At 63.2% G+C, this 113362-nt stretch carries 98 protein-coding genes and 5 tRNA genes (1 of these 103 cut by a window edge); 64 read left to right on the forward strand and 39 right to left on the reverse strand.

Annotation, left to right across the window (positions count from 1 at the left end; translation table 11 throughout):
* Positions 1–204: 204 nt before the first annotated feature.
* The gene (gene gloA2, locus ACZYGA_RS08690; protein WP_479398914.1) at positions 205–648 is read right to left on the reverse strand and encodes an SMU1112c/YaeR family gloxylase I-like metalloprotein; all 444 of its coding nucleotides are present in this window, start codon (positions 646–648) and stop codon (positions 205–207) included.
* 119 nt (positions 649–767) lie between these two features.
* Positions 768–1823: a histidinol-phosphate transaminase gene (gene hisC / locus ACZYGA_RS08695; RefSeq protein WP_404983415.1), complete on the reverse strand. Its 1056-nt coding sequence runs from the start codon at positions 1821–1823 to the stop codon at positions 768–770.
* 271 nt (positions 1824–2094) lie between these two features.
* On the opposite strand from hisC, the gene ACZYGA_RS08700 reads away from it, so the two are divergent.
* From ACZYGA_RS08700 to radA, 3 genes are all read left to right on the forward strand, one after another.
* Positions 2095–3234, forward strand: coding sequence for an alkene reductase (locus ACZYGA_RS08700; RefSeq protein WP_479398916.1), 1140 nt, complete (start codon positions 2095–2097; stop codon positions 3232–3234).
* 179 nt (positions 3235–3413) lie between these two features.
* Positions 3414–3881, forward strand: a complete 468-nt coding sequence (locus ACZYGA_RS08705) for a copper resistance protein NlpE N-terminal domain-containing protein (RefSeq protein ID WP_077378513.1) — start codon at positions 3414–3416, stop codon at positions 3879–3881.
* A gap of 185 nt (positions 3882–4066) precedes the next feature.
* Positions 4067–5482, forward strand: a complete 1416-nt coding sequence (gene radA, locus ACZYGA_RS08710; RefSeq protein WP_077378515.1) for a DNA repair protein RadA — start codon at positions 4067–4069, stop codon at positions 5480–5482.
* Positions 5483–5593: 111 nt separating this feature from the next.
* Here radA and ACZYGA_RS08715 read toward each other — a convergent pair whose 3' ends face one another.
* Positions 5594–6238, reverse strand: coding sequence for a DUF1415 domain-containing protein (locus ACZYGA_RS08715; RefSeq protein WP_279874836.1), 645 nt, complete (start codon positions 6236–6238; stop codon positions 5594–5596).
* 277 nt (positions 6239–6515) lie between these two features.
* On the opposite strand from ACZYGA_RS08715, the gene ACZYGA_RS08720 reads away from it, so the two are divergent.
* Positions 6516–8360, forward strand: a complete 1845-nt coding sequence (locus ACZYGA_RS08720; RefSeq protein WP_303567470.1) for a SulP family inorganic anion transporter — start codon at positions 6516–6518, stop codon at positions 8358–8360.
* A 157-nt stretch (positions 8361–8517) separates the two neighbouring features.
* On the forward strand, positions 8518–9624 hold the full coding sequence (gene mnmH / locus ACZYGA_RS08725; protein ID WP_077378521.1) for a tRNA 2-selenouridine(34) synthase MnmH: 1107 nt from the start codon (positions 8518–8520) through the stop codon (positions 9622–9624).
* A 35-nt stretch (positions 9625–9659) separates the two neighbouring features.
* Here mnmH and ACZYGA_RS08730 read toward each other — a convergent pair whose 3' ends face one another.
* Positions 9660–10274 (reverse strand): type 1 glutamine amidotransferase, encoded by a 615-nt coding sequence (locus ACZYGA_RS08730; RefSeq protein WP_170877471.1) that lies wholly within the window; start codon positions 10272–10274, stop codon positions 9660–9662.
* Between the two features lie 258 nt (positions 10275–10532).
* Between ACZYGA_RS08730 and ACZYGA_RS08735 the strand changes: the two genes are divergently transcribed.
* The 3 genes from ACZYGA_RS08735 (at position 10533) to ACZYGA_RS08745 (ending at position 12516) form a co-directional block, all read left to right on the forward strand.
* Positions 10533–10829, forward strand: a complete 297-nt coding sequence (locus ACZYGA_RS08735; RefSeq protein WP_479398918.1) for an MGMT family protein — start codon at positions 10533–10535, stop codon at positions 10827–10829.
* A gap of 154 nt (positions 10830–10983) precedes the next feature.
* Positions 10984–11595, forward strand: a complete 612-nt coding sequence (locus ACZYGA_RS08740; protein WP_077378530.1) for a YjaG family protein — start codon at positions 10984–10986, stop codon at positions 11593–11595.
* Between the two features lie 90 nt (positions 11596–11685).
* A complete protein-coding gene (locus tag ACZYGA_RS08745; protein ID WP_479398920.1) occupies positions 11686–12516 on the forward strand; it encodes a CHAD domain-containing protein in 831 nt (276 codons plus the stop codon).
* Positions 12517–12622: 106 nt separating this feature from the next.
* On the opposite strand, the gene hisF is transcribed toward ACZYGA_RS08745, so the two are convergent.
* The 4 genes from hisF to hisB all read right to left on the reverse strand — a co-directional run bounded on the left by hisF (position 12623) and on the right by hisB (position 15626).
* Complete coding sequence (gene hisF, locus ACZYGA_RS08750) at positions 12623–13396, reverse strand: imidazole glycerol phosphate synthase subunit HisF (protein ID WP_271303479.1); 774 nt, start codon at positions 13394–13396, stop codon at positions 12623–12625.
* 11 nt (positions 13397–13407) lie between these two features.
* Positions 13408–14154, reverse strand: a complete 747-nt coding sequence (hisA, locus tag ACZYGA_RS08755; protein ID WP_077378540.1) for a 1-(5-phosphoribosyl)-5-[(5-phosphoribosylamino)methylideneamino]imidazole-4-carboxamide isomerase — start codon at positions 14152–14154, stop codon at positions 13408–13410.
* A 115-nt stretch (positions 14155–14269) separates the two neighbouring features.
* On the reverse strand, positions 14270–14911 hold the full coding sequence (hisH, locus tag ACZYGA_RS08760) for an imidazole glycerol phosphate synthase subunit HisH (protein WP_176493731.1): 642 nt from the start codon (positions 14909–14911) through the stop codon (positions 14270–14272).
* A gap of 121 nt (positions 14912–15032) precedes the next feature.
* Positions 15033–15626, reverse strand: a complete 594-nt coding sequence (gene hisB, locus ACZYGA_RS08765; protein ID WP_479398922.1) for an imidazoleglycerol-phosphate dehydratase HisB — start codon at positions 15624–15626, stop codon at positions 15033–15035.
* 295 nt (positions 15627–15921) lie between these two features.
* Here hisB and ACZYGA_RS08770 point away from each other — a divergent pair, with 295 nt between their 5' ends.
* The 9 genes from ACZYGA_RS08770 (at position 15922) to ACZYGA_RS08810 (ending at position 21311) form a co-directional block, all read left to right on the forward strand.
* Positions 15922–16368 carry an acetyl-CoA sensor PanZ family protein gene (locus ACZYGA_RS08770; protein ID WP_077379332.1) on the forward strand — a complete coding sequence of 149 codons (447 nt, stop codon included), beginning with the start codon at positions 15922–15924 and terminating at the stop codon, positions 16366–16368.
* Between the two features lie 194 nt (positions 16369–16562).
* Complete coding sequence (locus ACZYGA_RS08775) at positions 16563–18959, forward strand: AsmA family protein (protein WP_479398924.1); 2397 nt, start codon at positions 16563–16565, stop codon at positions 18957–18959.
* Between the two features lie 115 nt (positions 18960–19074).
* A complete protein-coding gene (gene mutY / locus ACZYGA_RS08780) occupies positions 19075–20244 on the forward strand; it encodes an A/G-specific adenine glycosylase (protein ID WP_479398926.1) in 1170 nt (389 codons plus the stop codon).
* Positions 20245–20383: 139 nt separating this feature from the next.
* The gene (locus ACZYGA_RS08785) at positions 20384–20695 is read left to right on the forward strand and encodes an oxidative damage protection protein (RefSeq protein WP_077378554.1); all 312 of its coding nucleotides are present in this window, start codon (positions 20384–20386) and stop codon (positions 20693–20695) included.
* Between the two features lie 104 nt (positions 20696–20799).
* Positions 20800–20875 (forward strand) — tRNA-Phe (locus ACZYGA_RS08790).
* A gap of 5 nt (positions 20876–20880) precedes the next feature.
* Positions 20881–20955, forward strand: a tRNA-Gln gene (locus ACZYGA_RS08795).
* A 49-nt stretch (positions 20956–21004) separates the two neighbouring features.
* Positions 21005–21080 (forward strand) — tRNA-Thr (locus ACZYGA_RS08800).
* A gap of 77 nt (positions 21081–21157) precedes the next feature.
* Positions 21158–21233: transfer RNA gene (locus tag ACZYGA_RS08805), tRNA-Phe, on the forward strand.
* A 3-nt stretch (positions 21234–21236) separates the two neighbouring features.
* A tRNA-Gln gene (locus tag ACZYGA_RS08810) sits at positions 21237–21311 on the forward strand.
* Positions 21312–21422: 111 nt separating this feature from the next.
* Here ACZYGA_RS08810 and ACZYGA_RS08815 read toward each other — a convergent pair.
* The 4 genes from ACZYGA_RS08815 to ACZYGA_RS08830 all read right to left on the reverse strand — a co-directional run bounded on the left by ACZYGA_RS08815 (position 21423) and on the right by ACZYGA_RS08830 (position 25190).
* The gene (locus tag ACZYGA_RS08815) at positions 21423–22511 is read right to left on the reverse strand and encodes a sigma-54 interaction domain-containing protein (RefSeq protein ID WP_077378557.1); all 1089 of its coding nucleotides are present in this window, start codon (positions 22509–22511) and stop codon (positions 21423–21425) included.
* A 342-nt stretch (positions 22512–22853) separates the two neighbouring features.
* A complete protein-coding gene (locus ACZYGA_RS08820; protein WP_136939121.1) occupies positions 22854–23240 on the reverse strand; it encodes a hypothetical protein in 387 nt (128 codons plus the stop codon).
* A 116-nt stretch (positions 23241–23356) separates the two neighbouring features.
* A complete protein-coding gene (locus ACZYGA_RS08825; protein WP_043333251.1) occupies positions 23357–24226 on the reverse strand; it encodes a hypothetical protein in 870 nt (289 codons plus the stop codon).
* Positions 24227–24251: 25 nt separating this feature from the next.
* Positions 24252–25190, reverse strand: a complete 939-nt coding sequence (locus ACZYGA_RS08830; RefSeq protein ID WP_279855816.1) for a CsgG/HfaB family protein — start codon at positions 25188–25190, stop codon at positions 24252–24254.
* A gap of 556 nt (positions 25191–25746) precedes the next feature.
* Here ACZYGA_RS08830 and thpD point away from each other — a divergent pair.
* Together thpD and ACZYGA_RS08840 are read left to right on the forward strand one after the other, a co-directional pair.
* On the forward strand, positions 25747–26853 hold the full coding sequence (gene thpD, locus ACZYGA_RS08835; RefSeq protein WP_338080399.1) for an ectoine hydroxylase: 1107 nt from the start codon (positions 25747–25749) through the stop codon (positions 26851–26853).
* A gap of 204 nt (positions 26854–27057) precedes the next feature.
* Positions 27058–27792, forward strand: coding sequence for a fumarylacetoacetate hydrolase family protein (locus ACZYGA_RS08840; protein WP_479398927.1), 735 nt, complete (start codon positions 27058–27060; stop codon positions 27790–27792).
* 221 nt (positions 27793–28013) lie between these two features.
* On the opposite strand, the gene speA is transcribed toward ACZYGA_RS08840, so the two are convergent.
* From speA to ACZYGA_RS08855, 3 genes are all read right to left on the reverse strand, one after another.
* Positions 28014–29912 (reverse strand): biosynthetic arginine decarboxylase, encoded by a 1899-nt coding sequence (gene speA / locus ACZYGA_RS08845; RefSeq protein ID WP_077378572.1) that lies wholly within the window; start codon positions 29910–29912, stop codon positions 28014–28016.
* A gap of 163 nt (positions 29913–30075) precedes the next feature.
* Positions 30076–31038, reverse strand: a complete 963-nt coding sequence (locus ACZYGA_RS08850) for a homoserine kinase (RefSeq protein ID WP_084209458.1) — start codon at positions 31036–31038, stop codon at positions 30076–30078.
* Between the two features lie 205 nt (positions 31039–31243).
* Positions 31244–31573: a DUF2782 domain-containing protein gene (locus ACZYGA_RS08855; protein ID WP_084209457.1), complete on the reverse strand. Its 330-nt coding sequence runs from the start codon at positions 31571–31573 to the stop codon at positions 31244–31246.
* A gap of 343 nt (positions 31574–31916) precedes the next feature.
* Here ACZYGA_RS08855 and polA point away from each other — a divergent pair, with 343 nt between their 5' ends.
* Both polA and ACZYGA_RS08865 read left to right on the forward strand, forming a co-directional pair.
* A complete protein-coding gene (polA, locus tag ACZYGA_RS08860) occupies positions 31917–34805 on the forward strand; it encodes a DNA polymerase I (protein WP_479398929.1) in 2889 nt (962 codons plus the stop codon).
* Between the two features lie 144 nt (positions 34806–34949).
* Positions 34950–36671: an AIPR family protein gene (locus tag ACZYGA_RS08865; protein ID WP_479398931.1), complete on the forward strand. Its 1722-nt coding sequence runs from the start codon at positions 34950–34952 to the stop codon at positions 36669–36671.
* 330 nt (positions 36672–37001) lie between these two features.
* On the opposite strand, the gene ACZYGA_RS08870 is transcribed toward ACZYGA_RS08865, so the two are convergent.
* Entirely contained in the window at positions 37002–37457 is a 456-nt protein-coding gene (locus tag ACZYGA_RS08870) for a hypothetical protein (protein ID WP_479398932.1), read from the reverse strand.
* A gap of 357 nt (positions 37458–37814) precedes the next feature.
* Here ACZYGA_RS08870 and ACZYGA_RS08875 point away from each other — a divergent pair, with 357 nt between their 5' ends.
* The 8 genes from ACZYGA_RS08875 (at position 37815) to ACZYGA_RS08910 (ending at position 46880) form a co-directional block, all read left to right on the forward strand.
* Positions 37815–39332, forward strand: a complete 1518-nt coding sequence (locus ACZYGA_RS08875) for a sigma-54 interaction domain-containing protein (RefSeq protein ID WP_479398934.1) — start codon at positions 37815–37817, stop codon at positions 39330–39332.
* A gap of 451 nt (positions 39333–39783) precedes the next feature.
* Positions 39784–40920: a TRAP transporter substrate-binding protein gene (locus ACZYGA_RS08880; RefSeq protein WP_077378590.1), complete on the forward strand. Its 1137-nt coding sequence runs from the start codon at positions 39784–39786 to the stop codon at positions 40918–40920.
* The gene (locus tag ACZYGA_RS08885) at positions 40917–41663 is read left to right on the forward strand and encodes a TRAP transporter small permease subunit (RefSeq protein WP_077378593.1); all 747 of its coding nucleotides are present in this window, start codon (positions 40917–40919) and stop codon (positions 41661–41663) included. The genes ACZYGA_RS08880 and ACZYGA_RS08885 overlap by 4 nt, the downstream gene beginning before the upstream one ends.
* Entirely contained in the window at positions 41653–43002 is a 1350-nt protein-coding gene (locus ACZYGA_RS08890; protein ID WP_077378596.1) for a TRAP transporter large permease, read from the forward strand. The genes ACZYGA_RS08885 and ACZYGA_RS08890 overlap by 11 nt, the downstream gene beginning before the upstream one ends.
* 165 nt (positions 43003–43167) lie before the next feature.
* On the forward strand, positions 43168–43767 hold the full coding sequence (locus ACZYGA_RS08895; RefSeq protein WP_077378599.1) for a Rossmann-fold NAD(P)-binding domain-containing protein: 600 nt from the start codon (positions 43168–43170) through the stop codon (positions 43765–43767).
* 288 nt (positions 43768–44055) lie between these two features.
* A complete protein-coding gene (tmpA, locus tag ACZYGA_RS08900) occupies positions 44056–45213 on the forward strand; it encodes a 2-trimethylaminoethylphosphonate dioxygenase (RefSeq protein WP_479398936.1) in 1158 nt (385 codons plus the stop codon).
* A gap of 20 nt (positions 45214–45233) precedes the next feature.
* A complete protein-coding gene (locus tag ACZYGA_RS08905) occupies positions 45234–45848 on the forward strand; it encodes an HD domain-containing protein (protein ID WP_479399136.1) in 615 nt (204 codons plus the stop codon).
* A gap of 51 nt (positions 45849–45899) precedes the next feature.
* Complete coding sequence (locus ACZYGA_RS08910) at positions 45900–46880, forward strand: ABC transporter substrate-binding protein (protein ID WP_176502932.1); 981 nt, start codon at positions 45900–45902, stop codon at positions 46878–46880.
* A 113-nt stretch (positions 46881–46993) separates the two neighbouring features.
* Here ACZYGA_RS08910 and ACZYGA_RS08915 read toward each other — a convergent pair whose 3' ends face one another.
* A complete protein-coding gene (locus tag ACZYGA_RS08915) occupies positions 46994–47662 on the reverse strand; it encodes a TetR/AcrR family transcriptional regulator (RefSeq protein WP_479398938.1) in 669 nt (222 codons plus the stop codon).
* A 233-nt stretch (positions 47663–47895) separates the two neighbouring features.
* Between ACZYGA_RS08915 and ACZYGA_RS08920 the strand changes: the two genes are divergently transcribed.
* The gene (locus tag ACZYGA_RS08920) at positions 47896–49059 is read left to right on the forward strand and encodes an HlyD family secretion protein (RefSeq protein WP_176493721.1); all 1164 of its coding nucleotides are present in this window, start codon (positions 47896–47898) and stop codon (positions 49057–49059) included.
* A 2-nt stretch (positions 49060–49061) separates the two neighbouring features.
* A complete protein-coding gene (locus tag ACZYGA_RS08925; protein WP_077378613.1) occupies positions 49062–50636 on the forward strand; it encodes a DHA2 family efflux MFS transporter permease subunit in 1575 nt (524 codons plus the stop codon).
* A 92-nt stretch (positions 50637–50728) separates the two neighbouring features.
* On the opposite strand, the gene ACZYGA_RS08930 is transcribed toward ACZYGA_RS08925, so the two are convergent.
* The 4 genes from ACZYGA_RS08930 to ACZYGA_RS08945 all read right to left on the reverse strand — a co-directional run bounded on the left by ACZYGA_RS08930 (position 50729) and on the right by ACZYGA_RS08945 (position 54441).
* Positions 50729–52255, reverse strand: coding sequence for a 4Fe-4S binding protein (locus ACZYGA_RS08930; RefSeq protein WP_479398939.1), 1527 nt, complete (start codon positions 52253–52255; stop codon positions 50729–50731).
* A 43-nt stretch (positions 52256–52298) separates the two neighbouring features.
* Positions 52299–53159 carry an FTR1 family iron permease gene (locus ACZYGA_RS08935; RefSeq protein ID WP_077378619.1) on the reverse strand — a complete coding sequence of 287 codons (861 nt, stop codon included), beginning with the start codon at positions 53157–53159 and terminating at the stop codon, positions 52299–52301.
* 123 nt (positions 53160–53282) lie between these two features.
* Positions 53283–53657 carry a cupredoxin domain-containing protein gene (locus ACZYGA_RS08940; protein WP_279874819.1) on the reverse strand — a complete coding sequence of 125 codons (375 nt, stop codon included), beginning with the start codon at positions 53655–53657 and terminating at the stop codon, positions 53283–53285.
* A gap of 223 nt (positions 53658–53880) precedes the next feature.
* Positions 53881–54441 (reverse strand): iron transporter, encoded by a 561-nt coding sequence (locus tag ACZYGA_RS08945; RefSeq protein WP_479398941.1) that lies wholly within the window; start codon positions 54439–54441, stop codon positions 53881–53883.
* 250 nt (positions 54442–54691) lie between these two features.
* Here ACZYGA_RS08945 and ACZYGA_RS08950 point away from each other — a divergent pair, with 250 nt between their 5' ends.
* Entirely contained in the window at positions 54692–57151 is a 2460-nt protein-coding gene (locus ACZYGA_RS08950; protein WP_479398942.1) for a GNAT family N-acetyltransferase, read from the forward strand.
* A gap of 279 nt (positions 57152–57430) precedes the next feature.
* Positions 57431–58894 carry an aminoacyl-histidine dipeptidase gene (locus tag ACZYGA_RS08955; protein ID WP_176502939.1) on the forward strand — a complete coding sequence of 488 codons (1464 nt, stop codon included), beginning with the start codon at positions 57431–57433 and terminating at the stop codon, positions 58892–58894.
* A gap of 130 nt (positions 58895–59024) precedes the next feature.
* Here the strand turns inward: ACZYGA_RS08955 and ACZYGA_RS08960 are convergent, their stop codons facing one another.
* Positions 59025–59411: a hypothetical protein gene (locus ACZYGA_RS08960; RefSeq protein ID WP_279874815.1), complete on the reverse strand. Its 387-nt coding sequence runs from the start codon at positions 59409–59411 to the stop codon at positions 59025–59027.
* Positions 59412–59689: 278 nt separating this feature from the next.
* Positions 59690–60277, reverse strand: a complete 588-nt coding sequence (locus ACZYGA_RS08965; RefSeq protein ID WP_479398944.1) for a type 1 glutamine amidotransferase domain-containing protein — start codon at positions 60275–60277, stop codon at positions 59690–59692.
* A gap of 214 nt (positions 60278–60491) precedes the next feature.
* Here ACZYGA_RS08965 and ACZYGA_RS08970 point away from each other — a divergent pair, with 214 nt between their 5' ends.
* The 5 genes from ACZYGA_RS08970 to ACZYGA_RS08990 all read left to right on the forward strand — a co-directional run bounded on the left by ACZYGA_RS08970 (position 60492) and on the right by ACZYGA_RS08990 (position 65282).
* Positions 60492–62258 carry a DNA recombination protein RmuC gene (locus tag ACZYGA_RS08970; RefSeq protein ID WP_479398946.1) on the forward strand — a complete coding sequence of 589 codons (1767 nt, stop codon included), beginning with the start codon at positions 60492–60494 and terminating at the stop codon, positions 62256–62258.
* Between the two features lie 306 nt (positions 62259–62564).
* Positions 62565–62861, forward strand: coding sequence for a BufA1 family periplasmic bufferin-type metallophore (locus ACZYGA_RS08975; RefSeq protein ID WP_084209440.1), 297 nt, complete (start codon positions 62565–62567; stop codon positions 62859–62861).
* 90 nt (positions 62862–62951) lie between these two features.
* Complete coding sequence (gene bufB / locus ACZYGA_RS08980) at positions 62952–63896, forward strand: MNIO family bufferin maturase (protein WP_176493716.1); 945 nt, start codon at positions 62952–62954, stop codon at positions 63894–63896.
* Complete coding sequence (locus tag ACZYGA_RS08985) at positions 63893–64699, forward strand: HvfC/BufC family peptide modification chaperone (protein WP_479398948.1); 807 nt, start codon at positions 63893–63895, stop codon at positions 64697–64699. Before bufB ends, ACZYGA_RS08985 begins: the two co-directional genes overlap by 4 nt.
* A gap of 109 nt (positions 64700–64808) precedes the next feature.
* Positions 64809–65282: a DoxX family protein gene (locus tag ACZYGA_RS08990; protein WP_077378649.1), complete on the forward strand. Its 474-nt coding sequence runs from the start codon at positions 64809–64811 to the stop codon at positions 65280–65282.
* Between the two features lie 79 nt (positions 65283–65361).
* Here the strand turns inward: ACZYGA_RS08990 and ACZYGA_RS08995 are convergent, their stop codons facing one another.
* The 3 genes from ACZYGA_RS08995 to betT form a co-directional block, all read right to left on the reverse strand.
* The gene (locus ACZYGA_RS08995; protein WP_077378652.1) at positions 65362–66474 is read right to left on the reverse strand and encodes an App1 family protein; all 1113 of its coding nucleotides are present in this window, start codon (positions 66472–66474) and stop codon (positions 65362–65364) included.
* A gap of 305 nt (positions 66475–66779) precedes the next feature.
* Positions 66780–67259, reverse strand: coding sequence for a Dps family protein (locus ACZYGA_RS09000; protein ID WP_065392451.1), 480 nt, complete (start codon positions 67257–67259; stop codon positions 66780–66782).
* A 469-nt stretch (positions 67260–67728) separates the two neighbouring features.
* On the reverse strand, positions 67729–69726 hold the full coding sequence (betT, locus tag ACZYGA_RS09005; protein ID WP_077378655.1) for a choline BCCT transporter BetT: 1998 nt from the start codon (positions 69724–69726) through the stop codon (positions 67729–67731).
* A gap of 401 nt (positions 69727–70127) precedes the next feature.
* On the opposite strand from betT, the gene ACZYGA_RS09010 reads away from it, so the two are divergent.
* The 7 genes from ACZYGA_RS09010 (at position 70128) to ACZYGA_RS09040 (ending at position 77457) form a co-directional block, all read left to right on the forward strand.
* On the forward strand, positions 70128–70754 hold the full coding sequence (locus ACZYGA_RS09010; protein WP_136939105.1) for a hypothetical protein: 627 nt from the start codon (positions 70128–70130) through the stop codon (positions 70752–70754).
* Positions 70754–71170, forward strand: a complete 417-nt coding sequence (locus ACZYGA_RS09015) for a hypothetical protein (protein ID WP_084209437.1) — start codon at positions 70754–70756, stop codon at positions 71168–71170. The genes ACZYGA_RS09010 and ACZYGA_RS09015 overlap by 1 nt, the downstream gene beginning before the upstream one ends.
* 13 nt (positions 71171–71183) lie before the next feature.
* Positions 71184–73184, forward strand: a complete 2001-nt coding sequence (locus ACZYGA_RS09020) for a sensor histidine kinase (protein ID WP_479398949.1) — start codon at positions 71184–71186, stop codon at positions 73182–73184.
* Positions 73177–74652 (forward strand): sigma-54-dependent transcriptional regulator, encoded by a 1476-nt coding sequence (locus ACZYGA_RS09025; RefSeq protein ID WP_479398950.1) that lies wholly within the window; start codon positions 73177–73179, stop codon positions 74650–74652. The genes ACZYGA_RS09020 and ACZYGA_RS09025 overlap by 8 nt, the downstream gene beginning before the upstream one ends.
* A gap of 133 nt (positions 74653–74785) precedes the next feature.
* Entirely contained in the window at positions 74786–75535 is a 750-nt protein-coding gene (locus ACZYGA_RS09030) for a DUF1007 family protein (protein WP_077378670.1), read from the forward strand.
* Positions 75532–76743: a nickel/cobalt transporter gene (locus tag ACZYGA_RS09035; protein WP_479398952.1), complete on the forward strand. Its 1212-nt coding sequence runs from the start codon at positions 75532–75534 to the stop codon at positions 76741–76743. The genes ACZYGA_RS09030 and ACZYGA_RS09035 overlap by 4 nt, the downstream gene beginning before the upstream one ends.
* Before the next feature lie 147 nt (positions 76744–76890).
* Positions 76891–77457: a hypothetical protein gene (locus ACZYGA_RS09040; protein WP_479398953.1), complete on the forward strand. Its 567-nt coding sequence runs from the start codon at positions 76891–76893 to the stop codon at positions 77455–77457.
* A 40-nt stretch (positions 77458–77497) separates the two neighbouring features.
* Here the strand turns inward: ACZYGA_RS09040 and ACZYGA_RS09045 are convergent, their stop codons facing one another.
* Positions 77498–77926, reverse strand: a complete 429-nt coding sequence (locus ACZYGA_RS09045; RefSeq protein ID WP_077378676.1) for an HIT domain-containing protein — start codon at positions 77924–77926, stop codon at positions 77498–77500.
* A gap of 348 nt (positions 77927–78274) precedes the next feature.
* Here ACZYGA_RS09045 and ACZYGA_RS09050 point away from each other — a divergent pair, with 348 nt between their 5' ends.
* The 8 genes from ACZYGA_RS09050 to ACZYGA_RS09085 all read left to right on the forward strand — a co-directional run bounded on the left by ACZYGA_RS09050 (position 78275) and on the right by ACZYGA_RS09085 (position 85603).
* Positions 78275–79282, forward strand: coding sequence for a TAXI family TRAP transporter solute-binding subunit (locus ACZYGA_RS09050; RefSeq protein WP_479398955.1), 1008 nt, complete (start codon positions 78275–78277; stop codon positions 79280–79282).
* 381 nt (positions 79283–79663) lie between these two features.
* Positions 79664–81736: a TRAP transporter permease gene (locus ACZYGA_RS09055; protein WP_479399137.1), complete on the forward strand. Its 2073-nt coding sequence runs from the start codon at positions 79664–79666 to the stop codon at positions 81734–81736.
* Positions 81737–81931: 195 nt separating this feature from the next.
* The gene (locus tag ACZYGA_RS09060; protein WP_191236497.1) at positions 81932–82711 is read left to right on the forward strand and encodes a sulfite exporter TauE/SafE family protein; all 780 of its coding nucleotides are present in this window, start codon (positions 81932–81934) and stop codon (positions 82709–82711) included.
* Positions 82712–82854: 143 nt separating this feature from the next.
* Positions 82855–83850: a zinc-dependent alcohol dehydrogenase family protein gene (locus ACZYGA_RS09065; RefSeq protein WP_084209433.1), complete on the forward strand. Its 996-nt coding sequence runs from the start codon at positions 82855–82857 to the stop codon at positions 83848–83850.
* 65 nt (positions 83851–83915) lie between these two features.
* A complete protein-coding gene (locus ACZYGA_RS09070; RefSeq protein WP_077378691.1) occupies positions 83916–84047 on the forward strand; it encodes an entericidin A/B family lipoprotein in 132 nt (43 codons plus the stop codon).
* Between the two features lie 57 nt (positions 84048–84104).
* Positions 84105–84236: an entericidin A/B family lipoprotein gene (locus ACZYGA_RS09075; RefSeq protein WP_077378694.1), complete on the forward strand. Its 132-nt coding sequence runs from the start codon at positions 84105–84107 to the stop codon at positions 84234–84236.
* A 152-nt stretch (positions 84237–84388) separates the two neighbouring features.
* Entirely contained in the window at positions 84389–84520 is a 132-nt protein-coding gene (locus ACZYGA_RS09080) for an entericidin A/B family lipoprotein (protein WP_077378697.1), read from the forward strand.
* Positions 84521–84715: 195 nt separating this feature from the next.
* Positions 84716–85603, forward strand: coding sequence for a LysR family transcriptional regulator (locus ACZYGA_RS09085; RefSeq protein WP_077378700.1), 888 nt, complete (start codon positions 84716–84718; stop codon positions 85601–85603).
* Between the two features lie 74 nt (positions 85604–85677).
* Here ACZYGA_RS09085 and trhO read toward each other — a convergent pair whose 3' ends face one another.
* Entirely contained in the window at positions 85678–86751 is a 1074-nt protein-coding gene (gene trhO, locus ACZYGA_RS09090; protein ID WP_084209430.1) for an oxygen-dependent tRNA uridine(34) hydroxylase TrhO, read from the reverse strand.
* Positions 86752–87065: 314 nt separating this feature from the next.
* Here trhO and ACZYGA_RS09095 point away from each other — a divergent pair, with 314 nt between their 5' ends.
* From ACZYGA_RS09095 to ACZYGA_RS09110, 4 genes are all read left to right on the forward strand, one after another.
* Positions 87066–87842, forward strand: coding sequence for a formate dehydrogenase accessory sulfurtransferase FdhD (locus tag ACZYGA_RS09095; RefSeq protein WP_479398957.1), 777 nt, complete (start codon positions 87066–87068; stop codon positions 87840–87842).
* 69 nt (positions 87843–87911) lie between these two features.
* The gene (locus tag ACZYGA_RS09100; protein ID WP_371861101.1) at positions 87912–90299 is read left to right on the forward strand and encodes an FdhF/YdeP family oxidoreductase; all 2388 of its coding nucleotides are present in this window, start codon (positions 87912–87914) and stop codon (positions 90297–90299) included.
* Positions 90300–90474: 175 nt separating this feature from the next.
* On the forward strand, positions 90475–90915 hold the full coding sequence (locus ACZYGA_RS09105; RefSeq protein WP_479398959.1) for a VOC family protein: 441 nt from the start codon (positions 90475–90477) through the stop codon (positions 90913–90915).
* Positions 90916–91217: 302 nt separating this feature from the next.
* On the forward strand, positions 91218–92390 hold the full coding sequence (locus tag ACZYGA_RS09110) for a GGDEF domain-containing protein (RefSeq protein ID WP_479398961.1): 1173 nt from the start codon (positions 91218–91220) through the stop codon (positions 92388–92390).
* A gap of 32 nt (positions 92391–92422) precedes the next feature.
* Here the strand turns inward: ACZYGA_RS09110 and ACZYGA_RS09115 are convergent, their stop codons facing one another.
* Complete coding sequence (locus tag ACZYGA_RS09115) at positions 92423–93133, reverse strand: phosphatase PAP2 family protein (protein ID WP_479398963.1); 711 nt, start codon at positions 93131–93133, stop codon at positions 92423–92425.
* Between the two features lie 314 nt (positions 93134–93447).
* On the opposite strand from ACZYGA_RS09115, the gene ACZYGA_RS09120 reads away from it, so the two are divergent.
* Positions 93448–93969, forward strand: coding sequence for an META domain-containing protein (locus ACZYGA_RS09120; RefSeq protein ID WP_479398964.1), 522 nt, complete (start codon positions 93448–93450; stop codon positions 93967–93969).
* 97 nt (positions 93970–94066) lie between these two features.
* On the opposite strand, the gene ACZYGA_RS09125 is transcribed toward ACZYGA_RS09120, so the two are convergent.
* A complete protein-coding gene (locus ACZYGA_RS09125) occupies positions 94067–96910 on the reverse strand; it encodes a valine--tRNA ligase (RefSeq protein ID WP_084209425.1) in 2844 nt (947 codons plus the stop codon).
* A gap of 265 nt (positions 96911–97175) precedes the next feature.
* Here ACZYGA_RS09125 and ACZYGA_RS09130 point away from each other — a divergent pair, with 265 nt between their 5' ends.
* The gene (locus tag ACZYGA_RS09130; protein WP_479398966.1) at positions 97176–100148 is read left to right on the forward strand and encodes an ATP-binding protein; all 2973 of its coding nucleotides are present in this window, start codon (positions 97176–97178) and stop codon (positions 100146–100148) included.
* 32 nt (positions 100149–100180) lie between these two features.
* Here the strand turns inward: ACZYGA_RS09130 and ACZYGA_RS09135 are convergent, their stop codons facing one another.
* From ACZYGA_RS09135 to ACZYGA_RS09145, 3 genes are all read right to left on the reverse strand, one after another.
* Positions 100181–100651, reverse strand: coding sequence for a DNA polymerase III subunit chi (locus ACZYGA_RS09135; protein ID WP_077378736.1), 471 nt, complete (start codon positions 100649–100651; stop codon positions 100181–100183).
* A 178-nt stretch (positions 100652–100829) separates the two neighbouring features.
* A complete protein-coding gene (locus ACZYGA_RS09140; protein WP_479398968.1) occupies positions 100830–101924 on the reverse strand; it encodes a branched-chain amino acid aminotransferase in 1095 nt (364 codons plus the stop codon).
* A 145-nt stretch (positions 101925–102069) separates the two neighbouring features.
* Entirely contained in the window at positions 102070–103590 is a 1521-nt protein-coding gene (locus tag ACZYGA_RS09145) for a leucyl aminopeptidase (protein WP_141392388.1), read from the reverse strand.
* Positions 103591–104084: 494 nt separating this feature from the next.
* On the opposite strand from ACZYGA_RS09145, the gene lptF reads away from it, so the two are divergent.
* The 3 genes from lptF to ACZYGA_RS09160 are packed head-to-tail and all read left to right on the forward strand — an operon-like array spanning position 104085 to position 106721.
* Positions 104085–105179: an LPS export ABC transporter permease LptF gene (gene lptF / locus ACZYGA_RS09150; protein ID WP_479398970.1), complete on the forward strand. Its 1095-nt coding sequence runs from the start codon at positions 104085–104087 to the stop codon at positions 105177–105179.
* Positions 105179–106261 (forward strand): LPS export ABC transporter permease LptG, encoded by a 1083-nt coding sequence (gene lptG, locus ACZYGA_RS09155; protein WP_479398972.1) that lies wholly within the window; start codon positions 105179–105181, stop codon positions 106259–106261. The genes lptF and lptG overlap by 1 nt, the downstream gene beginning before the upstream one ends.
* On the forward strand, positions 106254–106721 hold the full coding sequence (locus ACZYGA_RS09160; protein ID WP_479398974.1) for an RDD family protein: 468 nt from the start codon (positions 106254–106256) through the stop codon (positions 106719–106721). Before lptG ends, ACZYGA_RS09160 begins: the two co-directional genes overlap by 8 nt.
* Positions 106722–106869: 148 nt before the next feature.
* On the opposite strand, the gene ACZYGA_RS09165 is transcribed toward ACZYGA_RS09160, so the two are convergent.
* Positions 106870–107694 carry a hypothetical protein gene (locus ACZYGA_RS09165; protein WP_479398976.1) on the reverse strand — a complete coding sequence of 275 codons (825 nt, stop codon included), beginning with the start codon at positions 107692–107694 and terminating at the stop codon, positions 106870–106872.
* A 736-nt stretch (positions 107695–108430) separates the two neighbouring features.
* On the opposite strand from ACZYGA_RS09165, the gene ACZYGA_RS09170 reads away from it, so the two are divergent.
* Both ACZYGA_RS09170 and bfr read left to right on the forward strand, forming a co-directional pair.
* A complete protein-coding gene (locus ACZYGA_RS09170; RefSeq protein ID WP_077378756.1) occupies positions 108431–108634 on the forward strand; it encodes a bacterioferritin-associated ferredoxin in 204 nt (67 codons plus the stop codon).
* 468 nt (positions 108635–109102) lie between these two features.
* Complete coding sequence (gene bfr, locus ACZYGA_RS09175; RefSeq protein ID WP_077378759.1) at positions 109103–109582, forward strand: bacterioferritin; 480 nt, start codon at positions 109103–109105, stop codon at positions 109580–109582.
* Between the two features lie 99 nt (positions 109583–109681).
* Here bfr and ACZYGA_RS09180 read toward each other — a convergent pair whose 3' ends face one another.
* From ACZYGA_RS09180 to ACZYGA_RS09200, 5 genes are all read right to left on the reverse strand, one after another.
* Positions 109682–110803, reverse strand: coding sequence for a 5-(carboxyamino)imidazole ribonucleotide synthase (locus tag ACZYGA_RS09180; RefSeq protein ID WP_279874792.1), 1122 nt, complete (start codon positions 110801–110803; stop codon positions 109682–109684).
* Positions 110804–110806: 3 nt separating this feature from the next.
* On the reverse strand, positions 110807–111325 hold the full coding sequence (gene purE / locus ACZYGA_RS09185) for a 5-(carboxyamino)imidazole ribonucleotide mutase (RefSeq protein WP_077378762.1): 519 nt from the start codon (positions 111323–111325) through the stop codon (positions 110807–110809).
* 223 nt (positions 111326–111548) lie between these two features.
* A complete protein-coding gene (locus tag ACZYGA_RS09190) occupies positions 111549–111806 on the reverse strand; it encodes a DUF1653 domain-containing protein (protein WP_240499615.1) in 258 nt (85 codons plus the stop codon).
* 48 nt (positions 111807–111854) lie between these two features.
* Positions 111855–112718, reverse strand: a complete 864-nt coding sequence (gene tcdA, locus ACZYGA_RS09195) for a tRNA cyclic N6-threonylcarbamoyladenosine(37) synthase TcdA (protein WP_077379348.1) — start codon at positions 112716–112718, stop codon at positions 111855–111857.
* A gap of 156 nt (positions 112719–112874) precedes the next feature.
* Positions 112875–113362 carry the 3' portion of a pseudouridine synthase gene (locus ACZYGA_RS09200; protein ID WP_077379350.1) on the reverse strand. 304 nt of this gene lie beyond the right edge of the window, so the window shows 488 of its 792 coding nt (coding positions 305–792); the start codon falls outside the window, past its right edge — the gene reads right to left on this strand; its stop codon occupies positions 112875–112877.

Below are 113362 nucleotides of genomic sequence, written 5' to 3' on the forward strand. Positions count from 1 at the left end.
AGAAAAAGTGGTGCTCAGGAAAAGTCGTGCTCGGAGAAGTTGCCCAGAAAGTCCTGCATGCGAAATAGCTGTGGACGAAAGAAAAGCTCCGCGTGAGCAACGTGCATATGACACAAGAAGGCCCCTGTCGAAATCTCGACAGGGGCCTTTTGTCTTCGGGGCCTTTTATCTTCAGAGCCAGTGAAGTTTCAGCGCGCCATCACATCAGGGCGAGACTTCGTAGAGCTCGATGGGCGTACCGTCAGGGTCTGCCAGGAAGGTGAAGCGGGCGCCGGTGTATTCATCGACACGTATCGGCTCTGGCGTGGCGCCACGGGCGATCAGCAGCTCGACACAGCTGTCGATGTCCTCGGTTGCCAGCGCCAGGTGACGCAGCCCACAGGTTTCCGGATAGCTTGGGCGCTCAGGCGGCGACGGGAAGGAGAACAACTCCAGCTGGATACCGCCCGGCAAGCGCAGGTCGAGCTTGTAGCTGTCGCGGGCTTCACGATAGGCCTCGTGGATCACCTGCGCATCCATGACCTCGAGATAGAAGCGCCTGGCGCGTGGGTAATCAGCGGTGATGAGTGCCACGTGATGCACTCGCGTCAAAGGCAGGCGCGCTGTCGAAGTGGCACTTGATGCCATGGTGGGACGTTCCGTTGTCATATGGTTGCTCCTGCTGAGAGTCTTCGGTGGCGAATGCCCGAGTGACATCCTGATGAAAGAAGGCGCCCAGTGGGCGCCTTCTTTCATTGAACCCATCACGGGTCATGCTGTGCGCTATCTCAACGACACAGGGTTTCCAGGGCTTCGATCAGGCTGTCCATCTCGGCATCGGTACCGATGCTGATGCGCAGATAGTCACGTAGCGCATCGGTGTTGAAGTGGCGCACCAGGATGCCCTGCTCGCGAAGGCCGATGAACAGCTTGCCGGCATCATGGGTCGGGTGAGTCGCCAGCACGAAGTTGGTCTGTGACGGCAGGATCTCGAAGCCCAGTGCAGCCATGCGATCGCGCGTCTGCTCACGGGTGGTGATGACGCGTGTGCGGCACTCATCGAAATAGGCGGGATCACTGAGCGCGGCGACGCCGACCTGCTCGGCCAGACGATCGATGGGGTAGGAATTGAAGGAGTCCTTCACGCGCTCCAGGCCCTCGATCAGCTCCCGCGAGGCCACGGCATAGCCAAGGCGAATGCCCGCCAGGCTGCGCGACTTCGAGAAAGTGCCCGACACGACCAGATTCGGATACTGATGAATCAGCGGGATGGCGCTTTCCCCCCCGAAGTCCACGTAAGCCTCATCCACCAGCACCACGCTCTGCGGGTTGCGCTCCAGCAGCGCGGCAATCGCCTTGCGGCCATGGCCATGCCCTGTCGGGGCATTGGGGTTGGCGAAGATGATGCCGCCATTGTCACTGCCGAAGGCTTCGAGATCGACTTCCCAGTTGTCGGTCAGCGCGATGCTGCGTGATTCGATGCCATACATGCGGCAGTAGACCGGATAGAAGCTGTAGCTGATGGAGGGCAACAGCAGCGGCTTGTCCTGACGGAAGAAGGCCTGGAAGGCCAGCGCCAGCACCTCGTCGGAGCCATTGCCGACGAAGACTTCCTCTGCGGCCACATGGAAGGTCTCGGCCAGGGCGGCGCGCAGCGAGCTGGAACTCGGGTCCGGGTAGCGACGCAGGTCAGAGGCATTGAACTCGCGCAGCGTCTGTTCCACGGCCGGGGCCGGCGGGTAGGGGTTTTCATTGGTGTTCAGCTTGATCAGCTGCTCACGCGGTTGTTCGCCGGGGACGTAGGGGGTCAGGTCGTGGACCTGTGGGCTCCAGTACTTGCTCATGATTTCTCGCCGCTGGTGACAGTGCATGACCCGTGTCATGGATAGGTTTCATGTTGCCCGCTGGATCGTCGCGGTACAAGCATCGGCAGGCTCTCGCATGAGTCGCGAGGATGCCGCGTGGCGCGACCTGGCGCATTGTTGCCATCCCAGCATTATTCTCATGCACCGCGTGCGCTTGAAGCATCGGCTGGCGCACCGCATGTCACTGGCATGCCCGCCCGGTTCGCCCGAAGCGGCGGCTGGCGAAAGATCAGAGACTCAAGGAGCACCGATGACTGCCAACACCAAGGCCCCGTACGCCGACACCCTGCTTGATCCGGTCATGCTCGGTGATCTCACCCTGCCCAATCGTATCCTGATGGCGCCACTGACCCGAGCGCGCACGCCGGACAGCATTCCCGGTGAGCTTCAGGAGGTCTACTACGGACAGCGTGCCGGCGCCGGCCTGATCATCAGCGAGGCGACCAACATCTCGCCGACCGCGCGTGGTTACGTCTACACACCGGGTATCTGGACGGATGAGCAGGAAGCCGGCTGGAAGGGCGTCGTCGAGGCAGTGCACGCCAAGGGTGGACGCATGGCGCTTCAGCTGTGGCATGTCGGGCGTGTCTCGCACGAGATGGTGCAGCCGGATGGCCAGCCACCGGTCGCGCCCAGCGCCCTGCGTGGTGAAGGCGCTCAGTGCTTCGTCGAGTTCGAGGATGGCAGCAGTGGTCGCCACCCCACCAGCACGCCGCGTGCGCTGGAGACGGAGGAAATCCCCCAGCTGGTCGAGGACTATCGTCAGGCTGCCGTGCGCGCCAAGCGTGCCGGCTTCGACATGATCGAGGTACATGCCGCCAACGCCTATCTGCTCAACCAGTTCATGGCGACCGGTACCAACCAGCGCACCGACCAGTACGGTGGTTCGGTCGAGAATCGTGCACGTCTGACACTGGAAGTCGTCGATGCCGTCGCCGAGGTCTTCGGGCCGGAGCGCACCGGCATCCGTCTGACGCCCTTCATCGAGATCTTCGGTCTCACCGATGACGAGCCGGAAGAGATGGCCTTCTATATGGCAGACCAGCTCTCCAGACGTGGCATTGCCTACGTGCACGTCAACGAGCCGGACTGGGCCGGCGGCGACGTCAAGTTCACCGATGACTTCCGCCGCGCACTGCGGGAGCGCGTCAAGGGCGCGCTGATCTTCTGCGGTCATTACGATGGGGAGCGTGCGGCACGCATCATCGACGAGGGCATTGCGGATGCCGTCGCCATCGGGCGCCCCTACATCGCCAATCCGGACCTGATCGAACGCCTGCGTCTGGATGCGCCGCTCAACGAGCAGGATCCTGATACCTTCTACGGTGGCGGTGCCGAGGGCTACACCGATTATCCCTTCCTCGACAACGGGCATGATCGCCGTGGCTGAGGCCGACATGATTTAGCGAATGGCGTTCGATAAACGCCATCGGGGGTGGCCTCACGGGGCTGATACCCGCTATTCTTGAGCGTGGAAGCTCGTGAGCGGTCCGTCTGTCGAGGCAGTCGGGCCGCTCGCCGTCGATAGCGCTGACGCTGCTATCGAATCATCGCCTTAAGGAGGATTCAATGCAGATCAGGACTCTGATGGTGGGAGCCGCGCTGATGGTCGGTCTCGCCGGGTGCGCATCAACGGCCCAGACGACGGATGGTGCCGCTGCCAATGACGCCACCGAGACAGCCAGCGAGCAGGTTGCCGTCTACAAGGGCACCCTGCCGTGTCGTCGTTGCACGGGCATTGACCTCGATGTGCGTCTCAAGGGAGCGGAAGATGCTGCCCCGGAAGCGCGTACCTTCAGTCTCGATGCCACCTATCGCGATCATCCGCAGCAGCCCGCGCCGGAGCACTACGAGGGGCAGTGGGATGTGCTGTCAGGTACGGTGACCGACCCGAATGCCACCGTCTATGAGCTGACGCCGAATGGCGAGGGCCAGACCTACTACTTCCTGCGCCTGGACCCCCAGACACTGGAACTGGTCGACCCGCAGAAGCGCCGCTTCCAGAACGGCGAGACACTGCGTCTCAAGCGCGAGTGATGCCACCGCGTGTCATGCACGCGTGAGGTGACAGCAAGGCGGCGCAAGCCGCCTTGCTTGTGTCTGGCATCCGTGTCGGACGTTCGCATCGAGCGCCCCTGCCTGGTGCCATCGGGCGATGCGGGGCATGGGTGCCATGCCGGGCGACGTGGTCTGAAATCATTACTCCCTGACAGGATGGTCTGATGGCGAAAGCAAAGAGCGCCTTCGTATGTACCGAGTGCGGTAGCGAATTCTCGAAGTGGCAGGGGCAGTGCAGCGGCTGTCGCGAGTGGAATACCCTGCAGGAGATTCGGGTCGGTGCCACGGTATTGCCGGGGGCTGCGCCGGCTGCCGGGGGCATCAGCACTGGCGGGGCGTCACGTGGCGCCACCAGCGCCAGAGGCGGCTATGCCGGCACGCTGAGTGACAACGTGACGGATCTGTCCAACGTCTCGCTGGCCGAAGTGCCGCGCTTCTCCTCGACCTTCGGTGAGTTTGATCGCGTGCTTGGCGGCGGTCTGGTGCCTGGCTCCGCCGTATTGCTCGGCGGGCACCCCGGCGCCGGCAAGTCGACGCTGCTGCTGCAGACCGCCTGCAAGCTGGCGCAGCACAAGCGTTCGCTCTACGTCACCGGTGAAGAGTCGCTGTCGCAGGTGGCGATGCGTGCCCATCGACTGCAGCTCCCGACCCAGGGACTCAAGATGCTGGCCGAGACCAGTGTCGAGACGATTCTGGCCACCGCCGAGCGCGAGAAGCCGGAAGTGCTGATCATCGATTCCATCCAGACCATGCACCTGGAGGATCTGTCCTCCGCGCCGGGGGGCGTCTCGCAGGTGCGTGAGTCCGCCGCGGCGTTGACGCGTTTCGCCAAGCGGACCAACACCGTATTGCTGCTGGTCGGCCACGTGACCAAGGATGGCTCGCTGGCCGGCCCCAAGGTACTGGAGCACATGATCGATGCCTCCCTGTTGCTGGAAGGGGACGGTGATTCGCGCTTTCGCACCCTGCGCGGACAGAAGAACCGCTTCGGCGCGGTCAACGAGCTGGGCGTGTTCGCCATGGTCGAGCTTGGCCTGAAAGAGGTGAAGAACCCCAGTGCGATCTTCCTGTCACGCAGCGAGGAGCAATCCTCCGGCAGCCTGGTGATGGTGGTCTGGGAAGGGACTCGGCCGATCCTGATCGAGGTCCAGGCGTTGCTGGACGATTCGCCGCTGGGCAATCCCCGGCGCGTCGCGGTCGGTCTGGATGGCAACCGACTCTCGATGTTGCTGGCCGTGCTCAACAAGCACGGCGGCCTGTTCACCGGCGATCAGGATGTCTTCCTGAACGTGGTGGGCGGGGTCAAGGTGCTCGAGACCAGCGCCGACCTCGCGGTGCTGTGTGCGGTGGTATCCAGCCTGCAGAACCGCCCGCTGCCGCGTGAACTGGTGGTGTTCGGTGAGGTCGGCCTGTCCGGCGAGATCCGCCCGGTGCCCAGTGGGCAGGAGCGCATCGTCGAGGCCGCCAAGCATGGCTTCACGCGCGCCATCGTGCCCAAGGGCAATGCCCCCAAGAATCCGCCCAAGGGCATGACGATCGTCGCGGTCGACAAGTTGTCCCAGGCGCTGGAAGCCCTGTGATGGCTGCCGGCAGCTGCCACGCGCAAGCTTTCCGGTGACATTCCGCCTGAAACGCACAAGGCCAGCCTCGCGGCTGGCCTTGTGCATATGGGATTGCCACTGGGCGTGATGTCAGTCCTGGTTGTCAGCCTGACGGGCGGCGTGAGCGCAGGCCTTGAGGCGCGCGACCAGCTGCTCGACGCCACGCTCGCGCATCAGCGCCTCGTTGCGCGCCGGCACCTCTTCCACATCCCCCGAATAGGCATTGATCGCCGCCTCGACCGAGCTTTCCCGCAGCAGGTGCAGCATCGGGAAGGGCGAGCGGTTGGTGTAGTTCGCGGCGTCGTCTTCCTCGGTATCCTCGAAGACATAGTCCGGATGGAAGCTGGCCAGCTGATAGATGCCCTCATAGCCCTGCATCTCGAGCAGTGCCTCAGCGTAATCCAGCAGCTCCAGATAGGCATCGAAGTCGCGGAAGCCATCCTTGAAGATCACCAGGGTGGTTTCGGCATCGCGATTGGCATCGAGGTTGAGGAGTTCATCGCCGAGTGCCTGCAGGCAACGCTCGAGTCCCGCGCCGGGGATGACGGCGTACTGGACGCTGTTGCGCGCCACTTCACGTGCCGCGAATGGGCATAGATTGTCCGCGATGATGTGCGTCTCGACCCACTGGCGGGTGGTCTCGATGGCCTCGGCCTCACTGACCTCAAGTGCAGGCGTATAGCCGGCCGACGGAGTGGAAGAGGTGGTGTCAGCAGGCGTAGCGTCGGTGGTCATGGCGTCAGGGTCCGCAGCGGTGTCAGGAGGGTGCATTGTCACTGCTCATGCCGGCCATGGCCAGTCCGGATTGGCAGCGCGCCACGATTGTCGCCGGTATCGCTACCGACAAAGGGAGCCCCGGGCCGGCGAGTACGGTTCGCTGACACGCTGTTTCATCAGCGTATTCAGGGATAGACTTGCCGGGGCCGGACGTCGCCACGCCCGGCCCCGGCATCGTTTCTTCACGGAGGCGATGGCCTCTCCCGCAGCCCACGCACCTTCATGGAGGCACTTCTTGCCCGCTGACAATCCACCGCCACGCCAGCCTGCCGATGATGCCTCTGCCACGTCGAGTGCCACGGCATACCGCCTGTCACGCCTGCTGCCGTTTCTGGGCTGGATGCGCCAGCTGTCGCCGAGAGATGCGCGCGCGGACCTGATCGCCGGGCTGAGCGGTGCGGTGCTGGTACTGCCTCAGGGGGTGGCCTACGCGCTGATCGCGGGGTTGCCTCCGGCACATGGACTCTATGCCGCCATCGTGGTCGCGATCATCGCCGGACTCTTCGGCTGCTCGCGTCATATGGTCAGCGGGCCGGCCGCCGCCATCTCGATGGTGGTCTTCGGTACCGTCTCGACCCTGGCCACCCCCGGCAGTCCGGAATACCTGCCGCTGGTGCTGGCGCTGACCTGCATGGTCGGCATCATCCAGCTCGCACTCGGGCTGCTGCGCATGGGGGCGCTGGTCAATCTGATCTCGCATACCGTGGTGATCGGCTTCACCGCCGGTGCCGGCGTATTGATCGCCACCAGTCAGCTCAAGCATCTGTTCGGTATCGCGCTGGGAGATGCCTCGAGCTTCCTCGGCACCTGGTGGGCATTGCTTGGGCACCTGGAAGACACTTCGTGGTCGACCCTGATCACCGGCCTCAGTACGCTCGCCAGTGCCTTGCTGGTGCGACGGGTGAATCGCAGACTGCCGTGGATGCTGGTCGCGATGGCCGTCGGTTGCGGGGTTGCGGCATTGCTGGGTGGCAGCGAGGCAGGCATCCCGATGGTGGGGGCCCTCTCCGGCAGCCTGCCGCCGCTTTCTCTGCCGCCACTGGGGTTTGACACCCTGCGCTCGCTGGGCGGTGCGGCCTTTGCGCTGGCGGTTCTCGGCTTGATCGAGGCGGTCTCCATCGCCCGCGCCATCGGGGTACGCTCGCATCAGCGCATCGATGGCAATCAGGAGTTCATCGGCCAGGGGCTGTCGAATCTGGTCGGCAGCTTCTTCTCGTGCTTCGCCGGCTCCGGCTCCTTCACCCGTTCAGGGGCCAACTACGATGCCGGCGCCCGCACGCCGCTGTCGGTGATGATCGCGGCCCTGATCGTGCTGGCGGTGCTGTTGCTGGTGCCGAATGTCACGGCCTGGCTGCCATTGCCCGCCATGGCGGGCCTGATCATGGTGATCGCCGCCAACCTGATCGAATTCAGTCATATCCGTCAGATTCTCACCGTCAGCCGCGAGGAAGCGGTGGTGCTGGTGATCACCTTCCTCGCCACGCTGCTGCTGCCGCTTGAGTTCGCCATCTTCGCCGGCGTGCTGGTGTCGCTGGTGCTGTATCTGAATCGCACCTCGCGTCCACGTCTGGTGGAAATGGCACCGGACCCCGAACACCCGGAGCTGGGCGTGCGCAATGCCGAGCGCTACCAGCTGACCCAATGCCGTGAGGTCGTCATCCTGCGAGTGGATGGCTCGCTGTTCTTCGGCGCGGTGGACCACGTCCAGCGCAAGCTGGCGCGCTATACCGGCAAGCACGTCATCCTGCTCGGCACCGGCTGCAACTTCATCGACATCGCGGGGGCCGAGATGCTCGAGATCGAGCAGCGCCGCCTACAGGATGCCGGCGGCAGCCTGAGCATGTGCGGCTTCCGACGCTACGCGCTGGAAGTGATGGAGCGCGGAGGCTTCCTTGAGCGCATGGGGGATGAGCACTACTTTCATACTGCCGAGGCGGCCATTGCCGCGCTGCGCGAGGCAGTGTCCGAGGCGCATCGGCCACACGACGGCGAGCCGGCCGCATGTGCGTCCTGCCCGCTGTTCGGCCCTGACAGCATCGGCCCGAGCCAGGGCATTCGTCTGACGCCGCCGCTGGCCTGAGCGGGTGGTGCGGCAGCTGGCGGGGCGAGAGTTGGCGGCACGCGAGACGGCAAGGCTGGGGGCCATGTCGTGCATGCGATAGAATGCCAGCCATCGATGTGCCGGGTGCGAGTCGCCGGCCATTGCCTCATTTCAGTTTTCCAGTCGAGAGATGCCCATGAGTTTGCCCACCGTGGCGGCCAGCTGCGATCTGATTCGCGATGGCCGTCCGCTGATCGATGTGCGTGCACCGATCGAATTTGCGGCCGGCTCCCTGCCGGGGGCCGTCAACCTTCCGCTGATGGATGACGAGGAACGTCACCGGGTCGGTCTGCAGTACAAGCAGGTCGGCCCGGAGTCGGCGGTGCATCTGGGTCATCAGCTGGTCAGTGGCGGGATCAAGCGCGCCAGGATTCGTGCCTGGGTCGAGCACGTCGAGCGCCATCCCGAGGCGGTTCTCTACTGCTTCCGGGGCGGCATGCGCTCTCAGCTCAGCCAGCAATGGTTGAAGGAGGCAGGCATCGAGCGCCCGCGGATCGCCGGGGGCTGGAAGGCCATGCGTCAGCAGCTTTGCCAGCATATCGATGAGCGCGTCGAGCAGGCCCCGATGCTGCTGATCGGTGGCCTGACCGGCTGCGCCAAGACCGAGCTGATCCATGCGCTTGACAATGGCATCGACCTGGAAGGCTGCGCGCGCCACAAGGGCTCGGCCTTCGGCCGTCACCCCTTCCCGGCACCGAGCCAGATCGACTTCGAGCATCGCATCAGCGCCGAGATGCTGTCACTGGCCGCGGACGCGCCCACCGTCATGGAAGATGAGTCGCGCTTCATCGGCAGCGTCAACATTCCGCTGCAGGCATGGCGCGCGATGGAGGCTGCCCCGCTGGTGAGAGTCGAGATGCCACTGGACTGGCGACTGGTGCAGATTCAGAAGGACTACATCGAAGGGCTGTGGGCCACCTACAGCGGACACTATGGTGACTTCCTCGGCTGGGCACTGCTGCAGCGTCAGCTGCGTCAGGCGTTGCTGCGTCTGCGCAAGCGGTTGGGCAGTGCACGTCTGGCGCGCCTGATTCGCATGCAGGACATCGCCTTCCGTGAACACAAGCGCGGCAATCCCACTGCCCATGAGGGCTGGCTGGCCCCGCTGCTCAGCGAATACTACGACCCCATGTACCGTTATCAGCTCGAGAAGCACGAGCGTACTTTCCTGCATGTCGGCGACTGGGACAACACGCTCGCCTTCGTGCGTGACTGGAGCGCCACGCATCGCTGGCAGCGCTGAGTCGTCGTAGGGCCCCAGCGCCGCCCGGGAGCGCCTCAGGCGTCGAGCCAGTCCACCAGCAGGCGGTCCAGCAGGGCGGCCTGCCGATCAAAGCGCTTCGGGTCTTCCAGCAGCGTGTCTTCTGACTGCACTCCGCGTCCCTCATTCGGGGCGGGGTGATGCCGGAGACGGTCACGCGTTGCGCCGGCATCCAGATGGGGATGGAAGTTGAGCGCCAGCACCCGGCCAGCATCCCAGCTGAATCCGGCGATCGGGGTATGCTCACCACTGGCCAGCAGCTCGCAATCCTCCGGCAGGCCACAGATCTCCTCATGCCACAGCAGCGTCTCGAATTCGGCGGGCAGTCCCACGGGACACTCGTCACTGCGCGTGAGCGTGGCCCAGCGACGCTGCGGCACCACGGCCGGAGACACGATGGCGCCGAGTTGCTCGGCGATGAGGCGCGCGCCCAGCCCGATGCCCAGTACGGGACGGTTGCTGTTGAGCGCGCGGCGAATCAGCTTGCGCTGCAGGCGCAGTGGCTGTGATTGGGCGCTCTCGGCACCTGACAATGGCTGAGGGCCATCCAGGATCACCAGCGCCTGGAAATCGTCGATGCCGGGGAGCGTCTCGCCATCCAGCGGGAAGCTGGTGTTGTAGCTGTGGCCCATGCCGACAAGCCAGTCGCTCAGGCGTACAGAGTCCTGCCAGCCTTGTGATCGTGGCAGGGCATCAGTCGCTGAGTGAGGCGCTGCGTCGGGGATAAGGCCTTGATGTATGAAGTAAAGGTGCATGGCGTCATCATGCGTGAGCCATCTGGCAGCGTAAAGACCCGAGGTCTGCGCTCGTGTGCCCCTGATGCCCGCCATTGCGCAGCGTGCAGGTGGAGGTATCGTGCTGGATGAGCTTGATCACAAACAGGGGAGAGCGTGATGCGTGCTGAACTGCTCGAGCAGATATACACCGTGGTGGCGCAGATTCCGGCAGGGCGAATCACGACCTACGGGCGAATCGCCAGCATGACCGATGGCGCCACCGCACGCATGGTCGGCTCGGCCATGCGCCATCTGCCGGATGGCCATCAATTGCCCTGGCATCGGGTGATCAATGCCTCGCTCAAGGTCGCCGACCACGGTGGCGCGGTGCGTCAGCGCGAGAAACTGCGCAGCGAAGGCGTGCTGTTCGATGCTGTCGGCCGCGTGCCCAGAGAATGTCTGTGGCCGTGAATCTCGCCGCGGCAAAGTCTCGTTCGTCAGACCGCCTGAGTGCGCTACCCTAACGCATGTCCCATGCCATCTATGGCGGGCTGTCGGCTGGCGGGTTTCCCCCTCCCGACATGTGTCCCGCCTCTTTGAAAAGTGAAGTGAGAAGAGAGCCGTCATGACTCAGCCTGTTCCCGGTTTCCGCGCGCGTCTGGAAGCGCTGGCCCCCGTTCGCCGTACCGCCTTCATGGCAACGCTGACCGAGCGACTCCTGCCCAATGCCGGCTTCTACGCCGAGGCCAATGGCACCGCCAGCGCGCTGGAGACCACGCGCGAGTTGCGCAAGCTGCTGGACCTCGTCTGGGAGCAGCTGCGCGTCCGCGATGCCAAGATCGATTTCTCGCTGCAGGCCGAGAAGGTCACGGCCTTCGAGCCCGACGAGCATGACGACAGCTTCGGTGCGCGCCGTGCACTGGAAGCCGTCATGGCGCTGACCGCCTGCATCGATGTGCTGATCAGTGAGGAGCCGGAAGCCGCGCTCAAGGTCAGTCGCCTGTCCGCCGATGGCGTCCGCGCGCTGATCGACCTGCAGGCCGGTGAGGGCATCGAGCAGGAAGCGCTGGAAGCCATGATTCGCGAACATCCGCTGATGGTCGATGAGCGCGACTTCCAGGACGCCGTGCTGGAGAGTGTCGAGGCTCCGCGTCTTGAGCGTGATGACTGGCGAGCGCTCAAGCGGCTGGGGCGTAACGAGGATGTCAGCAATCTGGGGCTATCCTTGCAGGAATGAGCCCCCGGAAGACCGGGTGAGCAAGCCTGCCCGGCTGACACTGGCAGCCAGGCCATTCCCTTGGAGAGACAGATGGGCAAGACGAGTCAGATGCTTTCCCGCACAGGCGTTGATCCCTTGAATGGCCTGATCCTCGCGCATCTCGAGTCAATGCAGCAGCATCTGGCGCAGGCGACGCTCAGCGCGCAGGAGGTCCATGCGCTGCGCGTCGACTGCAAGCAGCTGCGGGGCTGGTGGCAACTGCGACGTGAGTCACTGGGCAAGGCGGCGGTGAGTGAGCATCAGGCGCGTCCGCGCGCCATCGCCAGGGCATTGGCCGGCCCGCGTGAGGCGCGCATGCTGCGCAAGACCCATGCGCGCGCCTATGCCTGGGTGGATGAGCGTAGCCAGCGTCTGCTGGATGCGCTGCGTCCGGGGCTGATCAGTGCCGCATTGAGCGAGTCGGTGGCGGAGCTGGATCACGCACCTCTGAAACGGCTGCTGAGCGACGAGGTGGCCGCCTGGCAGGCCGCTCCGCTGACGGGAGAGGAGCTCACGGCCGGATTGGAATTCAGTCGTCACCGCCTCCACAAGCTGGCGGCGCGGGTGATCAGCGAGCGGGAGATCGAGACGTCCCACCGGCTGCGCAAGTGGATCAAGTACCGCAGGTTCCAGCTGGCACTGGCGCATGCGGCGCTGGGGGAGACGGCAGGGCGTGAACTCGAGTCACCGAGTCGTGGGCGTCGTCGTGAGCCGGAATTGCTCGACAAGGCAGCATCCCGTCTGGGCAATCAGCATGACCTTGCCGAGCTGGCGCTGTGGGTCGGCGAGCGGGTGATGCTGCCCGCCGCCGAGAAGCATCTGGTGGGTGATATTCTGCGACTTGCCGACCAGCGACTCGAGCAGGCGCTCACGCCACTGGCGAAGCTGGGCTACGCCTGAGCGCTGTCGTCGCCTGACCTGCGGGTAATGTCTCTGAAGACACGAACGCCGCCATTCCCTGAGGAGTGGCGGCGTTCGTGTATCTACCTGACGCGAAGGAGATCGTTCAGAGGCGCATCTCGATACCGCGCTCGGCCATGTAGGCCTTGGCTTGCGGGATGGTGTACTCGGCGAAGTGGAAGATGCTGGCGGCCAGCACCGCATCCGCCCCGCCCTCGAGCACGCCGTCCACCAGATGGTCGAGAGTCCCGACCCCACCGGAGGCGATGACCGGCACGCTGACGGCGTCGGAGATGGCGCGTGTCACGCCGAGATCGAAGCCGGCCTTGGTGCCATCGCGGTCCATGCTGGTCAGCAGCAATTCACCGGCGCCCAGCTCGACCATCTTCTTCGCCCACTCGACAGCGTCGAGCCCGGTTGGCTTGCGCCCGCCGTGGGTGAAGATTTCCCAGCGCGGAGTCTCGCCGCCTTCGCTGACGCGCTTGGCGTCGATGGCGACCACGATGCACTGGCTGCCGAAGCGGTCCGCCGCTTCACGCACGAAGTCCGGGTTGAACACGGCGGCGGTATTGATCGAGACCTTGTCCGCGCCGGCATTCAGCATGGTGCGGATGTCCTCGCAGGTACGGATGCCACCACCGACCGTCAGCGGGATGAACACCTCACCGGCGATGCGCGACACCATGTCGACCGTGGTGCCACGGTTGTCGACGCTGGCGGTGATGTCGAGGAAGGTGATCTCGTCGGCGCCTTGCTCGTTGTAGCGCTTGGCGACCTCGACCGGATCACCGGCATCGCGGATACCGACGAAGTTGACGCCCTTGACGACGCGACCGGCGTCGACGTCCAGACACGGGATGATGCGTTTGGCGAGTGCCATGATCGCTCCCCTCAGGCCGTGCGGCCGGTGATGGCGTCGGACAGCGCCTGTGCTTCGGCGATATCCAGGCTGCCTTCATAGATGGCGCGACCGGTGATGGCGCCGAGGATGCCCTGATCGGCCACTTCAGCCAGGCCACGGATGTCATCCAGATTGGTCACGCCGCCGGAGGCGATCACCGGGATGCCGCCTTCGCGGGCCAGTGCCACGGTAGCCTCGATGTTGACGCCCTGCATCATGCCGTCGCGGGCGATGTCGGTGTAGACGATGGAGGACACGCCGTCATTGGCGAAACGCTTGGCAAGCTCGGTCGCCTTGATGGTGGAGACCTCGGCCCAGCCATCGGTGGCCACGAAGCCATCACGCGCATCGAGACCGACGATGATGCGGCCCGGGAAGGCGCGGCACATCTCGGCGACGAAGGCCGGTTCCTTCACGGCCTTGGTGCCGATAATGACCTGACCGACGCCGGCTTCCAGATAGTGCTCGATGGTCGCGGCATCCCGGATGCCACCGCCGATCTGGATCGGCAGCTCCGGGTAGGCGCGGGCGATGCGTGTCACGGCGTCACCATTGACCGGCTTGCCTTCGAAGGCACCGTTGAGATCGACCAGATGCAGGCGGCGACCACCGGCCTCGACCCAGCGCGCGGCCATGGCCAGCGGGTCATCGCCGTAGTTGGTGGAGTCTTCCATGCGGCCTTGCTTCAGGCGTACGCACTGACCGTCCTTGAGATCGATCGCGGGGATTACCAGCATGTCGGGTGTCCTCTCGGCGTGTCTTGGCACGCCTGAATTGTCGTCGGTATATCGAAGGCGGATGAATCGGTGCCCGACTCGCAAGGCAGGCACCGACGGTCACGCAGGTGAGCCCTCAGGGCTGCCAGCGGACGAAATTCTCGAGCAGCTTGAGGCCGGCGGCCGCACTCTTCTCCGGGTGGAACTGCACCGCGAACAGGCTGCCCTCACCGATGGCGACGTGCGCCTCGGCACCGGCGTAATGCGTCGCGCCGAAGACCTGTGAGCGCTCGGCAGCCGAGACATAGAAGCTGTGCACGAAGTAGAAGCGCGAGTTGTCCTCGATGCCTTCCCACAGCGCATGGCCCTGGGTGTGGGCGACGTGGTTCCAGCCCATGTGCGGCACCTTGAGACGCTGGCCGTGTTCGTCCAGCTGCTGGTCATCAAAGCGCTTCACATCGCCCTTGAAGTAGGCGAGGCAATCGATGCCACCGTTCTCTTCACTGCGCTCCATCAGCATCTGCTGACCGACACACACGCCCAGCAGCGGCTTGCTGTGGTTGCTCAGCAGTTCGCCGACCAGCCCGCGCAGTTCGGCGCGCTCAAGCTCGCCCATGCAATCGCGGATGGCGCCCTGACCGGGCAGCACCACGCGGGTCGCACCACGGATGGCGCGCGGGTCACTGGTGATCACGACATTCTCGTCAGCCACATGCTCAAGTGCCTTGGCGACGGAGTGCAGGTTGCCCATGCCATAGTCGATGACGGCAATCGTCATGTCTTTCTCCCGCAGGCCGGAGGGGGCTCCGGCATTGGATGTTCATGCAGAGGAAGTGCCACCCGGTGCCCGGCAAGCGGCAATGGCTGGCGACACATCCTCTGGCCGCGCTTCACGACGCTTACAGCGAGCCCTTGGTGGAGGCGATGCGGCCTCCCATGCGCTCGTCCTCTTCCACCGCCATGCGCACGGCACGGCCGAAGGCCTTGAAGATGGTCTCCGCCTGGTGGTGGGCATTGAAGCCCTTGAGGTTGTCGATGTGCAGCGTGGCGCCGACATGGTTGACGAAGCCCTGGAAGAATTCCCAGAACAGCTGCGTATCGAAACGCCCGATGTTGCCGCGCGTGAACTCGCACTGCATGAACAGGCCCGGGCGACCGGAGAAGTCGATCACCACGCGTGACAGGGCTTCGTCCAGCGGCACGTAGGCATGGCCGTAGCGGCGGATGCCGGCCTTGTTGCCGAGCGCCTGCGCGAAGGCCTGGCCGAGAGTGATGCCGATGTCCTCGACGGTGTGGTGGTCGTCGATGTGCAGATCACCGTCGCAGTCGACGTCGATGTCGATCACGCCGTGACGGGCGATCTGGTCCATCATGTGTTCGAGGAAGGGCACGCCGGTGTTGGCGCTCAGCTTGCCTTCGCCGTCCAGATTGATGCGAACCCGAATCTTGGTTTCCGAGGTGTTGCGATGAACCTCGGCGATACGCTCTGCCATGATGTCTCTCCAGCGGTCGGTGACCTCACCGCGGCTTCGGGGCTGATGAGGTCTGGCGCAGTCTGGGGCCTGGGTATGAGAGGCGTATGTCCAGTCCGGCCGGGAAGTGCGCATCATGTGGTTGTTGTCATGTGATGTCGCAAGTGAAAGCGTGATCCAGTGACGTTGTCGAGGTTGCGGGTCACTGATCGATGGCAGACGCGTCGTCCTTGCCTGCCCAGCCCGTCATTATAGAGAAAGGACAACGGCATCCGCTACAATGGCGGGCATTCATATCGCGGGCGAGGATCTCACCATGCCGGTCACTCTTCAGATGATCGATCACGCACGCTGGCAGGCCGATGAGCAAGTGCGCATCGACCTGTCACGCATCTATCACGAAGCCCCCGGTGAACGCCTGCCACTCGCGCCGGATGAGTTCATTCAGGCTAGCCTGGAGACCGGTCATCGCTTCTGCACCGCCTTCTTCAATGATCGCCATATCGGCGCTCTGCTGTGCGAGGACGATGGAAGGGCATGGCGCATCCGTCATTGCTGCGTGCGCAAGAGTACCCGGCGACGCGGGGTGGGAACGCGCCTGATGGCATTGATGTCGCTGGAAGCGGCGGCGCGCGAGCGCCTGCTGGTCGTGCCGGATCAAGGATTGACGCTGGCTGACGAGCTTCTGCTGTCGCGGCTCGGTTACGTGAAGGATGCCGAGCAGCAAGGCTTCGTGCTGGCCCAGACAGATAGCGAAAGCTGACGGCTGGACCGGCGTGACAGGAACTGATGACGCCGGGGCCTGTCCACCGCAGGTGAACGTTGACGCTGGCGTCTGGCATCGGGCGCACGTTCGCGCCCTCAGGTGCGACAATCGGGATCATTCACACGTGCCGGGCAATGCCTTCAGGAGCGAAGGCAGCCCGGACATCTCATCGTGTCAAAGGGAGGACGCAGATGAAAGCACTGTTCAGGGCCTTGCTGGCCATCGTCGGAGTACTGGCGCTGGTCGTGGTGGCGGGGGTGATCTATGTCACCACCTTCCTCGACCCGAATGATCTCAAGCCGCGTCTGGTCAAGGCGGTCAAGGACCAGGCGGGGCTGGAGCTGGCCCTGAACGGTCCGCTGGACTGGTCGTTCTACCCGCGCCTGGGCGTCAGTGTCGAGGACGCCCAGACCTGGCTGCCGGAGCAGGCTCACGACCAGACACCCTTCGCCTCCTTCAAGCGTGCCGAAGTCGGGGTGTCCTTCGCGCCCTTGCTGAGCGGTGAGGTGGAGGTCGAGGGCGTGTTCCTCGATGGCCTGAAACTGGACCTCAAGCGAGACGCTGACGGGCGAGGCAACTGGGAGAGTCTGTTGCAGCATGCTGCCGATGCCGCCGAGAGCGGTGCGGCGGACAAGGCCCTGCCTCCCGCCAAGAGTGCCGGTGTCGCCATGGCCGATGAGACGCAGGGAGATGCCGGTGTCAGCGATGGCGCTGAAGGCATGGCCGTCAATCTCGATATCGCCTCGATTCAGGTCACCAATGGGCAAATCACCTACCAGGATGCTGCCAGCGGTCTCGACATGACGCTCAATGAGCTGGCATTGAGCTCCAGCAACGTCAGCCCGACCAAGGCGTTCCCGGTGGAGCTGTCCTTCGTGGCGGAGGGGCGTGAGCCTGAGCTGCGCAGCACCATCAATCTGGACGGCAAGGTGGCGCTGGACCTTCAGAACGGTCGCCATGTCCTGACCGGCATCAGCCTGGATACCGCCACCAGCATGCCGTCGCTGAGCGAGCAGTCCCAGCAGCTGGCGCTGGAGATCGATACCCTGACACTGGATACCGAGCAGCAGCGCTATCGCATCGAGGGTGGGGAGCTGGATGCCTCGCTCAACGAACCGTCGCTGGGAGAGAAGGCGCTGCCGGTGAAGGCGACCTTCGGGGCGGAAGCGGATCTTGCCGAAGGCACCGCGACGCTCTCCGATCTGCTGCTGACTTCGGGCAGTGACCTGCGTCTCAGCGGGGCGCTCAAGGCCAGTGACATCACGGGCGAGGCGCTGAGCTACAGCGGGCAGTTCAAGCTGGCCCCGCTGTCGCCCAAGGCGTGGATGACGCGGGTCGGCATGCAGGCACCGCAGACGGCACGCGGCGATGCACTGACCTCGCTGGCATTCTCCAGCCCGCTCAAGGGCGATCTGTCACAGGTACAGCTGACCAACCTGGTGATGGCGCTGGATGACACCACCATCAACGGACGTCTCGGCTCCTCCTTCGATGCCTCGCAGATCACCTTTGATCTGGATGTCGATGCGCTGAATCTGGATGACTACCTCCCGCCGCAGACCAGCGAGAAGACTGCGAGTCTCGGTACGGGGATGACGGCAGGACTGGTGGCGCCGGCCTACGCGGCTGACGGCGATGCAGAGGTGTTGCCGGTGGAGCTGCTCAGAACTCTCGGGCTCAAGGGCCAGCTGGACATCGCGAACCTCACGGCATCCGGACTCGAGATGCGCAAGGTGTCCGCCAAGCTGTCCGGCCAGCCGGGACTGCAGCAGCTCGATAGCCTGACGGCCAGTCTGTACGGCGGTAGCCTGGCAGCCAGTGCCCGCATCGACAGTCGCAAGACACCGCTGACCATGAGCTTCGGCGAGAAGTTGACCAATCTGGATATCGCGCCATTCCTCAAGGCACTGGCGCCTGAGCAGGATGACATCCTGCGTGGCCGTCTGACGCTCAATGGCGACTACACCACCAGCACCAATCAACTCGACAGCATGAAGCGCAACCTGAATGGTTCGGGTGACTTCGAGATTCGCAATGGCGAGATACTCGACGTCAATGTGTCCGAGAAGATGTGCACCACGGTGGCGACGCTGAGTGGCAAGACGTCCTCGCGTGACTGGGCGGCGAATACCCCGCTGGAACGCGCACAGGGCAGCTTCAAGGTCACCAATGGCGTGATCAGCAATCAGGATCTGGCACTGGCGATCCCGGGTATCGCGCTGGATGGCAAGGGGCAGCTCAACCTGCCGACCGAAGCCTTTGACTACAACGTGGCGGCGCGCTTCATCGAAGGAACGGATGACGCTGCCTGTGAGGTCAATCCGCGTCTGGTCAAGCTGCGTTTCCCGGTGCAGTGTCAGGGCAACCTGAGCGGTGAACCGGGCGAATGGTGCGGCTTCGACCAGAAGGGCTTCCAGACGGCCGCCGCGGAACTGGCCAAGGATGAAGCCAAGCGCAAGGCGGGCGAGAAGGTCAGCGAGAAGCTGGATGAGAAGCTCGATGAAGACACGCGCAAGAAGATCGATGACAAGCTGGGCGAAGGCGCCAGCGACAAGCTGAAGGGCGCGATTCAGGGGCTGTTCAACTGATCACGCGCTCCTAGCACAGCAAGACCGGCACGCCAGTCCCTCGGGGCTGGCGTGCTGCCGTTGGAGCCCAGACCATGGCGCGCCATGGTACGAGTCACGAGTAGAGGAAGTCTTGATGGCGGTACCTGACACTGCGGCCACGCCTGACGTGGCGGCGTCTGATACCCACGCCCCGCCAGGCGTGGCAAGCATTGCGCTGAGCCCGGAGGAATTCCAGGCCCGCGTGTTCGACTGGTTCGATGAGCATGGCCGCAAGCACCTGCCCTGGCAGGAGAACACCACCCCGTATCGTGTGTGGGTCTCGGAGATCATGCTCCAGCAGACCCAGGTCGCGACGGTGCTGCCGTACTACGCCCGCTTCATGGAGCGCTTCCCGGATGTCGCGGCGCTGGCGGCGGCGGAGATCGATGAGGTGCTGCACCTGTGGACGGGGCTTGGCTACTACGCCCGGGCGCGCAATCTGCACAAGGCCGCTCAACAGGTGGTCGCTGAGTATGGCGGCACCTTCCCGGTCGAGAGTGTCGAGGCACTGTCGGCCTTGCCAGGTATCGGGCGCTCGACCGCCGGGGCGATCATCAGCATCAGCACCGGACAACGGGCGCCGATTCTCGATGGCAACGTCAAGCGCGTGCTGGCTCGCCTGCATGCCGTGGAAGGCTGGCCGGGACGGCCGGCCGTGGAGCGCAAGCTGTGGACGCTGGCGGAGCGCTACACGCCGCAGGTGCGGCTGGCGGACTGGACCCAGGCGATGATGGATCTCGGGGCCACCCTGTGCACGCGCGGCAGCAAGCCGGATTGTACGCGCTGTCCCTTCGAGGAAGTCTGTGTGGCGCATGCACGCGGCGAGGAAAAGCGCTTCCCCGAGAGCAAGCCCAAGAAGGCTATTCCGACACGTCAGACGCTGATGCTGCTGGTCAGTGACGAGGCGGGCCGGATTCTGCTCGAACGACGCCCACCGACGGGCATCTGGGGCGGCCTGTGGGCGCCGCCGCTGGTCGAGGACCGTGAGGCCGCGCGGGAGTGGGTTGCCCGTGAAGCGCGAGGCGCGCATCTGGAGGCGCCGCTGGACAGTTTCGAGCATGTCTTCAGCCACTTCCGGCTGACCATCACGCCGCAGCCGGTCCAGCTGGGAGCGGCGGAACTGACGCCGTCGGCGGAGGATGGCGTCAACGAACACGGAGCAGACCGTCGTTTCGTCGACCCCGCCGCGCCGGATGCCGTGGGCCTGCCGGCACCGGTCAAGGCGCTGCTGGCACGCTGCACGGATGATCTGTTCGGGCTGTGAGCGAGTCGCTCTCATCGACAGGCCTCGGACGCCTGGGGGAAACCCGCTCAAGCGTGCGAGAATGAGGCAATCGATTGAGCGTCTGGCGAAGGCTCGGCGCTCAACCGCACTGACATCCAGTTCTCTTACGGAGTTACCCATGCGCACCGTACATTGCCGCAAGTATGACCAGGACCTGCCGGGTCTCGACTTTCCGCCGCTGCCGGGCGAGAAGGGCCAGGATATCTGGGCCAACGTCTCGAAGCAGGCATGGGAAGAATGGCAGGCGCTGCAGACACGCCTGATCAACGAGAAGCACCTCAACATGATGGATGCCGACAGCCGTCGCTATCTGATGGAGCAGATGGAGCGTTTCTTCCGCAACGAAGAGACCGATCAGGCCGAAGGTTTCGTCCCGACTGACGCCGCCGCCAAGGGCGAAGCGCAGGGCGGACAGGGCTACGAAGTCTGACGAGACGGCGAGGGCGATGGAAGACGAATAACGACGCCAAATTCTTGATAAGCAAGGGTTGACGTCGGGAAAGGTTTTCTATTTAATACGTCCTCGTTGGCAAGGGCCAGATAGCTCAGTTGGTAGAGCAGGGGATTGAAAATCCCCGTGTCGGCGGTTCGATTCCGTCTCTGGCCACCAAGTGTTGGGGTATAGCCAAGTGGTAAGGCACCGGTTTTTGGTATCGGCATTCCCAGGTTCGAGTCCTGGTACCCCAGCCAGCTGACATGCAGTAACGTAGTAAGAAGACTCATATCATGAGTTCTTTGTGCCGGCTTAGCTCAGTTGGTAGAGCAACTGACTTGTAATCAGTAGGTCGAGGGTTCGACTCCTTTAGCCGGCACCATCTTCAGGCTTCTGTAGATGAACGAAGAACGCAGGATATCGAAGTCGCCCAGGCGGCTTTTTTTGTGTCTTCCGGTCGGCCAGATAGCTCAGTTGGTAGAGCAGGGGATTGAAAATCCCCGTGTCGGCGGTTCGATTCCGTCTCTGGCCACCAAATTGGGGTATAGCCAAGTGGTAAGGCACCGGTTTTTGGTATCGGCATTCCCAGGTTCGAGTCCTGGTACCCCAGCCAATTCTGGCTAGCAGATGAAGTCGCAGGATGAATTCGGCAGCCAACAGAAAAGCCACCCTCCGGGGTGGCTTTTTTGCGTCTGGCGTCTGCTCGCCTTGCGTCTTTCGGCGCTCAATGCGCGGCGGATGAGCCGGGGTGATGGGCCTGCCAGCTGAGGCGTTTGCGATAGATGGTCGATGGGGCGATTTCCAGAATGGCAGCGGCACGCGGAATGCTGCCATCGCATGCCGCTATCACCGTCTCGATGGCATCCCGCTCCACCATCCACAGCGGGCGCTGCCAGAGGCCCTGGTTCTCGGCGCCGGGTGGTGCGTGCTCGAGTCTCTCGTGTGAGCCGCCGTGTGCTGGCAGGTCCAGCATGGCGGCCGTGAGACTCTCGCCCTCGTGGAGGATGATGGCGCGGCGCAGGGTGTTTTCCAGCTCGCGCACGTTGCCCGGCCAATCGTGGGCCAGCAGCGCCTGCTCCGCGCAGGCGCTCAGGCTGGTGAAATGCTTGCCTTCGTGGCTGGCCATGCGACTCAGCAAGCCGTTGGCGATCTCGAGAATGTCACTTCCGCGCTCGCGCAGGGGCGGCACCTTGAGCGGGATGACGTGCAGGCGGTAGAAGAGGTCTTCGCGGAAGCGATGGGTCTCCACCAGCTGACGCGGGTCCTGATGCGTGGCACAGACGATACGGCAGTTGACCTCGACCGTGCGTGTCGCGCCCACGGGCATCACCTGGCCGGTCTGCAGAAAGCGCAACAGCTTGCTCTGCAGTGGCAAGGGCAGTTCGGCGATCTCATCCAGGAACAGCGTCCCGCCATCCGCTGCCACGGCCAGGCCCTGCTGGGCACTGACGGCACCGGTAAAGGCGCCACGCACATGCCCGAACAGCTGTGATTCCAATAGCTCCGCCGGGATGGCAGCACAGTTGACGGCGATGAAAGGGCCTTCGCGTACCGGGCTGTGGCGGTGGATGGCAGTGGCGCATAGCTCCTTGCCGCTGCCGCTTTCGCCGGTGATGAAGATGGGGGCGTCCGAATGGGCGACCTGTATGAGGGTGCGATAGAGGGTCTGCATGGACGATGAGCCTCCGATGAACCCCTCAAAACCGTTAGGCCGGCCTGTCGGTAGAGACTTCACCCGTGCGGGGGAGTCGACAGTCAGATTCAACGCAGTGGTGATCGGCGTAGCCTGATGGTGAGCCTTCAGTGCGGTCATGAGTGATGTTCCCTTGCTGCTGGACCCCTGTCAGCAGCTCGTAGAGCATCGCTGCAGGAGCATAATTGTCGGGCTGCTTCTGGTGACAGCCTCTCGGAAGGACACACGCTTCCCAAGCGTTGAGTCTTCGTCATGCGGGTTGTTGCGCGTCCTTTTCCAAGCTTACTCAAACGTGAGAGATGATCATGGCGGCTTTTAGTGGGTTTTTTCCGCTGCGCGCGAGGGTCAGATATCTCATCCCACCCGTTGGCATGATGACCAACTCTCTCCTCACGTTTGACACGTGAGTCTGATGTTCTCAAGTGCCCTGCCTAGGCCGTCGCGCCTTGCCCGGGCGGGGCATCATGGGGCTTCTTCCTCTTCATCATCCGCATTGTTGTGGGTGATGGTGAAATCCGTTGACGACGTCTGCGAACTGCCATCGGCGGACTGGTCCGCCGTGCTGTCGATGGTGCCGGTGGAGCCATCACTCAGGGTCTGTTCAATCTGCTGCCAGTTGCCGATCGAGGTACTGCTGCCGGTATTGAGCGTGTATGCGCCGATATTGGTCTCGGACCCTTCCCCCAGGCTGCCGGCCTTCTTGCTCTCGTAGAGGATCAGGGCGGTTTCTGCACTGCGCGCCGGGAAGTCGTAGGGGAAGGGGCCCATCAACGAGTTGGCGCTGGCGCTACCGGCCAGCAGGAATCCCGCGCCCACGACTCCCAGGCTGATACGTGTGAAAGCATTCATGTCTTGCTCCTTTCGGTCTGTGAAAGATGCAGTGTCTGATGCGTGAGACGTCTGATGTCAGCAGGTGCTGAAACACACGCGGGTTGCCCCGCGTGTGTTGGTTGCCTGCAGAGGGGTTACGGAGTCACGGGGCCGACGCTGATGGACATGTTGTTACCCACGGAGGTCGCGGCATTATTGATGACCGGGCCTTCGAAGCTGCCTGTCGGCGGCAGATCCAGCGTGATGTTGCTGACTTTGGCAGTCGAGCTGATGTTGGCGAAGCTCATCTGGGTATTGTCGGCAATCAGGGCGCTATCGATATCAGTGCTATCCAGAGTGACCGACATATTGTTGCCTACGGAGGTCGCGGCATTGTCCACGCTCAGGTTGAGAATGTTGTCGACCTTGGCCAATGATTCGACTTCAGCAGTGCCCGGGTAGAAGAAATAGCCACCAGAACCCGCCAAGAACTGCTCATTGTGTAGGTTGACCATGGCATCACTATCCACCGAGACATTGTTGCCCACCGAAGTAGCGGCATTCTCAAGCGACTCTAGGCGAGTAATGTCAGGATTAGGCGTGGAGCCGGCATAGCTGATATAGACATCGACATCAGCGTTAGCGTTTGCAACTGCATCTGCACTCGCATTGGCTGCTGAATGATGATTCCAGCTGTGTGCATTCGCAGCGGATGACGCGCTGCTGCCTGCACTGAGGCTATCAACTAGTTCGATGGAAGGGTCGCCTGCTTCACCTGCACCGTAGCTGACATCACTGACGATGGCTTCGGAGCTGACGTCACCGATCTGCTTTTGCAGACTTTCGACCATCACTAGGCCGCCTGGATCTTTGATTTTCGGGTCAATATAGACATCAATATTGACATCAGTATTGACATACCCATCCCAATTCCAATCCACGTTATTGAAGGCTTGCGCTTGGCTTGCCATCATCACACCACTTACGAGACCGATGGCGACTGCGAGCTTATTATAGGTAGTCATTGTCATGTTCCTCATGAATGTTGACTTATTGTGCTGCGCTGGATGCTGCCGGTACTTCTGATGCGGGTGCTGCTTGCAACGGTGTTGCGACTGCTGCGGTACTGCCTGATGCCGTATTGGCTGCGGCCACTTGCTGCGTGTTGCCGTCTTTCGCTGCAACATGCTGTCCCGGGTGAAGTTCACATTCCTGCCCCGCAGGTACAGGAAGTCCCAGGCCTTCAGTCAGGAGTTGGTAGGCGCCCATCTCCACGACTGATCTCACGCCCAGCTGCAGTGGTTCATTGCGCACTGCGCCGGAATCAAACTCGACCAGCTGATTGCCGAAGAAGCGATAGATGCCGGCTTCGACTTCGTAACCCACTACCTGCTTCTGCAGGCTGGTGACATAGACGGTGCGGAAGGTGCGGATGTCGACCATGCGCAGGTCCAGGCCCACATTGATGACGGCGGTCCGCAATCCGGCCCCGATTCCGCTGACGAACAGGCGAGTGCCACCACTGGAAATGTTGTAATTGAGCTCAGTGAGGGCACCGAGAACCACGAAGTGCGAGGGGAGGACGGCCAGCTTGCGTGGTGCATAGGCCATGGCCTTGTTCTCGTAAAGCTGCTGCTCGGCCAGCGGGACGCGAACATCAAGACGCTCTGTCAGGTGAACCTTGCGAGTCTTGTAGAGCGCGCTGATCAACATTTCCGAGACACCCTGAGTGACGGCGGCGCTTTCGGTTACTGTCGAATAGCTGCGTTGTCCTGTCTTGTCAGTGATCTGCCCGACGGCGATGACTGGCAGGTTTGTCGCGCCTGAAATACGGCTCAATGAGGCAAGACATTCACTGTAAGGCGTATTGTTTGAGGTGACTGGCGGCCCGACGACTGGCTCGACATTATCGAATTTCGGCTCGACTGCGGCGCAGCCCCCCAGCACTGTGGCCATGCAAGCGGCCAGACAAATCCGTGGCTTGAACATGCTGGAAGTTCCCCTGGTGTGACGCATTGTCCTGCGCCGTTCTTGTACTCTGATATGTGTCTATCAGTTGTGATGCCGTGACTTTACAGGGGCATTAAGTGTGCCAACTAAATTCACAATAGTTCACAACAACTTACGCTTATTGTCTGGTGATCATTCGCGATGCGATTTGCAAAAGGCGAAGCGTATTGGGGGGAATTGTCAGGAGGCCATGACAAGGAATGAGGCGATATATGAGTCATGATGTCTTTCATGCATGAGGCGCGTGGCCACCGCGTGAATGATGAAATGATCTATCGGGGTGACTGAGGAATCTTGTCATCCGTGAGACACAGGAGGTCTCATGTTTTCGCGAGAACGGTGATGGCGGGGGTAGTGCGCGATTGAATGGTCTTTTAACGAACTCGGGGATCAGGCGTCTGTGATTAATTCATGATTCATGGGGTTGAAGTCTGTGTCATGGCCCATAGGTGGGACAGTGCGGCCAAGCCGCAGGAATAGAACGCCGGATTCCTCTTTCCTCAATGCAAGCCATTGATGCCTTAAGGAGAGCAAGATGACAGCTTCACGCCACATGACCTCGTACAACGCCACCGCTGCGCTTTCGTCCAAGCAGCGCCACCACCACGAGATGGACGGCAGCAACGCCAGCGATGGCGCAGAGTCCTCCAATCAGCGTCTGGGTGTCCGTCAGGTCGATGCCGATCGCGATCAGGCGCCGGAAGCCTATCTGGACAAGTCAGGCAGCGACCGAGGCTCCTCCCACTCGCGCGACGCCTACCCGACGCGTCTGAGCCAGCCACCGCAGCACCTGTGGCAGAAGCGCCGCGAGCCCGTCGTGCACTCGCGCGCCGATGAGGGGCCGCTGGGGGCTGAGCAGCTCAAGCGGTTCGAGCGCGATGGCTTCCTGTTCGAGCCGGAATTCCTGGCCCCGGAAGAAGTCGAGACGCTCAAGGCCGAACTGGCTGCGCTGCTGGAGCAGGAAGATCTCCAGGGTCGTGATTTCACCATTACCGAGCCCAAGAGCCGCGAGATTCGCTCCATCTTCGCCGTGCACTTCCTGTCGGAGCGCTTCCGCCAGCTTGCCGAAGACCCGCGCCTGGTGGATCGCGCGCGCCAGATTCTGGGTGGCGATGTCTATGTCCATCAGTCGCGCATCAACTACAAGCCGGGCTTCGAGGGCAAGGGCTTCAACTGGCATTCGGACTTCGAGACCTGGCACGCCGAGGATGGCATGCCGGAAATGCGTGCGGTCAGCGCCTCGATCATCCTGAATGACAATCACCACTTCAACGGCCCGCTGATGCTGATCCCCGGCTCGCACGAAGTCTTCGTGCACTGCCTGGGTGAGACGCCGGAAGACAATCACAAGTCTTCGCTGCAGGCACAGGAAGTCGGTGTGCCCTCGCGCGAAGCGCTGCGAGAGCTGGTCGCCGAGCGTGGCATCGAGGCGCCCACCGGTGCCGCGGGTGGTCTGCTGATGTTTGACTGCAACACCTTGCATGGCTCCAACGCCAACATGTCGCCGGACCCGCGCAGCAACGCCTTCTTCGTCTACAACCGTGTCGACAATGCCATGCAGGCGCCGTTCGCGGCCTCTCGTCCGCGCCCTGAATTTCTGGCCCACCGTGCCGATGGTGGCTGGGATGAACTGGAAAAATGAGCCGCGCGTGATAGATCGCCAGCGTGAGCAAGTGAAAGGAAAGACCGAAAGGCTGAGCAGGCCAGTGGACTGAACTGCACAACCCGGGGTTGCGTTCAGGCGGCGAAATCTCGGACGTTGGTGTGGTAGTGGCAAACCGGCGGGGCGGCGTAAGATTGAGACATCTCTCATTGATCATCCATCACGCCCCGACAGGAGTTCTGCATGCCGCTTGCTCAGCGTTTTACCCCACGTTTCAGCGATGGTCGTGTCTTTGCCCATGATCTCGGCAAGGTGGTGTGCGTGGGGCGCAATTATGCTGCCCACGCCGCGGAGCTCGGCAATGAAGTGCCCAGCGAGCCGTTGCTGTTCATCAAGCCCGCCACCAGTGTGGTGCCCATGGACAAGCCGCTGCCGCTCTCGAAGCGTCGTGGCCAGTACCATTACGAGGCCGAGCTTGCGCTGCTGGTCGGCAAGCCACTGTGCGAGGCGAGTGAAGACGAGGCGCTGGACGCATTGGCCGGCATGGGGCTGGCGCTGGATCTCACCCTGCGTGAGCGTCAGAGCAAGCTCAAGGCCAAGGGCCAGCCGTGGGAACTGGCCAAGGCCTTCGACGGCAGCTGTCCGCTGTCCTCCTTCGTCGCACTGGAAGGCCCGCGCTGGCGTGATGGCGAAGGCGCACTGCATGATGTCGATTTCCAGGCACTGCAGTATCGTTTCGCCATCGACGGCGAGCAGCGTCAGCAGGCGGATACCCGTCTGATGCTGTTCCCTGTCGCGCGGCTGCTCAGCGAGATCAGCCACAGCTTCACGCTGCTGCCCGGCGACGTGGTACTGACCGGCACGCCGGAAGGGGTTGGCGAGCTGAATCCGGATCAGGCGCTGGCACTGACGCTGGATGCCCCGGATGGCAGCGGCGAGCTGCTGCGTGTCGAGACACGCACTCGCGGCGTGGCATGATGCTTGGGTCTGTCTCGAGCCTTGACGTGAGTTGGCTCTGAGGCAGCCCTGAGCGAGTTCACAACAGCCCTGAGCGAGTTGAAAACAGCCCTGAGCGGGTTAAAAAAAAGCCCCTGTCGGGATTCCGGCAGGGGCTTTTGCTGTCTGGGCTGCTGCTTTCTGGGCTTCTGCTTTCCGGGCTCGAATCTCTGAAGCAGAGATCGGCTCAATGACGGAAGGGCTCAGCTCTCCAGGTAGGTATATCCTTCCAGACCTGCCTTCAGGTCCTCGAGCAGGTCTGCCTGTTCCAGCGCGTTCAGATTGGATGACTTGAGCTGACGCGCGAGGCGTGCCGCCAGCTGATCCGGGTCGAAGTTCACGTAGCGCAGCACCTGCGCCACGCTATCGCCCTGAATGGCATGGGAAAGCTGCCATTGGCCCTCGTCGTCGAGGCTGGCATCCACGGAATCGGTATCGCCGAACAGGTTGTGCAGATCGCCGAGGATCTCCTGATAGGCGCCGACCATGAAGAAGCCGAGCAGCTTCTCTTCCTCGGCATGCCATTCCGGCAGCGGCAGGGTGGCATCCAGGCCCTGGTCATCCACATAGGTGTCGATGCGGCCATCACTGTCGCAGGTGATGTCCTGGATCACGCCACGCCGGGTCGGCGCGCGGTCGAGACCGGTCAGCGGCAGGATCGGGAAGATCTGCTCGATGCCCCAGATGTCCGGCAGTGACTGGAACAGCGAGAAATTGACGAACAGCTTGTCGGCCAGCTTCTCGTTGAGCTCATCGAGCACCGCGCGGTGCGAACGCTGGCGCGCATCGAGGCGCCCGGCGAGACTGCGACACACGTTGGTGTAGATGGCCTCCGCCTCGGCACGGATGGCGATGCTCGCCAGCCCCATCACGAAGCGCTCCTGCACCTGATGCTGGGCATGCACCACGGCGTGGTAGATCTCCACCAGCTCACGTGGCTCGAGCGCACCTTCCAGACGCGCGGCCTGTGTCCACAGCGCGGCGATCTGCAGATCATCCTCACGCGGCGTGGGCAGCGGCAGGTCGACACGCTCCTCGCCGATCACGTCCGTCACCAGCACGGCGTGGTGAGCGGTCAGGGCACGACCGGATTCGGAGATGATGTGCGGATGCGGCAGATCATGCGCCTCGCACACCGCGTGGAACGCCCCGACCACATAGTCGGCGTATTCGCGCATCGAGTAGTTGAGCGAGCAGGCGCTTTCCGAGCGCGTGCCTTCGTAGTCCACGCCCAGGCCACCGCCGACATCGACGATTTCCACGCCGGCACCGGCTTCATGCAGCCCCTGATAGAAGCGCGCGCACTCGGCCAGGCCGCGCTGGATGTCGCTGATGTCCGCGATCTGCGAGCCGAGGTGGAAGTGGACCAGCTTGAGGCAGTCCAGCGCATCCACTTCGCGCAGGCGCTCGACCAGCGCGACGATCTGGCTCGCCGTCAGGCCGAATTTCGACTTCTCGCCGCCGGTGTTCTGCCAGTTGCCCTTGCCGATGGTGGCCAGGCGCGCGCGCAGACCGATGCGCGGCCGCACGCCGAGACGTTCAGCCTCTTCCAGCACCAGTTCCAGCTCGCTGGCCTTCTCGACCACCAGGTGCACGCGGTGGCCGAGCTTCTCGCCCATCAGCGCCAGACGCACGTACTCGCGGTCCTTGTAGCCGTTGCAGACGATGACCGACGGGCCATTGTCCGACAGCGCCAGCACGGCGAGCAGTTCCGGCTTGCTGCCGGCTTCCAGGCCGACACGCCCGCGCGAGCGTTCGCTGGTCGCCAGCAGTTCCTCGACCACGCGACGCTGCTGGTTGACCTTGATCGGATAGACGGCGGTGTAGCTGGCGCCATAGCCGCGTGAGCTGATGGCGGCATCGAAGGCGGCGCACAGCTGCTCGACCCGGTCATGCAGGATATCGGCGAAGCGGATCAGCAGCGGCAGTCGCAGGCCCTGGGCGCGGGCCTTGTCGATCAGCGAGATCAGCGGCAGCGCAGGCGTACCCGGTTCGCCATGGGGGCGCACCAGCGTCAGGCCATCCTGGCCCACGTCGAAATAGCCGCTGCCCCACTGGTCAATGTTGTAGGTGCGGCGTGCTTCGGCTGCAAAGGAGGTCATCGCGGTCTCCGGAGATGGACGGCGTGAAGGCAAGCCCGGCGGTGCTCAGCGGTGTGGGCAGCGTCGGAGAAGACAATGGCGCCCGCACGGATGCGGGCGCTCAGGGGGCGCATTATGCCTGCTGGGGAGGCGCAGGCAATCGCTTTGCCACTTGCGTGGACATTCAGGCCGGCTGGGTGGCGTCGGGCAGCGGCAGGGCGCCTTCCTCGATGCGCCGGCCCAGCAGCTGGCGATACTGTGCCGGGTCCTTCGGCGTCAGGCTGTGAGCGGGCGGGTCCACGTAGACCACCAGCAGGCGTGACAGCCAGTAGCGCAGCGCGGTCATGCGCAGCATGCTCGGCCACAGGCGGCGTTCGTCAGCGTTCATCGGACGCTCGGCCAGATAGGCGCTGAGCAGGGCGTCATAACGCGCCTGATCCAGACGGCCATCGTCATTGGAGCACCAGTCATTGACCAGAATCGACAGATCGAAGATCAGGTCGCCGGTGCAGCCATTGTAGAAGTCGATGATGCCGCCGAGGCGATCGCCGTCAAACAGCGTGTTGTCGCGGAACAGATCCCCGTGCAGCGCGCCCTGTGGCAGGTCGACGCCACTGAAGACGTCTTCGCAGACATCGATCTCGTCGGCCATCAGTGCCTGGTCTTCCGGGCTCAGATAGGCCAGCACCTTGTGGTGCATCGGCTTGATCCAATGCAGGTCACGGGTGTTGGGGCGCTGGCCGGTGAAGTGCTGCGAGACGGCGTGCATGCGCCCCAGCGCCGCACCGATCTCGCGGCACTGGGCGACATTGGGCGAGACGGGCCACTTGCCCGGCATGCGCGGGAACAGCAACGCCGGCTTGCCTGCCAGCGTCTTGAGCGCCTGACCTTCGCGGTCATGCAGCGGGCCGGGCACCGGCAGCTGGTGGCCGGCGAGGAAGTCGAGCAGCTCGACGAAGAAGGGCAGTTCCTCATGCTCGCCCTGCTCGAACAGGGTCAGCACCATCTCGCGGCGGTCGGTGGTGACGAAGAAGGTCGAGTTCTCGGTGCCGTGGGCGACATCTTCCAGCGATGTCAGCGTGCCTGCATCGTACTCTGCCAGAAATTCTGCGACCTGAGCCTCGCTCAGGGGGGTAAAGACTGCCATGGGTGACTCTTCTCGCCGAAATGTGTCCGCCCCATCAGTGGCGCGCCGCTGGACCGACGCGGCGGCAATGCGCTGACAGGAGTTGTTGTCGGTAGGCAGGAGGGAGACCTCCATGCCCGGACCGAGCGCAAGGGATGCGTCCGGTCCGGGCATGATGCCCGTCACTGCCGGGTCAGATGCCGCGTGACCCGCAATGCCGAGCTTATCACTTTTTCCGCGCCCAGCCGGGCACCTTGAGCTGACTGGCCTGCGACACGCTGGAACGGGTGAAGTTGCCGTTGCCATCACTGTCGAGCAGGAAGAAGGGCGTGCCCCCCTTGGGGATGATCTCGATGGCGTACAGATGGCCGTTGACGCGGTATTCGCGCAGCTGGCGGTCATCCTGCTGACGGCTGGTGACCTGTGGCTTGGGGGCATCACTCTCGGCCACGGCCAGCGGGGCGCCCAGTGCGGTGATGACCAGCAGAAGAGCACTCGCCAGCAGCGTGGGCAGGCGCAGCGTCGGGTGCGGAGCAATCGAAGCAGTCGTGCGCATGGCATTCCTCCTTTAACACGTGAGCCTTCATCGCAGGGAGACTGGCGACAAGGCCCCGTACACAAAAGTCCTGAGCGCAAAGATTCTGTGCGCAAGCGTGCGGAGGGCAAGCGAATCGGCGATGGCCAGAAACCTTGCCTGATGGGCGCAGTCTACGACTCTTGTCAGCCGCGTGCACGATTTCACTGCCCCCGGGAGCTACCCGAAAGCCGGTCCATGCCCGCGGCGTGACTGTGCCTCGCCGCAGCCCTTGCGTATCATGACAGCCATTGATGCCGAGAGAGTTTCGGCCCCGACTCTGCTTGTCCCAAGCTCACCCTTCAGCCTACGGATGCGACTGCTCATGGCCGCCACGCCGATCGTTCTCGTCGATGGATCTTCCTACCTCTATCGTGCCTTTCATGCCCTGCCGCCGCTGACCACCTCCAAGGGCCTGCCCACCGGCGCGGTGAAGGGCGTGATCAACATGCTCAAGAGCCTGATCCGCCAGTATCCGGACAGCCCCATGGCGGTGGTGTTCGACGCCAAGGGCAAGACCTTCCGTGATGACATGTACCCCGAGTACAAGGCCCAGCGTCCGCCGATGCCCGATGACCTGCGCCTGCAGGTCGAGCCGCTGCATGCCTGCGTACGCGCGCTGGGTCTGCCGCTATTGTGCGTGGAAGGTGTCGAGGCCGATGACGTCATCGGGACTCTTGCGCGACTGGCCACCGAGGCCGGGCGTGACGCCGTCATCTCCACCGGCGACAAGGACATGGCCCAGCTGGTGAACGAGCACATCACGCTGGTCAACACCATGAAGAACGAGACGCTGGACGTGGACGGCGTCACCGAGAAGTTCGGCATTCCGCCCAATCTGATCATCGACTTCCTCGCGTTGATGGGCGACAAGGTCGACAACATTCCCGGCGTGCCGGGGGTGGGCGAGAAGACCGCGCTGGGCCTGCTGCAGGGCATGGGCGGCGGTCTCGACACCATCTACGGTGACCTCGATCGCATCAAGACGCTCAGCTTCCGCGGCGCCAAGACGCTGGCCAAGAAGATGGAAGCGCACCGCGAGGATGCCTATCTCTCCTATCGTCTCGCCACCATCAAGCTGGACTGCGAGCTGGAGCATGGCCTGGAGGACCTCGCGATCGCCGCGCCGGATACCGCCGCGTTGGTCGAGCTCTACAAGGAGATGGAGTTCCGCGCCTGGCTGAAGGAGCTGCTGGAAGGCGGTGACATGGCCGCCACCCCGCACGCCGACGAGAAGGACAGCGGTGTCGCCGGCGGTGATCTGTTCGGCGACAGCATCGCGCCGGTCGCGGAAAAGGCCTCCGGCAAGGGCAAGGCCGCCGCTGCACCGACGCCTGAGCTGGACGCGGCGGGTGACGAGGACGAGATGCCCGAGGCGCTGCCGCCACGTGAGGAGCGCAACTACCGCGCCATCACCGAGCAGGCCGAGCTGGACGCGTGGCTGGAACGCGTGCGCAACGCCACCTCGCTGTGCTTCGACCTCGAGACCACCAGCCTCAACTACATGGAAGCCGAGATCGTCGGCATCGGCATGGCGCTGGAGGTCGGCGAGGCCGTCTACATTCCCGTCGCCCACAGCTATCTGGATGCCCCCGCGCAGCTGGACCGCAAGGCCGTGCTGGAGGCGCTGACGCCGATTCTCGCCGATGGCGCCATCACCAAGATCGGCCAGAACCTCAAGTACGACATCGAGGTGCTGGCGCGCTATGACATCGCGGTGGCCGGTCCGCTGGCCGACACCATGCTGATGTCTTACGTGCTCAACTCCACCGCGACCCGTCACGACATGGACTCGCTGGCGCTCAAGTACCTGGGCGAGAGCACCATCAGCTTCACCGACATCGCCGGCAAGGGCGCCAAGCAGCTGACGTTTGACCAGATCGCGCTGGAAGAGGCGATGCCCTACGCCTGCGAGGATGTCGACATCACCCTGCGCCTCGCCGCGCTGCTGATGCCGCGCATCGAGAAACTGGGACGTCTGGGCGAGGTGCTGCGTGATTACGAATACCCGCTGATTCCGGTGCTGGCGCGCATCGAGCGCAACGGCGTCGCGATCGACCCCGAGCGCCTTCACGCCCAGACCCGTGAGCTGACCGAGCAGATCCACGACATCGAGAAGCAGGCCTTTGAGCTGGCGGGGCGCGAGTTCAACCTCTCTTCCCCCAAGCAGCTGGGCGAGATCCTCTTCGAGGAGCAGAAGCTGCCGGTCAAGAAGAAGACCCCCAAGGGTGCGCCGTCCACCGCCGAAGCCGTGCTTGAGGAGCTGGCGCTGGACTACCCGCTGCCCAAGCTGATCATGCGTCATCGTGGCATGACCAAGCTCAAGAGCACCTACACCGACAAGCTGCCGCAGCTGGTCAACCCGACCACGCGCCGCCTGCACACCAGCTACCATCAGGCCGTCACCGCCACCGGGCGTCTGTCGTCTTCCGATCCGAACCTGCAGAACATCCCGGTGCGCAGCGAAGAGGGCCGTCGCATTCGTCAGGCCTTCATCGCACGCCCCGGCTATCGCATCGTCGCGGCGGATTACTCGCAGATCGAGCTGCGCATCATGGCGCACCTCTCCGGTGACAAGGGGCTGCTCTCGGCCTTCGCCGACAACCGTGACGTGCACGCCGCCACCGCCGCGGAAGTCTTCGGTACCGAGGAATCACGTGTCAGCAGTGACCAGCGTCGCAGCGCCAAGGCCATCAACTTCGGGCTGATCTATGGCATGTCCGCCTGGGGCCTCTCGCGTCAGCTGGATATCGACCCCGGCCAGGCCAAGACCTACATCGAGCGCTACTTCGAGCGCTATCCGGGCGTCGCCACCTACATGGAAGACACTCGCCACCTCGCCGCCGAGCAGGGCTATGTCGAGACCATCTTCGGCCGTCGTCTCTACCTGCCGGAAATCGGCTCGCGCAATCACGCGCGTCGCAGTGCTGCCGAACGCACCGCCATCAACGCCCCGATGCAAGGCAGCGCCGCCGACATCATCAAGCGCGCCATGATCGACGTGGACGCCTGGCTGGCGGGCAATGACGGTGACAAGGCGTATGACGCCATGATGGTCATGCAGGTGCACGATGAACTCGTCTTCGAAGTCGCCGAAGCACAGGTCGAAGACTTCATGAAAGACGTCGCCCAGCGCATGCAGAACGCCGCCTCCCTCGACGTCCCGCTGCTCGTCGAAGTCGAGCAAGGCGACAACTGGGAAGAAGCGCACTGATTTAATAGTTGTAGATAGATGAAAACACCCTCTGATTTGATTTAGAGGGTGTTTTTCGAGAGTTATTGGATTTTTGTGTATGTTAGGCTGCTCGTCTTCTTGCTATATTTTTTAATGCAAGTTTTTATGGTATGAGAGGAATTTATGAACCCAGTTGTCGGTAGTTTGTTGGAAGAGTTTTCTAACGATAATAGCCTGAAAAGTCTTGCACAAGATGTTAGGTTTGAACACTTTGTAAATTTTTCAATAGTACATCCAAAGCTTCCGGAAAGCTTCGATTATACACTCATCCATACTGGTGAGGGTGAGTTTGGGGTTGATGGTGTCGCTGTAATTATCAACGACAGATTGATTGAAGACGAGGAGATGGCTAAAGATGTAATTGAAAATGCTCATTCTATAGAGGTTGAAATAGTTTTCGTTCAGGCAAAAATGGGCGAATCTTTTAAGAGTGGTGAAGTGCTAAAGTTTTTGACTGCTGTTAAAGTTTTCTTTAATACAGAGCTAGATCCTGGTAATGTGGTTAACAACATAGAAAAGATTATCGAGGCAAGAAAGATTTTTGCTTGTGTGATGGAAAATTCAAATAAATGCAAAAAAAACTTGCCTAAACTTAGTCTTAATTATGTAACTACAGGCGTCTGGGAGAATGATGCTTTAATAGAGAGCATGTTTGAAGCCTCTAAGAAGGAAATAGACCAAAGCTCACTCTTTTCTAGTATAGAGTGGATGGCCGCTGGTGCTAAGAAGATTAGAACAAAGTACTTGCATACCAAAAACTCTATTAGCGTGACTTTTGATGCTTCTAAAAATCTGATATTACCAGTGATCCCTAAGTCTAGTGAGTCTTACTTGGTGTTGGTGTCAAATAAAGAGCTCGAAAAAATTATAACCGACGAGGATGGAGGTATACGTAAGAACCTCTTCTTTGAGAATATTCGTGATTACAATCCCTTATCTAAAGTTAATAATAGCATTAAAGAAACTTTGCTGTCTAAAGAGGCGATTGAGTTCCCGTTTAAAAACAACGGTATTACAATCGTTACTAAATCATTTCATCGTGTAGGTGATAACTTCACCATTGAGGACTTTCAGATTGTTAATGGCTGTCAGACAAGCCATGTTGTTCATGAATGCTCTGGGAAAGTTGAAGATGAATTCTTTATTCCTGCTAAAATCATTTGTACTGATGATGAAGAGCTAACTGAACGCATAATAATTGCATCGAATAGGCAGAATGAAGTCACAGATGAAATGTTCTGGTCTTTAAAGCAAATACATAAAGATTTTGAGATATTCTTTAAGTCAAAATCTGATGATCAAGCTCTCTATTATGAAAGACGTTCTGGTCAGTATAATACGTCGGATGTAGAAAAAGTGCGTATAGTTTCAAAGGATGGTTTGTTGAAAGCTTATGCGTCCATGTTTCTCGAAGAACCGAATAAAGTAGGTAGGCACTATGGTGATCTAGTCCCGTTGGTGGGGGGTAAAATATTCAAAGAAGGCGATAAGCCTCACTCTTATTATAGCGCTGCATATGCTTCGTTTAGATTGGAATGGTTGTTTAGGAATAATCGTATTGATAAGAAATACAAACCATTTAGACATCTGATGCTAATGGCTTCGCGGCTAATTGTAGAAAAAGAAGAAAATTGGCAAAATAGTAAAAAGGTATCGGAGGCTTATTGTAACAAGATAGATAAACGTATGTTTAAAGTGGATAAGTCAATAGACCTGTTTATGAAATCAGTGAGCCATATAGAATCGGCTTTAGCAGCATTAGGCTATGAGGATGACACAACACGACGCGTTGCTAAGATGAGAGATGTTAAAGACAAGGTGAGGGAGACTATTTGTAGTGGTTAAGGCTGTCTGCTGTTTTTTGGATAAATAGCTGTTGAACTGCTCGAAGTTTGTTTTTAATTTGATGCTATCCTCTAGATTTCTTTTGGAGAGGCAGTCTAACTCAGCCAGTGTCCGGTTTGCAGGATACTGGCTAGTTATGAGGATGCACTGCATAATCATCAGTTTCGATAGGTTCGGTGGCAGAGAGGGCGGCTGCCCACGATGACCAGATACATCGAGAGAGCAGGTAAGATTGTATAATTGATTGAGTAAAGTTTTCAAAAGGCAAGCAGCAATAGGATATACTGAAATTACTACTACTTGCTTTTTATAATAAATTATTAGAACGTTTCAGTTTGTTGCTTCGTGCATCTCGTCGGCCGCTTGTTCTTTCTTTGCAAACTCCACCCGAAAAGTTCTTCCATCAAGCCAGGTGATAGATGTTTCATACCCTGCAGGAATGTCTTTGTCATCAAAGTCCAAGGCTTCGTTAACCAAAGCTTCCTTGGCCGCTAGATGCTTATCGACGCATTTCTTTTTTAGTTGGCTTGCTAGTACGCATACGGCAACACCCAAGGAGGCAATATATAATCCGCTGGCCAGAAGAATCTGACCGATGGTAGGGCCACGGAAAACATTGTAAGTGATTTCATCGGGGCCAAAAAAGTAAATTCCTAGACCGACTGATATTATTATCCATCCAAAAATGCTTACGAACATGTAACTTTCATCCATGTCAGATAAACGGATCTTGATGGTCGCAGGCAGGTCTTCTGCCGTTGCTTTAGAGAGTACTTTCTCTGACATGAATCTATCCTTGATTGTAGTGCTGATGATTGATGAATAGCTTGTGAAGTATAATACAATATTTTTCTTGTGGAAGGAATGTTGCCTGCCTGATGTCAATCTTCCTATCAAGTAAAGAGATAAACATCTGTCAGGTTTTCATGGTTTGATCTTGGCTATTTACTTTGGTTGATGCAGCGACTACGACCACTGGCTACGTTGATCCTTGGCGGCGGTAGGCCGATGCTGTGAGTGGTGTCCGGTTTTCCGGACGCTGGCTGCGGAATGGCGCAGCCCATAACAATCAGATCCGGCGGGTGTGGTGGCAGAGGGATACGGCTACCCACGATGACCGGACACGCCAAGGGAGAGCCGATCATGGCTCAGCAGATGCCAGTGTCAGGCGCGGCGGGTGGAGCGAAGGCGGCTGCCCCGCTGCGCAACGATTCACCTGCCACCTCGATTCATGTCGAGCGGGCGCGTCGCGAGTTGCTGCGAGCCGCGATGGATGCGGTGGAGGAGTGGGTGGTGGTGGTGGATGCCCAGGGCGGTATCCAGTTTCTGAACGCCCCCTATGCCGAGTTTCTCGGCGTCGAGGCCAGCGAGGTGCTGGGGCGCGATGTCAGCGAGGTGATCGAGAACACCCGCATGCATGAGGTGCTGGAAAGCGGACGCGCGGAGCTGGCCCAGCTGCAGTTGATTCGTGGCCACCACATGATTGCCCACCGTTACCCCATCTTCCGCGATGGCGAGCTGATCGGCGCCATCGGCTCGGTGCTCTATCACGACACCTGGGAATGGCGGCAGGTGAATGCTCAGGTCCAGGCGCTGGAAGCGGAGGTGGACTACTATCGTCAGGCGCTGGAAACCCCCAACGGCGCCCGCTGGCAGTTGAGTGACATCATCGGAGATTCGCCCGCCATGCGGGAGCTGGCCAGCAAGGTACGCAAGATCGCCCCCGGCGGCGCCTCGGTATTGATCCGGGGCGAGTCCGGTACTGGCAAGGAGCTGTATGCTCATGCGCTGCATCGCAGCTCGGCGCGTGCCAAGGGGCCCTTCATCAAGCTCAACTGCGCGGCGATTCCCGAAGCGCTGCTGGAGGCGGAGCTGTTCGGCTATGAGGAAGGCGCGTTCACCGGCGCGAGGCGAGGCGGCAAGCCCGGCAAGTTCCAGCTCGCGGATGGTGGCACGCTGTTTCTCGATGAGGTCGGTGACATGCCGCTGGCGATGCAGGCCAAGTTGCTGCGCGTGCTGCAGGACCGTGAAGTCGAGGCGGTCGGCGCGACACGGCTGGTCACCGTCGATGTACGAGTCATCGCCGCCACGCACCGCCCGCTGGAGGCGCTGGTCGAGAGCGGCGAATTCCGCGAAGACCTCTTCTATCGCATCAACGTGGTGCCACTGCAGGTGCCGCCGCTGCGCGAGCGCCGTGACGACCTGCCGACCCTGGCCACGCATCTGTTGTCACGTCTGGCGCGTCGCAGTGGCCGCCGTCCGCCGATACTCTCCGAAGCCGCGTTGGAGCGCCTGTGTGCCCATCACTGGCCCGGCAACGTGCGCGAGCTGGAAAACGTCCTCGAAGCCGCCTTCTATCTGGGCGGCAGCCATATCCAGCCGACCGATCTGCCGGATGCCATCGGTGCCCGGCATGGCGATGCCCGCCGGACTGAATTATCCACACCCCCCTCGGATTCAGACGTGCTTGCTGCTTCCGATACGCCAGTGGCAACCGGCTCGCTGCGGGAGGCGATGGCGCAGACCGAGCGACGCCTGATTGAGGCCGCCCTGTCTGCCGCCAATGGCAATCGCACCCGCGCCGCCCGTCAGCTCGGCATCGCCAAGTCCTCGCTCTATGAGAAGCTCAACCGTCATGGCCTGTTGGCCGAAACGCCCTGATCGAGAGTGGTTTCACCTTCCCGCCACAGACGAAAGGTCAAAGCGTCCGGAAACTCGGTCAATGACCGAAATTCCGGACGCTTTGCGTGTCACGCCACCCCACGCCGTGCCTACCCGCATGGGGTCTGCCTTCCACTATCGGCATATTCGACTGGAGTCGTAGACCGAATTCATGTCAGCGCGCGACCTTGGTCGCAGCCTTGGCGACCCGCGTGTCCGGCTTTCCGGACGCTACCGAGCGTGGATGGCGGCCTTGAGCACATCGTGTGGCAACTCGTGCGTGATTGGCTCCCGTAGCTCTCTGAAATCATTGGAATTGTTGTGGCGTGGTCAGGCGCTTGCGTTGTCAATGGGTAAGTTGACGTAAGCGTCAGCTTGTTGCGTGCCTTATCGCCAGAAAGCATCAAGCCGTACGACCAGCCAGTACAACAACAAATCAGGGAGCCGTGCCATGTTGCATCACGCCACGCCGCGTCACACGACGCCGACTCGTCGCCTGCGCCTCGGAGCCGCCATCGCGGCGGCCGTCGCCACCACCACCTTGATGGCCGCTGCACCTGCTCAGGCGGAAGGGCCGAAGCAGCTCGACGTCGCCAGTACCTTCTCGACCAAGAACTTCCTGGGCGCAGGGGCCGTGCGTCTGTCCGAGGAACTCAAGAGCGCCACCGGCGGTGAAGTCGGTCTGCGCGTGCACGAGCCGGGCGATCTGGTGCCGGCCTTCGAAGTCTTCAACTCCGTCTCTTCCGGCGCGATCCAGGCCGGTTGGGACTGGATGGGCTACTGGGCCGGCACGGTGCCGATCACCAACCTCTACGGGGCGCTGCCGTTCGGCCCGAGCCCGGAAGCCTTCATGTCATGGATGTGGGCCGGTGAGGGCACCGAGCTGATCCAGGCCGCCTATGACCCCTACGGCGTGAAGGTGCTGCCGTGCTTCATCTCCCCGCAGGAGACGGGCGGCTGGTACAACAAGGAAATCAACTCGCCGGATGACTTCAAGGGCCTGTCGATGCGCATCTCGGGCCTTGGTGCCAAGGTGCTCAACAAGCTGGGCGCCTCCACCCAGCTGGTACCGGGCAGCGAGATCTATCTCGCGCTGGAGCGTGGCCGTGTCGATGCCACCGAGTTCTCGGTGCCGCAGGTCGATCAGGCGATGGGCTTCAATGAAGTCGCCAAGTACTACTACTTCCCGGGTTGGCACCAGAGCGCCAGCTGGTTCTCGCTGTTGATCAACCAGCAGGTGTGGGACAGCTACAGTGACCAGCGCAAGGCGCAGTTCCAGACCGCCTGCCGCGCGACCCTGCAGTGGGCGATGGCCGAAGCGCCGCCGGCTCAGGTACGTGCGATCCATGAGCTCGAAGCCAAGGGTGTCGAGGTCAAGCGCTTCCCGGAACCGGTGATGACCGCGCTGCAGAAGGCATGGGGGGAAGTGCTGGAAGAAGAGAAGCAGACCAATCCTGACTTCGCCAAGGCCTACGATTCGCTGATGAAGCATGCCGCATTGATCGACGAATGGTACGAGCTGCAGGCCATGCCGCAGCCGATGGCCATGAAGCAGGCCGGTGACGCTGAGGAGGGTAGCGCCCAATGACCGACCCCCGCCTTGCGCCCTGGCGGGCACAGGGCGGGGCGGTGTGTGACGCCCTGGGCCGACCGCTGGTCGGCCTGGGGCTATGGGTGGGTCGCCTGACCAGCTGGTTGGGTCTGGCGATCATCCTGGCCGTGCTCACCACCGTCACGCTCAACGCCCTGGGCATCAATGAAATCGCCAACTGGGGGTCGCCTGACGTGCTGCTGTTCGGCACCGCGATCACCATCAATTCCGTCACCGAGCTTCAATGGCATCTGTTCGGCCTGCTGACGCTGTTCGGTGGCACCTATGCCTTGCACAGCGACACGCATGTGCGGGTCGATCTGTTCTACCAGCGCCTCTCGCCGCGTGGGCGCGCCGTGGTCGATATCCTCGGCCACCTCATCATGCTGATTCCCTTCTGCCTGCTGATCGCCTGGCTGTCCAAGCACTTCGTCACCATGTCCTACATGTCCGGCGAGAAGTCCAACTATGGCGGGCTGGTGGACCGGTATCTGATCAAGGCGATGCTGCCGACGGGGCTGGTGTTTCTCGCCCTCGGCGCACTCGGGCAGATCTTCGAGAATCTGGCCTGTCTGTTCGACCCGGCGCGCACTCCTGAGCGCCTGAAGGACCACGAGATTGCCAGTCTTGCCGGCCTTGCACCTCAGGCAGGCAAGACGCAGGACACCGCTGCACACGAGACGGCCGGCACGACGGCACCCAAGGATCAAGCAGACGGGAGCCATGACGATGCTCGCTGAATACGCCTTGCCCATCACCATGGTGGTGGCACTTCTGATCGGTATCTTCTCCGGCTACCCGGTAGCCTTCCTGCTCGGCGGGCTGGGTATCCTGTTCGCCTTCATCGGTGACATTCCGCTGCCGTTTCTCGGCACCGTCGGCTCGCGCATCTTCGGCGGGGTGATCGAGAACTGGCTGCTGATCGCGATTCCACTGTTCGTGTTCATGGGGCTGATGCTGGAAAGCTCCGGGGTGGCGCGCAATCTGTTGATGACGCTGCAGCGCCTGTTCGGTCGCGTGCATGGTGGTCTGGCCGTCTCGGTGGCGCTATTGGGCGTGGTGATGGCCGCCAGTACCGGCATCATCGGTGCCTCGGTGGTCATGCTGGGCCTGCTGGCGCTGCCGGTGATGCTGGGGCAGGGCTACAAGGCCGAGATGGCCTGTGGCGTGATCGCGGCCTCCGGCACCCTGGGCATCCTGATTCCGCCCTCGATCATGCTGGTGCTGATGGGCTCCATCCTGCAGATCTCGGTGGGGGCGCTGTTCAAGGCGGCGCTGATTCCGGGGCTGATGCTCGGCGCGCTCTACGTGGCCTATCTGCTGATCACCGCCAAGCTGCGTCCGGACTGGGCTCCGCTGCCGGACCAGTCGCTGCTCGGCACCGACAAGACACCGCTGCCGCTGGCGCTGCTGCGCGATCTGCTCGGCCCGATGGTGCTGATAGTCGCGGTGCTGGGCTCGATCATGACCGGTATCGCCACGCCCACCGAGGCCGCGGCCATTGGCGCGGGCGGCAGTCTGCTGCTGGCGCTGGTGATGGGCGGGCTGTCCTTCGACACCCTGCGCAACACGCTGCGCGATACCTCGCGGACCAGCGCGATGATCCTGTTCGTCGTCATCGGCGCGACCTGCTTCTCGGTGGTCTTCAAGCGCCTGGGCGGCGACTATCTGATCGAGGATGTCATCACCGGCACCGGCCTGGGTCCCTACGGCCTGCTGTTGCTGCTGATGGGACTGATCTTCGTGCTCGGCTTCTTCCTGGAGTGGATCGAGATCAGCTTCGTGGTGCTGCCGCTGGTGGCGCCGGTGGTCGAGGCGCTGGACTTCGGGCTCGGGCTTTCCGGCCAGGGGCTGCTGGTATGGTTCGCGATTCTGGTCGCCATCAATCTGCAGACGAGTTTCCTGACCCCCCCCTTCGGCTACGCATTGTTCTATCTCAAGGGCATCACCGCCGGGCAGGTGTCCATCGGCACCATCTATCGCTCGATTCTGCCCTTCGTCGGCCTGCAGCTGGCGGGGTTGATCCTGTGCATGCTGTTCCCCGCACTGGTGCTGTGGTTGCCGGGGCTGATGCCCTGAGTGCGGGCAGGGGGCGGGCAGGGTGCGGGCAGAGTGCGGGCGTGACATCGGCGCCGTGACACCGCCACGCCGGGGAAGGTAGTCAGCAGGGCGAGGGGCATCACAGGGAGGTGATGTGCCACAGATCAGCCGTGATCGGCAGAGCGATCCATCAGGGAGAACGAGATGCTGCCACGACGCAGAGTATTGATTGCGGGGCAGGGAGAATGGCTGGAAGCCATGGCGCGCACCTTCCTGGAAGATGGTGCCATCATCGCCCTGATGAGCACCGCGCAGACGGATCTCGAGCGCGTGCTGGACGCGCTGGGCGGCGAGCAGTCGGATCGCTTCGGTCAGGTGGTGGGCGAGGGCTGTTTCGAGGTGCTGGTGGCGCGTCTCGGCCGTCTTGACGTGCTGGTCTGCATGCCGCCGCAGGCCGTGGCCGGGCAGTCGCTGGAGGCGTGTCTGGTCGCGCAGGTCGCCGGGCCCGGCGCCTTGCTCAAGGCGGCCTGTGCACGCATGTTGCGCCACGGTGGACGCCTGCTGGCCGTCGCGCCGCCGCTGTCCTCGCCGCTGCCCTCGCAGGAGCATCACGGCACTGCCATGGCGCAGGCGGCGCTGGGTGAGTTGATCCAGCGCCTCGCGCTGCGTGCCCCCGACAGGGTGCGCGCCAATCTGCTGTGTCCCGAGGGCAGCCGACCGGATGCCGTGGCGGAGTGCGCGCGCTTCCTGGCCGGTGGTGCCGGGCGCGCGCTCAACGGTCAGGTCCTGCACCTGACCGACTGATATCGAATGGGGGCTCCCGGCCCTCGTTCTCTTGTCGTACCCCCGGCGCACGATGGCTGCCGGGCCTGCCTGCCATTCCTTCCCAAGCCTTGCCGATTCGTTTCCGCGGATGCGCCGCGTTCGCTGGTCCGACATATGGCCAATTTCATCAAATCTATGTCCAATTTCCTCAAACCACTTCGACGGTAGGGGCTTAAGGTAGAAGAGATTCCAGTCGGACCCGTCCCCGAGAGCAGGCACCTGCCAGGGAAAACAAGCGTGCCGCTCCCCAGCCGTGGAGAACATCGAGTGCCCAGCGCCCCCCTTTCCGTCTGCCTGACAGACTCCGGACGACAACTGCAGCTGAGCCACCCCGAGGGTGATCTGACCCTCGAGGCGCTCTGGCTGCGCGAGCGGAGTCCTGATGACGCGACTCTCGATTCCCTGACCGGTCAGCGCCTGATCGAGGCGGCGGATCTGCCGCTGGATCTGCGCCTGAGTGAGGCGCAGCTCGACGGCGATACGCTGTCGCTGGCCTTCAGCGACGGCCACGCGGTGAGTGTCTCGTTGGCGGCCCTGCTGGCGGAGTGTCGCGCGCCACAGGCCTATCAGGGCATGACCTTCTGGCAGGGGAATCTCGCCCAGCTGCCCGAGGCCGACTTCGCCGCAGCACTGGAGGATGACGCGGCCTTGCTGGACATGCTCGAGCAGTTGCAGCGCTTCGGCTTCGTGCGGGTCAGCGGCGTGCCGGATCACGAAGATGGCATGCAGAGCCTGATCCATCGCATTGGGCCGCTGCGACGCACCAACTGGGGCGGCATCGCCGACGTGAAATCCGTCGCCAACGCCTATGACCTCACCATGACCCAGCGTGGGCTGGAGCCGCATACCGACAACCCCTATCGCGATCCGATTCCCGGCTATATCTGGCTGCACTGCCTGCGCAATGCCGCCCAGGGGGGTGACAGCACGCTGGTGGACGGGTTCAGCGCGGCGGAGCATCTGCGTCGTGAAGACCCCGAGGCCTTTGCCTGCTTAACCGAGGTCACGCCCGGATTCCGCTATCACGATGCCACCACGCGGCTGGAGAGCGAAGGCCCCTTGATCGAGCTGGATAGTCGGGGGCAGGTGGCCCGTGTGCGCTTCTCCAATCGTACCGAGCGGGTGCCGGCGTTGCCGAGCGCGACCCTGCGCCGTTACTACGCGGTCCGTCAGGCGTTCTACCGCCTGATTGCCGGTGACGACTTCACGCTGCACCTCAAGCTGGCGCCGGGCCAGATGCTGATCATGGACAACTACCGGCTGTTCCATGGCCGCAGTGCCTTCCAGCTGGAAGGCGGCATCCGCCATATGCGTCAGGGCTATGTGGATCGCGACTCCACGGCCAGCCGCCGCCTGCTGCTGGCCGATCAGCTTGCCGATCAGCTCAGCGGTCAGCCGGACAACCAGGAGGAGGCCACCGCATGAGTCAGCAAGATACCGTCCCGATGACCCGGGCGCGCTTTCGCAGCTTCGCGGAAAGCACGCATGCCGAATGGGCGCTGATCGATGCGCACTTCCGGGAGTATCAGTCCGATGCCTGTCGGCGCGTGATCGCCCACCTGGGCCGCCTCCAGGGAGATCACCATGGCTATCCGGTGGATCGCTACGAGCACTGCCTGCAGACGGCGACCCGCGCCTTGCGTGCCGGCGCCGATGAGGAGATGGTGGTCTGCGCGCTGTTGCACGACATCGGCGATGATCTCGCACCGGCCAATCATGCCGAGATCGCCGCCGGTATCCTCGAACCGTTCATCGATCCGCTCAATGTCTGGATGATTCGCCATCACGAGCTGTTCCAGGGCTATCACTACCGGGAATTCTTCGGCCAGGACCGCCATGCACGTGATGCCTACGCCCACCACCCTGCCTATGAGCGCACTGTGCGCTTCTGTGACGAGTGGGACCAGACCAGCTTCGACCCCGAATACGACACCCTGCCGCTTGCGCATTTCCTCCCGATGCTTGCGCGCGTGATGGGGCGTGAGCCCTTTGGCGGCCTGCCGAAACTGGTGGCAGCGCCATCGGCTGCAGCCGCGCAAGGCATGCAAGACCCCGCTTGACACTCCCTATAACAAGGCCCGGCGCGACCGGTGCTGACAAGGAACGACAAGATGAAGCGACCCCTGACCTGCCTGACCTCTTCCCCGTTGCGCGGCACCCGCCGCGGACTTCTCACGCTCGGTGCACTGCTGCTCAGTACGGCGCCGCTGGCGGCTTCTGCCCAGGACACGGACGACGTCTTGACGCTCATCGTGCCGCCCTGGCCCGGTGTCAGCGTCAAGAGCGAGATCGTCGCCCAGATTCTCGCCCCCATGGGCTATGACGTGGAGCGGCAGGAAGTCAGCTCCACCGTCGGTTACAACACGCTGACCACCGGCGACAGTGATGCCTTCCTCGCCGGCTGGCTGCCGGCCCAGAAGGACAGCTACGACGCGGCCATGGCGGCCGGCGCGATCACGGATCTCGGCAACAACGTCACCGGTGCCCGGATGGGCTTCGCGGTGCCGGGCTATGTCTATGACGCGGGTATCCACAGCGCGGCGGACCTGGCCGCCCACGCCGATGAATTCGATGAGACCATCTACTCCATCGAAAGCGGCTCCACCATCAGCGACATGCTCAACGGCGCCATCGACGACGATGTCTATGGGCTGGGTGACTGGGATGCGATGGAATCCTCGACGCCGGGGATGCTCAGTGAAGTGCGCGCCGCCGAGCGCGAGCAACGCTGGATCGCCTTCTACGGCTGGACGCCGCACTGGATGGTGCCGGAATTCGACACCCATATCCTGGAAGACCCGGAATCGGTCTTCGGCCCTGACAACGGCGCCAGTGACGTCAAGACCGTCGTGCGGACCGCCTACGCCGAGGCCAATCCCAACCTGACGCGCTTTCTCGATCAGCTGGTCTTCAGCTCCGATGAGCAGAGCGCCTTCATCCTCGACTACAGCCTGAACGAGCGTGACCTCGATGAGGTGGCGCACGACTGGCTCGTCGCCCACCCGGAGCGTCTGGCGGAGTTTCTTGCCGGCGTGACGACCCGCGATGGCGAAGATGCCGTCGCTGCCGTGAACGCCAGCCTGCAAGACTGACGTAGCCTCCCTACCGCGATGACGGCCATTGATCGCTTCCCGCGCTCCACTTCTCCTGCATACGAAGACGCCGAGTCAGTCGACTCGGCGTCTTGCTGTCAGGGGCCCGGCGTTCAGGCCCCGAAACCCGCGATGAAGACGCGCACGCAGCGCCTGACGTGTGGTCGCAGGCTTTCCGGGTCGGCCGGGTCGGGGAAGCTGCCCAGCAGGGCATCGACATGCAGCGGGTTGAGCAGCATGCCGGTCAGCAGGTTGGCGGCGGCCAGCGGTTCCTGCCCGAGGCCGGAGCCTGGCAAGTGGCCCTCCGCCACCTGTCGTGACAGGTAGCCTGCCAGCCGCTGGCGCGTCAGCTTGGGGCCATTGTCGAGGAAGAGCTTGCCGAGCTGCGGGTTGCGGCCGCTCTCGAAGGCGAGGCCACGAAACAGCCGGATCAGCTGTGGTTCGAGGGCCAGTGTCAGCATCGCCATCCCGAAGTGTTCCAGGGCCTCGTCGACGCGACGTGCCTCATTGACCTCGTGATCCATCACCGACCATACCGACTGTGCTTCCTGCTGCATCACGGCGAGGAACAGCCCCTCCTTGTTGCCGAAATTCCGATAAAGCGTCGTCAGTGATCCGCCGGCCTCCCGTGCGATCTCGTTGATGCTGGTCGCGGCGTAGCCATTTTGCAGGAAGTGTTCTCTGGCGACTTCCCGCTGGCGTCTGCGGCGGGCTTCCCCGCGCGGCGAAGTGCGGGATGTGGCGGTGTCCGGAGCACTCTGCGAGGAAGGGGAGTCCGTCATGTCTGTGTCCTCTGGTGAAAGGGGCCGACTGACGCCGTCAGGGTTGCGATATTGCGAACGAGGCACGCTGTCGGTTGACGCTGTCGGGGGTGGCTCAATGAAGTGTAGTATTCATTACACTTAGTGGCGGTGCAAGATGGCAGTCCCGAGCGCAAGCGTTGCGTCATCGAGGCCGGCCACCGTCAGACGGTTTCCCTGTCTGTCACTGACAGGCAGCAACAGAGAGTCGCCGTATGAACAAGGCAGGCAAGGGCGCAGTGGCGCTCCTCGTGGTGGCGGGCGTGATCGTGGGTGGCGTGATGGGAGTCGAGTGGTGGCAGGTCGGGCGCTTCATGCAGGAGACCGACAATGCCTATGTGCGGACCGACAGCGTGCCGGTACGTTCCGAGATCACCGCGCGCGTGACGCGCATGCTGGTGCATGACAACCAGCCGGTGAAGAAAGGGCAGTTGCTGGTTCAGCTGGACGATGGGGATGCCAGGGCCAACCTGGATCAGGCGAGCGCCGCACTCGACAAGGCGCGCACCGGGGAAGTCCAGGCCGAGCGTCAGCTGGATCTGCAGAGCGCGAAGATCGATGAGGCCAAGGCGGCCCTGGCCTCGGCCAAGGCCGAGCGCGATCAGGCCGCGCTGCATCTCAAGCGCTCAAGAAGTCTGGAGAGCCGCAGCTACGCCTCGCGGCAGTCCCTTGAAGATGATCAGGTGACCCTTCGCACCGCCGAGGCCAGCGTGGCGCAGCAGCAGGCGTCGCTGGTCTCCGCGCGTCAGCAACTCGAGGTCTACAAGGCACAGCTGGACTCGGCCCGCGCCGAAGTGGTGTCAGCGGCGGCGGATCTCGCCTACGCGCGCCACCAGCTGGAGAAGACCTCGATTCGTGCGCCCCAGAACGGCGTGGTCGGCAATCGCAGTGTCGAGGTCGGCACCATGGCCAGCGCCTCGCTGACCCTGATGCAGCTGGTGCCGGTGGAAAGCGCCTACGTGGTGGCCAACTACAAGGAAACCCAGACCGAGCGCATGCGAGTCGGGCAGCCGGTCCACCTTGAGGTGGATGCCTATCCGGACATCGAGTTCGAGGGGGTGGTGGACAGCCTCGCGCCGGCGACCGGCACCGAGTTCAGCCTGCTGCCGACGGACAATGCCACCGGCAACTTCAACAAGATCGTCCAGCGCGTGCCGGTGCGTATCCGCCTGACCGGCCCGGAGGCGGCATTGCCACGCCTGCGGGCGGGGCTGTCGGTCGTGCCGTCCATCGACACCCGTGAGCTGCCGGAGACCGGCACCTATGCGGCCAGTGTCACCGCGCCTGTCACTGCGGCTGTCACCGCGCCAGTCATGGCACCTGATAGCGTGCAGGTCGCCTCCGATGTCGCGGCCACCGCCGAACACGGAGCGCAGTGAGCATGGCCGAGGCAACCGCAGCCCCGGCAGGGGCTGCCAGTGACATGCCGTCGCGCCGTCAGCAGATCGGCTTCATCGCGGCGGTGTTCGGCATGTTCATGGCGATCCTGGATATCCAGATCGTCGCCAGCTCGCTCAATGAGATCCAGGCGGGCCTGGCGGCCAGTCCCGAGCAGGTCTCCTGGATCCAGACCAGCTATCTGATCGCCGAGATCGTGATGATTCCGCTCTCGGGCATGCTGGCGCGCATCTTCTCGACCCGCGTGGTACTGACCGTCTCGGCGCTGGGGTTCACGCTGGCGAGTCTGGGCTGTGCATTGTCCACCTCGCTTGAGGCGCTGATCGTGCTGCGTGCGGTCCAGGGCTTCATGGGCGGGGCGATGATTCCGCTGACCCAGGCCGTGAGCTTCTCGATCTTCCCGCGGCGCAAGATGGGCACCATTCAGGCGGTAATCGGCCTGGTGGCGACCATGGCGCCGTCCATCGGTCCCACCGTCGGTGGCTATCTGACCGAGTATTTCAGCTGGCACTGGCTGTTTCTGGCCAATCTGCTGCCGGGCATCCTCGTGGCCAGTCTGGTGTGGCGCAACCTGGAGATCGACAGCGGTGATCGCGGATTGCTCAAGCGTCTGGACACGCTGGGACTGTCGTTGATGGCGGTGTTTCTCGGCAGCCTCGAATACGTGCTGGAGGAGGGGCCGGGAGATGACTGGTTCGCCAGCACCCCCATCCTGCTGTGGGCCATCGTCTGTGCGCTGAGCTGCGTGGGCTTCTTCTGGCGCGTGCTGAGTGCTGACAACCCCATCGTGGATCTGCGCGTGTTCAAGAATCGCAACTTCGCGCTCGGCGCGCTGGTCGGCTTCTGGCTGGGCGTGGTGCTCTACGGGCTGGTCTATCTGGTGCCGCTGTTCCTCGGCAGCGTGCGTGGCTTCTCGAGCCTGCAGATCGGCGAGGTGATGTTCGTGGCGGGCGTGGCGATGTTCCTGATGGCACCGCTGTCGGGCAAGCTCTCCGATCTCATCGATCTGCGCCTGATGATGTTCATCGGTCTGGTGCTGACCGGTGTCGGCACCGGCATGAATGCCCATCTGACGTCGGGCTCGGGCTACAACGAGTTCTTCTGGCCGCAGGTCATCCGTGGCGTGGGTCAGATTCTGGTGCTGCTGTCGGTGTCACGCCTGGCGATGGGACGACTGGCGCCCCACGAACTGGGCAACGGCAGTGGCCTGTTCAACGTGATGCGCAACCTGGGCGGCGCGGTGGGGCTGGCGCTGATCGATACCGTGCGCGACTGGCGGGAGGACTACCACTGGAACCAGCTGATCGGCTCCATCGACCAGAGCCGTCAGGTGGTGATCGACCAGCTGGCCAGCTATCAGGTGACCTTCTCGGGCCTGACCGACCCCTGGCAGGCGGGCGTCGCGATGATCGCGCAGCGCATCAGTCTTCAGGCCGAGGTGCTGGCCTTCGACAATATCTTCCTGTGGCTGGGCGCGGTCTATGTGGTGGGCAGTGTCGTGGTGATCGCCTTCCGTCGCCCGGAGAGCGAGGGCAGTGACGAAGGCGGCGCTCACTAGCGTGGCGTCCCGTGGCGTCACCGCCGCCCCGGCCAACAAAAGACCCGCCTTGATGGCGGGTCTTGTCGTTTCAGCCTTCGGGTGACAGCGTCTCACCAGCCCCAGAACATCAGGTACCAGACCCCCAGCGCGGGCAGGCAGGCCAGTGCGACGCTTGTCGTGCCGACCAGTCGTGCGGCGTTGCCGGCGAGCCGTCCACCGTTGCGCTGCTCGCCGTTGCGCTGCTCGCCTTTGCGCTGCTCGCCATTGTGTTGCTCGCCAGTAATGCGCCAGGCCAGTCGCAGGCCCCACAGGCAGGCCAGTGCCAGCAGCACGGCGCGAAGATCATTGGCCCAGGTGAGGTTGATGCCGTCACCGCGCAGCAGCGTCATGGTGGTGGCGGAGAGGCCGAGGAACACGCCGAGCCCGCCCAGCGGAATCAGGCTCAGCGAGAGATGCCACAGGCGTGACAGCGTCGCCTTGCCCCCCATCAGCCAGTTGCCAAGCAAGAGCGGCAGGCTGGTGAGTGCGCCCAGCAGACCGCCGCCCACCACGATCCACAGCGTGATCAGACTGCCATCGAGCAGATTGAAGACATCGTTGTGCTCGGGGTAGTTGGTCAGGATCCAGGTGGGCAGGGTGGTGGTCAGCGGCCACATCAGGTCATGCTCGATCAGCCAGACGGCCAGCTGCTGCTTGAGCGCGACGAACCACGGGCTGGCGCTCCAGCTGAAGGCGCCGATGGCGATGCCGAGCAGGCCGAACACCAGCACCGAGTAGTGGGTGAAACGCACCGGCTGCGGCGGTTCGACCAGCTCCACGCCCGGCGACCGCCATTCCAGCTGCATCGCGTCCTTGTAGCCACTGCAGCGCCCGCAGACATGGCAGTCACCGGCACTGTCGAGCTGCTTGAGCGGAATCAATGGCGCGCAGTCAGGCGCATGCGTACGCACGGCATTGCCCTGGCGCACGGCGCGGTTGTGGGCGTTCCAGCGCGCCTGGTCGGTACGGAAGTGGGTCGGCGAGAGGCGCGCCAGCAGATTGAAGACGCCATTCACCGGGCATAGCTGACGGCACCAGACGCGTGTGCCCTTGCCGTAGATCAGCCCGACCACGATCGCCGCCACCGTCGAGCCGCCCAGTACCACCAGCGCGCCCAGCGGGTACTGATAGACGCTGGCCAGCTGACCGTAGAGCGTGGTGCCCAGGAAGGCCACGAAGGGCCAGCCTCCCCAGCGCATCCAGCCCGGAATCGGCCGGCCGAGCCCGATGCGGCTGGCGGCCTCCGTCAGGGTGCCCTCGGGGCAGAAGACCCCGCACCACACCCGGCCCATCAGCACCATGCTGATCAGCACGAAGGGCCACCACAGCCCCCAGAACACGAATTCGGCGAACACCGTCAGATTGGTGAGGATGTGCGCTTGATAGTCGGGCAGCGGCAGCAATGCCGGCACCACCAGCAGGAAGGCGTAGATGCCCACCACCAGCCACTGGATCAGCTGGATCAGGCCGCGCCGCTGTTGCATCGCCTGGCCGAAACGCGCGATACGCGTGGCTCGGGAGGCGCCGGCTCCGGCGTCACTGGCGATGATGTCCGCCCGTGCGTCGGGGCGTGCGGAGTGTGTACTGCAATGGGCCATGAACGCTTCCTCTTCTCTCACTGGGCAGTGCGCGGGACGGGCATCAGCTGCGCGCGCGGGCGGTGAGCTGCTTGCGCTGATCCTTGCGCTCCACCTTGCGCTGGCGCTTCATCAGAGTGATGACGATGACCCAGTAGAGGGCATAGCCCAGCACCATGGTGGTGGCGGGCCAGGCGCGATAGCCGGCGAAGGTCGCCAGCAGGCCACCGAGACCGCTGCCATCATCGAGCAGCCAGCTGGAATCCCACAGCGGGTCGAGACCGGCCGGCAGATAGCCCAGGCCGATGAGCTGCTCAAGCCCTGACATCAACAATGACGCGGCCAGCAGCAGCAGCAGGACTTCCGTGACGCGGAAGAACAGCTTCCAGGAGAACAGGCGCGAACCCAGCTGCAGGGCCATGAAGGTCGCCACTGCCAGCGCGAAACCGATGAAGGCCGCGAGAGAGAAGCTGCCGATGCCACCGGACTGCAGGCTGGCGGCGCCCATGCCGTAGAGGAAGACGACGGTTTCCGCACCTTCACGTGCCACGGCGATGGCGACCAGTACCGCGACCCCCCAGTAGCTGCCGGAGGAGACGGCCTCGGCCAGGCCGCTCTCGAGTTCTGCCTTGAGAGTCCGGCCCTTGGTCCGCATCCAGAGCACCATCTGGGTGATCAGCAGGCAGGCGATCAGTACCAGCGCCGCCTGGAAGACTTCCTGGGCGGTGCCGGTCAGCCAGGTGTTGGCGCCCATCAGGGCCGCGCCCATCAGCCCGGCCAGCACCAGACCGGCAACGACCCCACCCCACAGGTAGCGCAGCCCGGCGCGCGTGCCCGACTGCACCAGCCAGGCATGCATGATGCCGATGACGAGAATGGCTTCGACGCTTTCGCGCCAGACGATAAACAGAACCTGATCAAACATGGCGGGACTCTCGGGGACAGCGGGCAGGGTGAGGAATCGGCAATGCCGTTCGTGCCCTGACAGGGAAGAGATGGCAGGCGCGGCAGGGGACGAGGCAAGTGACGGCGGACATGTGCCGGTGCCTCAGTCTTCTGCGACGACCTTGCCGCGGGCATCCGGCAGGTGGAAGTCATCGAAGTAGTCGTAGCTGCCGGCACGCAAGGGGTGGATCACCACGAAGGATTTCACGCCCGGGGCCAGCACCTTCTCCTTGCGCAGCGAATTGCTCTCGAATTCGGCGGGCGTGTTGCCCGCGTTGTGCAGCTGGATGACGAATTTCTCGCCGGACTTGACCTTGAGCACCTCGGGACTGAGCTTGCCGTTGGTAAGCGTCAGGTCATAGGACGGCATGTCGCTGGCCAGCGTCACGCGCGGCAGCAGTACCGCCAGCAGCAGAGCGAGGGTCGGCAGCAGCGCAGCGACGGACTGCCGGGCAGATCGACGACGAGGAAGGCGCATGATGGGCTCCGGGATAGTGGGGTAGGCACTCGGCAGAGGCACGAGGGAGGGTCATTCGGACGTGGCACTCGCGGGTGCCAGGTGCCAGGGATGGAGGGTCGCCGGCAGAGCGACCAATGGCCGCGAGCGCTTTTCAGCACAGGCGGCCATTGGAGACAGCGGGCGGACATGCCGGCGGATACGAGATGGCGCCGTCATGTCCGCCACGTGCAGAGGCTGGTGCTCAGTAGCCGCCTTTCTTGCCGACACCGGCATACACGAAGTCGTAATCGGTGGTGATGGTGTCCGGCCACTCGGCGACACCGGTTTCCTTGTCGATGTGACGCGGCATGTCCGGGTGCTGGATGTCGAAGGTCAGGTGATACTTGCCCGGGCCATCCAGCTTGACGTTCTTGCCATAGTGGGTGCCGTCGTTGGCGATCATCGGCACCAGATCGCCTTCGATCGGGGTATCACTGCCCTGCTTGGTCAGGGTGTAGTGAATGCCCAGATAGGGAATCCAGTCGCCCGGCGCGAAGCCGTTGTCGTTTTCCATCAGTGCGTGGATATCGGCTTCCAGATGGATGTCGGCCTGATTGGCCGGCAGCTTGCCTGTCGGGGCCATCACCACTGGCTGCAGATAGACGGCCGCGATTTCCATGCCGCCTTCCTTGACCGGAGTGCCGATCGGGTATTCCAGTGCCGAGGCCTGGCCCGCCACGAACGGTGCCGCCAGGCTCAGGGCGAGCAGGGCAGGCTTGAGCGCGCGGGGCAGAGTAGTGGTGACGAAATGACGCTGTGGCATCGGGGATGGCTCGCAGTAATGGGAAGTGGAGCTTCATTATCCTGATAGGCATAAATATAACCATTCTCATTCTTGCGCCGCCTGCGTTGCCTATCTTGCAACGGGGTGTTTTTAAATATGAGATATTACTTAAATAAAAGGATGTTGAGAGAGAGAGGGGTGCCCGGCGTGACTGGCCCCTGGCCTCCCGTCATGAGGGTTCCAGCACCATGTCTGGTCTGCCACGTCACCATGCGGCATGCTGCGCGCCATGATGACGACTTCTTCACGTTACCCCGCCCCATTGGACCCTCCCGCCATCGATGCCTGGTGCCGGACACTGCATGAGCGCCTGCTCGCGCGGCATCAGCGCGCCTGTCTGTGGATCAGCGGCGGAGAGGGCACGAGCGGTGATCCCTGCGCTGCTGCGCTGGCAATCTGTGATCTGTGGCCAGCGCGTGAGCCTGCTCCGCTGTGGCTGGGGGCCGGAGAGGCGATCACGACGCCGGGCGGGACACACGTGCGCTCGCTGGCGATGGCCAAGGCTGCCACTCAGCTGGGCGGCGAGCAGGCATTGGTCGTCTTCGATGCCGCACATCCGCAGAGTGGTCTTGATCCCGATGCCTTCGGGGCCGTGGCCGGCACTCTGATGGCGGGAGGACTGCTGGTGCTGGTGACGCCTGCCGCCTGGGCCGACGCCGAGCCAGCGCCAGCGCCGGATGGCGACTATGCGCGTCTGGCGCACTGGCCGTTCGCGCGTGAGCAGCTTGCGGCGCGCTATCTGGCGCGGCTGGCACGGCGCCTCCAGGCGGATGCCAGCGTACTGCACTGGCCGCAGGGCGAACCGTTACCGACGCTGCCACCCGCCGGGGAGGCAGCGACCCGCGTCGGTGAGGTCACGGACCCTGATTGCCTGACGTCAGATCAGGCCGAGGTGGTGGCCGCGCTGGCGGCGCTCCGCCCGAACCAGCCGGTGGTGATCAGTGCCGATCGTGGCCGCGGCAAGAGTGCCGCGCTGGGCATCGCCGCGGCACGCTGTCTGGCAGCGGGGGAAAGTGTCTGGCTGACGGCGCCACGGCCGGCGGCGGTGGCCGCGGTCTTCGCGCGTCTGGCAGCGCTGCTGCCACGGGGGCGCCGCGAGGGCAATGTCTTTCGCTTGCCGGCTGGGCAGGCGGAGGACGGCACGGCTTTTGGCAGCGAACTGCGCTTTCTGGCGCCGGATGCCATCGAGGCGGCTCGTCTCGCCTGTCGCGATGCGACGCTGCCGCGGCTGTTCGTCGATGAAGCCGCCGCCATCCCCACGCCATTGTTGAAAGGCTATCTGGCGCATTTTCCGCGCATCGCCTTCGCCACCACCGTGCATGGCTACGAAGGCACCGGGCGCGGCTTCCAGCTGCGGTTTCGCCATCATCTCGAGCGCCAGTGCCCCGGCTGGCAGGCGCTGGAGATGACGATGCCCGTGCGCTGGGCGCCCGGCGATCCGCTGGAGACGTTGACCGATGACCTGCTGCTGCTCTCGGCGCAGCCGCCTGAGCTTGGCGCGCTGGCGGATACCGCCAGGCAGCCAGTCATACAGCCAGCCAAAGGCATCGAGCAATGGCTGGCCCGCAGTGAGGTCGTCCTGTTGCAGCGTGACTCTCTGGCGCGTGACGAGGCGGCGTTGCGGCAGCTGTTCGGCCTGCTGGTGCAGGCGCATTACCGCACCACACCGGCGGACCTGCGCCAGCTGCTCGATACACCGGGGCTCACGTTGATGGCGATTCGTCAGCGTGATGCCACGACTGGGAGTGATGCCTGGCTGGGGGTGGTGGCCGCCGTCGAGGAGGGCGGGTTTCCTGCACCGCTGGCAGAGGATATCTGGCGAGGTCAGCGGCGGCCGCGCGGGCATCTGCTGGCGCAGTCTCTGGCGGCGCATGCCGGTCATCAGGCGGCCGCCGAGACGCGCTGGTGGCGGATTCTGCGCATCGCGATACATCCCGCACTGTGGCGGCGTGGGCAGGGGGCGCGCTTGCTCAATGCGCTGGAGCAGCAGGCTCGGCTGGCGGGTGTCACGCGTCTCGGCACCAGTTTCGGAGCCGAGGCGGGGCTGGTGGACTTCTGGCTGTCCCAGGGCTTCATGCCACTGCGCATGGGGCTCAAGCGCGATGCGGCCAGTGGCGAGCATGCGGTGATGATGGGCAAGGCGACGGGGGAGCCATGCGATGGCGCAGGCGAGGCCTCGCCGAGAGATACCTTGCTCGAGGCGCTGCATCAGGACTTTCAGCATCTGCTGCCGAGCCTGCTGGCGCATGAGCTGGCCGGGCTGCCTGACGTGCTGGCATCGCGGCTCGCCCTGGGCGGTCAACCGGCTCAGGGCTGTCAACCGGCTCAAGGCTGTCAACCGGCTCAAGGCTGTCAACCGGCTCAAGGCTGTCAACCGGCTCAAGGCTGGCTGCAACGACTCGACTGGTATCGGCGCGGTGGCGGAGGTCTTGCTCTGGTGCGGCCGTGGCTGCAGGCCGCGCTGAAAGCCCACGGCTCCCCAGATGAGCAGTGCGTCGGCTCATCCGGACTGGATGAGACCGCGCGTCACGGACTCGCACTGGCCCTGGCCGGCCAGGATGCACCAGCCTTCATCGACTGGGCCCAGCGTCAGGGCATCGTGGGGCGCAAGGCGCGTGATCGCTGGTGTCGTGCGGCGGCAGGGCGTCTCGTCGATGCGCACGGTGCCCTGCTTGGCGGCGATCATTGATCAGAGGCCGGGGATGCCGATCGGTCCCGGCATGTCGGGAATCGGCGAGCAGCCGCTCAGCATCAGCAGGCTAGCAGTGGCGGAAAGGACGGATAACAGCAGAAGTCGGCGGGGCATGAGGGCTCCGGTTGTCAGGGGCTGGAAGTGCACAGCGTGGCCGTGTCGAGAGATCTCATCCTTGCATATTCGCAGTCACTGATCGACAGGCACCGACAACCACTAGCCATGGCCGTGGACGGTTCCGTATGCTCGGGGATGACAAGAACAGGAAACTTCGCCATGAATGAGCATATCGACACGTTGGAACCCGCCATTGTCTGGCGTCATTTTCGTACCCTGTGCAATATCCCGCGCCCTTCCGGGCATGAAGCGGCACTGGTTGAGCATCTGATTGAGTGGGCGCAGTCGCGCGGCCTCGCGCATGACCGCGACGATTTCGGCAACCTGCGTCTGCGCAAGGCGGCCACCCCCGGCCATGAGAGCGCTCCGGGGATCGTGTTGCAGGGGCATCTCGACATGGTGGCCCAGGCGGCCAGTGACTCCCGCCATGACTTCACCCGTGATGCGCTCGAGACCTATCTCGAGGATGGCTGGCTCAAGGCGCGCGGCACGACGCTGGGCGCCGACAATGGCCTCGGCGTCGCCGCGGCGCTGGCGGTGCTGGAAGACGAGACGCTGGTGCATGGTCCGCTGGAGGCGTTGTTCACCCTCGAGGAAGAAACCTCGATGGGCGGCGCATTGAATCTGGCCGAAGGCTGGCTGGAAGGGCGCTATCTGCTCAATCTGGATTCGGAGGACCGTGGCCAGGTCTACATCGGTTGCGCTGGCGGTGCGGACATCAATGTCGCGCACGAATTCGCCACGTCCTCGCTGAAGGATGCCGAGGCGGAGCTTGAACTCACCATCGGCGGGCTGGTTGGAGGACATTCCGGGCTCGACATCCATCGTGGGCGCGGCAATGCCAACCGCCTGATGTCACGGGCACTGGTGGCGCTGGCGGAATTCTCGCCGCGTCTGGTCAGCTGGTCTGGCGGTACGCTGCGCAATGCACTGCCACGCGAGGCGACCGTCGGCGTGGTGCTGTTCGATGAGCGTGTCGCGGCAGCCCGCCAGCGTCTGGCGGAATTCGAGGCGCAGATTCGCGATGAGCTGCGTGACACGGACCCGGACGTCACCCTCAGCGTGACGCGCGGCAATGCCGAGAGTGCCCTGTCCGTCGAGGATACCCAGCGGCTTGTCGCCGTACTGGATGCCGCGCCCTATGGCGTGGAGCGCATGAGTGCAGCCGTGGAAGGCGTGGTGGAAACCTCCAACAACCTCGGCGTGGTCCAGCTGCGTGAGGGGAGTTTCCATCTCTGCGCCCTGGTGCGCTCGTTGCGTGATGATGCGGTCTCCATGATGGAGCAGCGCATCCGCGGGCTGTTCGGCCTGTTGGGGGCGCACACTCAGGCCGAGAATGCCTACCCGGGTTGGCAGCCGCAGCCTGAGGCGGAGCTTTTGGCGCGATTCTGCCGCCTGCACGAGAGCGTCACCGGCCGCGCGCCGGAGATCAAGGTCATCCATGCCGGTCTGGAATGCGGCATCCTGGGGGCCAAGTATCCCCAGCTCGAGATGATTTCCTTCGGCCCCTTGATTCGCGGTGCGCACTCACCCAGCGAGCGCGTCGAGGTCGACTCGGTCGGGGAATTCTGGCAGGTGCTCAAAGGACTGATCACGACGCTTGCCGAGCCGCGCGACGCCTGATCCGGGCCGATTGACTCCCCACGACACCGCCCCCGCAGGTAGCCTGCGGGGGCGGTGTCGTATCTGGGCATCAGGCTCTCGTTGCGCTTCCTGCGGGGGCGCTGGCTGGGCACTTCGAGAGTGCGTCAGCTCAGTGGATATTGATGCGTATCGCTGGGAAGCCGATGCTCACGCCATCGTGACGGCGGCGCAGGTCATGGCGGCGCGAATCGTATTGTCGATACTGATGAGGCGCGTAGCGCTCATGTTGGTAGTAGCGGCGCTGGGGAATGCGGTGACGCGTGTCGTGGCGAGAGTGATGGCGCTCCACTCGCGGCTCATCGAACATCCTGAGATGGCGGCGCTTGATCGCCTCATGGCGGCTTTGCGGTGTGCTGTGACGCTCGATGGTCTGTCGGCCGTGATGCTGCTGACCCTGTGAGCGATGACGATCATCCGCGGCAACGACACCGGGGATGGCGAGGCTCAGCATGAGTCCCAGGCCCAGCAGGACTGGTGCCATTGTGATGGTGTGCATGGGGTGGTCTCCCGTGTTGTCGGATAGTCACCCTTCTTGATCCCTGTTCACACGATACCGGGTCGCGGACACTTTGACGAACAGCGTTCTCTGATGTGCCGACGTCTCCCTGAGTCCATGTCGTGATCTTCTGGCCTTCATTCTCTATGGCGCTCAAGGTAAGTGCTTGCTCGCAAATGCTTTTCCCGCGATGAGCGTCAGTCTGCGGTGCAGAGCGCAAAAAAACGCCCCTGCCGCGGGGGCAGGGGCGTTTTCGGGTGCTGTCGTCGGGGACGAGATCAGGCGTGTTGATGCTGATGCTTGCCCTCGGCGAGCTCCTCGAGCAGCTTGGCATTGAAGGCATCGAGGTCATCCGGCTTGCGGCTGGTGACCAGCGCGCTGTCACACACCACTTCACTGTCCTGCCACTCGGCACCGGCGTTCTTCAGGTCCTGGGCGATGGAGGGGAAGGAGGTCATCTTGCGGCCTTCGACCACCCCGGCGTTGATCAGGATCCACGGCGCGTGACAGATGGCAGCCACCGGCTTGTGGGCCTGGAAGAAGCTGCGCACGAAGTTCAGTGCGGTCTCGTCCTGGCGCAGGGTATCGGGATTGAACAGGCCACCCGGTAGCACCAGGCCATGATAGTCGTGTTCGCTGGCATCGCTGAGCGAGGTGTCGACCTGGTAGGTCTCGCCCCAGTCGGTTTCGGCCCAGGCACGAATGCCGTCTTTCTCCGGCGAGACGATGTGTACCTCGACGCCCGCCTCCTGCAGTGCGGCGCGCGGCACCGCGAGCTCGGATTCCTCGAAGCCATGGGTCGCGAGAATGGCCACGCGCTTACCTTGCAGTTGTTGACGTGTCTGCTGATCGGTCTGCTGTGTCATGCAAATCTCCTTTCCGTGCTTCGGCTCTTGCGAGCGTGTTGGGCAGAGAAGGGAAAAATTCTGCTCTCAGCATGCGTTACTCACTGAGGTGAGCGCCCCACGTTGATGCAGCGAATTCCCGTCATTTCGTGCCCTGACACTCAAGACATGGATGCGCGATACTGACTTTCAAGGGGGTGACCCCACTGCGTTTTCACCGGCCATGGAGTGCCCGATGCCTCTGCTTTCTGAATCCTCCGCCGTGATGTGGTTGCTGGTCGGCGTGCTGTTGATGCTGTCGTTGATCCTGGGGTTGGGCTGGCGGCGAACCCGCGAGCAGCTTCACGCTCTCAAAGAGAGCAGTGACGAAACCCGGCAGGCGTTGCAGCAGACGCTTGAAGAGGCGCGGGATCTACAGCAACAGGCCGAGCAGCGGGCGGCCCTGGTCGAGCAGCGTGCCGCACTGGATGGGCAGCAGGCGGAGCAGCAGCAACGCTATCTGAGCCAGTCGCTGGAGGAGACGCGGCAGGCGCGCGATGCGCTGACGGAACAGCTCGCCACGCTGCGCGAGTCGCTGCAGGGGCGGCTTGATGAACAGTCGCGTGCGCTGAGTGAACAGCAGACGCTGGCACGCAGCCTGACCCGCCAGCAGGAAGTGCTGGAGGCCCAGCTGCTGGAGCGCGAGGAGCGTCTCGAGACATTGACCGAGCGCTACGCCGAGCTGCGCGAGACGCATGCCTCGCTGGTCACGCGTCAGCGTCAGGAGGCCACTCATCACGCCGAGCAGCTGGCACTGCTCAACGACTCCCGCGAACGCCTGAGTCAGGAATTCGAGCAGCTGGCAGGCAAGGTGTTCGAGGAGCGCCAGCAGCGTTTCACCGCCGCCAGTGGTGCCCAGCTCGAACAGTTGCTCAAGCCGTTTCGCGAGCAGGTCGGGGACTTTCGTCAGCGCCTCGAGCAGCTGCATGGCGAGGAGGTACGCGAACGCACCAGCCTCAAGAGTCAGATCGACCAGCTGGCGGGACTCAATCGCCAGATCACCGAGGAAGCGGCCAATCTGTCACGTGCGCTCAAGGGCGACAGCAAGATGCAGGGCAACTGGGGCGAGATGATTCTGGAGACCGTGCTCGAGCGCTCTGGCCTGCGAGAGGGGATCGAGTTCAAGCGTGAGGTGTCGTTCAGCGGTGAAGGCGGGCGCCAGCGCCCGGATGCCATCGTCTATCTGCCGGACAACAAGCATCTGATCATCGATGCCAAGGTCTCGTTGAGCGCCTACACCGACTACGTCAATGCCGCGGATGAGACGGCGCGGGCGCGAGCCCTGAGGGCGCATCTGACCTCGGTGCGCGGCCACGTCACGGGACTGGCGCGGCGCAACTATCCTGCCATCGAGGGGCTGGGGTCACCGGATTTCGTGTTCCTGTTCCTGCCGATGGAGCCCGCCTTCGCGCTGGCCTTCGAGCATGACGACAGCCTGTTCCAGGACGCCTTCACCCAGGGCGTGGTGATGGTGACGCCGACCACCTTGCTGGCCAGTCTGCGCACCGTGGCCAGTCTGTGGAGTCTGGAGCGCCAGAACGACAATGCGCGCGTGATCGGTGAGCGTGCCGGGGCGCTGCTCGACAAGTTCCGCGGACTTGCCGAATCCCTCGAGGAGCTTGGCAGCCAGCTGGGCCGTACCCGCGAGGCGCACGATACCGCCATGAAGCGTCTGGCCAGCGGGCGCGGCAACCTGATCAGCCGTGCCGAGGAGCTGCTGGAGCTCGGCGCGCGCATGAAGAAGCCGTTGCCCGAGACCCTGGTGCGTCAATCCCGTGACTCCCTGCATCACCAGGGGCCGGTCTCTGGCCCGACATCGCAGTCCGATGCTGCTCTTGAATCTGATCCTGAGACTGAGACTGAGACTGAGCCTGCCTCTGGCTCGACGGCGGACAAGGCTCAAGGTGCCACGCTATCGCGCTGGGAACATCTGGAGCGCAAGTGGCAAGGGGACACCCCGTGAACCGGCACATCTCGCTCATTGCCGGCTGACACTCGGTGGCATGCCATCTCTCGTATTCCCTGTTCTTTCTCGACGGCCCTCCAGCAGGGCCGTTTTTCTTGAGATGCAGGGTCAACGCAAGCTCGGACTATCGTGTTCTGACGCGGCGAGGAAGGAAATATCGTGAGTGATGCAAAAAATTCGACATCTTCTGCATCCGTTCTCCGGACCTCCCCGTAAGTTGGTTTGAGCCTGCGGTAATGGGGCGAAAATGACAAATGAACAACTTTCAGCTCATGAATGAGCGTTTTCTCAGGAGATGTGCCCATGTCTACCAAGTCCAACAAGTCCGCCAAGACCGCTTTCGCCCTGGCTTCCGCCCTCGGTACCGCCGTAGCGCTGTCTGCCGCCGTGGTCTCCATTCCGGCGCATGCCGCAGGCATGGAAAAGTGCTACGGCGTGTCGCTGGCCGGTGAGAATGACTGCGCTGCAGGCCCGGGCACCTCCTGTGCCGGCACTTCGACCGTCGATTATCAGGGCAATGCCTGGAAGCTGGTCCCGGAAGGCACCTGCACCTCCATCGAAACGCCCACTGGCACCGGCAGCCTGGAAGAGATCAAGTAAGCATCACGCCTCGGGTCTCCCCCGAACCTGACGTCCGGTGGGCGGGTGTCTCACCCCTCCGCCGGACGCTCGCAGAATCGAGAGGTCGTCATGCACGAGTCATCCCCCACCTCCCGCAGCCCGGATTTCGGTACGGCCTTGCCGTCGTTCGATGACATGGCCACGGGAATCAGCCTCAAGGCGCAGCATGTCAGGGAGCTGATGTCATCACGGCCGGCGCTGGGGTTCCTCGAGATTCATGCCGAGAACTACATGGGCGCAGGCGGAGCTCCCCATGCGCGGCTGGATGCGCTGCAGGAGTATCCGCTGTCGATCCATGGTGTCGGCCTGTCGCTGGCATCGGATCGTCCGCTGGAGGCCGCGCATCTGGCGCGCCTTCGAGCGCTCTGCGAGCGTCACCCGCCCACCAGTGTGTCAGAGCATCTGGCCTGGGCCGGCCATAGCGGCCACTTCTACAACGACCTGCTGCCGGTGCCATTGACCGACGCGATGCTGGCACGGGTCAGCGATAACCTGATGCGGCTGCAGGACTGCCTGGGCCGCCAGGTATTGATCGAGAATCCCGCACACTATCTGCGCTTTGATGCGCAGGCTCTGGGCGCGGAGTTGATTCCCGAGACGAATTTCCTGACCCGACTGGTCGAGCGCAGCGGCTGTGGACTGTTGATCGACGTCAACAATGTCTTCGTCTCGGCGCACAACATCGGTGTCGATCCTGCGGCATGGCTTGAGTCGATCCCGGCCGCGGCCGTCGGCGAGATCCATCTGGCGGGTCATGTCGTCGATGAGCGCGAAGGCCTGCTGATCGACAATCACGGTGCGCCGGTCTGCGAGGCGGTATGGGCCCTGTATGCCGGCTTCATCCAGCGAGTCGGGCCGCGCCCGACCCTGATCGAGTGGGATACCCAGGTGCCGGCGCTGGAGGTGTTGCTGGGGCAGACGGCTCGGGCCGAGCAGATTCTGCAGAGCGCCTTGGTTCAGCAGGGCTCTCGGGTCCCGCAGACCTCTGGCCCTCAGGTGGAGAGTCCGCGATGAGCACGCCAACGGCCCCCATGACTGACCATGATCTTCTCACCTGGCAGCGGGCCTTCATCACGGCGCTTGAGCAGCCTGACCGTCATCTCCCGGGCATCGAGGCGGCACATCAGGGGCGTCTTGACGTCTATCGCAACAATGTCTGGGCCAGCCTGATCTCCGCGCTGCAGGACGCCTATCCCGTGACGCGTCAGGTCGTGGGCGAGCGCTTCTTCGCGGCGCTGGCGCATGATCACTCACGCCGTCACCTGCCGGAATCGCCCTTGATGATGGAGTACGGGGCGGGGCTTGCCGAGACCTTGCACACGACTCTGACGACGCTGGTCGAGCATCGACAGGCATCGGTCGCTCAGCTGCCGTTCTACGCGGTGGATCTGGCGCGGTTCGAGGCCGCGCGTCTCACGGCCTATCACGCCGCCGACGCTGAAGTGCTGGCACCGGCCAGGCTGGCGCAGCTGTCACCCGAGGCGGTGATGGCGCTGACCTTCCTGCCTCATCCCGCGGCAGGTCTGCTGCGCCTGGAGCATGCGATCTTCGAGGTATGGCAGCGCCACCAGCATGAGGGAGCCAGCCTTGCAGGCCTGGATGTCGCGCGGCCCGAGAACCTGCTGATCACCCGTCCGGCCCTGGAGGTTCAGGTGACGGTGCTGTCAGAGGCGGCTGCCTGGTTGCTCGACCAGCTGTTGGCGGGTGAATCGCTCGCGGATGCGGCCGCCATGCTGGCGGATGTCCATCCCGAGCAGGACCTGGGGCAGCTGCTGGCCCCTCTGCTGGCAAGTGGCGTGTTTCTCGCGCCGGACTAGTGTTGCCCCATGATCTTTCGTCCATGCCAGTCTCCTGCCGACCTACCCGGGCCGAGCTGGCGCATCCCCTTTTTCTCGCGCACTGGCGCATCCTTGAGGAGGCCTCATCATGAGCCTTGAGTCATCCACGACGCCCGCGGTCCGTACCGGTGTGGCGGGGCAAGTCCTGAACGTGTTCGTCTGGCTGGAAAATCTGCGCATGGATGCCGTGCTGATCCTGATGCGCATCGTCATTGGCGCCGTGTTCTTCATGTCAGCGCAGACCAAGGTCGATGGCTTCGCGCTCAAGGAAAGCACCTTCTTCCTGTTCGAGTACGAATACGCGTTACCGCTGGTCCCGCCGGTACTGGCCGCCTATCTGGCCACGATTGCCGAGCATCTCTTCCCGCTGATGCTGTGGCTGGGCCTGGGCTCCCGCCTTGCCGCGCTGGGTCTGGCCGGCATGACATTGACCATTCAGCTGTTCGTCTACCCGGAAGCCTGGGTGACGCACGGTCTGTGGCTGTCCAGTCTGCTGGTACTGGTGCTGCAGGGCCCGGGGCGTCTGTCACTGGATCACCTGATTCGCTCACGTATCGCCTGATCTTGCCTGCTGGCCACAACGCAAGACGGAGACCTCGGGGTCTCCGTCTTGCGTTGTGCGTATCGTGGGTCGTCGTGGGTCAGACAGGCTCTTCGGCGCGCTGATGCTCGATCTCGGCACGTACCATCTCGACACTGGCGGCATCGATGTAGTCATTGGCGTGTGCATGATGCGCCATGTCGAGGCTGTCGGTGCTCAACAGCATGTCGCAGCCCAGTGCGGAGAGCTCCTCGCCCAGCGTGGCCAGCTCTGCCTTGCGCGATTCGGAGTCACCGATCTGGCGAATGTAGATGGCGCAGATGCGGCCCGGGTAACGGCGCACGACATCGGCATAGACCTCCGGATCATGCTGACCGCTGTCTCCGATGAGCAGGAACTGCATCTCGTCATACAGGTCGAGCATCTTCTCGATCAGCGCCTGCTTGTGGTCTTCCGAGCGCTTGGGCAGGGGGCGCTGCAGCGTCAGCCCCCATTCGCGCAGGAACAGGATGGGGCCGACCGGGATGCGGTTGTGCTGGAAGAACACCTCCAGCATCTCATAGATGCTCCAGGGGCCGCGTGAGACGTAGAGCAGCGGGCGACTCTGCTGACCGTCGCTGCCCTCGTGGAGCGCCTGATAGAGCGCGGCGACTCCCGGGAAGGCAGTGCGTCGCTCGGCGGATTCGATGAACAGCCGATAGAGCATCTTGAGCTTGTTGGCGACACCGGTGTACATCACGGTGTCGTCGATATCGCTGATCACGCCCAGTCGGGTACTGGCCGGTGGCAGGTAGACCTGGGCCTCGCCCTCGACAGCGGCCTGCTTCGGCGGCCGGGCGGTGATCCGTGCCGTCTGCCATTGGCCTTGATCTGCCAAGGGCGACAGCAGAGGCAGGTGGACGCTGAAGTAGCCATCGCGGTCGGTGACGACCGTGGTCTGGTTGCCGCCAAGGCTGACGTCCACCTCCACGCCGCCCTTGCCCCAGCGCAGCAGACGGCGGCCGACATCCATCAGGTCGCGCCCGGCCCCGGGCGCCAGCTGACTGCGCGAACCGGGCTGCTGGAAGATGCGGCCCATCAGAAAGGCTTCATTGTGTGAGCCATAGCCACGATAGGCATGGATGACGCAACCATCCTTGCCCTGGGCATGGCGCATGGGCTTGGCAGCCACATGCAGCAACTTGCGTAGCAGACGTGTCAGCGGCAGTGACATGCAACCCTCCTGGTATGACGCCTGATCAACCTGCCTGATTGGCAGCCACCCTGCGTGTCGCGTGATGATGCGCTTCCGAGCATGGTCCTGCGCCTCTTGCTCAAGTGCTTCTCGGGCTCAAGTTCTTCTCGGGCTCAAGTCCTTCTCGAGCTCAAGTTCTTCTCGAGTCTGACTCTCGAGTGGTGTCCGACCCACGAAAACGCCGCCTTCCGGACACCGCGCAAGCACGGGACAGAAGGCGGCGTTCACGGCCTGCCGATCACGCTGGCGGCAGTGTCAGACACGCGATGGTGTCTTGGTCAGAATCACTCGCCCAGGTAGGCGGACAGCATCCAGACCGTCTTTTCCTGCTCGCGGATGTAGTCGCCGACCAGCGAGGCAGTCCCTTCATCGTCGGCATCGGAGGCGACGGAGAGGATTTCACGCTGCAGCTCGATCAGGGACTTGTAGCCGGTGAGCAGACCCTTGACGCAAGCGGTGCCATCGCTGACGTGGGTGTCTTCCTTGATGGTCGCCACGCGAGCGTAATCGCTGTAGGCGTGCATCGGCTCGTGACCCAGGGTCAGGATGCGCTCAGCGATCTCGTCGACCTTGGTCAGCAGGTCGGTGTAGGTTTCCTCGAACTTCACGTGCAGCTCGAAGAACTGGTTGCCCTTCACGTTCCAGTGATAGCCACGCGCGTTCATGTAGAAGGTCTGGTAGTTGGCCAGCAGCACATTGAGGTGCTCCGCCAGCTGGGTTGCGCTGGAAGTATGCAGGCCAATGGCATTGGTATCGGTGGACATGAAGACTCTCCTTGAGAATGGGCGACGTGAAATGTGGTTGGAATACGTGGTGAGGCAGGGCGCGGGCACTGAGGACAAGCAGGCGATATCCCTTACCTTCGAGTGCCTCAGGTTCATGAAGCCAAGCCCATGGCACCAGGCCCGAGCAACCGGGTCGATGACACCAGTGTAGAGGGTGACGGTGCCGTGCAGTAACGAATTCGCTGCATCGTCGTGATCGTCTGGTGCTATGACGTGTTCCGGTGCGAATGATCGGATGACTGAGCCATCCAGTGCCTCACGATGAATCCGTGATCAAGCGTCTTTCTGATACATGCGGCTCAGGATGACGCTTTTCAAGGTGGCACGGCAAGGTAGCACGCGGTTCATTGCCGAGGCATGACCGTGAGAAACGCAAAGGCCCCGCACGGGGCGGGGCCTTTGCGACAGCCAGACCAGCAGCTGTCATCACTTCAGCAACGCTCAGGCGTCAGTTGCGCGCCATGTGCAGGAAGTGCATGTGCTTCTCGTACTGATCCAGTACATCACCGATGACCTGCTCCTTGGTGTAGCCCATCAGGTCATAGGTCTGGCCGCCTTCGCGCAGGAAGACCTCGGCCCGGTACTGGCGCTCCACGTCACTGGTGCCCTTGCGCTTGACGTTGCGCAGCGCGAAGGCCGGTGCCGCATACTCGCGGACACGTACGCCATAGATGAAGTCGATCTCGTCGCCATGGCTGACCTGCAGATAGCTGCGGTCATCTTCGTCGTTGACGCGCACATCCAGCCCCTGCGCCTCGAACTCCTTGGCGACATCCGACAGCGCCGGCGTCACGACATCCGACAGATACTGCTCGACATTCTTCTGCTGCGGCGTCTCGACCAGGGTCTGGACGCGCTTCTGCCAGCTGCGTGCACCACCGGCGGTATGCCCCGGCGTGTTGCTGAGATGCTGCATGGAGCGCTGCTTGACGCCTTCAAGACGCAGCGCCTTGAGCAGGCCGTAGCAGACGAACATCAGGATGATGGCGAAGGGCAGAGCAGAGGCCAGCGAGGCGGTCTGCAGTGCGCCGAGACCCCCGGCCATCAGCAGCGCCACGGCCACGAAACCTTCGGACACGGCCCAGAAGATGCGCTGCCAGACCGGAGATTCATCGCCTTCCTTCGAGGTCAGCATGTCGATGACCAATGAGCCGGAGTCGGAGGAGGTGACGAAGAAGGTCACCACCAGCACCGTGGCCAGCAGGGAGGTCACGCTACCGAACGGGAACAGTTCCAGGAACTTGAACAGTGCCACGGAGGCATCCGCGGAGACGGCTTCGGCCAGATTGCCAGCGGCGTCGGTCATCAACAGGTGCAGTGCACTGTCGCCGAAGAAGGTCAGCCACATGAAGGTGAAGCCCATCGGCACGAACAGCACGCCATAGACGAATTCACGGATGGTACGACCACGCGAGACGCGTGCGATGAACATGCCGACGAACGGGGACCACGCGATCCACCAGCCCCAGTAGAACAGGGTCCAGCCACCCAGCCACTCGGACGGGCCGTCTTCCGGGATGTAGGCGAACATGTTGAAGGTCTTGTCGACCACTTCGCTGAGGTAGCCACCGATGTTCTGGATCAGGGTCTGCAGCAGGAAGATGGTCGGGCCAACGCACAGCACGAACAGCATCAATGCCAGCGCAAGACCGAGGTTCAGCTCGGAGAGACGACGGATGCCGCCGTCCAGCCCCATGACCACGGAGATGGTCGCCAGGCCGGTGATGATGGCGATCAGGATGACCTGGGTGGTCAGGCTGTTGTCGATATCGAACAGATAATGCAGACCGGAGCTGACCTGCAGCACCCCCAGACCCAGCGAGGTGGCTACCCCGAACATGGTGCCGAAGACGGCGAAGATGTCGACGGCATGACCGATCGGGCCGTGGATGCGCTTGCCGATCAGCGGGTACAGCGCGGAGCTGATGCGCAGCGGCAGGTTGTGGCGGAAACTGAAGTAGGCCAGCGCCAGTGCCACGACGGCATAGACGCCCCAGGCGTGGATGCCCCAATGGAAGAAGGTGGTCTTCATGGCCTCGCGAGCGGCTTCCACGGTACCGGCATCGCCCACGGGCGGTGCGGTGAAGTGGAAGACCGGCTCGGCGACACCATAGAACATCAGGCCGATACCCATGCCCGCGGAAAACAGCATCGCGAACCAGGAGCCGTAGCTGAAGTCCGGCTCGGAGTGGTCCGGCCCCAGCTTGATGTCACCGGATTTCGAGAAGGCGAGCCCCAGCGTGAAGACCACGAACAGCCCCATGGCCAGCAGGTAGAACCAGCCGACGGTATCGATGATCCAGGTCTGGACGTGGCCGAAGACCACGTTCGCCGTCTCGGGCATGGATACGGTGAAGATCACGAACGCCAGTATCACCACGGCGGAGCCGAAGAAGACTGGCGGATTGATCTTCGCGACCGTAGGTTGGTCGGCATTTTCTGACATAAATTTCTCTCCCTGATTGCCTGTTCGACGATAATGGTAACTTATTGAACCTGTGGCGTCGTGAGTTGCCCGCGCCATATCGTTTCCATGTGTAACCGATGATGAGGCCATGGAAATGCGATGGGGACGAAAGCGCTCCGGCACGCTGATGCCATGGCGCATCGCGGGTCAGGCGTCGTGCCAGCCGGTACTGGCCGTCGCCCGGGAACATGCATGAGGTAGGCGTTGGCGTGGTGGCGAGCTAAGATGAGACCGTCTGCATTCAGGCCCCTTTACTGCTTGATACTATAGTTATGCACAAATCCTACAAGGCTTAAGTGTCAGTCTAGTGGCTTTGCGCCATCTCGCGGATGGAAATCGTGATGGATCGCCAAGTCAGATGGCTGACCGGAGACGTTCGCATGTTCTCTCGACTTCCCTTAGCTCCCTCTCGGACCGAGGCAAGCGCTCGAACGCCGCAGGCCGGAGCGGTGTCTCGCACGGGGCTGCTCATCTCGGGCCTGCTGCTGCTGAGCGGCTGTTCCACGCTGACGAGTCAGGACCCGCTATCTGCCCATGACAGCGAAGCGCTGCCTGCGGCCTGCATCTTCCCGCGTCAGGGCGATGCCGATCAGTGGCTGCGCGCCGCCGCCGAGGTCGTGGAGGCCCGTGGCTACAAGGTGCGCGAAAGTGAGCTGTCGCTGGGCCTGGTGACCGGGGAGCGCAAGGTCGACCAACCGGGGCTCGGGGCCATCGAGGGGCCCTTCGGCTCTCGCATCGGGTTCTCGGTGGGCTACGGCGTGGCCGCCGGGCGTGGCATCGGTGTCGGGGTGGGCAATGACGTCTATCGGGACGACCCGATCAGCTTCGAGCGCATCTCGCTGGTGGCACCGGACGAGCGAGTGCGCGTGATCCGTGATGAGCAGGTCATCAATCAGGGCGGGTATGTCATCGATGCTCGACCACAGAATCTCAGCGAGAGCTGTCAACAGATCGAACGTCAGCTGGAAGCCGCGCTGGCGGGCCGTGATCCTCGAGAGGTGCGCTGATGAATCCTTCCCTTCCTCGCTGCCTGCGTCTGGTGGCCTGTCTCGCCCTGCTGTCGCTGGGCGGCTGCATGACACAGCCGACCCATGCGCCGGACTCCCGTACCGCGGTGATCGCGCCCGACAGCGGCACGCTGACCTCCCGGCAGGTCTTCGTCACGCTGATGACCACGCTTGCGGAGCGCGGCTTCATCATCGAGCGGGCAGACCCGGATCTCGAGCGGCTGGATGCCAGCTACGCCGCCAGACCACCGCTGACCCTCGACGCCTGGGTGAGTGAGGTGAACGGCCAGATTCGTCTGAGCGTGACGGGTGACAGCAATGGCGCCGAGATCGCGCCGGGGCGTCTCGACAACCTGCTGGTGGACGTGGCCGTGGCGCTGAACGCACGTACCGTGCCGGTGATCGGCACGCCATGATCGCCAGCACCCCATGACATCGCGCCATGCCCCGGGGCGTGATCGGGCATCTTCCGATCGCTTGCGCCCGGAGGGATTGAGTCTGCACCGACGACGGCGCCTGGCCTGGCTGGCACTGGGCGCCAGCATGTTGGCCGGCGTACTGGTGCTGTTCGCGCTCTGGCAGTGGGAGTTCGCCCGCAGCGAGCGTGAGGCACGCCAGCATGCGGCCACTCGGCTGCACTTCTATGCCAGCACCCTCAATGCGGAGTTGTCGCGCTTTCAGTGGCTGCCCGCCATGCTGGCGCGACAACCGCGCGTGCGTGCCGCCTTCGATGACACGGCCGATGTCGCCGAGTCCGGCAATCGTCTCGACTGGCACCTGCAGCGTGTGGCACGGGAATCCGGCGCCGCTGCGATCTTCCTGACGGATGCCTCCGGCGTGACGCTGGCCGCGAGCAACTTCGATGAATCCGACAGCTTCGTGGGCCATCGCTACGCCTACCGGCCCTATTTTCTGGATGCGATGGCGGGCGGGCGCGGGGAATTCTTTGCGGTGGGCAATACCACGGGGCGCCCCGGCTACTTCGTGTCCGCGCCCGTATCGGGGGCGGACGGCCAGCCGCTGGGCGTGCTGGTGGTCAAGGTCTCGCTGGAGGCGCTGGAGGATACCTGGCGCCAGGCCGGCGAAACGGTACTGCTGGCCGATGCCAATCGTGTCGTGCTGCTGGCCTCACGGCGGAGCTGGAAATACCGCACTCTCGAACCCCTCGCGCCCGCCGCTCTCGACGACATCCGGGCGCAGCAGCAATTTCGTGGGGCGCCGCTCTCCCCGCTGGCGCGCTCGCTGGAAGACGGCAGTCTGGTGCTGGGGGCGGGTGAGGCGTCTTCCCGCTCCTCGACTTCCGTCGGCCAGCGCTATCTGGATGAGTCGCTGTTCAGTGGTCCGCTGGCCTGGCAGCTGCACTTTCTGATGCCGTTGCGGCCTCTCTATATACAGGCGCGCAACACCATGCTGGCCGGGCTGGCGGTACTGCTGGGGCTGGGCATGCTGGCGCTTTGGATGCGCGAGCGTCAGGCGCGCCTGCGGCTCATCCGGCGTGAGGCGGTGGTCATGCGTGAGATCAACGAGCGTCTCGAGGAGCGTGTCGCCGAGCGCTCCCGCGAGCTTGAGGCCACCCGTGACGAGCTGGTGCAGGCGGGCAAGCTGGCGGCGTTGGGCACCATGGCTGCCGGCATTGCCCATGAACTCAATCAGCCGCTGGTCGGCATTCGCACCTATGCCGCCAGTGGCGGGAAGTTGCTGACGCGTGGCGTGTCTCAGGCGACGACCCGCCCGGAGCTGCTGCCACGTGCCGCCGAAGCGGCGAGCGGCAATTTCACGCGTATCGCGGCACTGGCCGAGCGTCTGGGCGACATGATCCGCCAGTTGCGGGTGTTCGTGCGGCCGGCCAGTCAGCAGCCGCCAGCGCCGCTGGCACTGGTGCCTCGCATCGAGTACGCCCTGGAACTGCTCGATGAGCGGTGCGAGCTTCTGGGGCTCGTGATCGAGCGGCAGGGACTGATGCCAGAGGTGCGGGTGATGGGAGAGCAGGCGCGCCTCGAGCAGCTGCTCACCAACCTGATCCGCAATGCCGTGGATGCGCTGGAGGGTCAGCAGCGCGATGGCACCCTGGACGGGGTCGCCCGTATCCGGCTGAGCTGGCAGGCCTGGCCTGAGGTTGCCTGGCTCGAGGGGCGGCCCGGCGGTTGCCTGCGCATCGAGGACAATGGCCCCGGGATCGACCCGGCATTGCGGGCCACCCTGTTCGACCCCTTCACCACCACCCGCGAAGTGGGTGACGGCATGGGCATGGGGCTCTTTCTGAGCTATGGCATGGCACGTGACCTGGGCGGTGTCCTGCGGCTTTCGGATGATGCCCCGCCGGGTGCGCTGGGCGGTGCCAACTTCGAACTGTGGCTGTGCACGCCCCCTGATGACGCGGGCAGCCCGACACCCACTCGACTGACCCCGGAGGCACCTGACCATGAGTGATGCTGCCTTCGAGACGGGCGATGAGCGCCTGGCTCAGGATCATGAGCTGACCCGCGAGGCGCCCATCTGGCTGGTGGACGACGACCCGGCCGTGCGGGAATCGCTGTCTCAGTGGCTGGAACTTGCGGACCTCAACCTGCGCTGCTTCCCGCGGGCTGAGGCCTTGCTGGAAGCGCTGGCCGCCGGCGAGCCGGTCAGCGTGGTGATCAGTGACATTCGCATGCCGGGCATGGATGGGCTGACGCTGCTGTCACGGCTCACGCTCGAGGCGCCGGAGCTGCCGGTGCTGATGATGACAGGGCATGGCGATGTGGCCACTGCGGTCTCGGCCATGCAGGGCGGAGCGCGCGATTTCATCGAGAAACCCTTTGACCCGGAAGCGCTCGAGCTCAAGCTGCGTCAGGCGCTGGCAGGCCGGCGGCTGAGCGATGAGAACCAGCGGCTGCGTCGTCGCCTGAGCGTGCGGGGGCTTGCCGGTCTGCTACGTGGTGAAAGCGCGAAGATACGTCAGTTGCGCGAGCAGATACTGGAGCTCAAGGGGCATCCGGCACGCGTCTGGATCACGGGGGAGTCGGGCAGCGGGCGGACCACCACGGCGCTGGCACTCGCCGAGCATGCGCCGGCGGAGGGAGAGACCCAGCGCGTCGGCACATCGCCGGCCTCCGCGTTGCTGGCGAAGGTCGAATGTCGTGCCCTGGTCGGTATGGCGTCGAGCACTAAGGCGTCGAGCACCAAGGCATCGAGCACCAAGGCGTCGAGCGGCGCGGCGTCGAGCGGCGCGGCATTGTCCGAGGCGATTGATGAGGCTCTTCAGGCCGCTCCCGAGATGAATACCCTGTTGCTGCATGACGTCGACGTCCTGAGCCGTGAGCAGTGGCAGTGGCTGGACGCCTGGCTGAACGCTCAGCCCGAGGGCGGACGTCGCGCGCCGCGGGTGGTCTTCAGCGCCGAGTGCAGCGTCCAGGCCTTGGTGGCCTCCGGCACGCTGGGGCTGACGCGGGGGCACGCGCTGGCGGAGATCGAGCTGGTCACGCCGTCACTGCGTGAGCGGCGCGAGGATATCCCGTTGTTGATGGCGCATTTCAGCCGCCAGGCCGCCGACGTTCATCAGGTTCCTGAGCTGCCCTTCGTCCGGGGCGAGCTGACGACCCTCATGGCGGCCGACTGGCCCGGAAATCTTGCCCAGCTGCGTCAGCTGGCTAGCCAGCGGACCGTGCTGGGTGAACAGGGGCAGGAGCCGCCGGCGACCGGGCAGGAAGCGGGAGAGGAGGACCCGGACGGGCTTGCCGCGCAGGTGGCGTTGTTCGAGGCGACGCTGATTCGAGCGGCCCTGACACGTGCCCGAGGCAACATTGCCCAGGTGCTGGAGGAACTGGCCCTTCCGCGCCGGACGCTCAACCTCAAGATGCACAAGTACGGACTGCGGCGTGATGACTTTCGTCATGGTGCGGACGGGGCATCGGAATGAGCGCCTGCTCGGGAATCAAATTGTCGGTCTGGCGTCGAAGGGGTGGTTCGTGCCCCCGAATGTTATAAGGTAACGACGATGTGCCACGCCTGGCATTCGCTTTTCTTCGTATCCGCCTTTCCGGAGTGTCTGCATGCCCCTTGCTGTTGATCATCGCGATGATGCGCGATCGTTTCCGCGCGCCTGGCGTCGTTGCCTGCGCTTGCTGACGGGGGCGTGGGTCGGCATGTTGGCCATCGCGTCGTTGATGGTCAGTCAACCGGCGCTTGCCCATCCGCATGGCTGGGTGGATCTGCGCGTGACCCTGCGCCTGGATGATCAGGGGCGGGCGGTGGCATTGCGTCAGTACTGGTTGCTGGACCCCTTCTATAGCCTGACGCTGCGGCAGGAGCTGGCCGCCCTGCAGGACGATACCAGCATGGAGCAGCGCCTGGATGCGCTGGGCAGCGAGATCCTCGCCAATCTTTCCCAGTTCGATTATTACACCCATGTTCAGCGTGACGGAGCGCCGGTGGCGCTGGGAGAGGCGACACGCCAGACCACCTGGCTCAAGGGGGAGCGCGTCGCCTTCCAGATGGAACTGCCTCTGGCCGAACCCGTGCCGATGGCCGGCCATACGCTCAGTTATCGTATCTATGATCCCACCTATTACATCGAGATCCTGCATGACCCGGATGCGATCGCCGTCCAGGAAGGGCTGGTGATCAAGGGGCTGTCCTCGCAGCAGGTGCCGATGGACTGTACGGCGAAGATCGCCAAGGCAGACCCGGATCCCCAGAAGGTCGCCGAGGCCTCGATGCTGGATATCAATGCCACCGCGCCGATGGATCTTGGCCAGTATTTCGCCGATGTCGGCAGTGTCCATTGTGAGGCGTCTCGATGAGCGATGAGCACAAGGACACCTCCGGGCTTGGGGATGTCAAAAGCCTCAAGGGCATGCGTGATGGCCTGCTCAAGCCGGCCTCTTCGCGAGGGCGACGCCTGGCCGGGTGGCTGGCCCTCGGATTCGGACTGATCGTGCTGGGCATGGCACTGTGGCCGAGCCTGGTACAGGCCTGGGGTGAGGCGCTGGGCTGGATCTTCGCTGAACAGTCGCGTTTTCAGCGCTCGCTCGGGCGCGCCATGAGCGAGCTTGCCGCGCACCCCGGCACCCCCTGGGCGCTGATCGGGCTGTCCTTCACTTACGGAGTGCTGCATGCGGCGGGCCCCGGCCATGGCAAGGTGGTGATCAGTACGCTGCTGGCCAGCCAGCCCATCGCGCGGCGACGTGCGCTATGGCTCTCGCTGCTGGCGGCCTTGCTGCAGGGCGTGAGTGCGCTGGTGCTGGTGGGGCTGGGGGCGGGACTGCTGGACTGGGCCGGGCGTGAGGTGCTCGGGCAGGTCGAGAAGGTCACCCTGCTCAGCCATGTCGGCGTACTGGCGTTGGGCCTGCTGCTGCTGTGGCGTGCCGCGCGTGCGTTGTGGCGGGCACTCAGGGCGCCCGCCACCACTGGCATGGAAGAGAGCGTGACGACACAGGAAGCGCCAGCGATGCAGGAGCTGGCGTTCGAGCCGTCGCATGGTCGCGACCACTCTCACGGCCACGATCATTCACACGGGCATGACTGCGGTTGCGGCCATGCGCATGGCGTGACGGCGGAGCAGGCCAGCGGCGACTGGCGCACCATGGGCATGGCGGTGCTGGCGATCGGCCTGCGGCCGTGTTCCGGCGCGATTCTGGTATTGCTGGCCGCGCTGGCGCTGAATCTGGTCGGCAGCGGGGTACTGGCGGTACTGGCGATGTCACTGGGCACCGCGCTGACGGTGGGCAGCGTGGCGATGGCCACGCTGCTGATGAAGGCCAGCGGGCGTCTGGCGGCGGGCACGGCGCGCCTGACCGGCAAGCGCGAAGCGGGCGGAGTGCTTCGTCAGTGGCCATGGGCCGCGGTGATCGGGCTGCTCGGCGGGATCGTCATCAGCGTGTTCGGGGCTTTGCTGGTCGCCAGCAGTCTCAAGGCGCTGGACTCTCCCACCGGACGCGGTGCCTCGCCGTTCGGGCGCGCGGCACCAGTTGAAGACTTGGATTCAAGAGATAACCATAAAAGTATTTAAATCATGAGTTGAATCTAGGTTTATGGTGGCTGCTTTAATTATAGAGGAAGAGTCTATGGCGAAAGGTAAATTGCCTCCATATCAAGTAGTGGCATATTTTATAATGAGCTTGACTATTACGATGTTTATGCCAAGACAGCGCGTCGAATGTGGCATGAAGAAACAAGGAATTATGATTGTGAGGTGGTGAGCGAAGAAGGAGCAAAAGACTACAATTACCGTTCAGATCTCTCGTGCTATATTTCAGATGAATTTCCGCAGCATCAGAATAAAGCACACGTTTTAATGCTGGTGTCTTTGTTTGAAGATTTTTTGATTAAACTGGTTAGTTCCGTTGAAAGTTACTGTCGCGATCCATATTTGCCGTTTGAAAGAAATAAAAAACATGGGATACTTGATCGAGCTAAAGAATATTTGAAGCAACAGGGAGAGGTCTCTTTACCGGTTGATAATCCTGCGTGGAGTTTTATTAAGGGGCTAGTGTCTATTCGGAATTTGATTGCTCATGCCGGAGGATGCATAGACAAGACAAAGGATATAGCAGTTGCCAAATTTATTGGTAGAGAGTCAGGGTTACACGTGGAGAGTTACGCGAGAGATTATCTGATTGTACAGGATGAGTTTGTAGATAAAATTATAAAAGAGATGAAGGGTTTTACGAAAGCAATGCTAGACAATAACCCTCCCAATAAGCGTGATTGCTCCTTAATATGAGCATGCCAATTTCTGACATGCTCAAGTATTGTCAAATTCTCTAGAAGGAATAGGTCGGCAGCTCGGCGATCTTCATGCGTAGCGTGTCAATCAGCGTGGTGAGCGCTTCATTGTCATAGGCCTTCGGGCGTCCCACTCCCCAGACCGGCCCGGGCCAGGTGGCATCATCGCTGCTGCGGGCGATCACGTGTACATGCAGCTGTGACACGACATTGCCCAGGGTGCCGATATTGAGCTTTTCGCCGTCACTGAGCTGCATCAACAGCTCGCCGAGCAGGGTGGTCTCGTGCCACAGCTGGTGCTGGGAATGGCTGTCCAGCTCATAGACTTCGCGAATGTCCGCACGGCGTGGTACCAGCATCAACCAGGGATAGCGCGCATCGTTCATGAGGCGCACGCTGCACAATGCCAGATCGGCCACGAAGTGAGTGTCTGCCTCCAGCTGCGGGTGCAGGGTGAAATCATTCATTGTCGTTCCTCGTCGTCGCGGGGCTGGCGCGCCCGAATGGCCTCGGCTGGTCTGCCGGTCCGTCTGCCGGCGGGGCCGTCACGGGTGTCCCCAGGCCAGGTGTCTTAATGTCTCCAGTGTGACCAGATCGGCAGAATCCTGCCACTTTTCGGTTTGCGCCATGCCGGCCGGCCGTTGGCGCAATGCCCCCATCGCCAAATACCGCCCCTGCTCGACACTTGCTAGTCTTCACTCAAGGCTGGGCAGTACGACCTGACCTTCGCTGTCCCGTCCGCTATCGCCACGTCTCGCCTATTCCAACAATAAGGGTTCGCCTGCGTTCCGGCAGGCCCGCCAAGGAGTCATTCCATGCAAAAGCGCCAGTTCCTCAAGGCCGGCCTCGGTCTCGCCATCGCTGCCTCTCTGGGCCTCAGTGCCGCAGCCCAGGCGGAAGGCAAGTACATCATGGGTACCGCGACCACCGGCGGTACCTTCTATCCCGTCGGCGTGGCGCTTTCCACGCTGATCAAGGTCAAGCTCGAGCCGACCGCCGGCATCTCGGTGTCCGCGATCTCCTCCGCCGGCTCCGGCGAGAACCTCAAGCTGATGGAAGAGAACCAGGCCCAGTTCGGCATCATCCAGGGTCTCTATGGCGCCTGGGCATGGAATGGCACTCCGCCGGTCAACAAGGCGCACAAGGACCTGCGCAGCATCTCGATGCTGTGGCAGAACGTCGAGCACTTCGTGGCACGCAACGATGAGGTCAAGACCGGCACCATCGAGGACATGACCAACTTCTATGGCAAGAGCTTCTCCATCGGCAAGAAGAACTCCGGCACCGAGGGCTCGGGTCGCTTCATTCTCGAGCAGCTGGGCATCGATGCCGACAAGATGAATCTGGCCTACATGGGCTATGGCCCGAGTGCCGACGCGATGCAGAACGGCAACATCGACGGCATGAACATTCCGGCAGGCGCACCGGCTTCCGCCGTGACGCGTGCCTACGCCAACCTCGGTGACGAGATCACCACGCTGGACTTCACCGAAGAGCAGCTGGCCAAGGTCAATTCCCAGTTCGAGCTGTGGACACCGTATGAAATCGCCGCTGGCACCTATCCGGGCCAGGACAAGGCGATCAACACCATCGCCCAGCCGAACATCCTCGTGGTACGTGATGACGTCTCCGAAGAAGACGTCTACCTGATCACCAAGACCATGTACGAGAACCTGCCGTTCTTGAACAACATCCACCCGGCCACCAAGGCCATGGCACTCGACAAGGCCATCGCTGGTCTGCCGCTGCCGCTGCACCCGGGTGCCGTGCGTTACTTCAAGGAGCAGGGCATCGAGATCCCTGAGCGTCTGATCGCCGACTGACCCACCCCTGAGTCCGCTCCATCGCAGCCCTCATCGCGCGCCCATGGCCGCGGTGAGGGCTGTGCAGTCCAACAAGACAGTGCCGGTCCGGCGTCATGCTGCGTCTTCGTTTCGCAAGGCAGCCTCTGCCAGGCCAAAGCCTGCCCATGCATCACTGATGTCACCGACGTCATTGATGAAGCAAGTCCGCATTTCCTCGCAAGCCCGGGCGCAGGTTGACGCCACACGTCGCCGCCGCGCCATCGCTGTCTGATCCCGTCTTGAGGCACCGCCATGCATGATTCCCGCTCGCCAGAGCCCTCTCGTCCCACTGAAGCCGTGCCGGATGCGCCGGACCTGTCCGGTGTGCGCGATGAATCCGTCGAAGCCGCGCCATGGCGCATGGAACTGCCCTGGCTAGGGCGGGCCGTGTTCGTGATTTCCATCGTCATCTGTCTGGCGCATCTGTACTTCAACACCATCTCGACCCTGTCGGAGCTGTGGGTGAGCGCGTTGCACTTCGGGCTGTTCGGCCTGCTGTGCGCGCTGACCATCCCGATGCTGACGCCGTCCAGTGATGGTGCCAAGCGCTGGGTGCTGGGTGTGGATGTCATGCTGGGGCTGGCGGCACTGGGTTGCGGTCTCTATCTGATCGGCTTCGAGGATGCGCTCTATGATCGTGGGGTCGTGTTCTCCCCCGCGGACTGGGTGGTCTCCATCGTCGCGGTGGGGCTGATTCTCGAGTTCGCGCGGCGCACCACCGGCTGGTTCATCCCGGTGCTGTGTCTGATCGCGCTGACCTATGTGGCCTGGTGGGGCAAGTATGTCGGTGGCGTGTTCAACTTCCCGGGCCTGACCTGGGAGACGGTGCTGTTCAGAAGCTTCATCGGCGGCGAAGGGATGCTGGGCTCCATCGCCCGCATCTCCTGGTCCTACGTGTTCATGTTCATCCTGTTCGGCGCCTTCCTGGTCAAGTCCGGCGCGGGTGACTTCATCATCGACCTGGCGCGCTGCGCGGCGGGTCGCTTCAAGGGTGGCCCGGGCTTCGTGGCCGTGTTCGCCTCCGGCCTGATGGGCTCGGTCTCCGGCTCCAGTGTCGCCAACACCGTCTCCACCGGCGTGATCACGATCCCGCTGATGCGGCGTGCCGGCTTCCCGGCGCGCTTCGCGGCAGGTGTGGAGGCCGCCGCCTCCACCGGTGGCCAGCTGATGCCGCCGGTGATGGGCGCGGGCGCCTTCATCATGGCGTCCTATACCCAGGTGCCGTACCTGACCATCGTCGGCGTGGCCGCCTTGCCGGCGCTGCTCTACTTCCTGTCTGTCGCCATGTTCGTGCGCATCGAGGCCAAACGCTCCGACGCCACGGCGCTGGATGACCCGCAGGGCCCGCGCCTCAAGGACGTGCTCAAGGAGGGCTGGCACTATCTGGCACCGCTGTTCGTGCTGGTCGGTGCACTGATCTACGGCTTCACGCCGACCTACGCCGCCGGCATCGCGATCCTGTCCGTCATCGCGGCCTCGTGGCTGTCGAAGAATCCGATGAAGCTCGGCGACATCATCGAGGCGATGCTGGCCGGGGTGCGCAACATGACCACCACGGCGATCCTGCTGATCACCGTCGGGCTGATCGTCAATGTCGTCTCCACCACGGGGATCGGCAACACCTTCTCGCTGATGATCACCGACTGGGCGGGTGGCAGCCTGCTGATCACCATCATCCTGGTTGCGCTGGCGTCCTTGATCCTGGGCATGGGGCTGCCGGTGACGGCGTCCTATATCGTGCTGGGCACGCTATCCGCCCCGGCGCTCTACAACCTGATCGCGCACTCCCAGCTGGTGGATCTGCTGGCGGCGGGCAACCTGCCGGAGCAGGCCAAGGCCATCTTCATGCTGGCGGCACCTGACAAGCTGGACCTGCTGGGCGCGCCGATGAGCATGGACGCCGCACGTGAACTGCTGGCCCTGGTGCCGGATACCTTCCAGAGCCAGCTGTATGAGCAGGCGCTGTCGCCGCACGTGCTGACCATGGCACTGGTGAGTGCCCACATGATCATCTTCTGGCTGTCCCAGGACTCCAACGTCACGCCGCCGGTCTGCCTGACCGCCTTCGCGGCTGCCGCCATCGCCAAGACACCGCCGATGAAGACAGGCCTGATGGCGTGGAAGATCGCCAAGGGGCTCTACATCGTGCCGCTGCTGTTCGCCTGGAGTCCGCTGATCTCCGGTGACATCGGTGAGATGCTGACGGTCTTCGTGTTCGCGCTGTTCGGGATCTACGCTATCGTGGCGGGCATGGAAGGCTATCTGGAGCACGAACTGCCCTGGTGGCTGCGTTTGGCGATGTTCCCGCTGGGAGCGTTGATGCTGTGGCCGCATGGTCAGCTGACCTATGATATTGCCGGGCTGGCCATCTTCCTGGGCGTGCTGACCTACAGCGTGCGCCAGAGTGGCCGTCAGGAAGCCCTGGCTTCCTGAGTTCCGGCAGGTTCCGGCAGGTTCCGGCAGACGTGCCTGAATCCTGCATGACGTGACGCAATGCATCATCCACGATGCCCGGCATCCCTGCCTTCGCGAGGTTCCTGCGAGGAGGGTGTGTCGGGCATCGCGCGCTCTGAATGACGAAGTGCGTGCAGCGTGTCCCCCTTTTACGGCAAGACAAGGAATGTCGGCATGACAAGTGATGTGGCAGGGCTGGCAGGCGGCCTTGATCTGATCAGCGTGGTGGCGCTGATCGCGCTGGGTGGCGTGGCCGGCTTCATCAATGTGCTCTCGGCGGGTGGTTCGATGCTGACGCTGCCCTTGTTGATGTTTCTCGGCCTGCCCCCCGCGCAGGCCAATGCCACCAACCGCGTGGCGATCGCGTTGCAGAGTGCGACTGCCACCAGCACCTTCCTCAGGGCGGGGGCGCACAACATGGGGGTGGCCTGGCGACTGGCCGTGCCTGCCGTGCTGGGCGCGATGCTGGGGGCCTGGCTGGCGACCCGGATCAGTGCCGAGGCCTTCGAGGGTGTGCTGATCGTGGTGATGGTGGTGTGCTCGATCATGATGCTGCTGCCGACGCCGCGCATCGACACCCGTGAGCTGACCCCGGAACGCATCACTCCCATCGTGCTGCTGGCGATGTTCGGCATCGGTCTCTATGGTGGCTTCATTCAGGTGGGCGTCGGCGTGCTGTTCATCGTGGTGCTCTACCGGTTGCTCAAGATCGATCTGACCCAGGTCAACGTCTTCAAGGTCTTCATCGTGTTGATGTATACCCTGCCGGCGCTGGCGGTCTTCGTGTTCGATGGTCAGGTGCGCTGGGCCTATGGCCTGGTACTGGCGGTCGGCAACATGAGCGGCGCCTTCCTCGGTGCGCGGGTCAACATGAGCCCTGCCGGTGCGCGTTGGGTCAAGTGGCTGACGGTGGCGGTGATCTTCCTCATCGTGCTCAAGCTGGTGCTGACCTGATGCTGATTTGAGGCATGACACGGAGTAAGCTCGGGTCATTGCCGACATGGCGCCACCTTCGTGGCGCGGTGTCACCCAACTTTCATGACGACGCCGTGCGGGCAGGGCGTCGCTTCTTTCTCATTGTTCAGGAGTCTTCCCACATGCAGGCCATGGTCATCGAGCAATACGGCGCCCCGGATGTGTTCGTCGAGCGCGAGCTGGACACGCCGACCCCGGCACGAGGTCAGGTGCGCATCAAGGTATCCGCCTCCAGCGTCAATCCCATCGAGACCAAGCTGCGCAGTGGCCTGGTCAAGTCGCACCCCGACTTCCCGGCCATCCTCAATGGCGATGTCGCGGGGGTGATCGACGCCGTGGGCGAGGGCGTGACGGATTTCTCGGTCGGCGATGAAGTGCTGGGCTGCGCCGGTGGCGTGAAGGGCTGGCAGGGCGCACTGGCGGATTACATGATCGCTGACACCCGTGTGATCGTGAAACGCCCGAGTCTGGCGGCGCTGACCCTGGAAGAATGCGCGGCCTTGCCACTGGTGTTCCTGACGGCCTGGACGGCGCTGGTCTCGCGCGGTCAGATCAAGGAAGGCGAGCACGTGCTGATCCACGCCGGTACCGGAGGGGTCGGTCATGTCGCGGTGCAGATCGCCAAATATCTCGGCGCACATGTCACCACCACCGTGTCCAGCGAGGCCAAGGCCGATCTGGCGCGCCAGCTGGGCGCCGACGAGATCATCAACTATCGCGAGGAAGCGGTCAGTGACTATGTGGCACGCCTGACCTCCGGGCGTGGCTTCGATCTCGTCTTCGACACCGTCGGTGGTGACAATCTGGATCGCTCCATCGAGGCCACGGCGATCTCCGGTCGTCTGTGCTCCATCAACACCCGCTCGACCCACGACCTGACCCAGCTGCACGCCAAGAACCTGTCGCTGCACGTCATCTTCCGCTCGGTGCCGCTGCTGACCGGTATCGGCATGGATGAGCAGCCGGAGCTGCTCAACGCCTTGAGCGAGATGCTGGAGGCCGGGGCGGTTCGCCCGCTGCTGGACGAGCATCAGTTCAGCTTCCGCGATATCGCCAAGGCACATGAATTGATCGAATCCGGCGAGGCACTGGGCAAGATTCTGTTGGTGAATCGCTGAGAATTGGCACTTTCCAGTGTCACGAAGGTCAGAGTGGCAGAGACGATTGATCAGGAATGCATGACATGCGAGTGACTCGCTTGATGATGGCCGCCTTGCTGGTGGCCAGCGTGGCCCTGACGGGCTGCAACACGGTGGCCGGCTTTGGCAAGGATCTTGAACACCTGGGTGGCAAGATCGACAACGCAGCCAGCTGAGCCTGACGGCCTGATCGACACCTTGCGTGCGATCAGGCACTTGAGAGAGGAATACCCATGCGACGCTTCATGATGATGACCGGTACGGCTCTGCTGTTCGGCCTGATGCTGGGAGGCTGCAACACCGTGGAAGGCTTCGGGGAAGATCTTGAGCATCTGGGGGGCTCCATCGAGGAGTCGGCCAGCTGAGCGAGTGAGGTGGCAGCGGATTCAGGCAATGAACGAAACATGAATTTCTCCCTTGAAACCCCGCAGGGTGGCCCAAGGTAATGGGTATCAGCGCAGGCATGACGCGTTGAATGGCAGGATCCATGATATCCATCACCACAAGGAGCATGACCATGTCCCGTACCATTGCACTGCTGTTCGCCTCTTTCTTCACTGTGGCGGCACTCTCCGGCTGCAACACCGTTGACGGTGCCGGCCAGGATGTCGAGCACGCAGGTGAAGCCGTTCAGGACGCTGCCCAGTAAGCAGGTCGCCAGACACGCCGCTTCACTGTCAGCACGAGACGTGAGGCATGAGGCGCGATGCAATAGCGGCCCTGCGCCGATGATGACGCCCGGTGATTTCCGCCGGGCGTCGTCGTGTCCGGCCTTCCGTCGTCGCGTGCATCTGCTCTGCGTGCCATTCACTTTCTCTACTCTCCCCCTTGCAAGGACCCCGTCATGGATCATCGGCAGTTGGGCTTTCTGGTCGCGCTGGCCAATGAACGCCATTTCGGACGGGCGGCGCGAGTCTGCCATGTCACCCAGCCGACGCTCTCGGCGCGTCTCAAGCAGCTCGAGGAGGAGCTGGGCACGGCGCTGATTCTCAGAGGGCATCGTTTCGAAGGCTTCACGCCGGAGGGGGAGCGGGTGCTGACGCATGCGCGGCGCATCATCGCCGAGCTGGATGAGCTCAAGGGAGATCTGTCACCCGAGGCCGTGCTGACCGGTCGGCTGACGCTGGGTGTCGTGCCGTCCGCGCTGGCGGCGGTGGGGGAATTCCTGCCGCGTCTGCGTGAGGCCTTTCCCCAGCTCTCCCTGCGCATGCGGGAGCTGTCCACCTCTTCGCTGGCTCAGGGGCTGGAGGATGGTGAGCTGGATCTCGCGGTCGGCTATCCGGCGGCCCCCGCCATGAGCGGCTTCGCCTGCCGACCGCTCTATCAGGAGCATTCGGCGCTGATTGCCAGTCAGGCGCATTTCCTGCTGCCCGAGACACCCGCATGGGAGTGTCTGCGGGAGTATCCGCTGGTGCTGCTGACGCCGGAGATGCAGCAGCGACGCCGGCTCAATCAGCAACTGGCTCAGCTGAACCATCAGCCGTCGCCGTTGCTGGAAGCCAACTCCATCGCGGCGCTGGGCGTGATGCTGGAGGCGGGCCTGGGGGTGAGCGTGCTGGCGGAACACCTTGCCGACTCGCGTCTCGGTACGGGGCTGGTGGCGCGACGCCTGCCCGGGGAGGGCGAGACGGTGGGGCTGCTGTGGCGTAGCGGCCAACAGCATAGCCGTCGGCTGAATGCCGTGCTGGAGCTGTTGCGCTCGCTCCCTCGGTCGGCAGACGTGGACGGATGATGGAGGGGGCAACGCAAGACACCCCGTGAAAACGGGGTGTCTTGATCAGTCTTCAGCCACGCACGAGGTGGGGGTCAGCCCTTGTCGGCATCCTGGGTCTGCGCCTTGAGCGCGGCCAGACGAGCCGCTTCGCGCTGACGCTGCTTGGCGTCACGACGCGCCTGCATCTGGGCGAGCGCGTCCTTGCCCAGGTGCGCCTCACCCCGTTGCTCGGCGAGACGAATCTGATTCTCGCGCTCGGCAAAGCGTGCCTTCTGGGCATCGCTGAGCTTGTCGTAGCAGCGCGGGCAGCTGACACCCTTCTGGTACTTATCGCTCTGCTTGTCCGCTTGCGTGATCGGCAGACGGCAGGCGTGACATTGGTCGAACTGCCCGGGGCGCAACTTGTGGTCGACGGTGACACGGTCATCGAACACGAAACATTCGCCCTGCCACAGCGTCTCTTCCTGGGGCACCTCTTCCAGATACTTCAGAATGCCGCCCTTGAGGTGATAGACCTCCTCAAACCCCTGCTCCTTCAGATAGGCGGTGGATTTCTCGCAGCGAATGCCTCCGGTGCAGAACATCGCCACCTTGCGGTGCTGCTGCGGGTCCAGCTCACGGGAGACATAGTCCGGGAAATCACGGAAAGCGGCCGTGTTCGGGTTGACGGCACCCTTGAAGGTCCCCACTTCCACTTCATAGTCGTTGCGGGTGTCGATCAGCAGCACGTCAGGGTCGGAGATCAGCGCGTTCCAGTCCTTCGGCTCCACGTAGGTACCGACGGTATGGCGCGGGTCGATCCCTTCCACGCCCATGGTGACGATCTCGCGCTTGAGCTTGACCTTGGCTCGCAGGAAGGGGGATTGCTCTGCCAGAGACTGCTTGGTATCCAGTTCCGCCAGGCGCGGGTCTGCCGTCAGCCAGGCCAGCAGGGCATCGATGCCGGCGCGAGAGCCGGAGACGGTGCCATTGATGCCCTCGCGTGCCAGCAGCAGGGTGCCGCGGATGCCATGCTCGTCCATCACTGCCAGCAGCGGTTCGCGCAGCGCCTCGAAGTCCTCGAGGGTGACGAACTTGTAGAGCGCGCAGACGACATGCTGCGGCGCCAGCGGGCTGGGACGAGCGGTGTCGGCAGCCGGTGCGACGGTCGTGGGGGTATCGGTCATGCAGGAGTCCTCATGCGGGCCGGAACGTAAATCCGGAGCAGGATGATCAGAAGGGAAGGCGTGCGACAGCGCGTGAGTGCCGCGTCGTCCAGGCGAGCCTTCGTGGTTCGGCGGCATATTTTACGTGACTCGCGCACGAATTTCCTGCGCGGGATCAAGGGGTGCCTCATGCTGGCAATTTCATTGATGGTGTCTATCAAGGTACGGGCGAGTTCAATTGGTGAGCGATCGATGATGACGCTATCGTATCGCCATGACGGCTTGCGTACATTCGCGAATCTGCACAGTGATGTCGCGCACAACGGGGTGTCGGAATGAGTGATTCACTCTATCAAGCAGCGACCGAGGGACTGCGTTATCAGGATGCGCGTGAGCGGCCCTTGCGAGAGCTGGATGGGCCCTCCGAGCTACCCGTGAGTCTGGTGCTCAATGAGATCCCGATGGGCACGCTGCTGGCGAGCCCCGAGGCGCTGGAGCCACTGGCGCTGGGGCACGCCTTCACCGCAGGCTGGATCACGCGGCGTGAGGAGGTCACCGCCATCCATCTCTCGCGGCTGCGCCATGGGCTGGCGGTGCGTCTGGATGTCAGCGAGTCGCTGGCGCGCAAGGCCGAGCACCATCAGCGGCGCGAGAGCAGCGTGTCCAGCTGTGGCGCCTGCGGCGTGCAGGATGAGGCCGAGCTGATGGCTGGCCTGACACGCCTGCCGCCACGGGCAGCGCTCTCACCTGAGGCGTTGATGCGTGGGCTGGAGCGCCTGGAGCGCGCAACACGGCGCGGCATGCACCTGGCGCTGGGGCTGGACGCCGAGGGCGGCCTGATCTCGCAGGGGGCCGATATCGGTCGCCACAATGCGCTGGACCGCGTGATCGGCATGAGTCTCGACAGCGGCGTCTGGCCCGAGGCGCTGCTGGTCTCCAGTCGCAGCAGTCTGGAGCTGGTCCAGAAGACCATCCGTGCCCGCATTCCGACGCTTGCCACCCTTGCCGTGCCTTCACGCCTGGCGGTGGAGACCGCGCGTGCCTGTGATCTCAACCTGATCTGTGCCCATCGCGGGCGTCGACTCGAGTTGCTCAGTGGTCAGGCCGACTGACGGCCCCTGGCGCGTACTCACGCCTGTCTGATCCTTTCCCGCCTTCCCCTTTTGCCTGTGGACCCTGACATGACTGATATTGCCGCCCCCGAGACGCCTGAGCACGCATCGGCTCGCCTGCCACGTGAGGATGAGAGGATGACGCGCCATCCCCGCATCGCTGCCTACTCCGGTCCGGCGGGCGGCTGGGGGGCGCTCAAGAGTGTCGGTCAGCATGTCAGTCACTCCAGGGCGCCATGGAAGAGCGTGCGCTCCCTGCTCAAGGCCAATCAGGACAAGGGCTTTGACTGCCCTGGCTGCGCCTGGGGCGATCCGGAGCACGGCTCCTCCTTCGAATTCTGCGAGAACGGCGCCAAGGCAGTGGCCTGGGAAGTGACCGCCAAGCGTGTCACGCCGCGCTTCTTCGCTCAGCACACCGTCACGGAGCTGCTGGGCTGGGACGACTTCATGCTCGAGGATCAGGGCCGCCTGACCGAACCGATGCGCTATGACGCGGCCAGTGACCGCTATGAGCCGATCAGCTGGGAGGCGGCCTTCGCGATCATCGCCGAGCACCTCGATGCGCTGACGTCACCGGATGAGGCGCTGTTCTATACCTCCGGACGCGCCAGCAACGAGGCGGCCTATCTGTATCAGCTGTTCGTGCGTCTGTTCGGCACCAACAACTTCCCCGACTGCTCCAACATGTGTCATGAGGCCAGTGGCGTCGGCATGAAGGCGAGCCTCGGTGTCGGCAAGGGCACGGTACTGCTGGAGGATTTCGAGCACGCAGATGCCATCTTCGTGTTCGGTCAGAACCCCGGCACCAACCATCCCCGCATGCTGGGGGACCTGCGACGTGCCTCTCGACGTGGGGCGCGCATCGTCAGCTTCAATCCGTTGCGTGAACGGGGGCTGGAGCGCTTCGCCGACCCGCAGTCGCCGCTGGAGATGATGACCCTCTCCAGTCAGCCCATCAGCCATCGTTATTACCAGCCGCGGATGGGAGGTGACATGGCGGCGGTGCGGGGCATGGCCAAGGCACTCTTCGCCATGGAGGCGCGCGGCGAATTCACGCGCGCTGCTTCCTTCATCGAGCGCCACACGCGGGGAGCGACGGCCTGGCAGGACGTGGTCGAGGCGACGGACTGGGCCACGCTCGAGGATCAGTCCGGGCTGACCCGTGCGCAGCTCGAGGAGGCCGCGATGATCTTCGCCGGGGCCGACAACGTCATCTGCACCTGGGCGATGGGCATCACGCAACATCTGCACGCCGTGGACAGCGTGCGGGAGATCGTCAATCTGCTGCTGCTCGGGGGCCATTTCGGGCGTCCCGGTGCCGGTGCCTGCCCCGTTCGCGGACATTCCAATGTCCAGGGAGACCGCACCATGGGCATCGACGAGAAGGCGCCGGCCGCGTTGATCGATGCACTCGAAGCCCGCTATGGCGTGAGCATGCCGCGTGGCCAGGGCTTCAACACCGTGGAGAGTCTGGCGGCGCTGGAACAGGGCAGGGCGAAGACCTTCATCGCGCTGGGCGGCAACTTCACGCGCGCCACGCCGGACAGCGAGCGCACCGAGGCGGCCATGCGCAACCTCAAGCTCAACGTCCAGATCAGCACCAAGCTCAACCGCAGTCATCTGGTGATCGGCAAGACGACGCAAGCGCTGATTCTGCCGTGTCTGGGGCGCAGCGAGATCGACCGCTCCGCACAGGTGGCCTCCCAGCACATCAGCGTCGAGGACTCGATGTCGATGGTGCACTCAAGCGCTGGCATCAAGGCGCCGGCCAGTGACGAGCTGCGCTCGGAACCCGGCATCATCGCGGGTATCGCGCGCGCCACGCTTGCCCGGGTGCTGCCACGGCGCGGCGTGAGTGACCCGGTCAACTGGGAGGCGCTGAGCGAGAACTATGATCTCATCCGCGACGAGATCGCGGCGGTGATTCCCGGCTTTGCCGATTTCAATGCCCGTCTGGCCCACAAGCGCGGTTTCCATCTCGCCAATCCGGTGCGTGAGCTGCGCTTCCCCACCACCAGTGGCCAGGCGGAGTTCTCGGCGGCGGCGCTGCCGGGGTCCGTGCTGCATCAGCAGCTCGCGCGTCGGGAAGGCTGGTTGACCCTGCAGACCATGCGTAGCCATGACCAGTACAACACCACCGTCTATGGCTACAACGACCGCTATCGTGGCGTGTCGGGTCAGCGACGAGTGGTCTTCATCAATGCGCAGGACCTTGCCCGCCTGGGGCTGGCCGATGGTGACTGGGTCGACATGGTCGGTGAGCCGCGCCCGGATGGCAGTGAGCGGCGTGCGCCTCAGTTCAAGCTGGTGGAATACGATATCCCGGCCGGTTGCATCGGTGCCTATTATCCGGAAACCAATGTGCTGGTCGCATTGGAAAGCCATGGCAGCGATACCGGCACACCTGCCTCCAAGGCGGTCCCCGTGCGGCTGGAGCGCAGTTCACGCATCGCCTGACGGTGCGAGGCGCCAGCAGTAGGATGCAAGCATCACCACATTGCCGCGTGGCGAGGAGACTCGTCGCGCGGCAGTCGTGTGTCTAGAATATTCCCGTACGCCGAGCCCGCTTCGCTCGGCGTACGTCCTTTCCCGTCTTCAGTGCCGGCTCATCCATCGTTCAAGAGAGTGATCCATGCAATATCTGCACACCATGCTGCGTATCCGTGATGTCGACGCTTCACTGCATTTCTTCCGTGACCTGCTCGGCATGGTCGAGATCTCGCGCAAGGATTCCGAGAAGGGCCGCTTCACGCTGATCTTCCTGGCAGCCCCGCAGGATGCCGAACGTGCCCGTGAGATGCAGGCGCCGATGCTGGAACTGACCCATAACTGGGACCCGGAAGACTATGAAGGCGGGCGCAACTTCGGCCATCTGGCCTATCGTGTCGAGGACATCTACGCCACCTGTCAGCATCTGATGGACAATGGCGTGACCCTCAATCGCCCACCGCGTGACGGCCACATGGCGTTCGTGAAGAGCCCGGATGGCATCTCGCTGGAGTTGCTGCAGGCCGGCGAATCCCTTGCGCCGCAGGAACCGTGGGTCTCGATGGCCAATACCGGCAGCTGGTAACGCTCACGCCGGGGTCGCGATGCCCGACAGCGCTCAGGCGCGGGCAAGCGTCGCACAATGGTGACGCAATGCCGGTGCGGGGCTGGCGGAACCGGCATTTGGGCTTATGCTGTGATCAGAACAATAATGCTCGCCGCATGAGACATGACACGTCATGCGGTGGCTTTCTGGTGTTGTGCAGGGCTACCCCTGCCGTCCAGACAGGTGCAGGCTCCATGACACTCCCCCTGTCGCGCGCTGGCCGTGTTCGTGTCATGAGAGTTTCGCCCACGTGATGACTGCCGAATGGCAAGGACTGCCTGATGTTGAGTGTTGCTCGTGCCTGGTTGCGTCAAGAACCGCGTCTGCTCGCTGTCGAGCATCGCCGTTTCTATCATGCCTATCTGTGGGTCTATCTGATGGTGCTGGGCCTTTATGTGGCCTGGCTGCCTGTCTTCATGGTGCTCAAGGCACCACGACTGGCGTTCGCCAGCGGCATCATGGTGCTGGTGGGGCTGCTGGGAGTGCTGTTGCATCGTCAGCATCACATGCTGATGGCCCTGGTGCTGGTATTGGGCAGTCTGACGTTGATGACCTGGCTTGCCTCCTACTGCTTCGGCAATGCCGCCGGCTACGAATATTACTTCTTCATCGTGATGGCCGGTATCCATCTTGCTCCCCTGTCAGGCAAGGTGCGTGTCATCAGCACGCTGTCTCTCTTCGTCGCTGCAGTGCTGTCGCTGATGGTGGCCTCTCAGCATGTTTCCGATGGCTTCATCCCTGTCTGGATCATGCAGTCATTCAACCTGTTTGCCGTCTTCATGCTGATGGTCACCTTCCTGTGGCGCATGCTGGCACTCACCGAACACTTCGAACGCCAGTACCGCCAGGATGCCAGTCGCGATGAGCTGGCCGGGCTGTTCAATCGGCGCCAGACCCTGCGCCAGGCGGAAAAATGGTGGCAGGACGCCGTGCCCTGCTCGGTATTGATGATGGATGTGGATCACTTCAAGCAGATCAATGATCTGCGGGGGCATGCGGCAGGTGATGAGGCCCTGAGACAGATCGGGCGCCTGCTCAATGCCACACTGCGCCAGGGGGATAGAGCAGGGCGTATCGGTGGTGAGGAGTTTCTGGTGCTGTTGCCGCGCAGCGGGCGCGGCGAGGCGATTTCCGTGGCGGGACGGATACGTTCCCTGCTGGCCAGCTCGCCGCCACAGTTTGCGGGAAGCGCCGTGCCGGTCACCGTCTCGATAGGGGTCGCCGTCAGTCATGAGTGTGAATCACTGGATGACCTGCTGCAGCTGGCGGATCGTCGCCTGTACCACGCCAAGCATCAGGGGCGCGACCGGGTGGTAGCGGGGGGTGAGCGGCAGCAGGAAAGGGAAGGCGAGTCATGCAGCCTCTTGGCTGCCCCTGAGACGGCGCGCCAGGGGGATCAGGGTGAGCCCCCGGCAGAACATGGGCACTTTGCCGACAGGACACTCGTGGGATGATTCGAGGCTGTCTTGCGCTCTCGAGTCGCTCTTCAGTTCTCGAGCGTGTGCCGGCCAAGGCCTGACAGGCAGCGCTCGATGGCTCTCGCCAGACGGCGCGCCACGGGCGTACACAGCACCCAGGGCAGAATGATCAGTGCAATGCTGAGCGAGCCCAGATAGACATCACTGAACCAATGGGCACCCACCATGATGCGTGGGGCACTCAATATCACCACGAATGCCAGACTCCACAGCGCGATGCGTCGTGGGGCGAAGGCCCACATGTAACTGGCGAAGACCATCAGCATCAAGCCGTGATCCCCCGGGAAGCTGTTCGAGGCCGAGTCCTTGGTCTTGAAGGACACCAGGTCGGAGAGATGCTGTGCGTGCTGGAAGACGCGAGTCGGACTGGCATGGCCGTAGCTGATGGCGCGCAGCACGAACAGCGAGATGATACCGGCGGTCAGCAACATGGTGATGCCGAGGCTGGTCCAGCGCCGGTAGCGGTCGGGGCGCGAATCCTCAAGCATCGCCCAGCAGAACAGGACACCCATCAGGCCGAAGGCCGCAGCATCGAAGAACCGCGTGTTGAGAAGCCCCAGCAGGGTATCCCAGTGCGGATTGAGTGGCGAGATGAGGTGATTGAATGCCCAGAATACCCGGCCGTCCAGATCGGGCCAGAAATCCAGTGCCGGTACCCACCAGCTGATCAGCAAGGCGAATCCTGTGGCATTGAGTGCCAGTAGTCGTCTGGTCAGCATCTCCGTCCCTCCTGGTGCAGATGGTGCGAGGTATCATCAAGCATCAGCAAGCGATCCCTATCGCTGCCTTCACGGCGTATGGTAATTTCAAAGGCTCTTCAAGAAACACTGTTTTCGAATGTTCCAGGAGAGAAGCATCGTTGCGTCAGACGCGATCTGGCGGGCTATCGTCTCGCAAGCCAGTCGGTCTGTCGGGACCGGGATGGCGCAGGGCATCAAGGGGCTTGTGGTTTGTGCGACGGGTCTGCATGCTCGCGCCCGATCGTTTCATCAATGCCTGACATCGAGGCAGGCTCATCACGGGGGATCTCTTCATGAGCGTCATCTTGCGCCGTCTATCACTTGCCACTTCGCTGGCGATCGCGACTTCCCTGCTGGCCGGCTGCGCGGTCAGTCACTCAGGTGCGACGGACGCCGGGCAGGGCGGCGGGAGCGGTGCCGGCAGAGCGAGCCCTGCGCTGGTCGGTACCCCCTGGAGCTTCTCGAAGACCGAGGAGACCGGTGAGGCGCCCAATTTCCTGTTGCAGGCCCCGACACCGGAGCAGCTGGCGGATGAAGAGGATGACCGCCTGCGCCTGGTGGGCAGCAATGGCTGCAATCGTCTGATGGGGCCGGTGGTACTGGATGAGTCTCGCCAGACCCTGGAGATCGGTCCGCTGGCCTCGACCATGAAGATGTGCCCCAATCCGGAGCAGTCCAATGCCTTCAATCGCATGCTGGAGGAGGTGGCTCGCTATCAGATCGTCGGCAGAGGCGAGAGCGCTCGCCTGCGGGTGATGGATGACACCGGCTACCTGCTGGCGACCTTCATGCCCGTCGCGGCCAGCGACGACTGAGCGCCTGCGCCGACTCCCGTGACATGCCCGGAATGAAGAAAGCCCCCGGCACCTTTCGGTGCCGGGGGCTTTTGCCTGCGATCAAGACGAGCGTGGCTTACAGCGCTTCGATCTTGGCGCGCTGACTTTCCAGCAGTGCAAGCTCCGCCTGGGCATCGGCCAGCTTGGCGCGCTCCTTCTCGACCACATCGGCCGGTGCGCGACCGACGAACTTCTCGTTGCCGAGCTTGTTCTCGAGACCGGTGATGACCTTCTGCTGCTTCTCGTGTTCCTTGTCGATGCGCTTGAGCTCGGCATCCTTGTCGATCAGGCCGGCCATCGGCACCAGCACTTCCAGCTCACCGACGCGCTGGATGGCGGACATCGGCGCTTCATCGCCCGCCGCCAGGAAGGTGATGCTTTCCAGACGGGCCAGCTTGGACAGGAACAGACGATTGGCTTCCAGACGCTCGGCGTCGCCGTCGGCCCCGTTCTGCAGGTAGACCTCCAGCGGCTTGCCCGGGGACAGGTTCAGCTCGTTGCGGATATTGCGCACCGCGATGATGATGCCCTTGAGCCACTCGATGTCACGGATGGCCTGCTCATCGATCCGCTCGGCGTCGGCCTGCGGCCACGCCTGGCTCATGATGCTCTCGCCTTCCACCGGCTTGCCGGCGTGAGGCGCGATGCGCTGCCAGATCTCCTCGGAGATGAACGGCATCATCGGGTGGATCAGGCGCAGGATGGTCTCGAGCGCGCGCACCAGGGTGCGACGCGTGCCGCGCTTGGCTTCCGCGCTGGCGTTCTCGTCCCACAACACCGGCTTGGACAGCTCCAGATACCAGTCGCAGTACTCGTTCCAGATGAACTCATAGAGCGCCTGGGAGGCGTGGTCGAAGCGGAACTCTTCCAGCGCGCGGGTGACCTGCTGCTCGGTCTGCTGCAGGCGCGCGATGATCCAGCGATCGGCCAGTGACAGCTCGACGGCTTCGCCGTTGACGCCGCAATCCTGGTCCTCGGCATTCATCAGCACGTAGCGCGCCGCATTCCACAGCTTGTTGCAGAAGTTGCGATAGCCATCGAGACGGCCCATGTCGAACTTCACGTCACGCCCGGTGGAAGCCAGTGACAGCAGGGTGTAGCGCAGCGCATCGGTACCGTGGGGCTCGATGCCTTCCGGGAACTCGTTGCGCGTGGCCTTGGCGATCGCCTTGGCCTTCTTGGGCTGCATCATGTTGCCGGTACGCTTCTCGACCAGCTCATCCAGGCCGATGCCGTCGATCAGGTCGATGGGGTCGAGCACGTTGCCCTTGGACTTGGACATCTTCTGGCCGAGGCTGTCACGCACCAGACCATGCACGTAGACCTTGCGGAACGGCACTTCACCCTTGAACTTCAGGGTGAACATGATCATCCGCGCCACCCAGAAGAAGATGATGTCGAAGCCGGTGACCAGCACGTCGGTGGAGTGGAAGGTCTTGAGTTCTTCGGTGTCCGCCGGCCAGCCGAGGGTGCCGAAGGTCCACAGCGCAGAGCTGAACCAGGTGTCGAGGACGTCTTCGTCCTGACGCAGTTCGATGTCGGCACCCAGCTGGTTCTCGGCGCGGACTTCTTCCTCGTTGCGGCCGACATAGACGTTGCCGTCGTTGTCATACCAGGCCGGAATGCGGTGGCCCCACCACAGCTGACGCGAGATGCACCAGTCCTGCAGGTCACGCATCCACGCGAAGTACATGTTCTCGTAGTTCTTGGGCACGAACTCGATGTCGCCGTTCTCGACCGCCTCGATGGCCGGGCGTGCCAGCTCCTCGACGGCCACGAACCACTGGTCCGTCAGCAGCGGCTCGATGACGTCGCCGGAGCGGTCACCGTGGGGCAGGGTGTTGTTGATGGTCTCGACCTGCTCCAGCAGACCCAGCGCGTCCATGTCGGCGACCAGCTTCTCGCGCGCGACGAAGCGATCCAGGCCAGCGTAGGCGGCCGGCAGGCTGGCATCTTCCTGGGGCTGCGGACGTCCCTGCAGGTCGTAGATCTCGGCGCGCTCCAGGATGGTGGCATCCTGGCTCATCACGTTGATCAGCAGATGGCCCTGACGCTTGCCGACTTCGTAGTCATTGAAGTCGTGTGCCGGAGTGATCTTGACGCAACCGGAGCCCTTTTCCATGTCGGCGTGTTCATCGGCGACGATGGGGATGCGACGGCCGACCAGCGGTAGTTCGATGAACTTGCCGACCAGGCTTGCGTAGCGCTCATCCTTGGGATTGACGGCCACGCCGGTGTCACCCAGCAGGGTTTCCGGGCGCGTGGTGGCGACGACGACGTAGTCCTTGCCATCGGCGGTCTTGACGCCATCGGCGAGCGGATAGCGGAAGTGCCAGAAGCTGCCTTGCTGATCACGGTTCTCGACTTCGAGATCGGAGATCGCGGTGTGCAGGGTCGGGTCCCAGTTGACCAGACGCTTGCCACGGTAGATGAGGTCTTCCTTGTGCAGGCGCACGAAGACTTCCTGCACGGCCTTGTAGAAGCCATCGTCCATGGTGAAGCGCTCGCGGCTCCAGTCGATGCTGGTGCCCATGCGACGCAGCTGACGCGTGATGTTGCCGCCGGACTCTTCCTTCCACTCCCAGATCTTGTCGGTGAAGGCTTCGCGACCCAGATCATGACGCGTCTTGCCTTCTTCGGCGGCGACCTTGCGCTCCACCAGCATCTGCGTGGCGATGCCGGCGTGGTCGGTGCCTACCTGCCACAGGGTGTTGCGACCCTGCATGCGACGCCAGCGCACCAAGGTGTCCATGATGGAATCCTGGAAGGCATGGCCCATGTGCAGGGAGCCGGTGACGTTGGGCGGCGGGATGACCAGTGAGAAGCTCTCGCCCTGGCCTGACGGCGCAAAGCGATTCTCGGATTCCCAGCGCTCGTACCAGCGCGTCTCGATGGCGTTCGGTTGGTAGGTCTTGTCCATGGGTCTGCAAATGATCCGGTTGGGCGGGACGTCCCGCGCCGGCTCAGTGAGCGGGGCAGCGCAGGCAGAAAATGGGCTCGATTATAGCGCCGCTGATGTCAGGCGTCATTCGGTCTTGGCGTGCAGGCTCTTGTGGCCCTCGCCAAGGGGACGGTTTCACAAAGCAGGCAACATCCACGCAATGATGCCGTATCCTGTCGCAACCTGCTGACGCCGAGGTGCCTCGCCTCGGAGTCTCCCTCCTGATCCTGCTCGCGGAGCCGCAATGTCCAAGCCTCGCCCCACGGATGGTGCACCTCGTCCGACCCGTCGCTGGGTCTGGCATGAACTGCTGCGTCATGCCCTGGTGCCACTGCTGGTGATGGAGGTGGCACTGCTGGGCGGTTATCTGGGCTTGCACTGGCTGGTCGCGCAGCAGCAGGAAGCGACCCGTGAAGACCTGATCCGTACCCAGCTTGAGCAGCTGAGCCGTTATGAGGCGGAGCATGCCGGCATGGTGGTGGAGGATTGGCGCAGGGAAGTGCAGCAGCTGGCACACTCGGCACTCCGTGAGATGGACGCTCCCATCGCGCCGGGCGAGCGTGTCCGAGAGATGGCGCGTCATGTCTTCAGTGAGGATGGCACCCTCTACGTGGCCGAGGATGACGGGGAGGCCGGCTCCTATTATTCGTCGCTGGCCCCCAGTTATCTGCAGGACTACGGCAAGGTGGCACGGCTGTCGCGGCTGGATACGGTCATGCAGGACATGCTCGAGATCCGTCCCGAGCTGCGTCAGGCGTGGTTCTCCAGCTACGACGGCTATTTCCGTATCAAGCCGTGGATCGACACCCACGGCATCTTCACCCCCGGGGTGGATCTCACCAGCTACGGCTTCTATTACCTGGCCGATGATCGCAACAATCCCACGCGTGAGCCGGTCGTGACGCCGGCCTATCAGGACCCCGTCGGGGGAGGCTGGCTGATCTCGACCCTGATGCCGGTGCATCGTGGGGACTTCCTTGAGGGGGTCGTCGGTATCGATGTCACGCTCGATGCGCTGGCGAAGCATCTCGAGAGCACGCGACTTCCCTGGAACGCCTATCTGGTGCTGGTGAGTGGCAACAGCGTAATGGCCATGCCCGAGGCCGGTCAGAAGGATTTCGGGGTGCATGTCACTCCGCGGATCGAGCCGACCCCGTTGACGCATGACCGCTTCCTGGAAACGGCACGTGATCAGAGCAAGTCGCCGGAGATGGTGCGCCTGCTGCATGGTATCGACGATGCTCCCCATGGCATGCGCAAGATACCGCTGCTCGCCGGTGAGCGGCTGGTGGCGTGGTATCCGGTGGCGGGGACGGACTGGCGGCTGCTGGCCGTGGTGGACCCGCAGCAGGTGGAAAGCGGCATCCAGCACTGGAATACGCGCTTCAATCAGTTGGGTTACGTGATGCTGGTCGGCCTGATCGCCTTCTTCCTGGTCCTGCTGGTGGTGATGCGCTGGCGGGCGGAATCCATGGCTACCACGCTTTCCGAAGCCCTGGAACGCTTGAGTGACATGGCGCTGCGCATCGGTCGCGGACAGCCGGTGGTGCGTCAGCGTTTTGCCTTGCAAGAGCTTGACCAGGCGGGGGAAGCCCTGCGGGAAGCCGCATTGCGGCGTGATCAGATCGAGCTCGAACGCGCCGAGGATGCCCGGCATGTCGAGATGGTGATGGCGGCCTCCGGTGATGCGACCTGGCGGTATGACTTCGAGCGTGATGATCTCCACTTCCACGAGAACTTCTTCCTGATGATGGGACTCCCCATCCAGGCCAGCATGCATCTGGCCGATCTCGATGCCATGACTCACCCGGAGGATCTGGCGGGGATGCTGGAATCCCGCTGGCGCGTGTTGCATGGCGACAGCTGGGCCGAGGCGCGTGACGTGCGTTACCGCCATGCCGACGGCAGCTGGGTGTGGATGCAGGTGCGAGGTCAGGTGACCCGCCGCGATGGTGACGGACGACCGCTGCGTGCCACGGGGGTGGTGCTGGACATCCAGCGTCACAAGCAGACGCTGCAGGTGCTGGAAGCGGCACGTGACAGCGCCACCGAGGCAAGTCAGTCCAAGTCGCGGTTCTTCTCGAGCTTCAGTCACGAGATCCGCACGCCCCTCAATGCCATCCTGGGCTTCACTGACCTGCTGGTGGACGAATCGTCCCTGACGCGCGAACAGCGTCGCTATGTGGATGAAGCGGGCCACGCGGCAAGCCAGCTCTCGGCGCTGATCGAGGACGTGCTGCAGATGTCGAGCCTTGAAGCGGGAGAACTGCCCCTCGATTGCCAGCCTCTGTCGATCGGCCAGCACCTGATTCGCCTCGTCAGTCAGTACCAGCCGCGGCTGGACCAGGCGGAACTGACGCTGTCACTGGCGCTGGAAGAGGCGTCGCTGTGGCTGAATGCCGATCGCCGTCGTCTGGACCAGATTCTCGGCAACCTGATGGGGAATGCCATCAAGTACAACCGCGCGGGCGGCTGGATACGTCTCGCTCTCGGGCGCGGTATCGACTCCCACGGCCAGGAGATGGCCTGGGTGGATGTCGAGGATGGTGGCTTCGGGTTTGACCCGAATCAGGCGGCTCAGCTGTTCCAGCCTTTCTCGCGTCTGGGTCGCGAGGATTCGGGAATCGAGGGCACGGGCCTCGGGCTTGCGCTGTCGCGTGAGCTGGCGCGGCGGATGCAGGGGGAGATCACCGCGCAGAGCGTACTGGGCGAGGGGGCCTGTTTCCGGGTATGGCTGCCGTTGGCGGATGTCAGTGCCCATGAACAGGTCGTGAAGGCGGCATGGTCGGCGGATCAGGCGCTGCCAGTGGCGTGTCGCTGGCTGGTGATCAGCACGCGCGCGGAGGACAGACTGCGCCTGGAAGTGATCGGCAGCCATGTCGCCAATCTGGACATCATCACTGCCAGCAGCGCGGCTCAGGCCTTGCGCCTGGTGCGTGATGTCAGTCCCTGCATGGTGATCTTCGGAGACGTCGCCGACATGAGCGTGGCGTCGCTGTTCAGCGAGATCCAGCGTCTGCCGCGTGAGGCGCCGTTGTGGGCTGTGCGTATCGGCGAGCGAACGGGCGCGGAAGCCGATGGCCTGCCGCCGGAATTCTTTGCGGTGGGGGAGAGTCCCCCCGGCATGCAGGACGTCGAGCACTGGATCGAGTGGCTGACCGTGCGTTTTCGCGAGTTTCTCGAGGCTCGGGGGCAAGACGAGGAACGCGAGCGCTGAGTCGGCTGACAGCGCCACCGGTACCTGCGGCGTCAGCTCACGCCCTTGAGCTGATGCGAACGCACCGCATAGCCACGTGACTTGTAGGTACGCCAGCATTCGCGCTTGGTGACCAGCACATCCTGATGCTGGTTGATGATCTCGGCGACGCGCTCGAAACGCGAGAACCACTCGGGGATCTCGGGGTGCAGATTGAGCAGTGCCTCGATGCCCGGTGCCGGCGCGTCCTGCCAACCGATGGTCACGGGCGGACGTGGCACGTCATCGGCGTGTTCTGCCTCGCGCGCCGCGAGATCCAGATCGATATCCAGCGCATGGGGTACGAAGCTCTCGGGGCGGAACTGCCACAGGTGTTCATCGAACTGACGCGCCATCGCCTCATCCTCGACATGCACGTGCAGGCGGAACCCCTTGGCATGGATGGTCTCGGCCAGACGGCAGGCGAATTCCAGCCGGGCTTCCAGCGTGGTATCGGGCAGGATGTAGAAGTCGATCTGGGTCATGGGCACCGCTCGTGGCAAGAGTTCGCGAGCGCTCAGGATACCGCACTCGCCACGCGGCTTCGATGCAGGAGGGACTCGGTACGCATCGGAAAGCGCGATATCTTCGCGTCTGCAAACATGAAGGCCCGCCTCTTGCGAGGCGGGCCTTCATGTTGTCGTCTGGCATGGGCCACAGAGCTTACGCCAGGCGGGTCATCCAGCCACGCGTGTCTTCGGCGCGACCGTATTGCAGGTCCAGCAGCTGGCGACGCAGACGCATGGCCACGTCGCCGGCATTGGAAGTCAGATCCAGACGCGCGTCTTCGCTGACCAGCTCGCCCACCGGGGTGATGACGGCGGCGGTACCGCAGGCGAACACCTCGGTGATCTCACCGGAGGCGATACCTTCGCGCCACTCGTCGATGCTGACCGGGCGCTCTTCCGGCGTCAGGCCGAGATCACCCGCCATGGTCAGGATGGAGTCACGGGTGACACCTTCCAGAATGGTGCCGGTCAGACGCGGCGTGACCAGACGACCATCCTTGAAGACGAAGAACAGGTTCATGCCACCCAGTTCCTCGACCCACTTGTTCTCGGCGGCATCCAGGAAGACGACCTGATCGCAGCCATTGGCGGTAGCTTCGCTCTGGGCCGCCAGGGAACCGGCATAGTTGCCGCCACACTTGGCAAAACCGGTGCCACCGGCCGCCGCACGGTTGTAATGCGAGGACAGCCAGATGGAGACGGGCTTGATGCCACCCTTGAAGTAGGCGGCCACCGGCGAGGCGATCACGTAGTAATCGACTTCACGCGACGGACGCACACCGAGGAAGGCTTCGCTGGCGATCATGAACGGGCGCAGGTAGAGGCTGCACTCATCGCTGGCGCTGGCGGGGGTCGGTACCCAGGCGCTGTCCTGGGCGAGCAGGGCCTTGAGCGAGCCGACGAAGTCCTCGTCGGACAGCTCCGGCAGTGCCAGGCGGCGGGCGGAGTTGCGGAAGCGTGCCGCGTTCTTCTCGGGACGGAAGGTCCACACCGAGCCGTCTTCATGACGATAGGCCTTGATGCCTTCGAAGATTTCCTGGGCGTAGTGCAGTACCGAGGCGGCGGGGTCGAGGCTCAGCGGGCCATAGGGGCGGACTTCATGGCCGTGCCAGCCGCCATCGGCGGTCCAGCGGACGTGTGCCATGTGGTCGCTGAAGTGACGGCCGAAGCCGGGATTGGCCAGGATGGTGTCGCGAATGGCAGCATCCGCCGGTTGCGTGGACGCGCGGACGTCGAAGCCTTTGGTCACGTGGGTGTCTCCGTAGCAGCGAGACCCCCGGCGCGAAACGCCGGGGGTCGAATCATTTTTATAGGACCTCTGGGGTCAGCGGTGCCGAGTGGCGTGCCGACCCGCGTGTCTCAACGCTAGCACGCCATCGAGAGCATGCGAAGCCTCAGAGCGTCTCTTCCTGGGCGGCATTGAGTTCCGCTTCGCGATCCAGCAGATACTGGGTCAGCAGGCCCACCGGGCGGCCGCTGGCACCTTTCTGCTTGCCGGACTGCCAGGCGGTGCCGGCGATGTCCAGGTGCGCCCACGGGAAGGTGTCCGCGAAGCGGGACAGGAAGCAACCTGCGGTGATCATGCCGGCTTCACGGCCACCGATGTTGGCGATGTCGGCGAAGTTGGAATCCAGCTGTGCCTGATACTCGTCCCACAACGGCATGTGCCATGCGCGGTCCCAGGCTTCTTCCCCGGCATCCAGCAGATCCAGCGCCAGGTCATCATCGTTGGAGATCAGGCCGGTGGCGTGATTGCCCAGCGCGATGACGCAGGCGCCGGTCAGGGTGGCGATGTCGACGACGCTGGCCGGCTCGAAGCGCTCGGCGTACGTCAGGGCGTCGCACAGCACCAGGCGGCCTTCGGCGTCGGTGTTGAGGACTTCGACGGTCAGGCCCTTCAGGGTCTTGATGATGTCGCCCGGCTTGGTGGCACGGCCGTCCGGCATGTTCTCGGCGCTGGCCACGATGGCGACCACGTTGAGCTTGGGCTTGAGTGCCAGCACGGTGCGCATGGTGCCGAAGACGCTCGCCGCGCCGCCCATGTCGTACTTCATCTCGTCCATGCCGGCGCCCGGCTTCAGCGAGATGCCACCGGTATCGAAGGTGATGCCCTTGCCGACCAGCACGTGCGGTGCCTCGTTCTCGTCTTCCGCGCCGCGGTATTCCATCACGATCAGGCGGCTCGGCTCTTCACTGCCACGGCCGACCGAGAGCAGTGACAGGGCGCCAAGCTTCTCGAGTTCTTCCTCACCCAGCACGGTCACCTTCAGTGCGCCTTCGGAGGTGCTGCCCAGTTGCTCGGCACGCTCGCCCAGATAGGTCGGGGTGCAGATGTTGCCCGGCAGATTGCCCAGGGTGCGGGCTTCGTTGACCCCTTCGCCGATGGCCGCGCCAATACGCAGACCCGCTTCCAGTTCTTCCTGCTGACTCTTGTCGGCACTTACCACGCTCAGACGGGTCAGAGAGGCAGGCTCGCCCGGCTGACTCTTCATCTCGGTGAAACGGTAGGCGTTGCGCAGCGCGCTCTCGGCGATCATGCGTGCCTTCCATGCGGCGTCGCGCAGCTCGATATCGAGGCCGACTCCCGCGAAGGCGGCGTCTTCCACCGGCAGCTTGAGCAGTGCTGCCATGGCGGCGTCCAGTCCGCGCTTGTAGCGGCTCTCGTCGAGTTTCTCCGCCTTGCCGAACCCGGCCAGCAGCAGGCGCTGTGCGCCGAGCCCCGGGGCGAATGGCAGCAGCAGGGTGTTGCCCAGCTCGGCCTTGAAGTCGCCGCGTTCGATCAGCTGGGAAATCAGCTTCTCGCTGGCGTCGTCCAGACGTGCCGCGGCGCCTTCGAGTTCGCCTTCAATGACGGGAACCACCAGGCAGGCGGTCTCTAGCTGGGCCGGATTGACAGTGACAACAGGAAATTCCATGACAACTCCACGCGGGCGAGTAAGGGATACGAAAATGAGGATAGCGTCAGACCGAAGCGGGTCGGGCGTGTCGCGATATCCGGGGTCAGGCATCCGGGTCCGGCAGGGGCGGATGTGAAGAGGCTCTGCCGTCCATCGGTGTCTGACCGAGCATGACCTTTGAATGGGGACACTGGCCGCTGATGGCAAGCATCTCCCGGTGCCGTCCATCATGCGGAAGATCATGTGTCTGTCGCAAGGCATGGCCGCGACAAGGCTGCATGCTTTCTGGATAATGCTCGAGCATGCCCTTGCGGGGCTCGGCACGCCCAGTGTCATCGACACTCGATCGCACCGGGCCGAGGCGCAAGCGCAGGCCGGATGCCCAGTGTACGCAAAGGCGGTTCGGCATGCATGAGGGATGGTGCATCTTCATGTGTCCCGTATCGTGTCTTCACCGGCTATCATCGTTCTGGTCAACACGCTCGATTGCGAGTGGGAAACAGGAGTTTCATTTGATCATCTTCCGCTACCTGACACGCGAGATTCTCACCACCATGGCCGCGGTGGCCGGGGTGTTGATGCTTGTCATCATGGGCAGCCGATTCATCCGCTATTTCAGTGACGCGGCAGAGGGGGACTTCCCGGCCTCGATTCTCGGCAGCCTGATGCTCTATCACCTGCCGGGGTTCTTCGAGCTGCTGTTGCCGCTGTCCTTCTTCCTGGCCGTGCTGCTGGCCTTCGGTCAGCTGTACATGAACAGTGAGATCACCGTGCTGGTGGCCTGCGGTGTCGGCCCGGAGCGTCTGCTGCGCGTCACCTTGCTGCCGGCACTGCTGATCACGGCGCTGGTGGCGGCCTGCAGCCTCTACCTGACGCCGGCTGGCGCGCTGAAGAACGAGATGTTGCTGGAGCTTCAGAAGCAGAAGACCGACTTCTCGGTGCTGGGCGCGGGACGTTTTCAGCAAATCGGCGATCGCACCGTCTATGCCGAGAGCATGAGTGACGACAACAGCGAACTGAAGCACGTCTTCATCGCCGAGCGTGGCAATGACGGGGCCACCCGCCGCGATGACAGTGAACCGAGTCAGTCGGTGGTGCGCGCCGAGCGCGCCTTCCAGGACGTCAGCGAGGAGACCGGCAGTCGCTATCTGGTGCTGGCGGATGGCTCACGCTACGCGGTGGAGCCGGGCAAGTCGGCTTCACAGCGACTGGGCTTCGAGCGTTATGCGGTGCGGGTCAGCGAGGGGCAGAGCGAGGCAAGCCTCAAGGATGACATCGAACTCGTCTCCACCCGAGAGCTGTTGGCCACGCAGACGCCCGAAGCCCAGGCCCAGCTGCAATGGCGTCTCTCCCTGCCGTTGATGGTGCCGATCCTGATGCTGATCGGTCTGCCACTGGCGCGCGTCAATCCGCGCCAGGGCCGCTTCGCGCGTCTGCTGCCGGCCATCTTCGTGCATATCACCTACCTCAGCTTGCTGATCGCGGCTCAGAATGCCGTCGCGTCCGGCAAATATCCGGCCGCGATCGGCCTGTGGCCCATTCACGGCGTCTATCTGGCGCTTGGCCTCTGGCTGAGCTGGCGCGACAACCGCGGAGGTGGCCGCTGATGCTGCTTGATCGTCTCGACCGTTACATCGCGCGCAACGTGCTGCTGGCCATGCTGGTGGTACAGGTACTGATCCTTGGGCTTGACCTGATGATCACCTATATCAATGACCTGGGCGATGTCGAGGGGGATTACGGTGCCCTTGAGGTCTTGCTCTACCTGTTGATGAGGCTACCGTCACGTTTCTACGAATTCGTGCCGGTAGGGGTGCTGCTGGGGGCCTTGATCGGCCTGGGCAGCATGGCATCCAGCAATGAGCTGACCATCATGCGTGCGGCGGGCCGCTCCTTGACGCGCATCCTGTGGGGCGTGATGAAGCCGCTCGGGCTGGTGATCGCCATCACCATGGCCGTGGGAGAGTACGTGGCGCCTGTCACCGAGATGCAGGCCGATGCCTGGCGCGCCGAGCAGCAGCAGGGGGCGGGTGCCGTCTATGCCGAAGGCGGTGGCTGGCAGCGTGAGGGCAACAACTTCTATCGCTTCGGTTCGATCCGCAGTGATGATGTGGTGCTCAACGTGACCCGCTATCAATTCGATGATGATCAGGAGCTCAAGCAGGCCATGTACGCCCGGCGTGCCGTCTGGGAGGACGACCATTGGACGCTGGAGGCGGTGGAAACCACGGTCTTCGAGCGTGAGGGCGGCGAGGTGGCCTCCACGCGTGTCGAGCAGCAGGACTCACGCCAGTGGGATACCCGATTGACGCCGGACCTGCTCAAGCTGGTGATCACCGAACCCAAGCAGCAATCCGCCTCTGATCTGTGGCGCTACGCCAGCTATCTGAAGGGGCAGGGTCTGTCTGCCAACCAGCCATTGCTGTACTTCTGGCAGAAGATCCTGCAACCGCTGACGCTGGCAGCGCTGGTACTGGTGGCAGCGTCCTTCGTATTCGGGCCGTTGCGCACCGTGGCAGCCGGGACGCGCGTGTTCTACGGGATCATCGTCGGTCTGCTGTTCAAATACCTGCAGGACCTGCTGGCACCGGCCTCGGTGGTCTTCGGGTTCGCGCCCATCTGGGCAGTACTGGCCCCCACGATCGCCTGTTACGTGATCGGCCTGCTGCTGATTCGTCGCAGTGGCTAGGGCACGGTTCCCGGTGGCTCGGCGCTGCTTCGCGCAGCAGGGCGTGCGCCCTGCCGGGCTGATGCGGCGTCTGGGCGGATTGGTGTATGACACCTTTCTGGTTGTGGCGCTGTTGATCGTGCTGGGGTTCGTGGGGGTGGCCGCGAATGGCGGAGAGGCCAATCAGTCGCCATTGTTCCGCTCGCTTCTGCTGGTGGCGGTGTTCGCCTTCTTTGCCTACTTCTGGAGCCGAAGTGGCATGACGTTGGGCATGCAGGCCTGGCGGCTCAGGCTGCAGACGCCGGAAGGCTGCGCACCGACACTGCCTCAGTGTCTGCTGCGTTTTCTGGTTGCCGGTCTCTCGCTGGGATGCGGTGGACTGGGGTATCTCTGGCAGCTATGGGACCCTGAACACCGCAGCTGGCACGACATCGCCTCAGGCACGCGCGTGGTGGTGGTGCCGAGGCCCAGCCGAGAGTGACGGCCCGGTAGGCGCCGCCCTTGCGGGTGTCGTGCAAGGGCGGCGTGCAGGAATCGCCGTGAAAGGCATGCCGAATGCCGGAAAACACAACGCCCCGCCAGTCATCGACTGGCGGGGCGTTGTGTCTGTCAGGGGGGCAGGACGTGAATCAGACGCCCAGCAGACCATCGAGACGCGTGATGATGCGGTCGACCGTGGCGCGTGACACGACCAGGCTGTCTTCCTGTGCCGCGGTTTCCGGCAGCTCACGTGGCAGGTCGAGTACCGCGTTGCCCATGCCCTCGAAGCGCACGCCATCACGATAGCGCACGAAGGGCAGCTGGCCGATGGGGCGCTGACCGTCGTGGTCGAGGCGGGCCAGGCGTGTGAAGGCACTGACCGTGTCCAGCACCGGTGCGCTGGTCAGCGGCAGGTGGGTCAGGCGCCATGCCAGCCAGTCGTCCACTTCGACGGCTTCGTCACGCAGGGTGGCGAACCAGTGACGTGCCTGATCCAGGCGATAGCGGGCACGGCCCTGCTTGTCCAGCCACAGGACGTCGGCGCTGGCCTGACGCGGACTTTCCAGCTCGCCGGGCAGGTACAGCCAGGCCTCGGTCAGGCGATGCAGCGCACCCGGCAGTGGCTCATCGAGGGTACGCTCGTTGAGCGAGTCCAGTGCAGCATTCAGGTCGCCCTGTTCGGCACTGTTTTCACTGTTGGCGTAACCGACGTTGTAGCGCCAGACACGATCGGAGATTTCCTGGGTGACGACGTGATCGTGCGGCAGTGCGATGTGACTCATCAACTCACGTGCGTTGCAGCTCTCGTCCACCAGGCCCTCGCGACGCGCCTCGCGATAGAGATTGCGCAGCAGCGGATTGAGCGGCAGGCGGTGATGGTCCCCGAAGCAGCTGCCGGCATCGCGAACGGCGTCGAGATTGAGCGGCAGGTGGGAGGCGGCGTGATGTTCGGCGGTAGCGATGGATGCGGACATTGGGTCAGGACTCCTTGCAGTTTGGCAGTAGGCGAAACGAACGGACAGCAGACGGATTCGGGCCGGTCACGGCATCATCATGTCGCCCATCATCGGCATGCCGATGGGCCGAGTCAGGATGGAGGGCGTCGACGGAATCTCTTGCAGTGTCCTGTTCATGTGCTTTTCCTGATTGCCTGGCAGGTCGTGGCAGTCATTTGCCGTCGCCTTGCTGCGTGTGGGTCATCGTCATGAACGGCAGCGTTCTGGCGAAGTGACGCTAGCAGGAGGCGAGTGACCTGCCTGAACCATTGGATGTCGATGGCTCATTATTTTTTGTTGCGACTTGATTCTTGTCTGCATAATAAAACGTTATACATCTTAGCGTCCCTGTCCCAAATCGCAACCCCTGCCTTAGGCAGGTGACTCCCTTCTTTATACGGTGGGCGCTTTCATCGATGCAACGGATTTGAGAGCAGTGGATTTGAGAGCAATGGATTTGAGAGCAATGGTTTGAGAACAGCGGGTTGAGGAAAGCGGGTTGAGGAAAGCGGGGAGAACGGCGGGTCGAGAACCGTCACGCGGCTCTGGTCGGACGTTCACATCCCGCAGCAGCAATTCATGGCGCTGACGGTGGAAGACGGGGTAATGCAAGTGGTTGATATGTCATGCAAATGAGAATTTTTTGCAGTCAGGTGTTGCGCATCTTTCTGCGAATCATTTACATTTGTCTCACTTGGAGTGAGCGAGGTGAGCCATGTACGTCTGTCTGTGCAAGGGTGTATCAGACCACAAGATCCGTGAAGTCGTGGAGCAGGGAGCGCGCAGCTTCCGTGAGGTCCGCGAGCAGACCGGGTGTGCGACCCAATGTGGAAAATGTGCCTGCATGGCCAAGACGATCACCCGTGAAGCCGTGGCACGCGAAATGATGCCGGCTGACGATCTCGCCTACGCGGTCTGATGTCAGGGGAGCTTGCCTCTCCAGGCTAGGATTGCCCTGTCGATGCAGCACAGCGCCACGAGTCCATGTCATTCAAACGCCAGAGGCCCGATCACATGATCGGGCCTCTGGCGTTTTCGCATGCCGCTCCTTGCCGGGAGAGCTCATCTTTCCAGCTATCCTCTCTCGCACTTTCCTTTCTCGCACTTTCCTTTCTCGTGCTTTCCTCTCCCGGGCTTTCATCGCTTGTACGCTCATCGGTGTCCGTCTGCATATGACAACGCGGATACCAATCTTTCCCATTTGCGCCTAAAAGTCGATAACTTGTTGTCATGTCTCGAAAAATTCATGGTTTTGCGCCATACTTGCCGGACCTGACGAAGCGGGGCGAGTGCCTGAGACGCCTCACCCCCGACGGCCCCTGACACCGGCATGCATGCCGGTCGCCGACGACAACGAGACCGCACCGGACAAGAGAGGAATGGCGACATGAAAGGCGATCCCAAGATCATCGAGCATCTCAACACCATACTGGGCAACGAGCTGGTAGCCATCAATCAGTACTTCCTGCATGCGCGCATGTACAAGGACTGGGGGCTCAAGCGCCTGGCCAAGTGGGAATATGACGAGTCCATCGAAGAGATGCGTCATGCGGACACCCTGATCGAGCGCATCCTGTTCATGGAAGGCCTGCCCAACCTGCAGGACCTCGGCAAGCTGCGTATCGGCGAGAACACCAAGGAAATGCTCGAGTGCGATCTGGCGCTGGAGCACCAGGCACATGGTGATCTGAAAGAAGCGATCGCCTATGCCGAGCAGGTTCGCGATTACACCTCACGTGATCTGTTCCGCAAGATCCTCGACGACGAGGAAGAGCATATCGATCACCTGGAGACCGAGCTGGGTCTGATCGAGAAGGTCGGTATCGAGCTCTACCTGCAGAAGCAGATCCATCACGAGATCGACTGATTCCAGGCGCGGCTTTCCAGGTCGTGACAGGAACGAAAACGCCCCAGCTGCCATCGATCGGCAGCGGGGGCGTTTTGTCTTCAGTGGCGCAGAACCGGCTTACTTGCCCAGGTCATTGACCAGCAGCGCCTCGACGGCTGCGATGCGCGCGTCGAGACTGGCCTGGTCGGCGGCCAGCACCGTGATGTGACCGATCTTGCGGCCGGCTCGCGGTGCCTTGCCGTAGTCATGCAGGCGAGCACCGGGAATGGCCAGCACGGCATCGCGCTCTGGCATGCGCCCGATGATATTGAGCATCGCGCAGGGGGCCAGCAGGGCTGTCTCGCCCAGCGGCAGGCCGGCGACGGCGCGCAGATGGTTCTCGAACTGGCTGGTGACCGCGCCCTCGATGCTCCAGTGACCGGAGTTGTGCACGCGCGGGGCGATCTCGTTGGCCAGCAGGCGCTCGCTGCCGTCCGCTTCCTTGACCACGAAGAACTCGAAGGCCATCACGCCCACGTAGTCGAGTTCGTGCATCACCTTGAAGGCAGCCGCCTCGGCCTCGGCCTGCAGGTCATGCGCGGCCAGCGGTGTGGCGCAGTGCAGGATACCGCTGCGGTGCTCATTGCGGGACAGCGGCCAGGCGCGTGTCTCTCCGTCACGACCGCGTACCGCGATCACCGAGACCTCGTGATCGAAGGCGATGAAGCCTTCGAGAATCAGCGGCACGCTGCCGAGTTCGGAGAAGGTGTCGGCCACGTCCGCCATCTCGCGCAGCACCTTCTGACCCTTGCCGTCGTAGCCCAGCGTACGTGTCTTGAGGACGGCAGGCAGGCCGATGGTGGCCACCGCGCTTTCCAGATCGGCCTGGCTGTCGACCAGCGCCAGCGGCGGCACCTCGATGCCCAGACGCATGAACAGCGACTTCTCGTTCCAGCGATCCCGCGCGGTATCCAGCGCGCCGGCCGGGGGGTAGGTCGGACGCTCTGCCGCCAGGCGCTCGACGGCGTCGGCGGGCACGTTCTCGAACTCGAAGGTGATGGCATCGGAGGCCGCCACCAGCTGTGTCAGAGCGGCGTCATCCTGCCAGTCGGCGCGCAGATGATGGCCATGCACGCGGCCACACGGCGAGTCGGCGGGATCAAGAAAGGTGAAGCGGGCATTGAGGGCGGCGCCAGCCTGAGCCAGCATGCGACCCAGCTGACCACCACCGACGATACCGAAGCGGATCGGCTCGCTCATGATTCACTGGCCTCCATGCGACAGGCTGGGAGCATCGGGACGCGGGTCCGGATTGTCCAGCACGCGGTCGGTCTGCTCGGCGCGGAAGTTGATGAGCGCCGTGCGGATGGCCGGATACTTGTTGGCCAGCTGGCTGGCAGCCAGCAGCGCCGCATTCACGGCACCGGCACGACCGATGGCCAGGGTGCCGGTGGGGATGCCGGCGGGCATCTGCACGATGGAGAGCAGAGAGTCGACGCCAGACAGCATGCTGGACTGCACCGGCACGCCCAGCACCGGCAGCCAGGTCTTGGCGGCACACATGCCCGGCAGGTGGGCGGCGCCACCGGCTCCGGCGATGATGACCTCGAGACCACGCTCCGCGGCGGTGTCGGCATAATCGAACAGCAGGTCAGGCGTGCGATGGGCAGAGACGACCTTGACCTCGTGTTCGATCCCCAGGGCTTCTAGGGTCTCGACCGTATGGCACATGGTCGCCCAATCCGATTTTGATCCCATGATGACACCAACCAGTGCGCTCATGCTTCCTCCGCTCTTGACGTGGTATGAACCAGCTCACAGCCACCGCCAGCGCATGCTGGGCGGCCCGCTGTGTGGGCGTGGTCGAGGTGGCCGGGCCGTGATGGCCAGTCCCACCTCAATGCGTATGTCTGGAAAAACAAGCGGCGCAGTATAGCACCGAGCCTGAGAGGCGGCATGCACCTGTCCGGTCGGTCAGCTTATGGGCGCCACCGGCCGGCGAGGCTCAGCAGGACCATTGCGTGACCAGCGCGAAACGCGGCACTGGCTCGCCCTGGATCTCGACATTCTCCATGAACATGCTCAGTGGGCGCACCCACAGACCACATTCGCCGTAGAGGGCGCGGTAGACCACCAGCAGCTCTTCCGTCTCGCTATGACGACTGGTGCCGATCACCTCGTATTGCGCGCCCTTGTAGTGGCGGTAGAGCCCCGGCACGGGGCGATTCTCGGGCAGCGGCGGCATGGGAGGCAGCTCTGACATGATGATTTCCTTGATGGGCAAGACAGTTGGCGCGGTCGCCCGGCGCGATCAGGCGTCGGGCGCGGGCTTGAGAGCGTTGGCCGGCGTGGCCTTGGCACCACGGCGTGCGATGCGCGCCAGGGCGCGTGCACTGGCGGTGAAGCCGAAGCTGCCGGTGACAAAGGTGGCGGCGCCGAAGCCGCCGGCGCAATCCAGACGCGTGGCGCTGTCGCCGGGTTTGGTGGCGCAGACCTCGCCATCGGCACCGGGGTAGGTCAGCTGCTCATCGGAGTAGACGCACTCGACATCGAAGCGGCGCTTGAGATTGCGACTGAAATGGTAGTCGCGGCGCAGCAGGGAGCGAACGCGCGCCAGCAGCGGGTCCTGCTCGGTACGGGCAAGATCCGCGATCTGGATGCGTGTCGGGTCGAGCTGGCCACCGGCACCGCCCGTCACGGTCAGCCCCAGCTTGCGACGCTTGCACCAGGCGATCAGCGCCGTCTTGGCGGGCACGCTGTCGATGGCATCGATGACGTGATCCAGCTCATCGTGGATCAGCTCGGCCAGGTTGTCCGGGGTGACGAAGGCCGAGATGGCGTGAATCTTCATCTGTGGCGCGATCAACTGGCAGCGCTCGGCCAGCACCTCGACTTTGGGGCGGCCGATCTGGCCATCCAGCGCATGCAGCTGACGATTGACGTTGGAGACGCAGACGTCGTCGAGGTCGATCAGCGTCATCTCGCCGATGCCGGAGCGTGCCAGCGCCTCGGCGCTCCAGCTGCCGACCCCGCCGACCCCGACCACCGCGACATGCGCGTGACGGAAGTGGGCGAAGGCGCTGGCGCCGTAGAGACGACGAATGCCGCCGAAGCGGAAGTCGTAATCGTCCGCCGCCGGTGCCTCGGCGTCGGTGGCGAAGAAATCCGCCAGCATGCGTTCGCTGGCAGAGGGCGCGGCGTCCGAGAGAGAGGCCGTGTGGGCCGCTGGCTCATTCAGCGGAATGTCGTCAGGGGTAGTGGTCATGCGCAGCTCATGCTTTCCAGGGACGTTGAATGCAGATGGCGAAGCGTGTTCGCGGGTGCCCGGTCGTCATTCGGGCAAGTCGTCTGTGGGCCGGCCAGCCAGGTCGCTTTCGGGGCGTTCGGCCTGGTGGATGGCATGGCGCTCCGGCAGATGTCCCAGCCAGCCAAAGCGCGCCAGCAGGGCAGCGTAGGCGCCATCCGGTGGGCATGAAAGACGCAACCAGCCACCCTCGGGGTGCGGCAGTTCCAGTCCGACCGCCGCCAGCAGCAGACGCGGACATTCCAGGGTCGAGGCGAAGTAACGATTGTAGTTGCCCTTGCCGTGCCTGGCATCTCCGATGATGGGATAGCCACGGCGCGACAGGTGCCGACGAATCTGGTGTCGACGGCCGGTCAAGGGGCGTGCCTCCACCAGCGAGAAGCGTGACTGGGGGTAGCGGTCGATCGCGACGGGCAGCTCGACCTGCGCCAGTCGGCGGATGTCGGTGATGGCTTCCTGCTCCGGCATCTGGGCCTTGGGCAGGCGACCCTCTTCCTTGCGCAGGCCGTAGTCCA

This window comes from Cobetia sp. BL01 (assembly GCF_056493605.1).

Bases quoted from the DNA above. Each gene is read 5' to 3' on its own strand.
- gloA2 (WP_479398914.1), bottom strand. From the start codon at position 648: ATGACAACGGAACGTCCCACCATGGCATCAAGTGCCACTTCGACAGCG.
- hisC (WP_404983415.1), bottom strand. From the start codon at position 1,823: ATGAGCAAGTACTGGAGCCCACAGGTCCACGACCTGACCCCCTACGTC.
- ACZYGA_RS08700 (WP_479398916.1), top strand. From the start codon at position 2,095: ATGACTGCCAACACCAAGGCCCCGTACGCCGACACCCTGCTTGATCCG.
- ACZYGA_RS08705 (WP_077378513.1), top strand. From the start codon at position 3,414: ATGCAGATCAGGACTCTGATGGTGGGAGCCGCGCTGATGGTCGGTCTC.
- radA (WP_077378515.1), top strand. From the start codon at position 4,067: ATGGCGAAAGCAAAGAGCGCCTTCGTATGTACCGAGTGCGGTAGCGAA.
- ACZYGA_RS08715 (WP_279874836.1), bottom strand. From the start codon at position 6,238: ATGACCACCGACGCTACGCCTGCTGACACCACCTCTTCCACTCCGTCG.
- mnmH (WP_077378521.1), top strand. From the start codon at position 8,518: ATGAGTTTGCCCACCGTGGCGGCCAGCTGCGATCTGATTCGCGATGGC.
- ACZYGA_RS08730 (WP_170877471.1), bottom strand. From the start codon at position 10,274: ATGGGCCACAGCTACAACACCAGCTTCCCGCTGGATGGCGAGACGCTC.
- ACZYGA_RS08740 (WP_077378530.1), top strand. From the start codon at position 10,984: ATGACTCAGCCTGTTCCCGGTTTCCGCGCGCGTCTGGAAGCGCTGGCC.
- ACZYGA_RS08745 (WP_479398920.1), top strand. From the start codon at position 11,686: ATGCTTTCCCGCACAGGCGTTGATCCCTTGAATGGCCTGATCCTCGCG.
- hisF (WP_271303479.1), bottom strand. From the start codon at position 13,396: ATGGCACTCGCCAAACGCATCATCCCGTGTCTGGACGTCGACGCCGGT.
- hisA (WP_077378540.1), bottom strand. From the start codon at position 14,154: ATGCTGGTAATCCCCGCGATCGATCTCAAGGACGGTCAGTGCGTACGC.
- hisH (WP_176493731.1), bottom strand. From the start codon at position 14,911: ATGACGATTGCCGTCATCGACTATGGCATGGGCAACCTGCACTCCGTC.
- hisB (WP_479398922.1), bottom strand. From the start codon at position 15,626: ATGGCAGAGCGTATCGCCGAGGTTCATCGCAACACCTCGGAAACCAAG.
- ACZYGA_RS08770 (WP_077379332.1), top strand. From the start codon at position 15,922: ATGCCGGTCACTCTTCAGATGATCGATCACGCACGCTGGCAGGCCGAT.
- ACZYGA_RS08775 (WP_479398924.1), top strand. From the start codon at position 16,563: ATGAAAGCACTGTTCAGGGCCTTGCTGGCCATCGTCGGAGTACTGGCG.
- mutY (WP_479398926.1), top strand. From the start codon at position 19,075: ATGGCGGTACCTGACACTGCGGCCACGCCTGACGTGGCGGCGTCTGAT.
- ACZYGA_RS08785 (WP_077378554.1), top strand. From the start codon at position 20,384: ATGCGCACCGTACATTGCCGCAAGTATGACCAGGACCTGCCGGGTCTC.
- ACZYGA_RS08815 (WP_077378557.1), bottom strand. From the start codon at position 22,511: ATGACCGCACTGAAGGCTCACCATCAGGCTACGCCGATCACCACTGCG.
- ACZYGA_RS08820 (WP_136939121.1), bottom strand. From the start codon at position 23,240: ATGAATGCTTTCACACGTATCAGCCTGGGAGTCGTGGGCGCGGGATTC.
- ACZYGA_RS08825 (WP_043333251.1), bottom strand. From the start codon at position 24,226: ATGACTACCTATAATAAGCTCGCAGTCGCCATCGGTCTCGTAAGTGGT.
- ACZYGA_RS08830 (WP_279855816.1), bottom strand. From the start codon at position 25,190: ATGTTCAAGCCACGGATTTGTCTGGCCGCTTGCATGGCCACAGTGCTG.
- thpD (WP_338080399.1), top strand. From the start codon at position 25,747: ATGACAGCTTCACGCCACATGACCTCGTACAACGCCACCGCTGCGCTT.
- ACZYGA_RS08840 (WP_479398927.1), top strand. From the start codon at position 27,058: ATGCCGCTTGCTCAGCGTTTTACCCCACGTTTCAGCGATGGTCGTGTC.
- speA (WP_077378572.1), bottom strand. From the start codon at position 29,912: ATGACCTCCTTTGCAGCCGAAGCACGCCGCACCTACAACATTGACCAG.
- ACZYGA_RS08850 (WP_084209458.1), bottom strand. From the start codon at position 31,038: ATGGCAGTCTTTACCCCCCTGAGCGAGGCTCAGGTCGCAGAATTTCTG.
- ACZYGA_RS08855 (WP_084209457.1), bottom strand. From the start codon at position 31,573: ATGCGCACGACTGCTTCGATTGCTCCGCACCCGACGCTGCGCCTGCCC.
- polA (WP_479398929.1), top strand. From the start codon at position 31,917: ATGGCCGCCACGCCGATCGTTCTCGTCGATGGATCTTCCTACCTCTAT.
- ACZYGA_RS08865 (WP_479398931.1), top strand. From the start codon at position 34,950: ATGAACCCAGTTGTCGGTAGTTTGTTGGAAGAGTTTTCTAACGATAAT.
- ACZYGA_RS08870 (WP_479398932.1), bottom strand. From the start codon at position 37,457: ATGTCAGAGAAAGTACTCTCTAAAGCAACGGCAGAAGACCTGCCTGCG.
- ACZYGA_RS08875 (WP_479398934.1), top strand. From the start codon at position 37,815: ATGGCTCAGCAGATGCCAGTGTCAGGCGCGGCGGGTGGAGCGAAGGCG.
- ACZYGA_RS08880 (WP_077378590.1), top strand. From the start codon at position 39,784: ATGTTGCATCACGCCACGCCGCGTCACACGACGCCGACTCGTCGCCTG.
- ACZYGA_RS08885 (WP_077378593.1), top strand. From the start codon at position 40,917: ATGACCGACCCCCGCCTTGCGCCCTGGCGGGCACAGGGCGGGGCGGTG.
- ACZYGA_RS08890 (WP_077378596.1), top strand. From the start codon at position 41,653: ATGCTCGCTGAATACGCCTTGCCCATCACCATGGTGGTGGCACTTCTG.
- ACZYGA_RS08895 (WP_077378599.1), top strand. From the start codon at position 43,168: ATGCTGCCACGACGCAGAGTATTGATTGCGGGGCAGGGAGAATGGCTG.
- ACZYGA_RS08905 (WP_479399136.1), top strand. From the start codon at position 45,234: ATGACCCGGGCGCGCTTTCGCAGCTTCGCGGAAAGCACGCATGCCGAA.
- ACZYGA_RS08910 (WP_176502932.1), top strand. From the start codon at position 45,900: ATGAAGCGACCCCTGACCTGCCTGACCTCTTCCCCGTTGCGCGGCACC.
- ACZYGA_RS08915 (WP_479398938.1), bottom strand. From the start codon at position 47,662: ATGACGGACTCCCCTTCCTCGCAGAGTGCTCCGGACACCGCCACATCC.
- ACZYGA_RS08920 (WP_176493721.1), top strand. From the start codon at position 47,896: ATGAACAAGGCAGGCAAGGGCGCAGTGGCGCTCCTCGTGGTGGCGGGC.
- ACZYGA_RS08925 (WP_077378613.1), top strand. From the start codon at position 49,062: ATGGCCGAGGCAACCGCAGCCCCGGCAGGGGCTGCCAGTGACATGCCG.
- ACZYGA_RS08930 (WP_479398939.1), bottom strand. From the start codon at position 52,255: ATGGCCCATTGCAGTACACACTCCGCACGCCCCGACGCACGGGCGGAC.
- ACZYGA_RS08935 (WP_077378619.1), bottom strand. From the start codon at position 53,159: ATGTTTGATCAGGTTCTGTTTATCGTCTGGCGCGAAAGCGTCGAAGCC.
- ACZYGA_RS08940 (WP_279874819.1), bottom strand. From the start codon at position 53,657: ATGCGCCTTCCTCGTCGTCGATCTGCCCGGCAGTCCGTCGCTGCGCTG.
- ACZYGA_RS08945 (WP_479398941.1), bottom strand. From the start codon at position 54,441: ATGCCACAGCGTCATTTCGTCACCACTACTCTGCCCCGCGCGCTCAAG.
- ACZYGA_RS08950 (WP_479398942.1), top strand. From the start codon at position 54,692: ATGATGACGACTTCTTCACGTTACCCCGCCCCATTGGACCCTCCCGCC.
- ACZYGA_RS08955 (WP_176502939.1), top strand. From the start codon at position 57,431: ATGAATGAGCATATCGACACGTTGGAACCCGCCATTGTCTGGCGTCAT.
- ACZYGA_RS08960 (WP_279874815.1), bottom strand. From the start codon at position 59,411: ATGCACACCATCACAATGGCACCAGTCCTGCTGGGCCTGGGACTCATG.
- ACZYGA_RS08965 (WP_479398944.1), bottom strand. From the start codon at position 60,277: ATGACACAGCAGACCGATCAGCAGACACGTCAACAACTGCAAGGTAAG.
- ACZYGA_RS08970 (WP_479398946.1), top strand. From the start codon at position 60,492: ATGCCTCTGCTTTCTGAATCCTCCGCCGTGATGTGGTTGCTGGTCGGC.
- ACZYGA_RS08975 (WP_084209440.1), top strand. From the start codon at position 62,565: ATGTCTACCAAGTCCAACAAGTCCGCCAAGACCGCTTTCGCCCTGGCT.
- bufB (WP_176493716.1), top strand. From the start codon at position 62,952: ATGCACGAGTCATCCCCCACCTCCCGCAGCCCGGATTTCGGTACGGCC.
- ACZYGA_RS08985 (WP_479398948.1), top strand. From the start codon at position 63,893: ATGAGCACGCCAACGGCCCCCATGACTGACCATGATCTTCTCACCTGG.
- ACZYGA_RS08990 (WP_077378649.1), top strand. From the start codon at position 64,809: ATGAGCCTTGAGTCATCCACGACGCCCGCGGTCCGTACCGGTGTGGCG.
- ACZYGA_RS08995 (WP_077378652.1), bottom strand. From the start codon at position 66,474: ATGTCACTGCCGCTGACACGTCTGCTACGCAAGTTGCTGCATGTGGCT.
- ACZYGA_RS09000 (WP_065392451.1), bottom strand. From the start codon at position 67,259: ATGTCCACCGATACCAATGCCATTGGCCTGCATACTTCCAGCGCAACC.
- betT (WP_077378655.1), bottom strand. From the start codon at position 69,726: ATGTCAGAAAATGCCGACCAACCTACGGTCGCGAAGATCAATCCGCCA.
- ACZYGA_RS09010 (WP_136939105.1), top strand. From the start codon at position 70,128: ATGTTCTCTCGACTTCCCTTAGCTCCCTCTCGGACCGAGGCAAGCGCT.
- ACZYGA_RS09015 (WP_084209437.1), top strand. From the start codon at position 70,754: ATGAATCCTTCCCTTCCTCGCTGCCTGCGTCTGGTGGCCTGTCTCGCC.
- ACZYGA_RS09020 (WP_479398949.1), top strand. From the start codon at position 71,184: ATGACATCGCGCCATGCCCCGGGGCGTGATCGGGCATCTTCCGATCGC.
- ACZYGA_RS09025 (WP_479398950.1), top strand. From the start codon at position 73,177: ATGAGTGATGCTGCCTTCGAGACGGGCGATGAGCGCCTGGCTCAGGAT.
- ACZYGA_RS09030 (WP_077378670.1), top strand. From the start codon at position 74,786: ATGCCCCTTGCTGTTGATCATCGCGATGATGCGCGATCGTTTCCGCGC.
- ACZYGA_RS09035 (WP_479398952.1), top strand. From the start codon at position 75,532: ATGAGCGATGAGCACAAGGACACCTCCGGGCTTGGGGATGTCAAAAGC.
- ACZYGA_RS09040 (WP_479398953.1), top strand. From the start codon at position 76,891: ATGTGGCATGAAGAAACAAGGAATTATGATTGTGAGGTGGTGAGCGAA.
- ACZYGA_RS09045 (WP_077378676.1), bottom strand. From the start codon at position 77,926: ATGAATGATTTCACCCTGCACCCGCAGCTGGAGGCAGACACTCACTTC.
- ACZYGA_RS09050 (WP_479398955.1), top strand. From the start codon at position 78,275: ATGCAAAAGCGCCAGTTCCTCAAGGCCGGCCTCGGTCTCGCCATCGCT.
- ACZYGA_RS09055 (WP_479399137.1), top strand. From the start codon at position 79,664: ATGGAACTGCCCTGGCTAGGGCGGGCCGTGTTCGTGATTTCCATCGTC.
- ACZYGA_RS09060 (WP_191236497.1), top strand. From the start codon at position 81,932: ATGACAAGTGATGTGGCAGGGCTGGCAGGCGGCCTTGATCTGATCAGC.
- ACZYGA_RS09065 (WP_084209433.1), top strand. From the start codon at position 82,855: ATGCAGGCCATGGTCATCGAGCAATACGGCGCCCCGGATGTGTTCGTC.
- ACZYGA_RS09070 (WP_077378691.1), top strand. From the start codon at position 83,916: ATGCGAGTGACTCGCTTGATGATGGCCGCCTTGCTGGTGGCCAGCGTG.
- ACZYGA_RS09075 (WP_077378694.1), top strand. From the start codon at position 84,105: ATGCGACGCTTCATGATGATGACCGGTACGGCTCTGCTGTTCGGCCTG.
- ACZYGA_RS09080 (WP_077378697.1), top strand. From the start codon at position 84,389: ATGTCCCGTACCATTGCACTGCTGTTCGCCTCTTTCTTCACTGTGGCG.
- ACZYGA_RS09085 (WP_077378700.1), top strand. From the start codon at position 84,716: ATGGATCATCGGCAGTTGGGCTTTCTGGTCGCGCTGGCCAATGAACGC.
- trhO (WP_084209430.1), bottom strand. From the start codon at position 86,751: ATGACCGATACCCCCACGACCGTCGCACCGGCTGCCGACACCGCTCGT.
- ACZYGA_RS09095 (WP_479398957.1), top strand. From the start codon at position 87,066: ATGAGTGATTCACTCTATCAAGCAGCGACCGAGGGACTGCGTTATCAG.
- ACZYGA_RS09100 (WP_371861101.1), top strand. From the start codon at position 87,912: ATGACTGATATTGCCGCCCCCGAGACGCCTGAGCACGCATCGGCTCGC.
- ACZYGA_RS09105 (WP_479398959.1), top strand. From the start codon at position 90,475: ATGCAATATCTGCACACCATGCTGCGTATCCGTGATGTCGACGCTTCA.
- ACZYGA_RS09110 (WP_479398961.1), top strand. From the start codon at position 91,218: ATGTTGAGTGTTGCTCGTGCCTGGTTGCGTCAAGAACCGCGTCTGCTC.
- ACZYGA_RS09115 (WP_479398963.1), bottom strand. From the start codon at position 93,133: ATGCTGACCAGACGACTACTGGCACTCAATGCCACAGGATTCGCCTTG.
- ACZYGA_RS09120 (WP_479398964.1), top strand. From the start codon at position 93,448: ATGAGCGTCATCTTGCGCCGTCTATCACTTGCCACTTCGCTGGCGATC.
- ACZYGA_RS09125 (WP_084209425.1), bottom strand. From the start codon at position 96,910: ATGGACAAGACCTACCAACCGAACGCCATCGAGACGCGCTGGTACGAG.
- ACZYGA_RS09130 (WP_479398966.1), top strand. From the start codon at position 97,176: ATGTCCAAGCCTCGCCCCACGGATGGTGCACCTCGTCCGACCCGTCGC.
- ACZYGA_RS09135 (WP_077378736.1), bottom strand. From the start codon at position 100,651: ATGACCCAGATCGACTTCTACATCCTGCCCGATACCACGCTGGAAGCC.
- ACZYGA_RS09145 (WP_141392388.1), bottom strand. From the start codon at position 103,590: ATGGAATTTCCTGTTGTCACTGTCAATCCGGCCCAGCTAGAGACCGCC.
- lptG (WP_479398972.1), top strand. From the start codon at position 105,179: ATGCTGCTTGATCGTCTCGACCGTTACATCGCGCGCAACGTGCTGCTG.
- ACZYGA_RS09165 (WP_479398976.1), bottom strand. From the start codon at position 107,694: ATGTCCGCATCCATCGCTACCGCCGAACATCACGCCGCCTCCCACCTG.
- ACZYGA_RS09170 (WP_077378756.1), top strand. From the start codon at position 108,431: ATGTACGTCTGTCTGTGCAAGGGTGTATCAGACCACAAGATCCGTGAA.
- bfr (WP_077378759.1), top strand. From the start codon at position 109,103: ATGAAAGGCGATCCCAAGATCATCGAGCATCTCAACACCATACTGGGC.
- ACZYGA_RS09180 (WP_279874792.1), bottom strand. From the start codon at position 110,803: ATGAGCGAGCCGATCCGCTTCGGTATCGTCGGTGGTGGTCAGCTGGGT.
- purE (WP_077378762.1), bottom strand. From the start codon at position 111,325: ATGAGCGCACTGGTTGGTGTCATCATGGGATCAAAATCGGATTGGGCG.
- ACZYGA_RS09190 (WP_240499615.1), bottom strand. From the start codon at position 111,806: ATGTCAGAGCTGCCTCCCATGCCGCCGCTGCCCGAGAATCGCCCCGTG.
- tcdA (WP_077379348.1), bottom strand. From the start codon at position 112,718: ATGCTGGCGGATTTCTTCGCCACCGACGCCGAGGCACCGGCGGCGGAC.